Source organism: Pseudoselenomonas ruminis (genome assembly GCF_008271295.1).
Classification (GTDB): Bacteria; Bacillota; Negativicutes; order Selenomonadales; family Selenomonadaceae; genus Selenomonas_A; species Selenomonas_A ruminis.
In genome coordinates, this window is record NZ_VTOY01000006.1 from 1 (window position 1) to 115,343 (window position 115,343).

Below are 115,343 nucleotides of genomic sequence, written 5' to 3' on the forward strand. Positions count from 1 at the left end.
GCAAACTGTAATTTGACAATAAAAATCCGCTGCCTTAAGGCTTAAGGCAGCGGACGTTACTCTTCTATATTTATTCTGCAAACAACTCCGTGGAAAGATAGCGATCACCCGTGTCTGGCAGCAGCACGACAATATTCTTGCCCTCATATTCCGGGCGTTTTGCCAGCTGTACAGCAGCAGCCAGTGCCGCACCGGAGGAAATGCCTACCAGAATGCCTTCACTATGTGAGAACTGACGGCCATACTGGAACGAATCCTCATTGGCAATCGCAATGACTTCATCATAGGCTTTCGTATCCAGCGTATCCGGTACGAAACCAGCACCAATGCCCTGAATCTTATGCGGGCCAGCCTGTCCTTTCGACAAAACCGGACTCGAAGCCGGCTCAACGGCCACAACATGAACATCCTGCTTCTGTTTCTTCAGATAATGGGCAACACCAGTCAGCGTACCGCCCGTGCCAACACCAGCCACAAACGCATCGACCTGACCATCGGCATCATTCCAGATTTCCGGGCCGGTAGTTGCCTCATGCGCCGCCGGATTTGCCTGATTCGAGAACTGAGCGGGGATAAACGAATGCGGCGTATTCTTGGCCAGTTCCTCAGCCTTATCGATAGCGCCCTTCATGCCCTTAGAACCATCCGTCAGCACAATCTGCGCACCATAAGCCTTCAAAAGATTGCGGCGTTCCACGCTCATCGTCTCCGGCATCGTCAGGATTGCTTTATAGCCACGAGCAGCAGCTACACTTGCCAGGCCAATTCCCGTATTGCCCGAAGTCGGCTCGATGATAACCGAATCCTTCGTAAGCTTGCCATCTTTTTCCGCCTGCTCAATCATCGCCTTGGCAATGCGGTCTTTGACCGAACCTGCCGGATTGAAATACTCAAGCTTTACCAAAATATTCGCTTTCAAATCATTGGCTTTGGTAAAGTTATTGGCTTTAAGCAGCGGCGTGCCGCCAATCAACTCTGTTACACTATTGTAAATATTTCCCATCAGAAAACGCCTCCACTTCGTAAATTCAATGTACACGGTAAAACATATATGATTAATATGTTTACATATTAACATACTTTCTCTGTTTTGTCAACGCTTACGCCTTGACTTTTTCCGCCATTTTCACTATTATATACTATACAAGCATAACATATCATCTATATATGTATAACATTGAGCATTTTCGGAAACGAGGTATATACTATGAAAATTTCTGCCAAAGGACGCTATGGGCTCGCAGCCATGACTTATTTAGCCCGCAACTACGCATCAGGCTCCCCCATCACCATCATCAGTATTTCGGAAAAACTCGGCATATCCAAAATTTATTTAGAGCAGGTTTTTTCACTGCTTAAGCGCGCCAACCTGGTCAACTCCATCAAGGGCTCTCAGGGCGGCTATCAGCTGGCTCGTGAACCACGCGCCATCAGTGCCTACGACATTCTGTCGTCGATTGAGCTGTCCTTGATGGAAAAAGCAGCCTCGGCCTCAGATAAGATGCCGGAACTCAACCGTGCTCTTACCTCGAAAGTCTTTACCCCGCTGGATGACAATATCAAAGATACGCTTTCCAATGTCCGCTTGGACGATATCCTGACGGCACTTGATGCGCAAAAAGATGCCGACAGTCTGATGTATTTCATCTAAAATAACCTTATAATTTACGACTGTGCTTGAGCAAAATGTCTTTTGTATACACGAAAAACGCCGTAATCTGTCAGAAAACGGCGTTTTTTCGTTTGTGGACATTATAGAATGGGAATAATTCCATAAAATGCAGGACTTTTCGGGTAATAAGCACCATACGCCGCTTCACAAACAAAAAAATCCATAGTATAATGCTAATTATGTTGTTGAAGGATAGCCCCTATCCATCCCATCGCTAACAACCAGAGCTGCTGTCATGCAGGCTCCCCCTGCAAGGTCTTACCCGGACCTGACAGTTACACGGATGTATTGTTGGAGGTGTTTCCCCATGTTCATTGATAACGTTCGCGTTATCATCGCTAAAGGCCCGTTTTCTGCGGAGGATGCGCAGTTCTATATAAAACAGATTAAGAAAACAACGAGGTTCCCCCTTAAGAAAATCGTTTTTACCTGTTCTGACTCGTATCTTGATATCCGATATTCGTTTCATTCAATCCCCTTTGAACGCATTCGTCGGATTCCATTAGCGACCTCATCAGAGGAACGTGCAGTAAACAACTAATCCCCTTTGAATTCCGGCATCGGCCGGTTTTCTGACATGAATAAGCCCCTGAAACGATTGGTTTCAGGGGCTTATTCATATATTGTCACGAATTCAACTGAAATTTATACGAATCCAGTTCCCAAACCGTGCCCACCACGTTTTTTATCGGACTGTCACCACGGACCTCCAGCTCCGGCTGGATATTTTTTTCGGGGAATACGAGCAGGCTGGCAGCCTCCTCGCCATGCTGGAAGAAGGCTTCCACAGCCGCTTTATCGACAAACAGCTGCAGCGACAGCTTTTGGTCGGCAAACAGCTTGAAAATCCGCTTGCCACGGCCGCCTTTCTTCATGCCCTCGCGGTCAATCGTCATAGTCTGCTGTTCCCGGTCATAACTGAATACCAGCTTTTCCAGACCATAGTGCAGGACACAGGTGGCGATTTTGGCCTCGCCGAGTTCCATTTCCAGCAGGATTTCCGAACCAGCAAAGAGCGGCTGGCGGAAGGACGATACCAGCGAATTATTCAGCTCGACAGCCGATTCCTTTACCCGAAGATCCCGCATCTCCCGTGCCGGGCGTGAGTAAATGTGTCCCTGGCGCAGGCGCAATTCCCTTGGCATAGTCAGGCTGTACATCCAGCCCTTCTCCTTGGATGGATATTCCCCATCTTTATCCGGCATTCCCATCCAGCCAATCATCAGATGACGGCCTTCGTGCTCAAACACCTGCGGGGCATAAAAATCAAAGCCACGGTCAAGTTCCTGGAATTTCGTATGCTGTACCATATCCAGGCTGTCCAGCGACAAATGACCGGCGATATAGCCCGCCTGATAGATGTTCTGACGGTCATAGGCCCGCGCGGAAAGTCCCTGCGGACAGAAAATCAGCACATCATAGCTGCCGAACTGCAAGAGATTCGGGCATTCCCACATATAGCCAAAATCGCCCAAACGCGTGTGAATCTCCCCGAGATTGTGCCAGGAGCCATCGACCTCTTCGTAGATAAGGGCCGTGCCTTTCTCATCGGCTTCCCGCTGCGCACCAATGATAAGGTAACGGCGGCCATGACGCGTGAACAGGAACGGGTCGCGGAAATGTCCCGTGATGTTTTCCGGATGGTCGGGAATGATGATTTCTTCCTTGCGTACGCTACCATCGGATGCAAGCGTACCGAAGCGCTGCGCCGGAATCCGGACGCCATCTTCTTTGCGGTTGCAGGTATAGAGCACCCGCAGCTTTCCATCTTCCGAAACACCGCAGCCTGAATAACAGCCGTCCTTGTCATGGACATCATCAGGCCACAGCGAAAGCTCTGGCAGCGTGTAATGAATGAAATCGCGGGTCTTTACATGGGCCCAGCATTTATTCTTGTGTTCACACCCCAGCGGATTCCACTGATAGAAAATATGATAGGCGCCCTGATGATAGGTTAAGCCATTAGGATCATTGATAAGGCCAAACGGCATCTCCAGATGGAAGCGGTTATGCCAGCGGTGCTCCAGAGGGAATCCCTGTGCCAGTCTGGCATCGATAGTCTGTTTATCGAAATTTTCCATAACGAATCTTCCCTTTCCGACACGGAAAGCCTTCCCCATGCGGGGAAGGCCTTTGCAATTACTTCTTTATTCTTCCGGGGTAAACAGCGTAAAAGTCAGGCCGAAGGCAATGCCAAAGCCAATGGCATTTACGATGATGTATTCGAGCAGATGGTCAAGGTACAGGAGCGTACCCGGCAGAACCGTGATGCCCATGCCCGTACCAGCAAGGTGCAGGAAGCTTGCGACACCGCCAGCGAATGCACCGCCAACCAGCGCATAGAGGAACGGCTTCATGAAGCGCAGGTTGATACCAAAAATAGCCGGCTCCGTGATACCGAGGAAGGCCGGTACCGCCGAGGAAATGTAGAGCGCGCGTTTTTTCTTGTCCTTCGTCTTGAGGGCAACGGCAACAGCGGCACCGCCCTGAGCAACGATAGCACCCGTGATGATGGCATTGAACGGGTCAACACCAGTCGTAGCGAGCAGCTGGACTTCGAGCGCGTTGAATACATGATGAACACCGAATACGACGATAACCTGCTGCAGGCCGCCAACGATGAAACCGCCAATGCCCATTGGCATCTGCAGGAAGGCCGAGACAGCACCAAAGATGGTCGTTTCCAGCGAATGCATGATTGGTCCAATTACGATGATACCAAGAATCATGGAAATGAACAGCGTGATAAACGGCGTAACGATGAGATCGATAATATCCGGCACGAAGGACTTGAGGGCCTTCTGGAGTTTAGCCGCGAAAATACCGAGAACGAGCGCCGGCAAAACCGAGCCCTGATAGCCGACAATGCCAATCGTCATGCCAAAGAGATCCATCGGAATCGGCTTGACGTCACCACCGGCAACGGCCCAGGCATTTGGCAGCTGCGGTCCGACGAGCATCAGGCCGAGGACAAGGCCGATGACCGGCGTACCGCCGAAGCGTTTCATCGTCGACCAGCAGACGAGCGCCGGCAGGAAGATGAAGGCCGTATCCGTTAAAATCTGAGACAGCAGCAGCACATTCGGGCTGAACTGCACGCCGAGGCTCTGGGCAGCGCCGCGCAGGCCCATGAAAAGACCGGTTGCGACGAGGACCGGGATAATCGGTACGAAGACATCGCCGAGCGTACGGGAAATCTTCTGAATCGGCGTCATCTGCGCATAAGCTTCTTCCTTATTGCTGACACCGCTGAAGTTCGTGCCCTTTACGAATTCGTCAAAGACTTTGTCAACAAAGCCCGTGCCAAGGATAATCTGATACTGGGCAGCGGCAAAGAACTGGCCTTTGACCCCGTCAATATTTTCAATTGCCTTCTCGTCAATTTTCGATTTATCGTTGATGATGAGGCGCAGGCGCGTTGCACAATGCTCGGCATTGCGGACGTTATCCATGCCGCCAACGTATTTCTCGATTAGCTTTGCGACGCGGGCTTCTTTCGGGAGGTTTGCGTATTCGCTATCGTCCGTCACTGCGGCAGCCTCCTCACCACTATTTGCCGAGGAGGTAATTTCCTTGTCCCCCAGGGCAATCGTAACACTGCCGAACTCAGCCGCATTCGTCACGAGAACCGGCGTCGTCGTATCGTAACCAGCCTGTTTGATTGCCTCTGCATCAAATTCCAGCAGCAGCTGGCCTTTTTTGACCGTATCACCCTGAGCAACCTTAGCCTCAAAATGCTCGCCGCCCAATTTAACCGTATCAAGACCGACATGAATCAGGATGTCAGCGCCGTCAACGGAATGGATACCGATGGCATGCTTCGTATCGAACAACACCGTAATCTCGCCATCAACCGGCGAATACACTTTGCCATCCGGATTCTTAACCCCGGCGCCAAGGCCCATGGCCCCTCCGGCAAATGCCGGGTCACTAACTTCCTTCAGTTCCACCAGCTGACCATTCAGCGGGCTGTCCAGACGGATGTCTTTCATCGTGATACCTCCCTAATCTTTTCCCCGAATCATAAATAAGTTCTTATGAATGCACTCTTATGAGACCGATTTCATATTTATAGTCTACTTTGTGGAACTGGTTTTGTCAAGAGGAAATCACACAAAACAATCGAAAATCCGTAAATCGAGCATAAATAATCATAAACATTCAAATCCATCAAACGCTATGATTAACATGCAAAACTACCAATAGAAATGCACTTTGTGACCAATTACAGTTTGTGGGGTAGAGAGGGGGGAGTTCGATACAACTCTTCGGCGGCGAGGGACACAGTACCAACGCTCCGCCGGTGGCAACCCGCTACAAGAAATTTTTGCCTTTTAATTAAGAGTTGGAAAACAGTTAAACGCGCTTCGCTTGGACGAAACTGCTTTTCCAACGAGAACGCAGGCAAAAATTTCTTGCTTCACGCGGAACGTCAAGGCTACGCTTATGGTACTAGGGCCCCCGCCGCCTGGGGTGGAATCAACACTACTATGCCTTCCCCTCTGGGGGCAACGAAGTTGCGGATGCCCGGTGGACATCCCGGGGGGTGGGCGCGAAGCGCTCGGATGAGGTCATTCTGTATAACTTACGATTAAATTAATACCTAAAGCTGCTACCTCATCCGCCCCTAACGGGGCACCTTCCCCAGAGGGGAAGGCAAAAGTTCGTGTTTGTTCTAACCTCAGCCGCCGCTAGGGACAGTGCCATAAACGAAGCTTTGATGTTTTCCGTTAAGAACGAAATTTTTATCCTCCCCCTTCGTCGGAAAAATTCTACCGTCCAAGCGAAGCGCGTTTTGGATTTTTCCGATGCTTAATTTAGGATAAAAATTTCGTTTAGGAAAACATCTTGGCGTAGTGTTGGCACTGTCCCTAGCGGCGGCGAAGAGCTGCCTCGAACCCATTCCTCTACCCTACAAACTGTAAATTAACAAAATCCCCTTGACTCGGGTATGAGCCAAGGGGATTGCTTCTTTATAAAATTTACTGAACCAGTAAATCGCGGAATTTCGTGTATTCCTTCTGGAAGAACAGCTGGATGCTGTCGACCGGACCGTTACGGTGTTTCGCAACGATGATTTCCGTGATGTTCTTGTTCTCCGTATCCTTATCGTAGTAATCTTCACGATAGAGGAACATAACGATATCGGCGTCCTGCTCGAGCGAACCAGACTCACGCAAGTCTGAGAGCATCGGTTTCTTGACCTGACGGCTCTCGACCGAACGGGAAAGCTGGGAAAGCGCGATGACCGGCACGTCGAGCTCGCGGGCCAAAGCTTTGAGCGAGCGCGAAATCTCCGAGATTTCCTGCTGGCGGTTGTCGCTGTTCTTGCTGGCACGGCCCTGCATCAACTGAAGGTAGTCGATGATGATCAGGTCAAGTCCATGCTCGGCCTTCAGGCGGCGCGCCTTGGAACGCAGGTCCATAACCGTAATGCCGGCCGTATCGTCGATGAAAATCGGCGCACGGCTCAGGCGATCGGCCGTCTCAACGAGTTTGTTCCACTCGCCCTCATCGAGCTGTCCCGTACGCAGGCGCGTAGCATCGATGCCACCCTCTGAGCACATCATGCGCTGCATGAGCTGCTCTTTGCTCATTTCGAGCGAGAAGAAGGCGACCTTGCAGTCATGAAGGCCGCAATAAGCGGCAATGTTGAGCGTAAACGCCGTCTTACCCATGGACGGACGGGCCGCTACGAGAATGAGGTCGGATTTCTGCAGGCCCGAGGTCAATTTGTCCAGGTCCTTAAAGCCCGAACTGATACCCGTGAGGCCGCCCTTTGATTCATAAAGCACATTGATGCGCTCGAAAGTGCGCATGACAATGCTCTTCATGGACTCAAAGGCACCACCATTCTGACGGTTGGCTACTGCCAGTATGCTCTTTTCGGCCTCGTCCATGATATTTTCGACCGAATCCGTATCCTCATAAGCGGCACTGGCAATTTTCGTTGCCGCATTGATGAGATTGCGAAGCTCGGCCTTTTCCTTGACGATTTTCGCATGATAGCCAACATTGGCGGCCGTTGGTACGGCATTGGCCAGCTGGGTGATAAACGGCAGGCCGCCGATTTTCTCCAGCTGTTCGCTCTTGCGCAGCTGTTCCGTGAGCGTGACGAGGTCAACGGCCTCATCGTTGCCCGACAGTTCCAGCATCGCTTCATAGACGAGGCGATGGGCTTCGCGGTAAAAGTCATCCGGCTGCAGGATTTCCTGCACCTCGATGATTGCTTCTTTCTTTATGAGCATCGCTCCCAGAACAGCCTGCTCGGCTTCGATATTCTGAGGAGGGACGCGTTCTGGTAATGCCATTTCTATATCCTTTCCAGGCGTACTGCCAGCTTATTCGTCTTCGAACAGGATTGCAAACGCCTCGTCTGCCGTTTCTACGGCATGGATTTCCAGCCCAAGATGTTCTTGCGGAATATCCTTGCTGTTTTCCTTTGGGATAATCAGTGTCTTGATGCCGGCCTGCTTGGCGCCATAGGCTTTTTCAAAGACACCGCCCACCGGGCGCACGCGGCCTTGCAGGGAAATCTCGCCCGTCACGGCCACGTTCTGCTTGATTTTGCGGCCCGTGACGGCACTCGTGAGCACCGCCAGAATAGCCGTGCCCGCGCTTGGACCGTCGATGTTTCCGCCGCCAATCACATTGATATGGACGTCGTAGTCATGGATGTCCTTGCCCGTAAGCCGGCGCATAACCGACGCCGCATTGAACACGGAATCCTTGGCCATCGAGCCGGCCGTCTCATTAAAGCGCACGGTTCCCTTGCCCTTTTCATGCGCCTCAAAGGCCACGGCCTCAATCTCGATTACCGAGCCCAAAAAGCCCGATACACCAAGCCCGAAGATATGACCGGTCAACGCCTTATCCGAAGCCTTCTTGGTCACGAACTGATAAAGGCGGCTGACCTGCGCCACTTCGTAGATGTCCGCCTTGCTGATGGATACCGCAGGCCCCTCGCCGCTGGCGATTTTCTCCACGGGCACCTCGTCGGCGGCACCGCATTTTTCCAACGCCAGGCTGTAGGCATCCGCGAGGATGTTGATGGCCTTGCGGCCTTCAATCGTATACTCGCTGATGAGTTTAGCCACACCGTCGTCCATGGTCACATGGAGCTTGGCGGCCGCGTTCGTCACGATTTCCTCGATATGGCGCGGCGTCAACGGCTCGAAATAAATCTCGGCACAGCGGGAACGCAGGGCCGGATTGATATGGCCGGCGTCGCGCGTCGTCGCACCAATCAGCACGAAGTCAGCCGGCGCACCTTCTTCAAACAATTTATGGATATACGGCGGAACCTTCTCATCGGTCGGGTCATAATAGGCCGATTCGAAGTACGCCCGCTTGTCTTCCAATACCTTTAACAGTTTATTTTGCAGCATCTCATCCATTTCGCCGATTTCGTCGATGAACAGGATACCGCCATGCGCATCGGTAACCAGACCCGGTTTCGGCTCCGGGATACCACCATCCGCCAGATTGCGCTGGGCGCCCTGATAGATTGGGTCATGAACCGAGCCCAAAAGCGGGTTGGTCATATCGCGCGGGTCCCAGCGAAGCGTCGTGCCATCGGTTTCAACGAATGGCGCTTCCTCACGGAACGGTGAAGCGGCTTTTTTCTTAGCGGCTTCGAGTACGAGACGCGCAGCCGTAGTCTTGCCGACGCCCGGCGGGCCATAGAGCAGCAAATGCTGCGGATACGGCGAGCTTAACTTGGCCATCAGCGATTTTACAGCCCGTTCCTGACCGACAATCTCCGAAAAATCCTGCGGCCGCAAAAGTTCCATGATGGACTGCGTCAGATGTACGGATTCGAGCTTTTCGAGCTTTTCCCGCTTTTTCCTGTCCTGTGGCGACTCAGCTCCAGGCTTTTCCTCTTTGATTACCTGCTTGCGGATATCGTTGAGGTATTCCTGATGCTCTTTTTCGAGTTTTTCCGAGACTTTCTTCTCGATGTGGTCCTCGACATTGCGGCGGGCCACCAAATCGGCCGTCCGCTCGGACAATTGCTCCATGACTTTCGAGAGTTCTTCTTCTTTTGGTGCTGGCGAAATCAGCGGGTCCTCTTCGAGGATTCGCTGCAGGGCCAGCACCCGGTCACAGCGGTCATCGGAGCGCATAAGCTGCAAAGCCTTCATCTTGCCGGCTTTGATGACGAGCTTTTCCGTTCCCATCACATCGACCAGCACGGCATAGAGCGCATCGATTTCCCGGTCAATGGGCTGTTGTTCCTGACGAACAGGAGCAGGCATAGCCTGCTCCTCGTTTTTCTTGAATTTGCGAAATAGGTTCTTAAAAAAATTCATAGCAATCAGCCAGCGACCACATTAATCTTGATTTTGCTCGTAATGGACGGATGAACCTTTATAACGGCCTCATAAACACCTTCGCCCGTCACTTCACCCTGAATGGCGATTTTGCGCTTGTCGATATCAATATTCGACTTCTTGAGGGCTGCGGCAACATCTTTGCCCGTTACCGAACCGAAGAGCTTGCCGCCTTCACCGATTTTGACCGGAATCGTTACGGAAACCTTCTCCAGCTGAGCAGCCATGAGTTTTGCCTCATCAGTTGCCATTGCGTCTTTGCGGGCTTTGGAGCCGGCCTGCGCCTTTGCTACATTCATATTTTCAGCCGTTGCCAGCACTGCTGCTTTTTTCGGCAGCAGGAAATTGCGGCCATAGCCTTCCGATACCTCGACGATATCGCCTTTTTTACCCAGTTTTTTAACGTCCTGCTGAAGTATTACTTTCATCTTGATCATTCTCCTCTATATATTTCTTGCTGATTTCAATTACCTTGGCCTTGATTTCCTCGATGTCGCCATCTTTGACCTGCGCACCGGCCACGTTCTGATGACCGCCGCCGCCAAAGGCTTCCATGATGACCTGAACATTCATGTCACCCGTAGAACGGGCACTGATTCCCACCGTGTTGCCCGGCAGGCGGAACACGACGATACTCATACGCACATTTTCAATGCGCAGCAGCGAGTCGGCCGCCTGAGCAGCAATGACCTGAATGTTGTTGAGCTCCTCCGGAATACAGGAGACAATGAGGCCGCCCTCATAGAGCTCCGACCGCGCCTTGGTGCGGGCCAGTGCCACCGTCGTATCGTAATCCGAACGGAACAGATGACGGACCATGACCGGGTCAGCGCCACTGCGGCGAAGGTAAGCCGCCGCATCAAAGGTGCGCACGCCAGTCTGGACGGCAAAGTTCTTCGTATCCACCACAATGCCGGAATAAAGTGCCGTTGCATCAAGGCGGGAAAGCATCAAATCATCGCTGAAGTACATCAAAAGCTCGGTCACCAGCTCACTGGTGGAGCTGGCCGCCGGCTCGATATAGACGAGCAGCGGATTTTTGATAAAGTGTTCGCTACGGCGATGATGGTCGATGACGACTACCTGCGGAATGCGTTCCAACAGCGACGAATCGGCCACCAGATGCGGGATATGCGTGTCGACCACAATGAGCACCGGATTGAGCGCCGTCATCGTCGTGAGGTCGTCGGCACGCACGAAGATTCCCTCGTACTCCTCCTTGCCCTGCAGCAAATCGGCAAATTTGTCAATGCCTTCATTCATCTCCGACAGCACGATATGAACCGGCTTTTCCAGCTGACGCGCCATTTTGGCCATACCCATGGCCGCACCAAAGCAGTCGAAGTCCTCATTATGATGTCCCATGATGAAAACTTCATCGGCCCCTTCCATGATTTCACGGATGGCATGCGCAACGACGCGGGCTTTGACGCGGGTGTGCTTCTCGACGGCCTTGGTCCGGCCGCCAAAGAACTGCGTCTTGCCACCGATATCCACGGCAACCTGGTCGCCGCCGCGGCCCAGTGCCAGATCGAGGCCGGCCTGAGCCTGGGCCCCGAGTTCGGCCATCGTCTGATTGTCGGCTACTGCCACGCCCATCGAAAGCGTTACCGGCAGGCGGTTGCTGCTCTGCAGCTGGCGGACCTTATCGAGAACATCAAAGCGTTCGCTGATGGCAAGGTCCAAGCCCTCACGGCTCAGAACCACCAGATAAAGATCATCCGAAACGCGGCGCATAAAGCCGCCGAGATTCTTCATCCACTTGTCGAGTGCCTGGTTGACCGCCAGCAGCAGCGCCGTGCGCTCGGCTTCGGTCTGCCCCTGCATGACCTCATCGTAGTTATCAATCTGGATATAGACCAGGACCGTGCGGCTCTGCTGATACGTAGACCGCAGCGTTTCATGCGTCGTGACATCCTGCACATAAAGCGACATCAGCTGCGGCTGATGCGGTGCCATCTTCACGGGACGATAACGGACCTGATAGTATTTATCCTCATGGGCAAAGACGTACTCGCCTTCCTGGCCCCAAATCGGGGTAATGATGATCCCCGGCCAGATATCCTTGATATCGGTATCCATTTCCGGCTGGCTGCCCACATACTGGGCAACGCGGGAATTGGTCCACTGGATGCGCCCATCCTCGGTCACAATCAGAACAGCCTGCGGCAGTTCTTCCACCGCATAATTGACCATTTCCTTGATATTCTGCACGACGTTGCGGCAATAGCGGTCAAACCGCTTGGAACGGTCTGCACAGCGCTCTCTTGCAAACGAAGCAAGGGAAAGCCACACCACGCCCGCAATCGCGGCAATGTAACGGTTATAATAGGATAGAACGCCAATCAGCACCAGCATAATCAGCAGATGAATGGTCAAATCAATCCAAGCTGAAAGATTTCGCGGCATTACGCCTCACCTCATTTCTCACCTCGCGCCGCAAACCGGCGGCGATAGTCAAAAATCATGTCAAAAAGCCCGGTCAAGGCTACCAGCTGCGTCAAAAAACCGCTGGTAATAATCAAAACGATAATAATAATCCGGGCTGCGGTTGCCAGCTTATAATGCCGCATAACACAATGGGTAAGTGACAAGCCCTGGATGAGTCCGGCAAAAATTGCCACCATATTGGCATTGATGGATAGCTGGTAAAGCGGCTGGATATCCCGCGTTCCGCCCCAGTAAATGCCAACCAGCGCAAAACCGAAGAGATAAAGGAAGAAGGACGGCAGCCGCCACTCGGCAAAAGGCGGAAGTGCCTCAGCAGCTTCGCCGAGCCGGCGAAGGATCCGCGTGCCCAGTAAAAATCCGACCGCGGTGTCGATAAGTCCCATCATCAGGACGATCAGCGGCATCAAAAGCGGCAGCAGCATCATGGCTTCATCGATTTCCTGACGGCTCTTCGCCAGTGCCGCCTCGTTCATGCCCATATCTTCATACATATGGAAAACCGCATCAAAAGACGCTCTTACCGTATCCACTTCCAGGTTCAGCGGATTGACCGCCGTCACGGCAAATATCAGCGCAAGGGCAGCCAGTTTTCCAGCCAGCGAGGCTAAAAAAGCAGTGCCAAATACCTTTGCTCCCGGCCATCTTTTGCGGAAGCCCAGACCTAAAATAAGACCTGTCGGCGCAAAGGCAATCACCATGCGCAAAGACATCAGCGGTTCAATCAGCAGCGCCATGATAACGCCCGATACCAATACTGCCATAATACCCCAGCGAATGCCATGCCGGACTACGAGAACGAGGATTGGCAATGCCCAGATAAGTGCCGCTGCCATCCCCAGCACCGGCAAATAAACAGCAAGTACAGCCAGGACCACAGTCAGCGCTGCCAAAAGGCCGCTTTCTGTCATCGGGGTGATTCTATGTTGCGTCATATTGTCATCCTTTCTCAGGGAATTTTTTACAAAACGCCCTTAGTAAACCAATCTCCATTATAGCAGAAAAGAAACATGATGTCTTGAAAGCAGGTACTAATAAAAAACTCCGGCCGCCACCTGCATGGTGACGGCCAGAGCCAATCATTTCTTTATTTAGCAAATACGCTAAGGTCGAGACTGTTAAAGCCTTCCAGCAGTTCTTCCACCTGAACGGCGATTTCCTTTACGCCGCCCTCCTGGCTGCTCTCAACATTGAGCGGCATATTGGGGTCATGCAGGGACATGCGCAGCAGTGCCCAGCCATTTGGGAATACCAGCCGCACGCCTTCATAGGACGGCTTAGCGATTTTGATGCCTTTCGCCGTGGCCCGTTCCTCAACCGTCTTCAAGACGCCATTGCCATAGGCGCGGAAGTCTTCTTCGCCCTTGATTTTGATGCGGAATTCCTGACTCTCCTGCGGAGCACCAAGGTTCTTGACGAGGTCCGACAGTTTGCGGCCTGCGGCTTTCGCCTTGGCAGCCGCCACGAGCAGTTTAACCGCCAGATACGCACCATCATCCAGATAATAGTTTTCGGACAGGGCACCATGACCAGAGGTCTCGATAGCCAGCGGAGAAACCACACCGGCATTGTTCTGGCGGATGCACTCATCGATGACGTTTTTATACCCGCGCATATAGCGGAGATGTTTGAGGCCCAGGTCCTTTTCCAAAAACTCGGTCAGCTCATCGCTCGTTACCGAATCCGTAATAATCGTGCTGCCCGGATAATCCGGTGCCAAAATTGCCGCCATCATGCCGATGAGCTCGTTGCGGCTGATTTCCTTGCCGTTTTTGAGTACAGCACTCATGCGGTCAACGTCCGTATCAAAAATCAGGCCGAGGTCCGCGCGGTTGTCGAGAACCGCCTGACGGATGGCTGCCATAGCCTGCTTATTCTCCGGATTCGGGATGTGATTCGGGAAATGTCCATCCGGCTCGAGGAAAGCACTGCCCGTAGTATCTGCCCCAAGGCGTCCGAGCACCTGCGTCGCAAAGAAACCGCCCGCACCATTGCCGGCATCAACGACAATATGCATCCCCTTGAGCGGTTCATTGGCCCCGCCCAGGGCTTCACGGATTTTCTTGCGCAGGTGATGGCTGTAACGTTCCATGAGGTTATAGCGCTGAGCCTTGGAACGCTCACCTTCCATAACCGGATAGCGGGAGGCATTCTGCAAAATCGTGATGATGTCCTCATGCTCGACACCGCCGTCTTTGGTGAAGAATTTCATGCCATTGCGGTTATAGGGAAGATGGCTGGCCGTTATCATGATGGAACCATCCATCTGGGTTTCCGGGAATACCGTCGACATGAACATAGCCGGCGTTGACGCCATGCTGCAGTCAACGGTAACGACACCATGAGCCGTCAGCGCCTTCAACACCTCGCGCTTGAGATCATGACCCGTAAGGCGCGAGTCACGGCCAACGGCTATGCGCAAATCCTTCTTGGCTTTGCCCGTGCGCTCGGCCAGGAATTCAACAAAGCCCGACGTTATGACATTGGCCGCATCAGTGGTCAGGTTCACCGGTTCATCGGCAACGCCCTCCATAGCGACACCGCGAACATCGCTGCCATTGGCAAGTTTCATCAGGTTTTTCTCTGGGATAATCATCAAAATGCCCCCTCAGCAATTAATCAAGATAGAATACCTATCATCGTTACTATCTATGATAATATGTATTCCATATGAATTGCAAATTTTCCTGTTATTTTAATTTTTCTCCAGAAACAAAAATTGCAGTTTGTGGGTTAGAGAGGGGGGAGTTCGATACAACTCTTCGGCGGCGAGGGACACAGTACCAACGCTCCGCCGGTGACAACCCGCTACAAGAAATTTTTGCCTTTTAATTAAGAGTTGGAAAACAGTTAAACGCGCTTCGCTTGAACGAAACTGCTTTTCCAACGAGAACGCCGGCAAAAATTTCTTGCTCAACGCGGAACGTCAAGGCTTCACTTATGGTACTGTGTCCCCCGCCGCCTGGGATAGTGCCGACACGAAGCTGCCTTCCCCTCTGGGGGGCAACGAAGTTGCGGATGTCCGGTGGCATCCCCGAGAGGTGGGCGCGAAGCGCTCGGATGAGGTCATTCTGTATAACTATTGACTAAATTAATAACTAAAGTTGCTACCTCATCCGCCCCTAACGGGGCACCTTCCCCAGAGGGGAAGGCAAAAGTTCGTGTCTGTTCCATCCTCAGCCGCCGCTAGGGACAGTGCCATAAACGAAGCTTTGATGTTTTCCGTTAAGAACGAAATTTTTATCCTCCCCCTTCGTCGGAAAAATTCTACCGTCCAAGCGAAGCGCGTTTTGGATTTTTCCGATGCTTAATTTAGGATAAAAATTTCGTTTAGGAAAACATCTTGGCGTAGTGTTGGCACTGTCCCTAGCGGCGGCGAAGAGCTGCTTCGAACCCAGCCACACTCCCCCACAAACTGCAATTTTTCTATGCAAAAGGCCTGCCAACGTTTGCGTCAGCAGGCCCTAAGATTCATTTATTCGCCGAAGAATTCGTTTTCAGCCGCGATGCAGAGCATGTGGTATACCGGCAGGTGAAGTTCCTGAATACGGAACGTTTCATCATCCGGAACGCAGATGCATACATCGGCGAGATTGCGGCTCTTGATTTTGCCGCCCGACTTGCCCGTAAGAGCCACGGTCTTAACACCTTTTACCTTGGCCATCTGCAGGGCATAGATGACATTCGTGCTGTTGCCAGAGGTCGAGATTGCCACGAGGACGTCACCCGCATCACCCATGCCGAGAAGCTGCTGGGCAAACGAGAGGTCCGGGGCCTGGTCATTGGCGAACGCCGTATTGAGTGCCACCTGATTGACCATCGACATTGCCGGAAGCGCTCCCTGCAAATTCTCCATAAAGTAATCAGCCTCATCGGGGCAGACTTCGCGCATCTTGGCCTCCATATCGCTTCCCAGTTTGCGCGGCAGCAAAAAGCCCTTCATGAGCTCGCCGACAATGTGCTCTGCATCGGAAGCACTGCCGCCATTGCCGCAGGCAATGAGTTTGTGGCCAGCGCGATAGCTGTCACAAATCACCTCTACGGCTGCCAGTAAATCCTTCTCACATACGGAAAGTGCCGGATAGCGGCGGATGAGTTCCGTTACTGCCTGTTTTGTCGATTCCTTAATCAATTTTCCTAACTCCTTTTAACGATTGCGGTATTTATCCGCTGTGCTTTTTGCCTCATAGCCAGCTTCCGGCCCACGGATATCATGGATTTCCATGCGCTCTGCCGGCGCCTTCGGCGTTACATCCTTTATGTCCTGACGCATATTGAGATCACGCATGCCGGAACGGTAGACATTCGGCTCGTTTTTGCGGCCGCGGAATTTATTCCAAAGCCATTTCAAAATCATGATGACCGCCAGGAACATGACAACGTTCATCACGAGTCCCAAAATATCCCCGAGCAGGCCGCCGCCCATTCCCAGCATCTGCGAAAGCAGGTGGCCGAGCATCATGCCGCCAGCCAGCAGGCCGATATTGCGCATGATACTGCCCCAGCGGCTGCCGCTCTGCGTGTTGTTTTTGGCAGCCGTATTGCTCTTGCTGTTTGCCGCCGGTGCCGTTTTCTCCAGCTCCTTGGCATTCTTGGACGGTTTATAACTTTCGCCATTGCCCGATACCGACTTGCTGTTGCTCGACGGCGTCGAAGCCTTCGGGGCCGATGCCTTCGGCGCGGACTTAGCACCGCCGCCGACTTTGGCTCCGCCCTTGGCCGCATAGGCAACCGATGCCTGGTCAAAGGTCACGGCCGTAACAACGGGGACGGCCGTTGCCACCATCAAGCCGGCCATAACGGCCGCTGCCATTTTCTTCATCTTCATAGTAAAAGCTCTCCTTTTCCTGCTTTATTCTTCCTTATAAGATTTTACGTCCTCAGGGAACGCATAGATTTCACCCACGGTGTCGAGCTCCCCCGACAGATAGCGGTCAATGTCATCGACATCGATATAAAGTTTGCAGTCGATATCGAGATATCCCTGCTCCTGGCCATTGGATAAATCGCGGATTGCCATCAATTTCTCCCGAAGCTTCAAGAGCTCACTGCGGGTAGCATGAACATCGAGTTTAATCTGTGGAACGCCATACTCCTTGAGTACTTCGTCCATTGTCATACGTTGCGACATTTTAGGTTCATCCTTTCTTTTGACCTTTTGATGTTTATATCTTAATCGTCTCAGCTGAAAATCTGCTGAGATTTTCAGAATTTCTAGCCTTCATGCGGTCTAAAATCTGCTGCAGCTGGCGCTTTTGCCGCAAATGCGTCTCGTAATCGAGGTCATTGGAATCAAGGCGCATTCGCTTTTCGATATTGTCGATACTCTGCTGAAGCCGCGCCATTGCCTCCGCGTTATTCTCTTTCATGCCTATGCCCTTTCCTTATCGATTCTGTCCATAGTATCAGTTTATCGTTTTCTGTTCCTCCATGCAAGAAAAAAGCAGTCCGGAAAGCATTCGGGACTGCTTCACCATATTAGTTGCTCGCAGCATTTCCGGGTACGGCTGCTCCCCCTTTTAGCAATTCGGCCTTAACTTCCTTTGCCTCGCATGAGGCCTTCTTCGGAACTTTCAGATTCGGCAGCTTGTCGAGGGCCACGGTCTTGAGGCTAATCGTCAGCGTACTGGCATTTACGATATCTTTTGCCTGCTGTACCTGCTCGGGCGTACATTTGGACGGGTCGATTGCCGAAAGCACGGCCTTGCGCATGGGTTGGGTAAGGTCTGCCTGCATGCCGGTAACCATATGATTTGCCCGGTCAATCTCTACCGTATAGGTAAAATCCCCCATATTTTCCAAAACGGGCTTTATCATAGCCAGCATCTCGTCCTGCTTCTGCCCGGTCATATTCATCGCTTTGGCAAAATACGGCATAATCTTATCGCCATCCACGGTCACGATATAGCTCTGCCGGTCGCCATTTGCCTGGCCCAGCTCGACGGCCTTCACGGTTTCGAGTGATGCCTGAACCAGTTCTTTGTTGCTTTCCATATATAATTTCTTCTGTTCAGCCGGCATCGCCATGGTGGATTTTACCCAGCCGTTATCCGGCTTTTGGAAATATACCACCAGCTGCTCGTCATTTTCCTGCAGATAGTATTCACTCGCAATCGTGGATACCGGCTGATCCGGCACGGCAATCGTCATTTTTACCTTTCCCTTGCCGGCTATATCGGGCTTGGCCGAAAAATACAGCTCCGATTCGTAATGGCAATTCACCATCGACTTCAAATCGGCTTCCATAGCGAGCTTCCCCTTTTCACAATCCACTAATGCCAGTGTTTCCTGGCGGAACTGCTCCTTGGCCGCATCGGTCGGCGCAGCTTGTACGGCCGCACTCCCTAAAAAAAACGCCATTGCCATTCCGGCAGCCATCAGGATTTTTTTACCTTTAAACATGGCTTCAATAACCTCTCTTTCTTTTTCACAATTTCAGCTTTAATAATTCGCTGTTAATCTTCCATCCCCTCTATCATGGTATAATAAAATTGTTACAAACTCCTGTGAGGTGATTGATTTTGAAGCCAATAGCCAACAACTACTCATTCTTTTCGAAAACATACGAAAAAGATTTAGCCATCGCTGACGAACTGAATCGGCAGAGCAGCCGTCTTACGACCATGCGCACCGTCACCTTTATCCTGCTCGTCTTTTCCTTTGCGGCCGGTTACGATGGGCATACGGTTGGTACGATGGCCGGTATTTTGCTGCTCGTATCGTTCTGCCTGCTGGTCCGCCGCCATAGCCGCCTCAAGAAAAAGCAGCAGTTCACTGCCTGCCACACCCGGGTGGTCAAGGATTTTCTTTCCCGCTTTGATGGCAGCTGGCAGGATTTTGCCGACGATGGCAGCGCGCTGCAAAACAAAGACCAGCCCCAACAGATTGACCTGCATCTCTTCGGGCCAGCTTCCTTCTATCAATACCTTTCGTGCGCCCGCACGCTGCGCGGCAAAAAGCGGCTGGCCGCCGCCCTCACTACAACACCGCCGAGCCGTCAGAAAATCATGGCCCGTCAGGAATCTGTTGCCGAGCTGATTGGCCAAAAGGAATTCGTCCTACAGCTGCTCGCCCAAGCCGCCCAGCTTCCCGACCGTCACGATACCACCGAACTGCTAAACGAAATCGAAGCTCCGCTTTCCCAGGGGAGCCATGCCATTGTCCGCTATCGGACGGCCTGGATTCTGCCCGCCATCACGCTTCTTAGCCTGCTGCTGGCGGCATTTACCGTAGTAAGCTGGACCATCCCCGGGCTGCTGCTCGGCCTGCAATTCTTGCTTGCCACAGCCTTCCATCAGCACAATCAGACAATCCTTGCCCCATTAAATCACCTGACCCATGAACTTCATTTCTATGAAGCCATCTTCCGCGACCTCGAAGCGGCCGATTTTCAGGCGGCTTCACTTAGCGGCCTGAAATTGCGGCTGCAAACGGGACAGGCCAGCGGCAGCCTGCATCGGCTGGCCGCGCTTACCGACGCGGTCGCACTGACGCGCAATTTCTTTTTTGCACTGCTGGCGAACACGCTGCTGCTCTGGGACTGCCATATGGCCGCGCGTTTTACGCGCTGGCATGAGCTGGCTTCTGGGAACCTTCGCGAGTGGATGGATATCTGGTCGGAGTTTGAGGTATTGCTTTCATTGGCCGTCATCGGGCAAACCAGGGAGCAGTGGACATTCCCGGAACTAAAAGACGGCCAGCCTTCCCTCTGCGCGCGGGATCTTTTTTCCCTGCTCTTCGCCGAGGACAAGGCCGTTCCCAACGACGCCAGCTTCACCGCTGGCACCTGTATCCTCACCGGTTCCAATATGAGCGGCAAGACCACCTACATGCGGACGCTGGCCGGCGCGGTTGTCCTCGCCTATGCCGGGGCCCCCGTCTGCGCCCGTGCCTTTTCGCTGACGCCGCTTCACATCTTCACGTCGATTCAGGTCAACGATGATATGTCTCTGGGAATTTCCACCTTTTACGCCGAACTGCTGCGCATTAAGCAAATGGTGACATTCAGCCAGCGGGAACTCCCCATGCTCATCTGCATTGATGAAATATTCAAGGGAACCAATTCGGCCGACCGCATCATCGGCGCCCGTGAAGCCATCAAACAGCTGACGCGCGCGTGGTGCATCACCCTTGTCACCACGCACGATTTTGAGCTCTGCGACCTGAAATCTCCCAATGACTTGCCTGTAACGAATTGTCATTTTGAAGAGTACTACGAAGACAACAAGATAAAATTCGATTACAAGCTGAAACCTGGCCGCTGCCAGACTACCAACGCCCGGTATCTGCTGCGCATGGCCGGCATTCTCAGCAGCGAATGAAGCGCGCAAATACGACTCGCCTAAAACACGAAAAAATACGAACTTTCCGCATAAAATCGGTCAGTTCGTATTTTTTTATAAAAAAACCGAGACAAATGTCCACAGATGTGCTAATATAGTTATTGTCTTAATTTCGTATATCATTGTATACTCTCAAGAGACATCTTCTGTTATTCTATTCCCTTAAGGAGGACATTCTCATGGAATCATTCATCCCTGCACTCAATGCCATCGACTCCTTTATGTGGGGTCCCCCACTTATCACGCTGTTGGTCGGCACTGGCATTTATCTGACCTTCCGCCTGCAGCTGCTGCAGGTATTCCGCCTGCCCAAGGCACTCGGCCTCATCTTCAAAGCCAAAAATCACGGCGAAGGTGATGTCTCGAGCTTCAAGGCACTCTGCGTTGCCCTCGCCGCTACGGTCGGCACCGGCAACATCGTCGGTGTCGCCACGGCGGTCAAAGTCGGCGGCCCCGGTGCAATCTTCTGGATGTGGATGGCAGCCTTCTTCGGCATGGCTACGAAATACGCCGAAGGCCTGCTCGCCGTCAAATACCGCTCCGTCGATGAAAAGGGCGAAATCGCCGGCGGCCCGATGTTCTACATCCGCAACGGCATGGGCGAAAAGTACAAACCGCTTGCCGCTTTCTTCGCCGTTGCCACGATTCTCGTCGCTTATCTCGGCATCGGTACGTTCCCGCAGGTCAATGCGATTGTCGACAGTTTCGAAATCTCCTTCGGTGTGCCGAAACTCGCGACCGACGTCCTGCTGACGGTCCTCATCGCCGCAATCACGATTGGCGGCCTGCAGAGCATCGCTAAAGTTGCTTCCCGCGTCATCCCGTTCATGGCTGTCATGTATATCCTCATCAGCATCGGCCTCATCGCCATGCACCTCGATGCTGTTCCGGCTGCTGTCTCGCTGATTCTTGAGAGCGCCTTCACGGGCACGGCTGCTGCTGGCGGTTTTGCCGGTTCCACGATTATGATGGCCATGCAGAACGGTATCGCCCGCGGCGTATTCTCCAACGAGTCCGGTCTCGGCTCCGCACCGATTGCTGCTGCTGCCGCCAAGACCAAACACCCGGCAGAACAGGGGCTTATCTCCATGACGGGTACGTTTATCGACACCATCATCATCTGCACGATGACGGGTCTTGCCCTGGTCCTCACGGGCGTATGGCAGGGTGATGCTGCCGGTGCCGCTATGACGAGTGCTGCCTTTGCCAGCGCCTACGGCTTTGTCGGCAGCCAGCTGCTGACGATTGCCCTGGCCCTGTTCGCCTTCACGACCATCCTCGGCTGGAACTATTACGGCGAGCGCGCCTGCATTTACCTCATGGGCACGAAGGGCGTTATGCCATATCGTCTGATTTTCATCGTGCTGATTGCCTCCGGTGCCTTCCTCAAACTCGAAGCCATCTGGATTCTCGCCGATATCGTCAACGGTCTCATGGCCATCCCGAACCTCATCGCCCTGATTGCTCTCTCCGGTGTAGTCGTCGCTGAGACGAAGAGCTACCTCGCCGAAGAAGACGCAAAAAAAAATGCTGAAGAGGCCTTAAATTAATTTTCCCTTCCCATAACATATGAGCCCGCTGACAAGCCATTTGCCAGCGGGCTTTTTATCCTGCCTTTTTCTTTACATCTTTACAAACTCATCACTTCGCCATACAATAATAGGCATACACTTATGCTTAGAAAGAGGGCTTTACATGTCTGTCACATCATTACCGCTTGCCAAGAGCCGCCGGGATGTTTTCTTCGAAGGACTCCACGATGGCATCCCCATTGCACTTGGCTATTTCGTCGTTTCCTTCACGCTCGGCATCGCCGCGAGGAACGCTGGCCTTGACCCGCTCCAGGGTTTTCTCGCCAGTTTCTTCAACAACGCATCGGCCGGTGAGTATGCGGCCTTTACCGTCATAGCCAGCGACGCTCCCTATCTTGAGATGGCCCTTATCACGCTTGTAGCCAATGCCCGCTACATGCTTATGAGCTGCGTCGTCAGCCAGAAATTTTCGGCAGACACGCCGCTGCTGCAGCGCGTGTTGGTCGGCTTCGACATCACCGATGAGATTTTCGGCATTACCATTGCCCGCAAAGGGCCGCTGAATCCTTACTATAATTATGGAGCCATGGCCGTTGCCCTGCCTGGCTGGTCCATCGGCACGGCACTTGGCGTCATTGCCGGGAACCTGCTGCCGCTGCAGGCCGTAAGCGCCCTGTCCGTCGCCCTTTTTGGCATGTTTCTCTGGGTCATCATCCCGACCGCCCGCGACAACCGCATTGTAGGTCTCCTCGTCCTCGCCAGCTTCCTCATGAGCTTCGCCTGTGCCCATCTGCCAGCACTAAAAGACCTCACTGCCGGTACCCGTACCATTCTGCTGACCCTGCTGCTGGCCGGAATCGGCGCCGTATTTTTTCCCATCAAAGACCTGCCCGACGACAACAAGGAGGACGCCTGAACCATGCAGCATGATATCTACATCTACTTATTCGTAATGAGTGCCGTCACCCTGGCCATCCGCATTGTTCCGCTGACGCTCATCCGCCGTCAGATAAAGAACCGCTATCTGCGCTCATTTCTCTACTATGTTCCCTACGTCACGCTGGCGGTCATGACCTTCCCCGCCATCATGGATGCTACCCAGACGCCAATATCCGGCCTGCTCGCCCTGATTACGGGTATCGCGCTTTCCTGGTATGGGGCCAGCCTGTTCAAAGTATCGGCTGCCTGCTGCCTGATGGTTTTTTTCGTCGAACTCGTCTGCTGAGCAGCTGTTTTTACCCATCAAAAAGAGCCTTCCTTTCATAAGGAAAGCTCTTTTTTCTTGCCAGTTCTTATCCTCAAGACCAGACAAGCTTACGCAATCTGATAAACCCGGGCGTCGCAATAGTTTTTCCAGTAGCGGACCGCATCGTCATACGACAGGACATAGCGGTCTTCCATCTCACTGCGCTTCAAATTGATGTCATAATAGCATTTGGCAAATACCGATGCTTCAAGATGGGCGGATTCACGGATGATTACTTCTAATGTATCTTCGATAAAAGCTGTCTTAGATTTCCAAACTGCCTTTTCCTTCAAATTATATTTTCCGTTCTTGAATTTAAATAATTTTTCCGTTGTGTTGTTGACTGCCACAACCATTTTGCTACTCCCTCCACGTAACAGCATTAACAATAAACAAACTTTATCAATCTTCTTCTATCGCATAATAGGTCTTAGTAAGATTATACCCCATAAGTCCTAATTGCAAACTGTATTATAGCACAGTCTTTTTCAAAAAAATAGTAAGAAAACACAAAAGTAAGCACTGAATCAACATATTTTTGCTATTTTTGAAGCAATATTTTACATCTTCTCTGGCTTATCGGGGAAAAACTTCGCCAAAACCTGCGGTTCCTGCGGTTTGCCCAAATATGCCCCCAGCAGGAAAAACAGCAGGGAAACAGTAATGCCGATAGTAATCTGATGAAGTCCCATGACCTTTAAGCCCATGCCCTGGGTCAGGCAATAGGCAATCGTGCCGCCGCCCATGGACAGAATCGCCCCGAGTTTATTGGCCCGCCGCCAGAACAGTCCGAGCAGCAGCGTCCAGAAAAAGGCCGTCTCCAGGCCGCCGAAGGCAAACATGTTGATAATCCAGATAAGGCTTGGCGGCGTCAATGCAATGCAGAAAACCACAACGCCGATTACCGCCGTAACCGACATCGACAGCAGGCGCAGCCGGCCGGCCGTGGGCACCACGCCCTTTTGATGCTGATGATGCAGGTAAACATCCTTGATGATGGCCGAGGCGGCCACGATTAAGAGTCCCGAAATCGTCGAAATCGATGCCGCCAGCGGGCCGATGATGGCAAAGCCCACCAAGGCCTGCGGCATGGCCGTGACGATGGTCTTCGGTATGATGTTATCCACGCCGCCGTAACTTTGCAAACTGTCTGTCAGCACGCCATGGGCGAGGATGCCCGTGAAATTGATGCCGATATTCATGAAGCCGACAACCACCGTACCGATGAGCATCGCATGGTGAAGGCTCTTGGTATCCTTGTAGCTGATGCCGCGGACTACCGACTGCGGCAGGGCAATCGTACAGATACCCACGAGAATCCACTGCGTGAGATAAAGCCCAGCCGGCATGTGACCTGCCGACAGCGGCTCGAGCATTTCCGGGTGGTTGGCATGAATCGAGGCCATGATGCTGCCATAGCCGCCGCCAGCCTGCAGCACATAGTAGAGCAGCAGCACGATGCCAATCATCATCATGACGGCACAGCAGGTATCCGTAAGCGCTACGGCGCGGAAGCCGCCAATACTCGTATAGGCTACGACCACCAGGCCGAAGAGCAGCAGCCCCATCTCATAACTGTAACCCGTAACCGCGGCGAAAAGCTTGGCGCCGCCAACGAACTGCGCCGTCATCGTCGCGCAGAAAAACAGCACGATGATAAAGGCCGCCATGCTGGCCAAGGCGTCCGACTGAAACCGCTCACGGATGATATCCACGACCGTAACCGCATCGAACTTTCGCGACAGCATCGCCACGCGCTTGCCGAATATCCCGAGGACGAGAAAAATAGCCGTTACCTGGACGACCGCCATGTATATCCAGCCAAAGCCAATCTGCCAGGCCATGCCCGGACCGCCGACAAACGAGCTGACAGAGCTGTAGGTCGCCACAGTCGTCATAGCCAGCACAAAACCGCTGAGATCATGATTGCCGATAAAATACTGCTGCACAAAATTGCTGGCAAAACCGCGGGCCTGCACGCGCCGCACATAGATGCCAATGCCTACCATAATGCCCATAAAGGCCAATAACGGCAGTAATGCCGCTGGATTTCCATTACTCATGCTGCTTTGCCTCCTTCTCTTCATCGAGTTCCATATCCTGGAACACCAGCGAGGTCAAAAGCTTCACGAGCAGAATGGCAAAGAACCAGACGCCAACACTGGACGTCACCGCCCAAAGCGGCATTCCCAGCACCTCTCCCGGAAGGCCGGACAGGCCAAAGCCTGCCAAAAGCCAAAACAAAATCAGCACAAAAAGCGCGAGGCCAGTCCACCGTGCCTCACGCTTAATCTGCTGATATTTCTCATACTCTGACATAAGAATCCTCCTTCTGTACAGTCGCATCTTCGCATGCGTACCGTCAAACACTATACAAGTGTACCGCAGAAAAGGCCTCTTATGCAAGATTTCGTTTTATTTTATGGAGTTCAAACGGTCAGCCAGCGTCTGTGCCGATTCGTCTTCGGAATTGGTCGTCATTATTGCCTGGCTGCCCATCATGACCGTATTGCCGTTTACCGTTACGGCATTGTTGTTCTGGCCGTCATGATAGGCGCGGGCCAGATTGCCCATGACCAGATACGAACGCTCTTCCGAGCTGATATTCTCCTGGGCTGCCGGCATGACGAATTTCTTGCCGTTCACGAAGACATCGCCGTTCTTGGCCGTGACATGTTTGCCGCTGTACGCCTCGAGTTTCTTGACATAATTGTCGCGGCGGGCAGCATGGTTCGGATGATCCGACGGATTGAACCACATATTCATACCCTTCTGGGTATTATCGCCATACTCCTCGAGCATACGCTGCCAGACAGCCGCACCGGCACCGAGATTGTAGTTGGTATGCGTCATGTATTCCCAGGAAAGGTTATCGGCTTCCCACTCACGGCCCTTATCCGAATGTGCCATGCTGATATTCATGCCCATTTTGCAAATGGTATCGGTGAGCTGGTTGCCGCCCAGGGACTGGGAGGCAATCTGGGCCAGCAACTGTTTATCCGCCGACTTCAAAACACTCTTGGCCGTATGATCTTTCTGTCCATGGCCCATCTCATGGCCAACGACGAAGGCCAGCTCATCGTCACAGGAAACGCGCTCAAACGCCCCGCGGTTAACCGACATGACATGGCCCATGCCGCAGAACGCATTGAAGTTCTTATCCGGATTCAGGAAATAACGGTACGGTTTGTCATCGATGGAGGAATCCACCTGGCGGATGGCAGAGGTCATCACCTGCATCATATTCGTCAGCCGCCGATTCATAGCCGGATCGTTGTCGACACCATACTGCTGCTGGAACGAATTGAGCAAGTAGCTGCGCCCCTCATCCGTCGAATTCAGCACATCAATCTCAGAGCTGAGCTTCGACTTGGCCTCAGCATACTGCTGCCCCATTTTGGCGATTCCCTCCAGGCCGCCCAAATTCCCCAAATTTCCCAAGGAAAATGCCTCGGCCGTAGCCGGCTGCTGGGCAATCATGCTGAACCCCGTAAAGGACGTTGCCAGTACCACTGCCATCATGGTTTTTTTCGATGCTTTTTTCCAATCCATTAGAATTCCTCCATCTTTAATCCCTTTATAATAATCCTAAGCCCATTATAGCGAACTTATCCCATAGGTCAACCAAAAAATAGCAATTTTGATAAAAAAATCCCAGCCGCTGGCAAACGACTGGGACTTTAGGGGTAATGAATGAAATTTAATCGATAGCTTTAAACGCCTGGTCGAGGTCATACAGAATATCATCGATATGCTCGGTACCGATGGAGAGTCGAATCGTGGAGCGGGTGATGCCCGAAGCAGCCAGCTCCTCATCGTTCATCTGGCTGTGGGTCGTCGTTGCCGGATGGATGACGAGCGACTTCACATCGGCTACGTTAGCCAGCAGGCTGAATACCTGCAGGTGGTTGATGAATTTCTCCGCAGCTTTTTCGCCGCCGGCGATTTCAAACGTGAAGATGGAAATACCACCGTTCGGGAAGTATTTTTTGTAGAGCTCATGATCCGGATGATCGGCCTGAGCCGGATGATTTACCTTCGTGACCTTCGGATTCTTGGCCAGGTAATCCACGACTTTCAGGGCATTCTCGACATGGCGCTCAACGCGCAGCGACAGCGTCTCCGTGCCCTGCAGCAGCAGGAACGCGTTGAACGGCGAAAGCGTTGCGCCCTCATCGCGCAGGATAAGCGTGCGGACATAGGTGGCAAAGGCAGCCGCACCGACGTCTTTGGCAAAGCTGATGCCATGATAGCTTTCGTTCGGCTCAACAAACTGCGGGAATTTGCCCGAAGCAATCCAGTCAAACTTGCCGCTGTCGACGATTACGCCGCCGAGCGTCGTGCCATGGCCGCCGATGAATTTCGTTGCCGAATGAACGACGATGTCGGCACCATAATCGAACGGACGAAGCTGATACGGAGTAGCAAACGTGCTGTCAACGACCAGCGGAATGTTGTGCTTATGCGCAATGGCAGCCACAGCCTCGATATCGATGAGGTTGGCATTCGGATTGCCGATGGACTCGATATAGACAGCGCGCGTATTTTCCTTGATTGCTTCTTCAAATACCTCAATTCCTTTGGTCGGGTCAACAAACGTCGTCTCGATACCGTAGTTCGGGAAAGTATGTTCAAAGAGGTTGTACGTACCGCCGTAAATCGTCGTAGCAGCGACGATGTGCTGGCCGGAATGAACCAGTGCCTCAAGCGTATAGGTAACAGCTGCTGCACCAGATGCCAAAGCCACAGCAGCTACGCCGCCTTCCAGAGCAGCGATGCGCTTAGCAAAAACATCCTCGGTCGGATTCGTCAGACGGCCGTAAACATAACCGGCATCTTTCAGGGCAAAGCGGTCAGCGGCATGCTGGAAATCGTGGAAAACGAAAGACGTCGACTGATAAATAGGAACCGCACGGGCATCCGTCGTCGGGTCAGCCTGCTCCTGACCAACATGAAGCTGCAACGTTTCAAAATGATATTTTCTCTCTTCACTCATGATGATAACCTCTTTTCGCAATTAACATTTTCGTAAACATATCTGATTAATATGTTTACATTATATCTGTAACATTGTTAAGTGTCAATACTTTTTTGTAAAAAAATAACAGGATTTAGCCCTTTTTGTGCCAAATCCTGTTTCTCCTCATTTAACATTCGTTTTCCATTTCCAGACCCGGTCATGGATGGCGGCATCGCGGAGCGCGTCATCCATCGCCTCCCGGGCCAGCTGTGATACCTCGCCGGCGGCGGAATATTCGTCATCGAACCGCCGCGACGTCCCCTTGCGGAAAACCTCATCGCTCTGGCGGTCATACCCGACAATCTGTACAGCGGCATAGCTGTGCAGCAGCAGCCCGCGGTCCCAGCGAAAACTCATGCGCGTATACTGCTCATAGCCGGTCAGTATCGGCAGCACGACCAAGTCCGCCTGCAATTTTTCGGCCAGCGGCTTTACGATATCTTTAGCCTTGACTCGTTTTCCCGCTGCCGCGGTGATTTGTTCCCAGGCTTTCAGACACTCGCGCTCGGGAATGTATTCCACGGCCTTCAATGTGCCATTGAGCGGCACATGCAGGCTTCTGTCCACCTGTTTTTCCAGACTATCCCGCACATTCTGGGAAGGAACCATATAGCTTTCGATTTTCAGCGGCAGCTGAGCCACCCGCAAAGGAACCCGCTCAGCCGCACTGACCTGCGCTGCCCAAAGCAGCAGCACGGTCAGAGCCAGTCCAATTATCCGTCGCATAGAATCCCCTCCTTTAGCAACATGTACCGCGCATAAACGCGTTAATGAATGGCCTTTTTCTTAAACCGCCCGCCGACGATGTCATGAACGACATTTATCGTGACAAAGGCGCTCTCATCCTTTTCGAGTACGATTTCCTTGAGTTTATCTACCTCCAAGCGCGTAACGACGCAGTAGAGCACTTCCTTGCTCTCCCCCGTATAACCGCCAGCGCCATGCAACAGTGTTACGCCGCGCCCGAGGCGGTCATTGAGTGCTGACGTAATCTCCTCATGCTCATTGGTGACAATCATGACCGCATAGGATTCATCAAGGCCCTTGATGACCACATCAATCATCTTGGAAATGACGAAATAAGCGACCAGCGAATACATTGCCTTATCCCAGCCATAGAGCAGCCCCGCCGCCGACAGGATAAACAGGTTGATGAACATGACGACTTCGCCGACCGAGAAAACCGATTTCTTATCCATGATAATCGCCACGATTTCCGTGCCGTCAAGACTGCCGCCCGCGCGGATGATAAGACCAACGCCGAGGCCGTCGACAATGCCGCCGAAGATAGCCGCCAGGAACGGGTCATCGGTAACTTTCGGAAACGAGCCAAAGACAAACGACCAAAGCGAGAGCAGGCAGATAGCAATCAAGGTAGCGATAGCAAAATTCTTGCCTATCTGTTTATATCCTAAATATAGGAACGGCAAATTCAATAGTACCAGAAAGATACCCAGTGACATTCCCGTAATCGAACTCATCATGATGGAAATACCGACAACGCCACCATCGATAACCTCATTGGGAATCAGGAACAATTCCAAACCTATGGCGGCAATGATAGCACCAACTAAAATCGTCAGGTATTTCTTTATGTAAAACGATTTTGGCCGATGCTGAACTATTTTTTTCTTTTTTTCCATAGATTCACACTCCCATGTTTTTTCTTCTATTATAACCCAATTTTTCCCATTTGACTGTAAGGAAAATAACTTCCGTAACATTTCCCGGGAAAATAGCCTCCATTTTCTGACATTTGATAACCAACTTGTCGCTTTTTGTGAACTTTTATTTTTGTATAATTCGTGACTTTGGTCAACTATTATCGTTTCGTCCTGTCTTTTACCATATCACCCGATTCTTTATAATTTTTCTTGCATGGTTATTCGTGGTTTTGATTGACTTTGACAGACTTTAGTTGTATGATGTAGTAAATAAGGAGTGATAGCCAACATGCTTACGGAAGAACGCTATGCGACGATTCTCCGCATTCTCGAAGAAAAAAAGGCTGTTACCGTATTGGACCTCACCAAAGCACTCGATGCTTCGGAATCCACTGTCCGCCGTGACCTTACCGCGCTGCACAAAAGCGGCCGCCTCTATAAGGTTTACGGTGGTGCTACTTCTATCGACAACAATTACAGTTCGGCAGAAGAGGATATGAAGACCAAGCGCGACCTTTTCCCGGAAGAAAAGATTGCCATTGCCCGCAAGGCAGCCAGTCTCATTAAGCGCAAGGATTTCGTCTATATCGATGCTGGTTCTACGACGCTCCGGATGATTGACTTCATAACGGAAACCAGTGCCGTATATGTGACCAATGGCCTTCCCCATGCATCACGCTTATCGGCTAAAGGTTTCAAGGTATTCATCCTCGGCGGCGAACTCAAGGCCGTCACGGAAGCCGTTGTCGGAACAGAGGCACTCAACAACCTCCGTTCCTATAACTTCACTAAGGGCTTCTTTGGCACGAACGGTATCAGCACCAAATCCGGATTTTCGACTCCGGATTCCAGCGAGGGCATCATAAAGGGAGCGGCCCTTTCCCGCTGCACCCATGCCTTCGTTCTGGCCGACCGGTCAAAATTCAACAAGATTTCACCGATTACCTTTGCGAACATTTCCAGTGCTTCCATCATCACCGGACGCCTGGAGGATAAGAAATATCGGGACTACACTACTATCATTGAGGGGGATTTATAACTCATGATTTATACGGTTACTTTTAATCCGTCACTGGATTACATCGTCCGCATGGACAAATTCACCGCTGGTGCCATCAACCGCGTAAACTACGAACAGGTTTTAGCTGGTGGCAAGGGCATCAACGTATCCATCGTGCTCAAGAACCTCGGTCACGAGAGCACGGCCCTGGGCTTCCTCGCCGGTTTCACGGGTGAGGAAATCAAGGATCAGCTCAAGGGCTTCGGCGTAAAGAGCGACTTCGTTCAGCTCGAGAAGGGCTTCTCACGCATCAACGTCAAGGCCAAAGCAGACTGCGAGACCGAAATCAACGGTCAGGGACCGGATATCAGCGAAGCAAAACGCGAAGAACTGTTCGCCCAGCTCGACAAACTGCAGGAGGGCGACACGCTGGTACTGGCTGGCTCGATTCCCAAGACGCTGCCGGATGACATTTATCAGAAAATCATGGCCCGCCTTGACGGCAAGGGCATCCGCATCGTCGTCGATGCCGAGAAGAACCTGCTCTTAAACGTCCTGCAGTATCATCCGTTCCTCATCAAACCGAACAACCACGAACTCGGTGACATGTTCGGCGTGAAACTCACGACGGATGAAGAGATTATCACCTACGCCAAGAAACTGCAGGAAAAAGGTGCGCAGAACGTACTGATTTCCATGGCCGGCGACGGCGCTATCCTGCTGACGGCAGAAGGCAAGTCCTACAAGTGCCCGGCCCCGAAAGGCAAACTCATCAACTCCGTCGGCGCTGGCGACTCCATGGTAGCAGGTTTCATCACGGGCTACATGGAATCGGAGGGCGACTTCGAAAAAGCCTTCCACATGGGTGTTGCCACCGGTTCCGCTTCCGCTTTCAGCGAAAATCTCGCTACGCGTCCGGAAGTTGAAGCACTCCTCAAAACCATCGCATAACCATAGTTATCATAAATACTTTATACAAAGGAGAGAATATAATGCGAATTACGGATTTGCTCAAGAGCGACAGCATCCTGCTGGGTGCAGCTCCGGCTGACAAAGCCGCTGCAATCAATCAGCTGGCTGACCTCATGGAGGCCGGCGGCAACCTTTCCGACAAGGAACAGTACACGAAGGATGTATTTACCCGTGAGGCTTCGGGTACTACCGGTCTTGGTGATGGTATCGCCACGCCGCATGCCAAGAGTGCTGGCGTTAAGGCAGCTGGTCTGGCTGCTATGACGGTTCCGGCTGGCATGGACTTCGAATCCATGGACGGCAACCCGAGCCGCCTGTTCTTCATGATTGCCGCTCCGGATTCCGCGAACGATGAGCATCTGGCCATCCTGTCCAAACTCGCTACGATGATTATGGACCCGGATTTCAAAGAGGCACTGATTGCCGCTAAGACGAAGGAAGAATTCCTTAAGCTCGTCGACGACAAAGAAGACGGCAACTTCGTCGCTCCGGCTGCTGCTGAGGAAGAAGAGGCAGCTCCGGTATCCGACCACATCCAGGTCCTCGCTGTTACGGCCTGCCCGACGGGTATCGCCCACACGTTCATGGCTGCTGAGAGCCTCGAACAGCATGCAAAAAAACGCGGCATCAGCATCAAAGTTGAAACCAACGGCTCCGGCGGTGCGAAAAACGTCCTGACCGACGAGGAAATCGCTGCTGCTGACGGCATCATCGTCGCTGCCGACAAAAACGTCGCTATGGCCCGCTTCGCTGGCAAGCGCGTCGTCATCACGAAGGTTGCTGACGGCATCAACAAAGCGGACGAGCTCCTCGACCGCGCACTTTCCGGCAATGCTCCGGTATACCAGGCTAACGGCTCCGATGCAGCCGAAGGCGCTGCTGACGTCGCTGGTGAGAGCCTCGGCCGTCAGATTTACAAGCACCTCATGAACGGTGTCAGCCACATGCTGCCGTTCGTTGTTGGCGGCGGTATCCTTATCGCTCTTGCCTTCCTGCTCGATGATTACTCCATCGACCCGAAAAACTTCGGCTCCAACACGCCGGTTGCGAAATTCTTCAAAGATATCGGTGGCGCAGCCTTCGGCTTCATGCTGCCGGTTCTCGCTGGTTTCATCTCCATGTCGATTGCTGACCGCCCGGGTCTTGCTGTCGGTTTCGTCGGCGGCGCTCTGGCTGGCACGACGGGTTCCGGCTTCCTCGGCGCTCTCGTCGCTGGTTTCGTCGGCGGTTATGCTGTAAACTTCCTCAAGAAAGCCTTCAGCTGCCTGCCGGAATCCCTCGACGGCATCAAGCCGGTTCTGCTCTATCCGTTCTTCGGTATCCTAATTATCGGCGTCATCAGCATGTTCATCATCGCTCCGCCGGTCGGTGCCCTGAACACCTGGATGGTCGATACGCTCAAGAACATGGACCCGAATGCCCGCATCCTGCTCGGTATCGTCATGGGCGGTATGATGGCTGTTGACATGGGCGGCCCAATCAACAAAGCTGCTTACGTTACGGGTACTGGCCTGCTGGCTTCCGGCGAGTTCCACGTCATGGCTGCTGTCATGGCCGGTGGTATGGTTCCGCCGCTCGCTATCGCCCTCTGCACGACGTTCTTCAAGAACCGCTTCACCGAAAGCGAGCGCAAAGCTGGCGTAACGAACTACGTCATGGGCCTCTCCTTCATCACGGAGGGTGCTATCCCGTTCGCAGCTGGTGACCCGCTGCGCGTCATCCCGTCCATGGTTCTCGGTTCCGCTACGGCTGGTGCCCTGACGATGGCCTTTGACTGCACGCTGCGTGCTCCGCACGGCGGTATCTTCGTCGTTCCGACGATTGGCAACCCGGTCATGTACCTCGTGGCAATCATTGTCGGCGCTATCGTTGGCTGTGCTGTACTTTCCGTACTCAAGAAACCAATCAAAGACTAAGTAATATAAAAAATGCTCGTTGGCAAAACGCCAACGAGCATTTTTTATTGCATTAACACTTAGAAACCACCGAATAGATACATGGTACTGGTATTTTTGATATTCTGCACAATCAATCCCTGCAGCGCCGTCTGTATCGTCTTACCGGCCGCCTGGGCTGCCTCCGTATCGATATTGCCATTTAACACACCGCTCATATTGAGATGATTGAGCCAGGCGATATTCTTCGTGATTTCCGTCAGATTCTGCTGGTTGATACTGCGCTGCTGGCGCTGGACATAGTTCCGGAGGTATTTGTTGGCCTTTGTGCGGTCCGACCAGAAGCTGTCCGCCAGGGACAACTTATACTGCGCCAAATCCACCGCATCCAAGGTCTCCTTCCACTCCTGCTGCTCCTTTTTAACCTGCGCCCAGACATCCGCAAAGGATTCCTGGCCCGCGTTTGAAGCAGCACTACCGCGCTCCGCCGCAGTGCTTTTCCTGGCCGCCAGCGCCTGCAAGGACGCCAGCACATCCATACTGTTATTCACGCCCATTACGCACCATCCTTTCTCTTACCTATACTATCGAAAGAATGGAGCAAAAGCTTAATCCTCGTGGGCAGAATTTTCGATTGGTTCACGGGCATAGGGCAGCAGCTTTTTCAGGTCTGCCTGCTCAATCTCGCCTTCCATATTCACCATAATGACTTCTGGTACCTCAAACTCCGCCAGCAGCTGCAAAACGGCACCATTGGGGACAAAGGGGCGTTCAAAATCCGAAATGACCAGCACCCCGTCAAACTCGCGCTTGCCATCTGCTACGGCGCGGTACATAGCCACCTCAGCGGCCGCCACCGACAGACGGGCAACGGCGTTTTCGATGTTTACGCCGGTATAGAGCGTGCCATCGGCAGCCAGTGCACAGGCACCAACCGGATGACCGCCATACGGCACATAGGCGTTGTCCATTGCCTTCATCGCAGCACGAACCATAGAATCTACGATTTCTTCGTTTAACATAAACAATCTCTCCTTTGCTAAAATGAACCCCGTCCTGGAAGCCTTGACCAATAAGACCTGCAGAATCAGGAAATATCCACACTGTGTACGCCATCAATCTGCCGCACGGCATCGACGATGATGACGCTCTTTACTCCCTGCTTGTTGTAAACCTCGAGGTTGATATAGAGCAGCCGCTCCCCGCTCACGTCAGCCTCATCTTCATCGGCTTTGAGCTTGACACCGCGAATCCGCAGCTGCAAATCCTCGAGGCAGGAGCTTATCTTCATGACCTGGCCGGGCTTGTCCACCGTATGAATGCACAAGACAAAATTCTTCTCATGATCCACCCATTCATCGAGCCGCGACAAGCTCCCCAGCGTCACAAACACCAACGCCGTGGCCATCAGCGCCCCCGAATAAAAGCCGGCACCAACGGCGAGACCAACCCCGGCCACCACCCAAAGGCAGGCCGCTGTCGTAAGGCCCGTAACCGTCAGGCCTTCCTTCATGATAGCCCCGGCACCCAAAAAACCAATGCCGCTGACGACCTGAGCTGCCAAACGGGCAGGGTCTGCATTAGTCAGCCCCTCTACCTCCCGATAGAGCGCCTGCGAAAGGACCATGACCAGACAGGAACCGAGACATACCAGCATATTGGTCCGAAGACCTGCTGATTTGCGCCGTGACTGACGCTCGTAGCCAATAACGCCGCCGAGCACGCAAGCCAATACCAAACGGAAAAATAATTCTCCATCAGCCACCAAGCTGCTCATCTCCTTTCTTTTTAATATATCATGAATAATTTCGCCGTCTGCTTGGCAGAATCCTTCTCACAAACAAAAAGCAAACAATCTTTCGTTATCCACAAAACAATCCACACCTGTGGATAACGCCAGCGAACACAGCCTAAAAATTAACATTTCCTTCTATAATAAATAACAGCGATGTGTATATTGTGGCTAATCTCTGGACCAATTCTTGTGGATATTGTGGATAAATCCGTGGATAACCCTATATATTTGGTCATTCTTCCCCCATATTTCCATATTTTGTGTTTTTATCCCCAACATCCTGCGCTTTATTCTGTGGATAACTAAGCGGACAAAACACGGTTTACAAAATCGCTTTGTCTCGCCGTATTTTTTTTCCACTTCATAAACTTTTCCTTCTTTTTTTCATCAACATCCTATAAACTCATTGATATATGTATCATAGGAAAATTATAATTGCACATTACGAAATATCTCTTTATAATAGCTAATGTACGCATATTTCTTACGTTATTAATAGATGAGACTATCAGAAAAGAAGGTATGATTTTTGCAGAATTCTAAATATCCTCCGCGCAGATCACAGAAGAAGCGCCGCATCTGGCCATGGGTTCTTCTGTTTTTTTGTTTCGCTGCGGCAGCAATCGGCGGAGCACTGTTCGCTAACAGCAGCCTGCTCGATAAACCGATTGAACAGGCCGTCGATGACGGCCTGCTGACGGCGAAAGATAAGACGACGGTCATGATTATGGGCGTCGATGAACGCGATGGCGACGTTGGCCGCAGTGACACGCTCATGATTGCCGCCGTCGACCCTAAGCTGAAACAAGCCTCCCTGCTGTCCGTGCCACGCGATACGCGCGTTAAAATCAAGGGACATGGCTTCGACAAGGTCAACGCAGCCTATGCTTACGGCCATGAAAAACTCTCCCAGGAGACCGTGGAGAATTTGCTTGGTGTCAACATCGAACACTACGTCATCATCAACACGAAGTCGTTTTCCAAAATCATTGACGCTCTCGGCGGCATCGATATCGATGTGCCAAAGCGCATGCATTACGAAGACCCCTATGACGATGACGGCGGCCTGCTGATTGATTTCCAGCCGGGTATGCAGCACATGGATGGTGCCAAGGCCATCACCTACGTCCGCTACCGCGACGAGGAGGGCGATTTGGGCCGTATCCGCCGCCAGCAGTACTTCATCAAGGCCTGCATCGACAAGATGGTCTCGCCGGCAGTCATTCCCAAACTCCCGGGCATCATCCGCGAAGTCATGGGCTCCATCAAGACGGACCTTTCCTTCCGCCAGCTGTTGGAACTTGCCGGCACCCTCAAGGAATCCAAGAGCAATGGCCTCAAGACCGATATGGTTCCGGGCCGCCCGCTCTACATCGATGGCGTAAGCTACTGGATTCCGGACCTCAATAAGATCCGCACCACGGTTGCCGAAACCCTCGGCGTCAACATGAGCGCTAAAGTCCGTTCCCGCATGGAAGACGACATCAAGGAATACGAGCGCTCGATTCCGTCCACAGCCAAGGAAGTACCTGCCAGCGACAAATCGATTGGCAATACCAAGAGCAGCAGCTCCACCAAATCGTCCCGCCGCAGCGAACTCCGCAGCAATGAATCCGGTGGCCGCACGGAATCCACCAGCCCACGCCATGAATCAAACAGCAAACCGGAAAGCAGCCCGCCAGCAGCAGATGAACCCGCTGCTCCGAGCCGCAGTGGCACTGGTGCGACCAAGACACAATAACTTCAGATTCTTATCAATACAAAACATAGAAGCCTCCGTAAGTTAGATGGATTAATCTAACTTACGGAGGCTTTTATGAATTTATCCACGCATTTTTTACCAATTACCGTTTATCGGATTGAAATCCAGAAATTGAAACATCAGCTGTATATGGCTGAGATGGAGCGTGACCTCTTAAAAAAATAGAGAAACACACCTTGTATTTAGCCGCAAAAAAAGACCGGCAGACGAATCTACCGGCCAAAGAAATCTTATAATTTTTTATTGTCCTCTTGACGGGGAGCAGTTCAAAGACAAAAACATTCATGCGATAGCCCCTTTAGTCTGTTATTCCCTTTGTAATTTACTTTCCCTGCTTTTCGTACAGCAGCAGGAGCAATTCCTTTTGCGAAGTGGTGCCAGTTTTGCGCAGCAGGCTGGTAATGTGAAACTTGACCGTTCGCTGGCTGATGAAAAGCGCTTCGCTGATTTCGGCAATGCTTTGGCCAGAAAGAATGCAATCCAGCACCTCAGTCTCTCGCTGAGTCAGTCCGTAGCGGGTGCAGTAATTCGGGGCAGGTAACGGGAGTGTCACCTCCGCTGCGGCGGAACCAAGTTTAAAACGCAGGGCACTGCTGTAAAAAATAATGACCAGGCACCCGGCAATGGCTAATACATACAGCAACGTAAAGAACAGTTTGTCCGCATCCAGTATAAAAGCGCCGAAAACAGTGGCCACGCTGACGGTAAACATCTGCACGGAACGACCGGTTACGGCCCAGGGCTTCAGCGATGGCCGATGAGCGGCGAGATCTACAAAGGCTAGAATGATGAACAATGTAAAGAAGCCATTCATGAAATCGCCAAAATAATGGAGTGGGTAATACAAAACCTGTTCTTGTCCGATCCAGATATCCCCAATGTCCTGCGCTTTGGCAAAAAGTGCGGCCAAGGGCAGATACAGCCGGTTGCGGTCGGCAAAATAACCGGCTGCGATGGAACCTGCGCCATAGGACAGACGAGAGAATCCAAACAAATCATTAAAATTGTGATAAGCGTCCATATACAGGTCCCCAATGCCATGGAGCAGGGACAGCAGGACGACAATCAAAAGCGTCATGGGTACGGACCAGCGGAAAACGGATATATCAACACGAAGAGGCGTTTGTTCTGCAGGTTGTTCATCCGCTGGCGTTTCCAGCGGGGCAAGCTGTTCCAAGCATTTGGGCAATAACATTGCCAGAGCGCCCATGCACAGCAGCGAAGCAGTCAGAAAGCCGATCAACGAAGCGTCAAAAGCAGCATGGAAACCAGACTGCAACAGCAGGGAAAAGGCGGTCGAAAAACCGAAGAAGCGACCGGTCACGTCCGGCGCCACTTGCAGGGATATCAGATGGAAAATCAGCGCAAACACGCCCCCTGAAAGCGCCATAAAGAAGGCAAGCAGCAACAGGCGAGATTCAGCTGCCACGAATGGGAACGCCATTACGGAAAGCATGATCGTCGCCAACACCGGAAGCAGATACCGCTGCCAGCATGGAGGCCGGAGCCCGTAGCACAAGGTGCCGGAGAAAACCGCCAACATCATGCAAAGATCCGGTAACATTTCCGTACCGGGAATAATGGAAGAGAAAAAATTTTGTGGCCAGTCGATGCCAGCAAAATGGAGCGCCATGTACACTGTGGTGGCCCAGAAAAAGTACAATGCATTGGCCACGAACAAGGACACGGTGCATCTATCTGCGCCGACCATTTTGGGTAAGAGAATGGAACGCAATATCGGCGATAAAGATGTAGGAGTCACGTTCATCAAATCCTTTTATATTCAAATTATCAATCAACAAATTGGCAATTCAAATGAAAAAATAAAATGAAAATAATTTCTTGTCAAGGATAACAATCGCACATAAATATTATATGCAAAAAATTCTGTATCGGCAATAAGAAAGCAACGATCAGCAGATATAATTGCAATACTGTACGCGGGTACAGGTCGATTCTCCCCTTCTCCCCTGCTTACACGGCAAAACTGTACGAAAGGGCAAAAGGAAATTTTCCTGTCGTCATTGAATAGCGGGGTATATAAAATGGAAAAGGGGGACGTTGTCATGAACCCGGACTGTCGAATCTACTCCGTTCCATATAACGGCGTTGATCCCGAATGGTTCTTGCAGGAGGTGGCGAAACGCAAAAAACACATCGACCACGTCTATTGCGAGCTGCCGTTCAAAGAGATGATCTCTCACGTGAGATTCACCTTTGATGATAGAAAATCGGCGGGAGAAAATCCTGCCAATGTGGACGCGATGCGCGCTCTTTACCTGAAAAACTGCTTCGAGTTCCTGCGCCTTTCCAAGGGCAAGGTGCGCCGTATCTGTCCCGTCAACGCCATGTGTTATCCCTTCGCCACCGACGAAGAAGTCAAGAATTTCGTCGTCACACTGGCGCGGGCGGCAAACGAGCTTCAGATCGAAGGATTTATCCTTTCCGACTATCGGGTGGCGGCGCTCTTGCACGCGCTCTTGCCGGAGGTAGAGATACACACCTCGTGCAACGCCTACCAGTGGAACCTGCGGCAAATGGAAATCTGGCAGGAGAAATGCGGCGTCGCTGTGTTCAACCCGCCGCGGGAAATCCTGCGCACGCCGACGAGGCTGAAAGAGATGCACGACGCGGGCTTCAAGCTGAAATGCCTGGTAAACGAGGCTTGCCTGATGGGATGCCCGAATTCCTTCAATCATAATTTGTCGATTGCCATGGGGCGGCGTCCGGTGCTCCTGAGCTGCTGTCAAAACGGCATCGCGGACCTGTTCCGCGCCAATTGGATCTTGCCTCGCTGGCAGAAGCACTACGACGACGTTGTAGACATTTACAAAATCGCGGGACGAAACGCTGCGGGCGATTACCCGTTCAAGACCATCGACGCGTATCTTGCGGAGGATGACAGCCTGCCGCTGGCGGAGCTGATGATTTCCGGTACGTTAATGTTCGCTTCGTACATGCTGCCTGGGGAAATCCTGCGAAAAATAACCATCGACAAGGTGCCGGACAAGCTGCTGACCTGCGAGTGCAGGGAATGCGAGCGTTGCGGTCTTTGCGAAAAGATCCTGTCGGAGCTGATTCCGAAGGAATATCGGGAATCGTTCCGGTTCAAGGTCAAGGTGACATAGTATCAGGTATCATCAAAAATCTACTATAAACGGCTAGAGCCAAGGGAGGCAGAAAGTATGACAAAGTTTGGCAAGAAGCATCAAAAACAGTTGGCAAAGCTCGTGGCTGCGGCACTGATATGCGCGGGAGGAGGACTGTTTAGCCCGCCGTCTGTAGCGTCGGCATCGGAAGTCACGGTCACGAATGTAACCGCGCAGGGGACTGGGTTTGCGGTAACTTCAACCCCGGCCGAAGGGATGTCAGGGAGTGGCTCCTTTTTTTATCCAACAAGCGCCAATGTCTTGAATATCACGGGCACATTCAATGCCACCACCTCCTTATTATATGGTGGTATACGTTTTTTCGGCGGCTATAGCGCGGACGGAACGGTCAGTGGAAAAACCGTCAATATCAACGGAACGGATATAGCCGTTCACAGCATTGCAGGCGGATTTGTGGCGAATGGTGTCAGCGTGACGGGAAATCATGTCAATTTTCTCGGCGGGACGACTGGGGCGCAGAATATCTACGGCGGTTTCGGGCCGGGTAATGGTTCGAAGGTGTCGGACAATCATGTCACGATTGCCGAAGGCAGCACCGTAAAATATGGCGATGGCAACTATGGTACCGCTATCGTGGGCGGCGCTGGAAACGGGGACATAGACGCCAATACGGTGACCATCAGCGGCACACTCACCAGCGCGGATAAGAGTAATTCCAACTATCTCCATATCCTGGGCGGCGATACATATGGCGACGGAACGAACGCGACAGGCAATAGCGTGACAATCTCGGGCGCCACCCTTAATACGGGGGCGATTGATGGCCTGGTGATTATAGGCGGCGCCGCAAAGAATAGCATTGACGACCTCACAGGGGACATTTTGACCACCAGCGGCAACGCCACAGGCAACAATGTCACCATCAGCGGCAACAGCACGTTTGGGGAGGGCTCTTGGGAGATTTACGGCGGTAAATCTGATTCCGGAACCGCCAATGACAACACGGTGGAAATTTCCGGCGGCACGATTAAAGGTAGAATCTATGGCGGCTCGGGCAGCACCGAGGCCAGCGGCAACACCGTGACGATTTCAGGCGTTGCAAATCTTGCTGCGACGACTATGATTTACGGCGGTATGGCCATGAATGGCGAAGCGAACGATAACACCGTCAATATCTTGACGGCAATCAACGTCGATCACATTTTAGGCGGCGAAGGCGCAACAAGCACAGGCAATACGCTGAATATCGCTGCAACGGGGGTAACAGTGGGAGACGACGGCGTCGTGGGCTTCCAGAACATGAACTTCTTCCTGCCGGAAGGATCGGCGGGCCAAACGATGCTGACCGTCAACGCGAAAGATGCGTATGGGAACGGCACGGCCACCGACCTCAAAGGCGTGACAATCGGCGCAGCGGTGCAGGCGGGGGCGAATTTCAACAAAGGCGACACCGTGAACCTGATCACGAACCCCAGCGGCCTGACCACCGACGGGACGACGACCATGAAGCAGATCACGGACGAGACGGTCACCATCCAGACGACGCCGACGGCAAAGACCCTGACGACGGACCAGTCCTATAAACTGGAGGTCTCCCAAAAGGACGAGAACACGATCGTTGCCACAGTTACGGACAAAGAAGAAAAGCAGAACAGCGATCGTGCCAAATCCCTTGTGGAGACCCGGGCGGCGACTACGACTTTCGTCAACGCGGGCGCCGATATGCTGGCTTCCCAGGGCTTCATGCAGGCGGCCAACGCCGTTGCCCTCGACGCGGCGGAAGCCGCGAAGAACGGAACGGGCGCGCAGAATGTCGGCGGCTTCACCCCCTTTGCGGCTATTGGTGGCTCCAGCATGCGGGCGGAAAGCGGCTCCTATGTCAATACGAAAGGCTTCGGGCTGAACGTCGGCTTCGCACGGGAGCTTCCGAACGCACAAGGCAAGCTGCTCTTCGGCCCTGTCATCGAATACGGTGGTGGCAGCTATGACAGCCACCTCGACGACGGCACCCGGGGAGAAGGCAAGGCGCATTACGTTGGTGTCGGCGTCATGGCGCGGCAGGTGAACAACGATGGCTTCTATTATGAGGGCAGCCTTCGGGGCGGCCGCGTGACCTCGGACTACAAGGGAGACCTTGACAGTATCGGCAGGGTGGACTACGACAGTTCGTCCAACTATTTCGCGGCACACCTTGGCGTAGGCAAAGCCTTCGCTCTCGGGAACGGGAACACCCTCGACGGCTACTGCAAATATTTCTACAGCCATCAGGCGGGAGATGACACAACCGTCCACATCGCGGGCATGGCCGACGAGCGCGGGCACTTCGACACGGTGGACAGCCATCGCATTCGCATTGGCGCAAGGCTCACCCACAAGGTCAACGAGCGTAACAGTTACTACGGCGGACTTGCCTATCAGTACGAGTTCAAAGGCGATGCCCGTGCGACCTTCAGCGGCAACGGCGTACCGAGTCCCAGTATCAAAGGCAGCAGCGGCATGCTGGAACTGGGGTGGCAGGTGAAGCCGGGCGAAGGCCCGCTGCATCTCGACCTCGGCGTGACGGGCTGGGCCGGAAAACAGCGTGGCGGCAACGTGCAGCTCGGCGCGACCTGGACGTTCTGACATGTAAATGGGAGAGCAAACAATAAAAAAAGCTGTTGCATGAGTGAGAAATCACTCTGATATGCTCCCCCTATGAGAGACAGTAAAAAATAAAACTGTCATCATAGGGGGAGTTTTCTATGCCAAATCGACAGAAAATATCAGTAGAAGAAAAAGTAGAATTTCATGCCGATACGCCCAATGAGAAGTGGTTGACTGATGTCACAGAATTCAAGTGGTATGAGGGGCCTGTGGTACAAAACAGAGAACGACCCAAAGTATGTCCCGTGTAGCCCATTGCATTGACAACGGACCTATGGAAGGATTCTGGGGCATCCTAAAGCGAGAGATGTACTACGGCAAACGATTTACCAGCAAACAGAATCTAATAGACTCGATTGAAAACTACATTCAAACTGTAATTTCACAGCCCTTTTTTTAGTCATAAAAAAAAACTATCCCCTTATGAAAAATCAATATTGGAAAAAAAAATCAAGGCTACTATAATTTATTCTGTAAAAATAACAATCAATTTCACTAAATTCCCCTAGAATAGAAAGGACGATTCCTTTATGGATAATATTAACGAACAGGCTTTGGCCTTACATAAAAAACATCAGGGAAAGCTCGAAGTAACGAGCAAAGTTGCCCTGAATCGTGCCGAGGATTTAACCTTGGCTTATTCTCCCGGCGTCGCTGCTCCCTGTCTTGAGATTCGCGATAACCCACAGAAAATCTACGATTATACCACGAAAGGCAATATGGTTGCCGTCGTGACCAACGGCACGGCGGTTTTGGGTCTCGGCAATATCGGCGCTGGTGCCGGTCTCCCCGTCATGGAAGGCAAGGCCGTCCTATTCAAAGGCTTTGCCGGCGTTGATGCCGTCCCCATCTGCCTGGATACCCAGGACCCCATGGAAGTGATCAAAGCCGTCCAGCTCATTGCACCGACCTTTGGCGGCATCAACCTCGAGGACATCAAAGCCCCGCAGTGCTTTGACATCGAAAAAGAACTGCGCAAGACACTGGATATCCCGGTCTTCCACGACGATCAGCACGGCACGGCCATTGTCGTCGTTTCGGCACTCATCAATGCCTTCAAGCTCATCGGCAAAACCTTTGCCGATGCCAAATTCGTCGTCAATGGTGCCGGTGCTGCCGGCCAGGCCATTACACGCCTTATTTACAGCGCTGGCGGCCGCAATATCATCCTCTGTGATTCCCGCGGCGCCATCTACGCCGGCCGGCCGAACGGCATGAATCCCTATAAGGAGGACATTGCCAAAATCACCAACCCTCAGAACGAGGCGGGCCCGCTCGAGTCCGTCATCCGCAAGGCTGACGTATTCATCGGCGTCTCCGTCGCTGGCTGTGTCACACAGGACATGGTGCGCACCATGAACCCCAATGCCATCGTCATGGGCATGGCAAACCCCGAACCGGAAATCCTGCCGAATCTTGCCAAAGAAGCCGGTGCCCGCATCGTCTGCACGGGCCGCAGCGATTATCCGAATCAGGTCAACAACCTCCTGGCCTTCCCAGGCATCTTCCGCGGCGCCCTCGACGTGCGCGCCAGCGAAATCAACGAGACGATGAAAGTCGCTGCCGCCAAGGCCATTGCCGACCTCATCCAGCCGAATCAGCTTGATGAAGATCACGTCATCACGAGCCCGTTCAACCCGGAAGTAGCACCGGCCGTTGCCGCCGCCGTGGCCCATGCCGCCCGCCAAACCGGCGTCGCCCGCAACCGCGACATGACGCCAGCCATGGTTGCCGAGCACACGCGTCAGCTGCTGGCGAAATAACCTCATAAAACGGCGTATGCCGGAAGCCAATGCTTCCAGCATACGCCGTTTTTGTATTCTCTCGCGATTAAATCTTGAACTTGCCCACGGCTTCCTGCATCTTGCCGGCCAACGTGGAAAGCGCCTGCGAAGCAGCTGCAATCTCTTCATTCGAGGCCGATTGTTCCTCCGTCGCCGAGGAAATCGTCTGCGTATTATTCGCCGTCTTGTTGCTGACACTATCAATAGCATCAACAGCCGTGACAATCTGCTCTGCTCCTGCCGAAACCTTGCTGACCGCATCATTGATTTGTGCCATCTGCTGGTTGATGTCATCGACCTTCGTCATGATATCCTCGAACTGCTCGCCGACATCGCGAATGGCTTTCGTGCCCTGCGTCACTTCATTCGTGCCATTCTGCATCGACTCGACAGCCTGAGCCGTATCACTTTGAATCGACGAAATGCGCGCTTTTATCTGTTCAGCTGACTCCTGCGACTCAGCCGCCAGCTTCCTTACCTCTTCGGCAACGACCGCAAAGCCACGGCCCTGCTCGCCAGCCCGGGCTGCCTCAATCGCTGCATTGAGCGACAACAGGTTCGTCTGCTAGGCAATCGAGGAAATAGCCTCGACAATCTGGCCAATCTGCTGCGAATTTTCGCCCAAGGCCTTAACGACAGCGGCCGACTCCATAACACTTTTCTCAATGGAACCCATCTTGCGGATAGCCTCTTCCATCAGCCCCGCGCCGCGTTTGGCTGCCTCAGCCGTATGCGTCGATGCGACCGTAACCTGTACGGCCTTTTCCGACATCAAATCGATATCGTGATAAACCCCATCGACACTCTGTTTTGCCTTTTCAACTTCGTCGAGCTGCTGGGCTACCTGAGCGCTGACATCACCGACATTTTCCGCTACATGCACCGCCGTATCCGCAGACTGCTGCGCATTGGCTGTCAGCTCCTCCGAAGAGGCCGCTACCTGTTCTGCCGTCGTCGCCATCTGCGAAATCAAATCGTGCAGATTCTTCTTCATCGTATTGAACGCACCAGTAAGCGAGCCAATCTCGTCGCTCGTTTCCACCGGCAGTTCCTTGATGCCGAGATTTCCTTTGGCCATCTCGGCCGCATGGGCTTCCAGCGCCACCAGCGGACGCGTAATACGGCCAGCAAACTGGAAACATACGCCCAGTACCAGAATAAGTCCAACCACTGTCAGAATCCCATATACGGTCTTGAGCGTCGTAACCGAAGCGAATACATAGTCATAAGGAACACTCATGGCCAACAGCCAGCCTGTACTCTCAACTTTTGTGTAACCACAAATCATCTTGCCATCGGTATTGCTATCATAAAAGAAATAGCCACTGCCATTTTTGATCATTTCTTCAAAATGCGTACCAATACCAGGCAGCTCCTGGAGTTTCGAACCGATATCGCCTGGTCCGCCATTACCCAGGATTATACCTTTTTCATCCGTTACGATAGCCATACCAGCCTCATCGTGATATTTCAACTTCTTGACCGTATCATCCACCACGGCCAAATCAATATCCGTACAAAGCGAACCGTAGAACTGTCCATCCTTTTTGAAAGGAGCTACGGCCGAAACCACCAGCTTACCGGTGTTTTTATCGATATACGGTTCGGTAAATACCATCTTACCAGCCTTTTTGGCATCGTTATACCAATCACGCGTACGCGGATCGAGTTTCCCCGTGCTCTTGTTCTGGGTGCGGTAGGAAGCAAAATAGCCATCTTCCATACCTATGTTCAAATCCAGGATTTCATTGTCTGAAGCCCCCAAAGCCAGCGAAGCAATGCTCTGCAGCCTTTCCTCATCGCCATTGAACTCCGTCATCAAATCCGCTGCATACTGCGCCGAACTTCCCTTTTGCAACAACCAGCCATTCATCTTATGGGAAGCCTGTCCCACGGTGGCAGAAAGTTCCTGCTCCACAGCCTGTTCGAGATTCTTATCGGCGGTATAAAACCCAATAACCGATATTACGGCCAGCAAGACACCGATAACACAAGCCAATACGTAAAATTTTTGTCTTATCCCCATACTTACCCCCCTCTCTTCCTTATCTTATGTCCACAACGGACAAAAATTTCCCTATGGCCAATACTTCGACACCCTGCAAAAAAGTCCTTGTTACTGTAGAAAAATTCGCAATATTGTTTACAACAAAAAGAGCAGGCTTCTAAAAAGCCTGCTCTTTTATGCGCAACAATCTATTTCTTGTCAATCGTTTTTCTGATCCATCGTAGCCATCGAAGCGACCTTATCATTCTCAGCCGTGCTCATGAGCTTAACGCCCTGCGTGTTGCGGCTGATAACGGAGATATCTTCGACATTGGTGCGGATGACAATACCATCCGTCGTAATCAGCATGAGCTCCTGGTCCGGACGAACGACTTTGATGCCGATGACATAGCCCGTCTTATCCGTAACCTTCATATTGATAAGGCCCTTGCCGCCGCGCGTCTGGCTGCGATATTCCTCCGTCGGCGTGCGTTTGCCGTAGCCGCCCTCGGTTACCGTCAGTACCTCGGCATTGTGCGTGAGGATATCCATGCCGACGACCTCGTCGCCCATGCCAAGGCTGATTCCCTTGACACCGCGAGCCGTGCGGCCCATAGCGCGGACATCGTCCTCGGAGAAGGCAATTGCCTTACCGCTCTTCGTACCGAGCATCAGATAGCTTTCGCCGTCAGTGAACTTAACGCCAATCAGGTCATCATCGTCATCAAGGTTGATGGCAATCAGGCCAACCTTGCGCATGTTGCTGAACTCGGACAGGCTGGTCTTCTTGACGATACCCTTGCGGGTTGCCATGAAGAGATAGCGATCCGGATCGAAGCCCTTGACCTGGATGACAGCCGTAATCTTCTCGCCCTGTTCAAGCTGCAGCAGGTTGATAATCGCCGTGCCCTTGGCCTGACGGCTTGCTTCGGCGATCTCGTAGGCCTTCAGATGGTATACACGGCCGCGGGTCGTGAAGAACAGGATGGTATGGTGGGTCGTCGTGATGAGCATATTCTCGACGAAGTCCTCTTCCTTCGTTCCCATTCCCTTGATGCCCTTGCCACCGCGGTTCTGGCGGCGATAGGTATCGAGCGGCATGCGCTTGATGTAGTTGTTGTGCGTGAGCGTGATGACGACGTCTTCTTCCGCGATGAGGTCTTCGACATCAATCTCCGACGTATCAATCGTGAGTTTCGTGCGGCGCTCATCGCCGTATTTCTCTTTAACCGCCTTGAGCTCATCTTTGATGATGGCCAGGATGCGCATTTCATCAGCCAGAATTGCTTTATACTCCTCGATAGCCTTCAAGACTTCCTGATATTCTTCCTGAATCTTGTCGCGTTCGAGACCGGTCAGGCGCTGCAAACGCAAGTCGAGGATTGCCTGAGCCTGTTTTTCGCTGAGTTTAAAGCCCGACATGAGTGCTTCGCGGGCGATATCGGCCGTGCGGCTCTCGCGGATGGTCGTGATGACTGCATCGAGGTGATCGAGGGCAATCGTCAAACCTTCGAGGATATGCGCGCGAGCCTCAGCCTTAGCCAGCTCGTATCTCGTCCGGCGGGTGATGACATCTTCCTGATGTTTGATGTAATAATGCAGAACCTGCTTGAGGTTGAGTACCTGCGGCTTGCCATCGACGAGCGCCAGCATGATGACGCCGAAGCTGTCCTGCAGCTGCGTGTGCTTGTAGAGCTGGTTCAGGATGACATTCGGATTCGAATCCTTGCGCAGGTCGACGACAACGCGCATACCATTGCGGTCAGACTCATCCCGCAGGTCCGTGATGCCCTCAATCTGCTTATCGCGGACGAGCTGAGCGATCTTCTCGACCAAACGTGCCTTGTTGACCTGATACGGCAACTCCGTGACGATAATGCGCGGCTTGCCATTCGACATCGTCTCAATATGAGCATTGGCGCGCATCTTGATGATGCCGCGGCCCGTCGTATACGCCTGCCGGATTCCCTCGGAACCGAGGATAAGACCGGCCGTCGGGAAATCCGGTCCCTTGATGACCGTCATTAGTTCCTCAACCGTAGCATCCGGATTGTCAATGAGCATCAGCGTGCCATCGATGACCTCGCTCATGTTATGCGGCGGAATATTCGTCGCCATACCGACGGCGATACCCGAAGTACCATTTACGAGCAGCTGCGGGAACTTCGCCGGCAGAACCGACGGCTCCTTCATCGACTCATCGTAGTTCGGTACGAATTCCACCGTATCCTTGTCGATATCCTGCAGCATGAGCTCCGAAATCTTCGACATACGGACCTCGGTGTAACGCATAGCAGCTGCCGGGTCGCCATCGACCGAACCGAAGTTGCCGTGGCCGTCAGCCAGCATGTAGCGCATCGAGAAATCCTGCGCCATGCGCACGATAGCGTCATAAACGGAGGAATCACCATGCGGATGATATTTACCGAGAACTTCGCCGACGATACGCGCCGATTTCTTATACGGCTTATTGGACCCCATACCGGCTTCCTGCATCGCATAAAGGATGCGGCGGTGTACCGGCTTCAGGCCGTCACGGACATCTGGAAGCGCACGGGCAACGATAACGCTCATCGCATAGTCGATGTAGCAGTTCTTCATTTCGTGTTCCAGATTGACCGGGACTATCTTTCCATGACCAAAATCCACAATCTCACCTCAAAACAAATATTACTTCCTTACAAAAACAAAGCCCAGCCGTATGAGCAGCCGGGCCCTTGAATTCTCAATTCATACTGTTATATTTTACCATATAATCGCCGAAAAAGCCAATGAATCAACGGCCAATAATCTGATCGTAAATATATCCTTCCCGGACCCCCGAATCGCTGTAGGTAATCACCTTCGCCTTAAACCTGCGCGCCAGCACGTCGGCAATGACCAGACCGGGGATAATCGTATGCATGCGGTCTGGCACCGCCCGCATCAGCGCAATCGTCATTTCCTGCGTCATCTCATGGTCGCTGACGAAATTGCCGATAATCGTCCGCAGGCGCTTCGTCTCGAGACGGTTGTTGGCGGCCGGCTGGTTGAACAGGATATTGTAGAGCGCCGACGCGCCTTTAAGCGTTCCGCCAATACCGGCAATCCCATCGACCTGGACACCGGCAAACGCTTCAGCGCCATTTAACACCTCTTCGGCCGCCGCCTGCATCTGCATACATTCCGTGAGTGTCGGCAGCAGGCCATGGACATACTGGGTGCGAAAAGCCAGTGAGCCGATTGGCAGACTGGTCTTATACTCAATCTTGCGGCTGCGGTAGGTGACAATCTCCGTGCTGCCGCCGCCAATATCAATCAGCAAGCCATCATCCGACGACAGCGTCCGCGTAGCCCCGATGAAATCAAACGTCGCTTCCTCATCCCCGGTAATCACCCGGATGGTAAGCCCGGTGCGCGCTTCAATCTGGCCGACGGCCTCGCGGCTGTTCTTGGCATTGCGAAGCGCCGCCGTCGTAAACGCCGAAACATTCGTTATCCGGAAGAGTTCCAAAAACGACTTGAACTCCTCTAAAATCTCCACCGCCTTATCGATACCCTGCTGCTGCATCAGGCCATCTTTCAAATAACCTGCGAGCCCTACCGTATGCTTTTTCTTGAGCAGCATCTCAATATGACTGCCTTCAATCAGATAAATTGCCATTCGTACCGTATTCGAGCCAATATCTATGATTCCATGAAGCATTTTGTCCGTCTCCTATCATCTTGGTTCTTATTCTCAGCGGCTTATAAATTTTCTTAATTGTAGTTATTCGTCATACAAAACCATATCCCTTTACAACTTAACACAAAATTTTCCGCGTAAAATTTTGCAATCTCCCCCTATTGAAATCCCTTCGCAAATGTTGTATTATATTCATGGGAGAACACCTACATATTGTATATGTGGGTGTAGGCAGAAGGTATAGAGGCGGCAAAAGCGGGAACGTTCGGTTGTTCCCGCTTTTGTATTGCACAAACCTATGCTAAAATAGAGACGAAATTTATTTGCCAGGAAATTTTAAGTAACAGTAAGGATGCAGATATTATGACGAATAGAATTTATGCACTAGTTGGCCCTCACGCCGCCGGCAAGGCTACCATGGCTTCCAAACTAACGGCTATGGGAATTCATTTCATCCCCACTTATACCACTTACGTTTTCCCCGACCGCGGCCGGTCCCAGCAAAAAAGCGCTCACCTCTACCGCAGTGTGAGCCGCGAACAATTCAATCAGCTGGATTTGGTGGTGCAGTTCACCCACAAGGGTGACTCCTACGGCATTCGCAAGAACGATATTCTCGATTCGCTCAAAGACCACCAAATCAGCATCATGATTCTTGAAGTCAACGGTATCAAGCAGCTCAGCAAGCTCATCAAGAAAAAACTCGCTACCGTCTACCTCATGGTCGACTACCTGACCCTGGTAGACCGCATGCTGCACGACGGCTACACGAATGACGAAATAAAATACCATCTCCAGTATGCCGAAAACAACAAGGAATTCGACAGCTGGAAAATCACCGACCACGTCATCAAGAACACCGGCGACCTCAACCAGACACTAGCCCAGCTTCTGTCCATCATGGGGCTCACCACCGTCATTCCGCAAAAAGACTTCGAAGCCATGATAAAATAATCAATCAAACGGATTTAACGCCAGACATCGTCTGGCGTTTTTTTGCAAGAAAAACGCCCTTTTTCTCTTCAAAAAAACGGAGAAAAAGGGTAAAATATTATACAGAAATAAAAAAAAATAACAGGAAGAGGTTGGATTATGATAGCAAAAAATCGACAGCAAAAAGGCGCCATTTTAGCATTGACCGCTTTGATATTTCCCCTGCTGATTGCCTTCACTGGAATCGCCATTGATTTTGGCAACGTCTACCTTCACAAATCCATCCTGCAAAACTCGGCTGATGCCGCCGCATTAGGCGGAGCAAAAATGAGGAATAAAGGAAAATTCGACAAAGATACCGCTGATAAAAAAGCAAAAGCCTTAATCAATGACAATCAAAAATACGTTTTAAGCGAAGACCCATATCTTGCCGTAAAGAAAAGCAAAAGCAATCCGCAAAAGACTCAGTACTATGTCGTAAAACTCACCGAAAAAGTGCCGATGATATTCCTGCGTTATTTCAATTTTGAATTCATGGAAATATCCGCCCATGCCAATGCCAAAATCTACACCGAAAGCACCTCGCCAACCTTTCCGCTGTTTAACAATCTGGTAACCTTTGAAAACTCGTTTTATGTCGTCAATTCCAACCAAAAGAAATTCAACGGCGACATCATCCACACCAACCGTAACGCCTCGGTATATGTGCAGGGCGATATTGTAAACGGAACAGAAATGTCTCAGCTTCATTCCTCCGAGGGGAAGACCTGGAATCCAAGCGGTGATGACTATTATAACGGCAGCCTGGCTATATCGATCGATGATTCGAAAAATAAAGCCCTGAAGGATTATATCGAGTCACTGAAAAATTCCAGCTCCACGAAAAAGATATCCATGCAGAACGACATCCACTCGCAAACCCTGCATTCTTCTGACCTTTCCAAATCCAAAGTAATCTTTGTCGACGGCAGTGGCGATGGCGATAAAATCGTCAGCCGCATTGAGCTCGATGGGCCAATTGATTCGGACCCCAACGCTACGCATATTCTCATCGTCACCAAGGGAACCGGCAATCTAATCGTCAAAAAAGATATCAATTGCAAACTGCTCTATATCAATCTAAGCTATGACAATTTCGCCATCGAAACCGACAGCAATTCGGATGTCACTTTGCATGCGACAATCTACGCCCCCAATGCCGGCGAATTGAACTGGAACCCTAGCGGAATCAATTTCTACGGTTCCCTGGCTTCTAAAAATGTCAAAATACAGTCTTCGAGCCGCACATTTACCCACGAATCCCCCGACATTTCCGGTGGCGATGGCGGCACTGCTTCTGCCGATGTTTCGCTCGCCGATGACAGTGATGTTGATTGGAGTTAATTCACAGCACGGAATACCATATTTTCCGCTATTCCCAGCCGCTTGATTTCCCCCGCTGGCAGTTCGATAACGGCCCAGGCTTTCCAGCAGCAGGAAAAGCCAATCCAGGGATGAATGTTTTCTGCGGTTTTTACCACCCGGTAATTTTTATCTAGATAGACAACATCTATCCGGAACCGCATAAAACACATGTGGATACTGTTGCAAGGAGCAATTAATAAACCTGTCCCCTGCGCTAATTTCTTTCTGCCCATAAGACCTAAAAAACGCCGAAAAAAAGAATCCGCTACTTCAATCTGAAGTAACGGATTTTTTTTCTTTTCAGCGCCCGTTACTTGTAAGGATAAAATCTTCATACCGAGCACTTCTTTCTTTAAAGAATTTTACAGATTTTTCATCAACGACAACAGCGATGGTACCAGCGCCACGACGAACAAAGCCGGGAAAATAAACATTACCAACGGAAAGATAATCTTTACCGGTGCCTTCATGGCTTCTGCCTTTACATACTGGCGCCGCCGCTCGCGGATATTATCGGCTTGATTTTTCAGCGTCTTGCCCATACTCGTACCGAGCCGTTCCGCCTGGATAAGCGAAGTCATAAACAGCGAAACATCCTGTACCTTGCAGCGGCTGGCCACATTATGCATGGCAGTCCGGCGCACCATTCCCATGCGGATATCTTCCTGCATGCGCTGGCATTCTTCCACAAACGGCCCTTTCATGCGGTCGGTAATCTTGCGCATTGACGCATCAAACGACAGACCTGCCTGAACACTGACACAAAGGAGGTCGAGCACCTCTGGCAATTGATGCTGTATGGCCGCCTGCCGCTTTTGAATCATGATATTCAAAAAGACAACTGGCATGGCACCGCCGAGCAGGCTGCCCAAAATCAGAAACATCACTTTTTGAACCAGTGCATAATGGCCATTCCAGGTCATCATAAATATCAGCCCAAACATGGCACCTGCGCCCAGCAGGCACGAAAAGACGAATTCATTTACCGTCCATTCCTTGGCTTTGCCCGCCATGGAAATCCTGGCTGCAATGACTGCATACCACTCTTTCGGTGCCAGTTTGGTCATCGACTTGGCGATTGACTGTCTTAGTGGCTGGACTACGCGCTTGGCAAACGGAATATCCTTGAGCGTTTTTCGCTTTGCCACCGCCTTTTGGGAAGCCGAAGGCTGCATATTCGCATGGTCCTGAATACTCAGGATGCGCTGATGGATTTGCGACTGCGGCCGGATCTTTTTTTCTATCAGGCCAAATAACCCCAGGAATATTAGAAGTGATACCGACATAGCAAAAAAAGCAACCATCATCAAAATACACTCCTGTCATAATTCTCGTCACTGCCGCCATTTGGCATAAAGAACTCCTCGGGAAGTTCTACGCCATTTAATTCAAATTTGTCGAGGAATCCCGGCTGGAGGCCCGTCGGCACAAAGTGGCCAATTGCCTTGCCATTTTCATCGAACCCCGTCTGCTCATAACGGAAGATATCCTGGGTGGTAATCGTGTTATCCTCCATGTGTTGGACTTCCGTTATATACGTAATCTTGCGGCTGCCATCGCGGATTCGCGACTGCTGGATAATCAGGTCAATGGCCGAGGAAATCTGCTCACGGATAGCGCGCACGGGTAGTTCCAGACCGCTCATAAGCACCATCGTCTCCAAACGCGAAAGCGCATCGCGCGGGCTGTTGGCATGGGCCGTCGTCAGCGAACCATCGTGACCGGTATTCATAGCCTGCAGCATGTCGAGAGCCTCGCCGCTTCGAACCTCACCGACGATAATGCGGTCCGGACGCATGCGCAAGGCATTGCGCACGAGGTCGCGGATGGTAATCTGGCCCTTGCCCTCGATATTGGCCGGGCGCGACTCCAAGGTCACTACATGTTCCTGCTGGAGCCGCAATTCGGCCGCATCCTCGATGGTGACGATGCGCTCCCGCTCGGGGATAAACGAGGAAATGACATTAAGCGTCGTGGTCTTACCCGAGCCGGTACCGCCCGATACCAGGATATTGATGCGCGCGCGGACGCAAGCCCGCAAAAACGTTGCCATTTTCTCATCCATCGTGCCAAACGAAATCAGATTCTCCACCGACAATGGCTTCTTGGAAAATTTACGAATCGTAATGGCCGGCCCCACCAAGGACAGCGGCGGAATGATGATGTTGACACGCGAACCATCCTCGAGACGTGCGTCAACGAGTGGCGATGACTCATCAATACGGCGTCCGAGCGGCGTCAAAATGCGCTCGATAATATTCATCAGATGGGCGTTATCATGGAATTTCACATCGGTATATTCCAGCTTACCCAAGCGCTCCACAAATACCTTTTTCGGCCCATTTACCATGACCTCGGTAATGGAATCATCATCCAGCAGCGACTGGATAGGACCGAGCCCTAACATCTCATCCTGAATATCCTCGATAAGGTGCTTTACCTCGCCGCGGGAAACGGCGAAGGGCTCTTCCTCCATGACTTCCTGGCAGTATTTGCTGATGACCGCTTCAACCTGATGCGCATCCTGATTGACCGAGGAAAGCACCCGCTGTTCTGCTGGCGTCATTTCCTCGACGATGCGCTGGTGAATACGATGTTTGATATTCTGGTAGGAAGCCTCCTCGGCCATATCCTGATTTTCCTCATGGGAGGAAAAAATCATGACCTGTCTGTTTTTCCCATCCATGCGCCCGAGACGCGTAAGTAATGACATCGTATCTCACCTCCCGTTAAGTCTTATCGACATTTTTCTCATTGTACATCTTGTACTGGATATTTATATCAAAAGCTCGCACTTTATTGTTGTCTTTTTCATTTTCTTTGGCAAAGAAATTCCACAAGGTATTTATCGTATTTCCCAATACGGATTTTTCATTCAACGGGGCATTTATCTTGACTAAGACATCGTCATCCTTTGAGGTTATCTTAAAATCCCCCATGGTATAAACGTCAGAAATAAGGCTATCTTTTTTATACTTATTGCAGATTTCCTTATATTTTGCCTCACGCGCCTGTTGCTTTTCGTTTTCCGTCCGCGTTTTATTATTCACCTGGGATGATACCGAAACAATGGCCGCCTCACGGGCACTGTCGCGGGCAATATAGGTAAGCTGCAAATAATCGGCAAAAGCAAAACTGAAATAAGCAACGGCTAAGACCAGGAATAAGAAAAAAGGAAAGATGACAGAAAACTCCACCATGCTTTGACCCTTTTGCATCAATTTCATTTCTGTCATCTCCCCATGCCAAGCTATAACTTATTTAATAGCATTAACTTTAGTTGCAACTTTGTTAAAACCAGCATTTACAGCTGCCTGGAAGCTGCCATTAGAAGCAAATACAACTGCAGCCACACCAACGATGAAAGCGACAATCAGGGCATACTCCACCATACCCTGAGCTTTCTCACTCAGATAACGTGCTTTCAGATACTCAAGAATCTCCTTCATATTAAGTTCCTCCCTTAAAAAATAGAACAATATATTTATGTAAAACCCCGAAGGGCATCACATATCACACTTTGATATCGACAATCTTGCGGATGACCAGAAAGCCGATAATCTCCATTACGACGGCCACAGCAATGGCAATCTGCCCGGCGGTCTCCTCAAACAGCGGCCGCATATAGTCCGGACTCACCGTTGTCAAAAACACGCCTAGTGCTACTGGCAGCAGTGCCAGTACGATGCCCGACATTCGCCCCTGTGCCGTCAAAGCCATGACTTCCCGCCGCATGCGGACGCGTTCCTGGATAGTTCCGCTGATGGTATCGAGAATCTGCGCGAGGTTGCCGCCCACCTGCCGCTGAATCAGTACGGCCGTAACCACGAGCTCAAAATCGGGGCTTTCCACGCGCTTCTGCATATTCTCAAGCGCTGTCTCCAGCGTTCCGCCGACATTTACCTCATTGACGACCTTCTGGACTTCGCGGCCAATTGGCGCATCCATTTCGCGGGCGATGAGTTCAAACGCCTGCATAAAGCTGAAGCCGGCCCGCAGGGCATTGGCCACCATCGTCAGCATGTCACCAAGCTGATTCGTAAAGGCTTTCTGCCGCCGTTTGATGCTGATGTCGAGCACTATAATACCTAGAATCACACCGGCCAGTCCTGCCGCTAAAGCTATCCACGGTTTTAGCGTGACTGCCAGTGTGAGGATGGCACAAAACGCCCCGAAGATTACCAGAATGACTTCAAACTCAGACCCCAGCAAGGGCCAGTCGGCCTGCTGCATCTTGAAATCCAGCTGATTCCCCTTTTGGATGTTTTGCACCTTTTGCGCAGCCTTCCGGACGATATCCCGGAACTGCCCTTTGACTTTTTTGCGTTGACGTTGCCGGAGCTGCTGCTGCCGGAGTTTCACCGCATTGCCTGAGAAATACTCCATGCGATTGACGATATTTTTATGCTCCCGCGCCTTGATGCGCAGCAGCAGCAAAAACATCATCAGACAAAATATGGTGACTGCTAATGCCAGGATAATTCTCATGACTTTTCCCACCTGATTCTATGACCGCGGCCGGTGATTTCGTCAGCCAGCCGGTCAACGCTCCTTGCGAGCGGACTGTCCGGCCGGATATCACTGGCCATTTTGCCATTATCCGCCGCATCGGAAACGATGCCGTATTCGTTCGGGATAATGGCCGTTACGGGATAACCGAGCTTGTTGGCAAGATTTTGCTGGGACTGGCTGTTGCAGGGCTCTACCCGCGTGAAGATGGCCTTTACCCGCTCGTTATAATCCTCCCAATCCTTGAAAATCTCCAAGGCCCGTTTCGTGTGGTCGATTTCATAGGCGTCGTTTATCATGCTGACCAGAAAAGTCGTATTCGACTTCTCGGCGGCCGCAATGCTCGTGGGATTGAACCCCGGCGGCACATCAATCAGCAGGTAGCGGAACAGGCTCCGGCTCATGCTGATGATGTTCTCGAGCCGCCGTATCGACACCTTGTCGCTGAGGTTTGGCGTCTCCGTACCACAGAGCACGCTGACGTTTTGCGTAACGGGCATGTAGTACGAATGCAGGGTTATTGGTGACAGGAATTTCGCATCGCGGGCTGCTTCAACGATGGTCGATTTTGGTGCCAGATTGAAGAACACTGCCATGTCGCCGAATTGCAAATCCGCATCGATAATGCCGACCTGCTCGTGGGTCTTGCGGGCCAGCGCTACGGCCAGATTAGCAATTAAGGTTGTCTTGCCACTCTTGCCCTTTGGACTGAAAAACACCAAGGTTTCACAGCCGCTCTCCGACCCCATTTTGGCAAAGGTATCGACTGCTTCCTGCAGCTCTACCCCTGTAAACGGTTTTATGATATACCCGCGGGCACCGGCTTTGACGATATGGCTGGCACTTTCAGCCTGCCATTTCTCGCCCATGCAGAGAATGGATGCCTTAGGATATACCTTGAGGAAGTCTGCAATGAGAGCTACGGAATTCTGTTTTTCGATATCGAGCAAGATGAGATTCGGATTGAATATCGCCCCCTGTCCCAGCGCATCACTTATCGACTGATAGCGGGCGACGAGTTCGAATCCACGAGTGCCCTGCACCACCTGCGTGAGCTTTTCGAGCATCAAGCGGTCGCGCTCAACGAGCAGCACACGATTAATCACCGGACTTCCTCCTTTCTTGCTAAGATTTTTTTAGCCAAAAATACGGCTGAGCCAGGATTCCCCGACATATTCGTCCATGCCCTCGTCGCTTTCTTCATAGCCCTGATTCGTATAACGGGCTACCAAGTCACGCAGCGCCTCGCCAAGGTCGGTACGCTCCGTTTTCAGCACCAACGGGATGCCCTCTTTGATGGACTGGCTGGCTGCCCGGAAATCATTGGGCAGGATATGATAGAAAGGCTCGCCGAGCAGCTTTTCGACATCGTCGATACCGATACGGGTCTTCGCATTGCTCCGGTTGAGCACCATGCGAATCTTGTGTTTATCGTAGTTCAAGTCATTGAGCGTATCGCTGCCGATTTTCATATTCTTGATAGTCGGGATGAAATCCACGATGCCCAAAAACGTCACGATAGTCGATAAATCCAGCAGCGCCAGATTGAGCACACTGAACATCGAAGTCGTATCCACGATGACATAATCAAACTTTGTTTGCAGCTGGCGGATTGCCCTGATGGCGTAATCCGATTGGATGTTGTAGGCCTCCTCCAGCTTCTTGGGCGCCGCCAAAACGTAGAACACCACCCCGCCGTATTCGTAAGGCGTCAGATATTCTTCCACATGGCAGGCTTCGCCCTGCATGAGCATCGCCTGCTGGACATCTGCCAGCGTCCGCTGAGGAAGCAGCTGCAGATAGTTGCAAACATCGCCAAACTGAAGATCGAAATCCACCAGACAAACCCGCTTGCGCTGGCGTGCCAATTCCGACGCCATATTACAGCTTAGAAGCGTCTTCCCCACGGCTGAGGCCGTACTGAAAAAAGTGAACACCGCACCATGGATTTCCTTTTCAATATCTGGCATGATGATGTCTCCTTTCCTCGTTACTGCGCCCCTTGAATTACCTCCGGCTTCTGGATATTATCCAACGAATAAACCGGTGACGTTGTTTTCGCTGCCTTAGCAGGCTTTACCTTGGCGGCAGCTTCTTCTGCCTGTTTTTCTGCCGCTATCTCTTGGCGCAAATTCGCCAGCCGTTCAGCAAAACTGCCAGCCGGCGGCTCTGCCTGTGGCTGTTCCACCACTTTGGCCGGCTTTTTCTTTTTTGCTGGCTTTTCCTGCTTCTCCTCCTGCTTAGACGGAAGTTCCTCGTTGAGGTCTACCGCTGGCATTTTCTGTTTCTCCCGGCGGCTTTCGACATAGGCGTCCTTCATCTTTTCCGACATCGTAGTCCGCGTCTGCTCATTGACTACGCGCGGCGTAATCATGATCATGATTTCTGATTTCTGACGGGATTTGTTGTGGTATTTAAAGAGCTCTCCAACCACGGGGATATTGCCCAAGAGCGGCACTTTACTGATGCTCTGGCTGTCCTCCGAGTTCAGCAGACCACCGATGGCCATGGTCATGCCAGTCGGAATGTTGACGACTGTCGTTGCCTGGCGCGTTATGAGTCCCGGCATATTAAACCCATTTACCGTAACGGCATTAGACCAGTCAAGCCGGCTGACAATCGCCTGCACATCGGCCGTGATATTGCCGTCGTTATCGACGGCCGGCTTCACGAGATTGAGCTGGATGCCATAGGGCTTGTATTCGACCGATACCGTATCGTTGCTTTTCATCGGCACGGGAATCTGGCCGCCCACGAGGATACCGGCCGTTTTGCCGCTCATCGTAGTAATATTCGGGCGGGAGATGATTCTGGCCTTGCCCTTATTGACCAAAGCATGAATATCGGCATTTATCTGGGAAAAATGCGTAAACAGCCAGTTGCGGTTATACCAGTGGTTTCCCTGATCGCGCGTCTTGCCATAGGTTTCCCCGGCATAAAACGAACCGGTAGAACCATTGGTAACCTTCGTCCATTTAGAATCCTGATTGTACTCGACATTCGACGGCGAACTGTATTCGACACCAAGCTGCTTGGCCGCATCGGAATTGATTTCGATGACCATGGCCTCGATATTTATCTGGTCCGGATTCGTCATCTCGAGCAGGTTCACGACTCTGGCGCTGGTGTCGATGGCTTCATCGCCTTCGATATTTGAAGCAATACCAGACACATTATCCTGCATCTTCTTCGTCACTTTTTTCGTCTGCGCTACTGTGTCATCCCCGACATACAGGCAGGCAATCTTAAAAGCCAGTTCTTTTTCGTATTGGTTTTCGACATGCCCCTTGAGCAGGACACGGTCGCCGACCATCGTTACTTCTACATGCGGCAGGTCAATCGCTTTTTCGATAATAGCTGCGAGCCCCTTATCCTCTTTGGATACCGTAACGCTGTACTCCTGGCGCATGCCGTTCTTCGTCCAGATATTAAGCGTCGTCGTGCCCGGTGCAAAGGCCACGACGTTCAAGGCACTTGCCCCGAGAATCTTCACATCGGCGATTTTCGGATTGGCTACGGCCACGCGGCTGATGCCACTGCCGGTATTTAAATAATACGACTGATTGACCCCAAGCCAGATTGGCTGAACATAGGCATAGGCAGGTGCCGGAACTGCTACGGCTGCTGCTGCCATCCCCAAAGCAAGGGCATTTTTCCATTGCATCATGTTAATTTACCCCCACTTTGCTAGAATTCACACCGCGGATTACTTCAATGCTGCTGCCGTAATCCGCCGTTACTGGTCTTGTCGGCGCCTTGGCAGGGGCCGGTGGGGTGTAATGCGTTGGTTCGGTCCGCGTCACAGCCGGCGGCGTCACCTGCGGCTGCTGTGGTGTTGCCGGTTTCTTATCGCCTGGCATAAAATAATCCTTATCGAGCGTAAATAAATCCGTCGGATTATACGGGCGCAGTACCAGATAGATTGTTCCCTTCTGGGATGCCACCGCCAGCTTCAGCGCTTCATCGAGCGGCAGGGCTACGGTCGCCGTTGCCATAGCATCTTTTGAGCCCTCGATTTTCCCTTCGCTCTTGTCCTTCGACTTATCTTTCTCGTCACTGTTCTTTTCGTCGCCAGGTTTAGCGGCATCTTCGCCAACTTTGTTGATAGCCAGCAGCAAAACATTCTGCATCAACACTTCGCCCTTGATGCCGTCTTCCTTTTTGCCGCTGATGACCATGATGTCGACATAATCACCTGGTTTTGCAAAGCCGGATACACCGGTTATATCCGTAATCGCCACCGATACTGCGCGGCAATTCGGCGGAATTGTTCCGGTGAACCCAGCCATGCGGACATCGGTATAGATTTTTTTATCTGTCACAATATCCCCCTGCTGGATTGCCGTACTCGCAGGGTGATCCATTGCCTCAGCTACATCAGCAAATGCACCAGCTGGCACGATATCAGCTGGCACTTCGACTACCTTGAGCATATCGTCTTTGACGATGGTACGCTCCGGTATATCCTGTTTGGCCACAACTACTTTGACCTTCAATTCTTTGCCCGCACTCTTCGTATTGGAATCCACTCCTGATAGCGAAAAGTAGACGAGCAATCCCATAAAACAGCTGAACATAACCGCCAGTATGACCCATTGCCGGTAGGTGATCTTGTCCAGTAAATCTTTGAAATTTCCCGACGAATTAGGTATTTTCAACATTTACGAAAGTCTCCCCATTATTAAGTTTCAGTAAAAAAGTCCTATTTTGTGTCCTAATTTGATTCTAATAACAACATGAGTATAACATACTTCTTCGTGTTATAGAATGATTTTTATTAACTTTTTTTTACATTTTACGCGTATTTTCTCGATTTTGTACGGTTGTTACAACATAAAATGTCATAAAATAATAAAAAACATAGCAAAAATAAGAAACTTCCTTTTCATTTACTTTTGCCAGCAGATATGTTATGTTCAAAGAGATTAATACTGGATGAAAAGAGGATTAATTCGTATGAATACCTTCGTTTTACTCTTTATGACTATTATCCTAGCCGTTTTTTTAAGCCTTGCGGGCAATCGCTGGATTGATAAACTCTATGCCGCTTCGCCGGATATTCTGAGCTTTCCGCAGGACATCGCCAAGCGGAGTTTTATCCGCCGCCGGGGACTGGCCTTTCTGCTCGGCGTTCTGTTTTCGCTGACGGCTTTGCGCCATCTCGGCATGATTCCCATCCAGCTCTATTTCCTGTTCGCCTTCGAATATCTGCTGCTGCTCTACACCTTTACCGATTTCGAACAGCAGGTCATCTTCGACAATATGCTGCTGCCTTTTGCCCTGTTTGGCGGCATCTATACGACTGTGATGGGAATGCCGGTCTTTGACCATGCGTTGGCAGCCGCCGCGGGCGGCCTCTCTTTCCTGCTGCTTTCGGTTCTTACCCGCGGCGGTATCGGTGGGGGAGATATCAAACTGATCGCCGCGCTCGGTCTCTGGCTTGGCACCGAGGCACTGCTGACCATTGTCATCACGGGCCTGATTCTCGGCGGAATTGCCGCCCTGCTGCTGCTCGTCACCGGCAAAAAGAAACGCAACGAATATTTCGCCTACGGTCCCTACTTCACCATCGTAACGATACTCCTTACCGTTTATTAAACAAAAAGGGACAGTAAAAAACCTTTACGTTTACATAAAAGACAGAAGCCCTCATAAGTTAGATTGATTAATCTGACTTATGAGGGCTTCTGCTAAATGATCAACGTACTTTTTACCAATTACAGTTTGTAGGTTCGTGGAACCTTATTCGAAGCAGCTCTTCGCCGCCGCTAGGGGCAGTGCCAACACTACGCGGGAGATGTTTTTCTAAACGAAATTTTTATCTTTAATTAAGCATCGAAAAAGTTGCAAAACGCGCTTCGCTTGAACGGTAGCAATTTTTCGACGAACGGTGAGGATAAAAATTTCGTTCTTCACGAAAAACATCAAACACTTCGTTTATGGCACTGCCCCTAGCGGCGGCTGAGTCTGTGGCGAGTTTCGCAGGGCTACCCCCTCCGAGGGCGTAGCAATTCGTGCCGGCTCTAACCGAGGCGGCGGGGGCCCCAGTACCATAAGCGTAGCCTTGACGTTCCGCGTGAAGCAAGAAATTTTTGCCTGCGTTCTCGTTGGAAAAGCAGTTTCGTCCAAGCGAAGCGCGTTTAACTGTTTTCCAACTCTTAATTAAAAGGCAAAAATTTCTTGTAGCGGGTTGTCACCGGTGGAGCGTTGGTACTGGGGCCCCCGCCGCCGGCAACTTACCTCGAACATGAACTGGGTACTACGCCCCTGCAAACTGTAATTTCACGTTTTTTTTTAGCGGATATGGGCTTCAGCGGCCTGCTGACGCAGACGGGCGATACGCTCAGCGGTTTCCGGATGCGTGCTGAACAAGTTGGCAATGGCTTTGCCAGACCCTTTCAGCGGGTTGACGATATACATATGAGCCGTAGCTGGCTGTGCCTGTGACATCGGCTGAGCATGCGTTGCATAATACTCGATTTTCTCCAGGGCATCAGCCAAATAATTCGGATTGCCGCAGATTTCGCCGCCATCGTGGTCAGCTTCATACTCACGCGAACGGCTGATAGCCATCTGAATCAGCATGGCGGCAATCGGCGCCAGAATAACCATCGCCAAAGCCGCAATCGGATTGCCGCCGTCCTCATCATCCGAATTGCCAAAGAATGCCAGGAACTGGGCCGAATAGGTGATGACCGTCGCCATCATGGCCGCAATCGTTCCCGTCAGGATATCGCGATTCTTGACATGGGAGAGCTCGTGCGCCAAAACACCCGAAAGCTCATTGTAGTCGAGCACGTTCATGATTCCCGTCGTGACGGCCACAGCTGCGTGATCCGGATTACGCCCCGTAGCAAAGGCATTCGGAACATCGCTGTTGATGATGCAGACCTTCGGCATCGGCAGGTTGGCATTAGCGGCCAGCTTCTCCACGAGCTGGAAAAGCTGCGGCGCATCTTCGCGGGAAATTTCCTGGGCACCAGCCGATTTCAGCGCCATCGTGTCACTGAACCAGTACATGAACATATCCATGCCCAGCGACAGGAGCAGCATCGCCATCAGGCCGGCCTTGCCGCCAATCAGGCCGCCCACAAACATCATCAGGGCTGCCAGCAGAACCATTAGTAAGAGAGTCTTGAGATTATTCATTATTCCTTCACTCCTTATTGTGATGATTGATATACCAGCCGATAAGTAAAACGGCTGCTACAAAAGCGATTTTCAAATACAGGGCATAGGGGAGGAGGCAGGCGCCAACGGCCTTGTCGGCCACCATGAGCTCCGCCGCCGTATAACCTAAGATGGCCGCGCCGGCATAGATGAGCGCCGGAACCTTCAGCATTATCATCAGGAAGACCTGCGCGCCGAACAATACGATGGGGATGGAAATCAGCAGGCCGCAGATAATCAGGCTCCATTTTCCCTCGGGCACGGTATTGGCCACACCGGCCAGCGATAAGATGTTGTCGATACTCATGATAAAGTCAGCAATCAGGATAGTCCGCACTGCCGCCGCAAAGGTTGTCGGCTGGCTCGCTTCCTCGCCCTTTTCCTCACGGTGGTCCGTGACCAGCTTCACGGCAATGTATAAAAGTGCCGCGCCGCCAATTGCCTCAATGTAAGGCGTTGCCAAAATCCCCGTGGCAAACAGCGTGCAGATGATGCGGATAAAGACCGCACCAAAACCGCCAATCAGGATGGCCTTGCGCCGATTGTGATTTGGCAGGTTCTTGCAGGCCAGCGCGATGAGAATCGCATTGTCGCCGGACAGCAGCAAATCCAGGAGCAAAATTCCCGAAAGAGCGGCCAGCCATTCCGGCGAAAACATACCAGCAAATAAATTTTCCATTTTTCCTATCACATCTTCTTTCTGTACCAAAAAAACCTTGACCTATATACAGTCGTATTATGACTTTATATAAGATCAAGGTCTTGCTTACTAACGATTAGCCGGCCGTACCGGGATGTATGACATCCGTACTGACGATATCAGGCCGTTCAGCTACTCCCCTTGTGGGGTATATGATTTGTTTATGGCTATAATATATCATAGCCGATTCGACATTGCAAGCAAAAATGTCAAATAGTCAGCTAAAATTTTGATTAAATGTCCAGATTGCGTACGAGTTTTGCATTTTCCTCGATGAACTGGCGGCGCGGTTCAACCTTGTCGCCCATGAGAATCGTGAAGAGCTCGTCAGCTGCCTCAGCATCTTCCATATCGACGCGCAGCATCGTGCGGGTCTCCGGGTCCATCGTCGTCTCCCAGAGCTGCTCCGGGTTCATCTCGCCCAGACCTTTGTAACGCTGTACCGTAACGCCATCGCGGCCGACTTCGTCGAGCTTCTTGGCCAGTTCTTCATCACTGTAGGTATACCAGTGTTTCTTCGCCTTGCGAATCTGATAGAGCGGCGGCTGGGCAATAAATACATGGCCATGCTCAATCAGCGGTTTCATATAGCGATAGAGGAAGGTGAGGAGCAGGGTGCGGATATGCGCACCATCGACATCGGCATCGGTCATGATGATGATTTTGCCGTAACGGCGTTTGGCCAGGTCGAAATCCTCACTGATACCCGTACCGAATGCCGTAATCATCGTACGGATTTCGGCATTGGCGAAAATCTTGTCGAGACGTGCCTTTTCGACGTTGAGGATTTTACCTCTGAGCGGCAGGATAGCCTGGAAGCGGCGGTCACGGCCCTGTTTTGCCGAGCCGCCTGCCGAATCACCCTCGACGAGATAGATTTCTGCCTGTTCCGGGTCTTTGACCGAGCAGTCAGCCAATTTGCCCGGCAGGCTGGAAACTTCCAGGGCATTCTTGCGGCGGGTGAGCTCACGCGCCTTGCGGGCTGCCTCACGGGCACGGGCTGCCATGATAGCCTTTTCGATGACTTTCTTCGTGATAGCCGGGTTCTCCTCGAAGTATTCCGACAGGCCCTCGGTCACGATGCTGTCAACGATACCGCGGACTTCGCTATTGCCGAGTTTCGTCTTGGTCTGTCCCTCGAACTGCGGCTCGCGGATTTTGAGGCTGATGACACAGGTCAGGCCCTCGCGGACATCATCACCGGAAAGATTGCCGTCTTTGTCCTTGAGGATACCCTGTTTGCGGGCAAAATCGTTGGCTGCACGCGTGAGGGCGAGCTTAAAGCCAGCCAGATGCGTACCGCCTTCCTCGGTGTTGATGTTGTTGACGAACGAATAGATATTTTCCTGATAGCTGTCGTTGTACTGCAGGGCAACTTCTACTACCGTATCATCCTTCACGCCGTTGAAATAAATCGGCTGCGGATTGATTTTCTCTTTTTTGCGGTTCAGATGCTCAACGAACGAACTGATGCCGCCCTCGAAATGGAAGGTCTCACTGCGGACTTCTTCGCCGCGCTCGTCATGCAGCGCAATCGTGATGCCATGGTTGAGGAAGGCCAGCTCGCGCAGGCGATGGCGAAGCGTCTCGTAGCTGTACGTCGTGACGGAGAAAATCTCCGGGTCCGGTACGAAGTGTACCCGCGTACCCGTGGTTTCCGTCTCGCCGGTGACCGTCAGCGGATGCTGGGTAACACCGCGCTTAAAGGAAATCTCATGGATTTTGCCATCGCGTTTTACCTGAACGTCCATCGAAGTCGACAGGGCGTTGACGACGGAGACACCGACGCCATGGAGACCGCCCGATACCTTATAGCCGTCGCCGCCGAATTTACCACCGGCATGGAGGACCGTCAGAACGACTTCGACAGCCGGCATGCCACTTTCGTGCATATCAACCGGAATACCGCGGCCGTTATCGACAACGGTAATGCTGTTGTCTTTGTTGATGGTTACGTCAATTTTGTCGCAGTAACCAGCCAGCGCCTCGTCGATGGAGTTGTCGACGACCTCATAGACCAGATGGTGGAGGCCGCGCTCCGACGTGCTGCCGATATACATACCCGGACGCATGCGGACGGCCTCGAGGCCCTCGAGAATCTGAATCTGCTCCGCACCGTAATCGGCCTCAACAGCCGTTACCTCGGCACTGCTTTCATCCGTATGGATTTCGACACCAGTCGTGTCCAAATCTTTATCTGCAAATTCATCAATAGGCGCCTGAGCCTCGTTTGGGGTCAGGTCAATTACTTTCGTTTCCTTGTCATTAGCCATGAAATTCCTACGCTCCCATCATTCCGTAACCAAACTTGTTTCCGTTGTTTTCTTCGTTGAATCCGCTGTATCTATCGTCGTAAACGTCAGCTCTGAGCGCCGCTTTAACGTAAGCGGCGATATTACTGACAGGTATATTTTATCGTCGGTCAGCACGAGCGATTTTATCGACTCATGCTCGTCCTCGGGGCCAAGTTCCAGCGTATTTATCACGCGGCCAGCCTCCCGTTTAGCCGCGAGCAGTTCCCGGCCCGGACCATTCTGAAAGAGGGCAAAATCCTGGATGGATATGACATCTTTCGTCCGGACCGACACGCCATTGCCTAAATGTAAAAACATCAGTGTTCACCTCTGACTTTCTTACCCAGCTTGATGACTGAGTAACGCTTTGGTGCCTTATAATCCTTTGGCCGGTGCAGGTTGAACCGCAGCCGGTAAATCGTCCGCACGATTTCATCTTCGGTCAATTGTTCCGGCGGCAGGCAGCGGTAGAGCATTACGAGGTTCTTGGCCTTAATGCTTTCGGTATCTGATACATCCACTTCCGAAGCCAGCTGCTGTACCATCGAAGCGCGCTGCTCATTTAAGAGCTTCGGCGTGCACTCGGGCACGTATTCCCGCACTTCCTTGCAGCGCGCCCAGGGGATATCCCGCAGGACTTGACGCACCCTGGCTGCTAAAGCCTCCCGCTGATTGCGCGCGCATACGGGACAACGAAGCTCGTCTTTGGGACACAGCGTACCGCAGTCCACACAGGGGTGCCATTCCTTTGATGCCCGCAGCTTTTCCATCTGCACATGCTTGCGGAAGAGTTCCCTTGCCCTGGCGACAATATCCGAATCCATTCCGTCACTACCTATTTGCTCAGACTCCTGCATTTCCTCGGCCGTCAGCAGGACCTGCTGGCGGTTTTTGCCCCAGTTATACTCCGGCTGGGTATGCGCAATGCGGATATCGTCAATCCCGTCAGTATCGGGATGCTCCCAGCGGCGGCAAAAGGCAATGCCCGCAATCATCTTCTGGCCCGCATAATTGTTGACCATCTGGGTAATTTGCTCCTGCATCATTATCAGGTTGTTGCGAAGCGATGGATTGCCGCAGTAAAGATACAGGATTTCCTTGCGGATTCCCTGCGGTTCCGTATGCCTGGCATTGAACGGACCAACAATATCCTCCCAATGCCAAAGCACCCAGTGCATGAAGAAGCGCTTCTCAAAGGCAGCGCCCTTGCCGTGCACCCAACGGGGAATAACGGATTTTACTTTTTCCAGTCCTGGTGTACGCTTTGCCATTCTATTACCTCGTAATCCGGCCCGCCTTGACATAAAAATACGTACCAATACGCTCCTGCGGGAAATAAGCCGCATCCGTTGCCGTAATCATCGTCTGGATGCGCTCCCTGCGGATATACGTCATCAATTGCTGGCGCCTCGAAGCATCCAGTTCACTCATGACATCGTCGAGCAGCAGGATAGGGTATTCCCCGGTTTCCGACCGCAGGAACTCGAGCTCCGATAGTTTGAGCGAGAGCACTCCCGTGCGCTGCTGTCCCTGCGAGCCGAAATTCCGCAGATTGATGCCATTGACTGTGAGCACAATATCATCATGATGGGGCCCACGGGTCGTTGAACCGCGCAGGATGTCCACCTCACGATGTGAAGCCAGCTCTTTATTATACCATGAAGCGAGGTCGTTTGTCATATCCCCCTCGTCCATGCCGTGAATCTCATAGGCAATCGAGAGGTTCTCCCGGTTGTCCGATATGCGGCGCTGCATGAGATTGGCCAGCATGTTGAGTTTCTTTACAGCCTCCTGACGCTTTTTCGTGATTTTGACAGCACTTTCGATGAGCTGCGGGTCCCAAAGATCCAGCATATCTGACGCGGCCTTGCGTTCACGGATGCGTTTCAAGAGCGTATTGCGCTGGGTCACGATGCGGTTATACTGCTGAAGCTCATGATAATAGGCAGGACTTGCCTGCGAAATCTCAGCGTCTAAAAAGCGCCGGCGTCCAGCCGGCGCTCCTTTTATCAAAAATAAATCTTCGGGAGAAAACAGAACCGTATTGATACTGCCGATTAATTCCTTCGGGCGGATTGGATGCTCATTCAAGAGAATCCGGCGCCGTTTTTCGCGGCTGAACTGGAATTCCAAATGATTTCCCACGCCCAGGCGGTCAAAATCGAGCTGAACGGATGCCGCCGGCTGTTCCCAGCGAATCAAATCCGTATCGCTGTGCGTACGGTGCGAATGGCCTAACGAGGCATAGTAGACCGCCTCGAGAATATTCGTCTTTCCCTGAGCATTCTGCCCCAGAAACACGTTGATATTCGGGTCAAAATCAAGCTGTATCTCGGAATAGTTCCGATAATTTCTTAGTAAAATAGAACGCACATACATTCTTTTTAATCTCCTGTTCGGTAAGACGGCGGATTTACTCCTTTGTCACCCGCCAGGCGCCCATGCCTTCGATTTCCACTACATCACCAGGATGCAGCTTACGGCGGCGGGCACTTTCCGTCTCGCCATTGCGTTTGATGCGGCGCTCTTCGATGAGCATTTTGACTTCACCGCCAGACTGCAGCACACCAGCCCATTTTAGGAACTGGTCCAGCTGGATTTCTTCGGTTTCAATTGCGATATCCTCAATCTGCATGGGGAAAACCTCCTTAGTGCGCCGTGCGTACCGGCGTTACGATGTAGATAAATTCCTCATCATCCGACTCGCGGACAGCAGCCGGCGAGAGGGGCTGATTGAGCTTAATCTGACAGGTCTCGCTGTCAATATTTTTCATGACATCCATGATGTACTGGGCATTGAAGGCAATCGTCAGCTCCGGACCTTCAATCGAAGCAGCCACCGACTCCTCGGCATTACCGATATCCGGATTGTTGGAAGTGATGTGAACCTGATTGTTCGCAAATTCCAGCTTGATGATGTTGTAGTCACCAGCGCGGGAAATCAGCGAAACGCGGTCAACGGCCGAGCTGAATTCGCTGGCGTCGAGCGTGACGACCGTAGCAAATTCCGGCGGAATGACGCGGTGATAATCCGGGAAAGCACCCTCAATCAGACGCGACGTCATGTAGAGGTTCTCAAAGGCGAAGCTGATCTGGTTGTAGGTACAGGTAACCGTGACATCCGTCGGGATTTCCGACGTCATATTGTGGAGAAGTTCCTGCAAAATACGGGATGGAATGATGACTTTGATGTTGCCGATACTCTCATCAAACGTCTCGTATTTAACGGCGAGGCGATGGGTATTAGTAGCAGCCATCGTGACTTTCGTGTCAGCGACTTCCAGATAGCAGCCCGTAAATACCGGACGCGACTCGTCGTTGGAGCAGGCAAATACCGTCTTCTTAACCAAAGAACGCAAAACGTTATCTTTGATTTTGAACTGAAGGTTTCCTTCCATTGGTTTGATGGTTGGGAACTCCGAAGCGTTCATGCTGAGAAGGGTGAAGTTGGCCTGATTCGACTGGATATGCACAATCTTCTCTTCACGATTAAAGGAAAGCGAGACACTATCCCCAGGCAGTTTGCGGATAACTTCCTGGAAATAACGTCCGGAAATGGCGATTTGTCCCGGTTCTTCAATCTCGGCTGGGATACGGCAAACCATGCCGATTTCATAATTGGTTGCCTGGAGCTCTAAGATTCCCGCTTCAGCTTTAAGGTAAATACCCGAAAGGATGGGCGTTTGCGGCTTGGTGGCTACGGCCTTGGATACAATCTGTAAGGCACTGACCAGTTCATTTTTGGCACAGGATATTTTCATTTTTGGTGGTCCTCTCTTTTTTTTAATATTACTCGGAGTATTTTTAAATAAATAGCCGTCGTAGTAGTAGGGCTTGTGGAAATGTTGAAAAGTGGCTAAAACCCAATGTTATCAACGATTTTCCTGTGGGTAAGATGTTTATAACAAGAGGGGAGGTTATCCACACAATCCACGGTGATAACCTCCCCTGTATTTTATCCACATTCTGTCGACAAGAAATCCGCAGGACTTTCCACAGAGTTATCCACGACGATTCTGTTCATAAAAGGCCGTTACATCTTTTGGATTCGCTCGACGAGTTCGTTCAAGATACCGCCGAGTTTGATGTCGGATTCTTTTTCTTTGCTGATTTTATCGCAGGCATGCAGTACCGTAGTGTGGTCACGGCCACCGAAGAAGTTGCCAATCTGCGGCAGCGACGTATCGGTGAGTTCGCGGCAGAGGTACATGGCAATCTGGCGCGGGTAGGCAATGCTGCGGGTGCGCTTCTTGGCGTGCAAATCATCAATTTTTATCTTGAAGTAAGAAGCGACGATTTCCTGGATTACTTCCATCGTAATCTCTTTGGTCTTGTTGTTCGGGAATACGTCCTTGAGTGCTTCGGCGACGAGATCCGTGGTGACTGGCTTCTTGATGAGGGAAGCATAGGCGACGACACGCGTCAAAGCGCCCTCAAGTTCACGGATATTGCTGTCGATGCGGCTGGCAATATAGACCATGACATCGTTTGGTACACTGAAATGGTCCAGCTGTGCCTTATTCTTTAAGATGGCAATACGCGTCTCGAGGTCTGGTGCCTGGATATCGGTGATAAGACCCCATTCAAAGCGGGAACGCAGGCGGTCTTCGAGGCGCTCAACTTCGCGCGGCGGACGGTCGGAGGACAGGATAATCTGTTTTTCCGCGTCATGCAGCGTGTTGAATGTATGGAAGAATTCCTCCTGCGTACTGGTCTTTCCGGACAGGAACTGGATATCATCGACGAGCAAAACATCGATGTTCCGGTATTTCTGGCGGAATTTCTCGGCGTTGCCTTCCTGAATGCTGCGGATAATCTCGTTGGTGAACTGCTCACTGGAGACATAGAGAACGCGCATTTCCGGGTGGTTGTGAAGGACGCGGTTGCCGATGGCATGCATCAGATGGGTTTTGCCGAGTCCAACACCGCCGTACATGAAAAAAGGGTTGTAGACCTTGCCCGGCGATTCGGCGACAGCCATGGCGGCTGCATGAGCAAAGCGGTTGCTGCTGCCCGTTACGAAGGTGTCGAAGGTATATTTCGGGTTGAGTGAGGCACTGTCGCCGGCGGCAACTATGTGCATATCGCTGCCTTCGGCCGTGGTGCTGGTATCCCCATTGTGGCTGAAAAGTGTACCCTGATCTGGAGTATCTATCGGTGGACGGCGTACTGGTTCAGCGGCCGGTTCCGGTTCAGGCGTTTTCTCCGCTTCAATAACTTTCATGACAATCTTGCGCTGGCTGCCGACTACGGCAGTCACTGCGTCCTCAAGTATCGTCAGGTAATGGCTCGTAATCCAGTCCTTGGCCATAGCCGTCTGCGTGCCAAGAACAAGATCGGATTCAGTCAGGGAGATTGGCTGAATCGGGTCGAGCCACTTGAAGGCTGAACCTGCGAGCTGATCTCTCATATTGTTGAGTATCTGCTCCCAGATTGCCTGCAATTCTGCTTGCTCCATTAAAATAACCCTTTCTGCTTATAGAATATGTAGAAAGCTTTTTCCACAGGTGAATATTTTTATCCACATTGTTATCCACAGGTGTGGATAATTGAAGGTTTCCCTAGGAGAAGAGGCGGGAAATATGGATAAGTTCACGGGAGTTTCAATTCGCGTGATTTTCAGGTGCTGTGGAGTTTTCCGCACAATAATCAACAATATCTTATCAGAATAAAACCAAGTTATCAACAGTTTTTAAGGGGATAACCTGGTAAATCGATTATTTTATCCACAATACAGCGGAAAAAATGCACAGGGAAAATCTTGACACCTCTTAGGGCGTAGGCTATAATTTACGGTGAGTCTTAGTGCGGGGGTATCCGCGCTAGCATAAAGAAGATCTGATGCTTTGCTTCTATACGAATAGAAAAATCAGAAATCAGCATAAGGAGGTGTTTAAGGAATGAAACAGACTTATCAGCCGAACAACCATTGGAGAAAGAAGACCCATGGCTTCCGTGAGCGCATGAAAACGAAAGGCGGCCGTCTCGTTCTGAAGAGAAGACGCCAGCGCGGTAGAAAGAAGCTTTCGGCATAAATTTTACAGTAAGGTCACTTAGGTGGCCTTTTCTTTTAGTTATCATTTGGTTTCGGAGTTAATCCGAATCGTTTTTATAGATATTGGTGAAATTACGAATGCTTACATTACCGAGAAAGAAAATGCTTAAGCGTCGCAGTGATTTTCAGCGGGTATATCGTACCGGCCGTTCGTGGGCGAATCGGTATTTCGTGTTGTATGTATTTGAGACAGACTGCCTCGACGGCAAAGTCGGTTTTGCCGCAGGCAAGAAACTCGGCTGTGCTGTTGTCCGCAATCGTGTAAAGAGACTGCTGCGTGAGAGCTATCGCAAGAATCAGGCGATGATTCGTCCGGGACTTGCCCTGCTGCTCGTCGGGCGCAAGGGCATGGTTGACGTGAAATGCGATGCCGTGGAAAAGTCGTTTGTCTCATTGGGGCGCAAGGCGGGAATCTTTACAGATGCCGCTTTGAACAGAAAGAAGGATAAATGATGAAAAAGGCGCTGCTGCTGCTGATTAAGTTCTATCGAAACTTTATTTCGCCGCTGAAGCCGCCTTCCTGCCGTTATATTCCGACTTGTTCGGAATATGCGCTGATTGCCGTGGAAAGATACGGGGCGCGCCGTGGTGGCTGGCTGGCATTGAAGCGTATTTTGCGCTGCCATCCGTTCCATGAGGGCGGTTATGACCCCGTTCCATAAGTTGTTGGTTTAGTTTTTTAGATTAGGACGTGATGGTTTGGGTTTCTTTGGAACGTTATTTGCACCGATTGAGAATCTTCTGCACTTCGTGCTCGAGATGTTATATTCGCTGACGAGCATGGCTGGCTTTGGCAGCTATGGTATGGCGATTATCCTGCTTACGATTATCATCAAGATGCTGATGTATCCGCTGACGGTTAAGCAGGTAAAATCCATGAAGGCGATGCAGGAACTTTCGCCGAAAATGAAGAAGATTCAGGAGAAATATAAGGATAATCCGCAGGTCATGCAGCAGAAAATCGGTGCCCTGTATAAGGATGCCGGGGTTAATCCGCTGGCTGGCTGCCTGCCGCTGCTCATTCAGATGCCGATTCTGATGGGCATGTATTATGCGTTGTTTAATTTTACGTATCCGTCGGCTGAGGCGGCACAGTTCCTGTGGCTGCCGAGTATGTCTGACCCGGACCCGATTTATGTGCTGCCAATCCTGTCGGCACTGACGACGTTCCTCCAGCAGAAAATGACGACGACGGAAATGAATCAGCAGATGAAGGTCATGATGACGGTTATGCCGCTCTTCATCGGCTGGATCAGCTTGAACTTCCCATCTGGTCTGGTACTGTACTGGGTAACGATGAACATCGTACAGATTGTTCAGCAGTGGTGGATGTATCGTGGTGAGGATAAAACGAAGGAGGCTGCCTGATATGGCAGATGTATTAGAAGCATCGGGAAAAACAGTCGAAGAGGCAATTGCTTCGGCGGCTTCAAAACTTGGTGTCACGACGGATTTGCTTGACTATAAGGTCATCCAGCAGCCATCAAACGGTTTTTTTGGCTTGTTTGGGGCAAAGCCGGCCCGCATTGAGGCAGCCGTAAAGGCCCAGCCGGCAGCGGAAAAGAAAGAAAAAGCTGCGAAAGAGGAATCGCTGGAACCGGCGGCTTTGGCAGCAGATGCCGAATCGGTTGAGGAGCAGGCGAAGATTGCCGAAGAATTCCTGCGCGACGTATTCAGCGCGATGAAGCTTGATGTCAAGATTGAGCGCGGCCAGTCCGAGGAAGGGATTCTCTTCCAGCTCATCGGCGAGAATCTCGGCATTCTGATTGGCAAACATGGCCAGACGCTTGATTCGCTTCAGTATCTGGCAAATCTTGCGGCCAACCGTGGTATTTCCGAGAATCGCGCCCGCATCATCATCGATATCGAAAACTATCGCTCACGGCGTGAGGAAACGCTCGTGAGACTGGCTGGCCATCTGGCAGAGAAGGCCTGCCGCATCGGGGAAGAGGTTCACTTGGAGCCGATGAACCGTCATGAGCGCAAAATCATCCATATGGCGCTTCAGGACAACCGCCGTGTGAGCACTTATAGCGCTGGCGATGAGCCGCGCCGTTATGTGGTGATTGCACCGAAACGCCGCCGCCGTTCCCGCAGGAATTACAGCGAACCGCGTTTTGACGAAGAATAAAATAGCTATCAGGCAAGAGAGCTGTGAAAGGGCTGTCTCATTTTGAGGCTGCCCTTTTGTGTATAATGAGAGGTAATAACATGCAACAAGGGGATACGATAAGTGCTATTGCGACGGCCCAGGGAGAGGGCGGTATCGGCATCATAAGGATAAGCGGCATAAACGCCATCGGAACTGCCGATAAAGTCTTCCGGGCTGCCAGTGGCAGGAAACTGGCTGATTATGAGACCCAGCGGGCTGTATTTGGCCATATTGTCGATGTTCAGGGAGATGTGGTGGATGAAGCCATGGTGCTGTTGATGCGCGCACCGCATTCCTATACCAAAGAGGATGTCGTGGAGCTCCAGTGTCATGGCGGCCTGATGCCGCTTCGCAAGACACTGGCCCTTACCTGGCAGGCTGGTGCCAGACCGGCCGAGCGCGGTGAATTTACCAAGCGGGCCTTTTTGAATGGACGCCTTGACTTGTCACAGGCGCAGGCTGTTATGGATGTCATCAGTGCTAAGACCGAGCGCTCGCTTAAAATGGCAACAGGGCATCTTTCGGGGCATTTTTCCGAGGGAATACGGGCCATGCGCCATACGATTCTCGGCCAGATTGCGCATCTGGAAGCTGCCATTGACTTTCCCGAGGATGAAGTCGATGATGTGGTAATGGTTGAGGTAGAGCAAAATGTGGTTGATGTACGCAACAAAATCCAAAAACTCCTAAAGACCGCCCAGACTGGCCGCATTCTTAAGGATGGTTTGATGACGGCTATCGTCGGCAAGCCAAACGTGGGAAAGTCCTCGCTGCTCAACGCCCTGCTGCGTGAGGAACGGGCGATTGTGACGGACATTCCGGGGACGACGCGTGACTCTATCGAAGAATATGCCAATGTCGGCGGGGTGCCGCTTCGCATCATCGATACTGCCGGCATCCGCGCGACAGATGACCTGGTGGAGCAGATTGGTGTCGATAAGGCCCGTTCCTATGTCAATCAGGCGTCGCTGGTATTGGCGCTCTTCGATGCGTCGCGGGAGCTAACGGCCGAGGATGAGGAGATTTTCTCGCTGATTGAAGGACGGGATGCCATCGTGCTGCTCAACAAATCGGATTTGCAGCCGGTGCTCGATGAAAACATGCTGCGGGAAAAAACGGCGGCGAAGGTGCTGGTCATTTCCACGGTAACGGAACACGGTCTTGATAATCTGGCCGAGGCAATCCGCCAGAAGGTATACGATGGCGGTTTAGACGCTGGTGATGAAGGTGCTTTTGTCAACGATGAGCGGCAGGCCGAGATCCTGCGGCAGGCAGATGGCCACTTGGCGGCGGCCCTGCGGACCATCGAGGTGCAGATGGGCCTTGATTTCATCTCCATTGATTTGCGCTCGGCCTGGGAGAAACTCGGCGAGCTTACGGGAGAGACGGTCGGCGAAGATATCATCAATGAGATTTTCTCGAAATTCTGTATTGGCAAATAAAGAAGAAGGTTGATTGATTTTGGATAAAAATGTGTTCGTAGCAGACAGCTATGATGTTATTGTAGTAGGTGCCGGCCATGCCGGCGTTGAGGCAGCCTTGGCCGCTGCCCGCATTGGCTGCCGCACGCTTTTGGCAACGCTGTCGATGGATAATATTGCCATGATGCCCTGCAACCCGTCGGTAGGCGGGCCGGCCAAAGGCCATCTGGTCCGTGAGCTCGATGCGCTGGGCGGCGAAATGGGCGTCAACGCCGATAAGACCTGCATCCAGTTCCGCATGCTCAATACGGGCAAGGGCCCGGCTGTCCATGCCCTGCGTGCGCAGGCCGATAAAAAGCTTTATCAGTTTACTATGAAAAAGACCTGTGAGGATACGGAGAATCTCGATGTCAAACAGATTCTCATCGACAAGCTGCTGCTGGATGGGGATAAGGTAAAAGGCGTTCAGGTTGAGACGGGAGAAATCTACGAGGCAAAGGCTGTTGTCATGGCTACGGGAACGTATCTGAGGGGCCGTATCATCATCGGTGAGCATACCTATACGGGTGGTCCGAATGGCCAGCGGGCCGCGATGAAATTCTCAGATTCCCTGCTGGAGGCAGGCGTGCGCCTGATGCGTTTCAAAACGGGAACGCCGGCCCGTGTCGATGCCCGGACGCTGGACTACGATAAGATGGAAATCCAGCCGGGGGATGAGGAGTGCCGGAACTTTTCCTTTATGAGCGACGAGACGACCCGCGAGCAGATTCCCTGCTGGCTGACTTATACGAACGAAAAGACCCATAAAATCCTGCGGGATAATATGCATCGGGCACCGATGGCTAACGGTATCATCGAGGGAATCGGGCCGCGCTACTGCCCGTCGATTGAAACGAAGATTTTGCGCTTCCCGGACAAAGAGCGCCATCAGCTGTTCCTGGAGCCGGAAGGACTAAATACCAATGAGGTCTATGTACAGGGCATGTCTACCAGTATGCCCATGGATGTTCAGCTGGAATTTTTGCGGACGATCCCAGGACTGGAGCATGCGAAAGTAATGCGGGCAGGTTACGCCATCGAATATGACTGCATCGACCCGACGCAATTAAAGCCGACGCTGGAGTTTAAGGATATTCACGGTTTCTTCTCGGCCGGTCAGGCAAATGGCACGTCCGGTTATGAGGAGGCGGCCGCTCAGGGCATCATTGCCGGCATCAATGCGGCTATGTTTATCAAGGGCGAAGAGCCGCTGGTATTAAAGCGCAGTGATGCCTATATCGGCGTGCTGATTGATGACCTCGTCACTAAGGGAACCAGTGAGCCCTATCGTATTATGACGAGTCGGGCCGAATACCGGCTGCTGCTGCGGCAGGATAATGCCGATCAGCGCCTGACGCCATTGGGGCGTCGGGTAGGGCTCGTAAAAGATGACCGGTGGGAACGCTTTACGAAAAAACAGACGGCAATCCAGCAGGCGATGGAATATCTCAAGAAGAATTCCATTAATCCGACGCAGGAAATAAAGGAGAAACTCCGTGAGGCCGGTATCGAGCCGATTCGCAACGCAACGAGCTTTTATGAACTGCTGCGCCGTCCGGATGTGGATTACGCCAAGCTGCAGGAAAGTTTCAATCTGCCGGATTTGGAACCGGAGGTACGCCAGCAGGTAGAGATTTCCATTACCTATGAAGGCTATATCAAAAAACAGCTGGAGCAGGTCGAGCATATGGAAAAATTGGAAGAAAAACTCCTGCCAGAGGATATCGACTATCAGCAAGTGCCGAGCCTGCGCGATGAAGGCCGGGAAAAGCTGGCCAAAATCCGTCCGCGTTCTGTTGGGCAGGCCAGCCGTATCAGCGGCGTTTCGCCGGCGGATATATCGGTGCTCCTCGTATGGCTCGAACAGCAGCGCCGCATTCAGGATAAGAAAGAGGGTTGAAGATGTTTCGGGAAGAGATGAAAAAAGCCGCCGAGGCTTACGGAATTTCGCTGACGGAAGGGCAGTTGGAGCAGTTCAATCGTTATTATGAACTGCTCGTAGAGTGGAATAAAGTCATGAACCTTACGGCGATTACGGAACCGCATGAGGTAGCTGTCAAGCACATGATTGACTCCCTTACGGCATATGATAAGGAATACTTTACCGAAGGGGTATCGGTAATCGACGTTGGTACGGGGGCTGGTTTCCCGGGAATCCCCTTGAAGATTTTTGACCCTACGATTAAGCTGACTTTGATGGATTCCCTCAACAAGCGGGTAAAATTCCTGCAGACTGTCGTCGAGGAGTTGGGGTTGCAAGCGGTGGAATGCGTCCATGCCCGGGCGGAGGAAGGTGCTCGCAACAAGAAATACCGGGAGCAGTTTGATCTGGCAGTATCGCGCGCAGTGGCGCGGCTGCCAATTCTCTGCGAATATTGCATGCCGTTTGTCAAACGCGGCGGTAAATTCCTGGCATTAAAGGGCATGCAGTATCAGGAGGAAGAAAAGGAGGCCGCCAAGGCCATCAAGGTAATGGGCGGCAGTAAGGTAAATACGCGCCCGGTTCATTTGCCTGGGCTTGATGATGTGCGGGCTGTGGTGGAAATAACCAAGGGCATGCCAACGCCAAAAGCCTACCCACGCAAAGCAGGCACGCCAGTAAAAAATCCATTATAACGCGAAGCGGAATGTTCCACGTGAAACATTCCGCAATAGCCTTTATGATAATGGCAGAAAAACGCTTCCTGAATAGGGAGCTTTTTTTCTCAAATAGCTATTCCCAAAAATCATACAATGATGTAGCGTTTTCCTCACCTTAAAAGAAAAAATGAATCTCATGTAAAAAATGAGCAATTGGAAGATAATTATTGGGAATAGCAGGATTTTTTGGTTAGAAAGAGAAATAAAAAAGGTGTATGCATATAATATGAAGTGTGATATTGTAAGGATAACAGCTCATAGGGATAACGAACGAGGAGGAGTTTATCGTGAAAAGGATTTTCATTGCTGGTGCGCTGTGTGCTGCCTTTTGGGGAATAGGAAGTTTGAATGTAAATTCATATGATGTTGGAATGAGGGTTGCGTCTGCGCAACAACCATCTTTGTCGATAAACCAGCGAGAGCTGAAAAAAAGTCCAGACCATCAAGTATCAGATGTTTATACTAGAGCGCATCATTTAATTTATGGAGATAAGGCACCATTGGGCCCTGATGGACGTGTTAGAATTGCTTTGGTCATAAATGGCGATGAAGATATGGTGGTGGAAAATCGAGTAAAGAACCAGATATATCAGCAGATAAGAGATAAGTTTCCACGAGAAAGTTTCGCCATTATGAAAGGGACTGATATCAATACATATTTGCTAGAAAAAGCTGAGAACGATAGGGCTTTATCAAAAGGAAGAAATTTTTCACAACCTTCATCGAGGTATACGCTAAATGAAAATGGCGTGTCAGAAAAACATGGAGAAAGTGTTTTTAGCAATAAAACAAATGATGTTGATGATATGCCTGTAGGGAATCGGCCACGTGGGTTGGCAGATATGCGTTTAAATGACTACGTAGAGGCAGGTCGGCGTTTAGATTACGATTACGTTTTTGTTTTGACTATGACTTTGAGCAATAGGGTGAAATACCAAAAAGGTTTACTTCCGATCTTCACTACCCATACAAGTGAACAGAATATATGGATGAGAGCTCGTTTTGTGGATGTAAAAAAAGAACATTATGTATATAGAAATGATTTGCCAGCAAAGGGTGAGGCACATAATGGACATTTTAATGGTCGTATCTACGAGCAATCGGTTAACACAGTTATGAAAGAAATTTTGGATGATATTGCGATAACAGAATAAATGAAGAATTGGGAAGACCGTTGTCTGGAAAGGGAGCGGTCTTTTTTATTCATGGGAAAAAATGAAGGGAATATTTACTTACACGGAGAATTGTACAAGAGATGAAACAACTATTTTGAGGTGATATATTATGAAACGTTTGGTTCGTTTTTGTATAGTGGGGCTTTTTTTGTCCCTTTTGGGAAGTTCTTGGGTATATGCAGCTGAAAGTGAAAAAAATGGAAATGAGTCTACTGTATCAAGTAACAGGAATGCAGATGATTGGTTTACGAGACCAGATGAAACAAAATCTATAACTACTCAGTCAGAAGAGTCAAAGACGAAGCAGAAAGACAAAGAGGCGAAGCGCTTTGTGGAGCTGTTGAAGGATAACGGATTTACCTATTATCTGGATACGAAGAATGCCCGCTGGATTCAGATGCCTCATTCGGGCAATGAATATATTGCCGATGTTTGGATAAAGCTGGTTCAGACGGAGGAAAGTGGTGAGTACAGTTACCCGCCGAAATATTTCCTGACACATTACTACGTCCGTCCGAATACCCAGCAGATTCAGTTCTTGAGTGAGCTCGAGGTAACCGGCCGGCCGGATAATGCCATCAAAGAGCGTCCGTACAGCATGCAGAACTGGGAAAACCTCGTGCCGGGGTCGGTGGAGGATGAACTCTATCACGGCATCGTAAAAAATATGAAGAAGAATCGTCTGGGGGGCAAGTCCAGCAATGGTATGAGTGTGCGCGATATGATAGAGGAATATTTGAGGATTTCGCTCTGATAAGCGGCGGTTTATCCTCAGATAAAGTGGATAACTAAAGGGAAAAGGCGTACTTATCCACAAATTTATTGACATATCCACGGTTTTGTGGATATGTCTGTGGATAACTCGGCTGATGAGAGTGCGATTATGAAGAATGTAATTCGTAAAAATCAAATCGATGAAGTCACCGGTTTGTTAAACATGATGTACTTCATGGAAGATTCCTATTATCTGCTGAAAGATGCGGGCAATGGCGATATCGCTTTTCTCTACTTTGATGTAGAGAACTTCAAAGGATATAACCGGAAATATGGCTTCCAGGAGGGCAATAAATTCCTGCGGCGCATTGCCGGTATCCTGCGGGATGCGTTTCCCCATGGGATTTTGGCCAGGCTGAACGATGACCATTTCGTAGCAGCTGTGGAAAATGAACATATCGAGCAGCGGATTGAATATGTCTGGCAGGCTGTTCATGATTTTGATCAGAATCTTGCCTTAGAGGTCAAGGTGGGAATTTATGTGCCAGCGGCCGGTATCCAGGATACGGCGCTGATCCTCGACCGGGCAAAGTTGGCTTGTGAAAGCGTAAAGGGCACTTACGATAAGGGCTGGGGCGTTTTTGATGAGGCCTTGGAAAAGAAGATCCGGATCAAGAATTACATCGTGAGCAATTTTTACCGGGCACTGGAACACCACGATATTGAGGTGTGGTATCAGCCGGAAATCCGCACGATGACGCGGCAGGTCATGGGGTTTGAGGCATTGGCCCGTTGGAATTCCCCGGAGTACGGCATGATATCGCCTGGGGTGTTTATCGAGGTACTGGAGGATGCCCATCTCATCCATAAGTTGGATCTGTATGTAATCCGGGAGGCCTGTGAGGATTTCCGCCGGGTCCGGGAGCATGGCGAGGGTTGGCAGGAAGCCAGGATTTCGCTGAATCTTTCCCGGATGGATTTCCAGCTGACGGATATTTTTGCTGATGTGGAGAGAATCCGCCAGGAATATCAGGTTTCCTGCGACAGGCTGCATATAGAAATCACCGAAGGGGCTTTCAGCGTTGATGATGACCATATCATCAAGCAGATTATGCGTTTCCGGGAAGCCGGTTATGAAGTCTGGATGGATGATTTTGGCAGTGGCTATTCTTCCTTGAATACGCTGAAGGATTATGACGTCGATCTCATAAAATTTGATATGCGTTTTTTGCGGGATTTTGGCAAGAATCATAAAACAGAGGTTATCCTGAAGTCGTTGGTCAGTATGGCTAAGGAGTTGGGAATCCACACTTTGGCTGAGGGGGTAGAAACAGAGGAACAGTACCAGTTCTTGAAGGATATTGGCTGTGAACTGTGTCAGGGCTATTTGTTTGGTAAGCCACAGCCTTTGCGGCTTGCGGCGGCTTCTTATGCTGGCTCTGAAGCAACTTTATCCTTTGAACCGCTTATCAGCTCGGACTATTTCCGCAAAATCGGCAATATCAACCTGCTGAGTATATCGCCACTTCTTTCCTTTGAGGAGCGGCGGAACTACATCAGTGCGATGCCAATGGCGATTTGCGAACAGGGAGAATCCTTGTCCAGCTTCCGCTATATCTATACCAATCAGGCTTACCTGGATTTTGTGAAAAATCAGGGGTTTGAGAGTCTCGAAGCGGAAATCCAATACTACCAGCAGGGAAAAGAACATTTCCAGCGGATGTTTGCCCGGCTGCTGAATCGCTGCCGCAGCCTGCGTAAAGAGTTATCGGTAGATTTTACGATGAACGGCAAAATGTGCAATATAAGCTGCCGTTATATCGCCAGTAATCCAGATAAAAAGGTGGATGCTTTTGTATTTGTCATCGTGATGCTTTCGGCAGAAAATCCCCAGACTGTTGATTTTCATACTGCACTCCGCCATATCATGGGGATTTTTTCGCGGGTGGATTTTTTTTCCATCGATGGACATGCCGAAAATATCTATATTGATGAGAACCAGAATCGCATTACTTGTGAAAATCCCACGGTGGAGGGAAGTTTGAAACTTTATGCGGAACGGTATATCGTGGCCGAGGAACGGGAGCTTTTCATGCGCTTCTACGATTTGCCGTCTCTTATCGAGCGGCAGAAAGAAATAAATCGGGACCACTTTACGGCTTTTTTCCATACCTATAATGATGACGGAACGGTTTCTTTGAAGATATATATCATTATACCTTTCCTATTAGGTGGGGGGGAGTGCTGGCTTTCCTGTGTAAAGGAGATGGATGGCCGCAGCCAGTTGACGCAGATATCTCCTGGTGAGGTAAAGGATTGAATGAGAAAGAGGAGCAATATCCAGCTGGATATTGCTCCTCTTTCTTGTATGTGTATGTAAATGTAAGAATGGGGTAACAAATGGTAAAAATCAGTGATGGAACAGGCGGATGTGGGTCATTGCCATCGCCATGTTGTATTTGTCACAGGTCTCGATGACATTGTCGTCGCGGATGGAACCACCTGCCTGGGCGACATAGGCTACGCCGCTCTTGTGCGCGCGTTCAATGTTGTCGCCAAAGGGGAAGAAGGCATCGGAGCCAAGGGCTACGCCGGTCTGTGTAGAGAGCCAGGCCTGTTTTTCTTCCTTCGTAAATACGGGCGGTTTTTCCGTGAAGACCCGTTTCCAGTTGTCACCGCCCAAAAGGTCCATATATTCGTCGCCAACATAGACGTCGATGGCATTGTCGCGATCCGGGCGGCGGACATCCTCGCGGAACGGCAGCGAGAGCACCTGCGGTGCTTGGCGCAGATACCAGATATCCGCTTTATTTCCAGCAAGACGCGTGCAGTGAACGCGGGACTGCTGGCCGGCACCGATGCCGATGGCCTGTCCATCCTTGGCATAGCAGACCGAATTGGACTGCGTATACTTGAGCGTAATCAGGGAAATCAGCAAGTCGCGTTTGGCCTCGGCCGGGATGTCTTTGTTTTTCGTGGGGATTTCCGTGAGGCAGTCCTCCGTCAGATCGATCTCATTGCGCTGCTGTTCGAAGGTAATGCCGAAGACCTGTTTTTTCTCGAGTTTTTCTGGCTGATAGTCCGGGTCCATCTGGAGAACCAGATAAGTGCCCTTGCGTTTCGTCTTGAGAATCTCCAGCGCGGCTTCTGAGTAGGATGGGGCAATGATGCCATCGGATACCTCGCGCTTGAGGAAGGAAGCGGTCTGTGCATCGCATTCATCGGACAGAGCGACGAAATCGCCATAGGAGGACATGCGGTCAGCACCGCGGGCACGGATGTAGGCCGTCGCGATTGGCGAAAGCTCAATTCCCTCGACAAAATAGGTTTTCTGCAGTGTTTCGGAAAGCGGAACGGCGACAGCGGCACCAGCCGGGCTGACGTGCTTGAAGGAGGCGGCTGCCGGCAGGCCTGTAGCTTCTTTGAGTTCGCGGACCAGCTGCCAGCTGTTCATCGCATCAAGCAGGTTGATATAGCCCGGTTTACCGTTGAGTACAGTAAAGGGAAGGTCTCCATTTTCCATGAAGACACGGGCTGGTTTCTGGTTCGGGTTGCAGCCATACTTGAGTTCCATTTCATTCATTGCAGGATTCTCCTTTTTTTAAAACATATACGAAAAAAGCCGACACAAATCCAGGCATCGCCCAGACGGTCGGCTTTTCTTCCCTGTGCTCCCTGTGGTAATCCACTTCCGTCAGTTGCACAGCATCTACTGTCAATCTATCATAGACAGGTCTTGTTTGTCAAGAGGGGACAGTGGGAACGAATCATAGAATCGGATAATCAAAAATTTGCGGTTTAATGAACAATCCTAGGCAAAAACTCTGTTAGATTTGCAAGATTTATGGTATGATATGGGATAGTAAGGTTTAATAATAGACGTACTATGTTACACATTTCTCATATTCAGGGGGGACTTCAGTTATGTTAAAAAGCATTGCAGTCATGACCAGCGGTGGCGACAGCCCGGGAATGAACGCAGCAGCTCGTGCAGTTGTTCGTACGGCTCTCTATGAAGGCGTAAAAGTCTGGGGTATCCGTGATGGTTATCATGGTCTGCTTGAAGAAGATATGTTTGAGATGCAGTCCAAAGACGTTGGTGATATCATCCAGCGCGGTGGTACGTTCCTGGGAACGGCCCGCTGCAAACGCTGGAAGACGCCGGAAGGCCGTATGCTCGGCTATCAGCACCTGGTTGACCGTGGCATTCAGGGCCTCTGCGTCATCGGTGGTGACGGCTCCCTGCGCGGTGCTTCGCTGCTTTCGCAGGAGACGGGCATTCCTATCGTCGGCCTGCCGGGCACGATTGATAACGATGTCTGGGGTTCTGACTACACGATTGGCTGCGATACGGCTGCTAATACGATTATCGATGCCATCAACAAGCTCCGTGATACGGCTTCGGCACACCGCCGCGTTATCGTCATGGAGGTTATGGGCCGCAGCTCGGGCTGGCTCGCACTGGTATCCGGTATCTCGGGCGGTGCGGAGTACATCCTCGTTCCGGAGTCCCCGTTTGACCTCGATAAGATCTGTGAGGATATGAAAGCTGCTTATCAGGAAGGCAAACGCTATATCCTCGTCGTTGTGGCTGAAGGTGCTGGCAGCGGCCAGGAAATCGGCGACTATATCGCCCAGAAGACGGAACTCGATACGCGCGTATCGGTACTCGGTCATATCCAGCGTGGGGGTTCGCCGTCGGTTATCGACCGCGTTCGTGCCAGCCAGCTCGGCGAGCAGGCTGCGCTTGCGCTTATCTCGGGCCTTTCGGATATCGTATTCGGCTTCAGCAAGGGCCGCGTCGTTTCCATCGACCTGCATGATTCGGTCAATAACAAGAAAAAACTCGATCCGGAGTATTTGCATCTGGCAAAAGTTTTGTTCTAAAAACGTGATAATTAAGGCTGCACGAGGAGTGCAGCCTTTTATTTGTGGTTATTTATCAGAAAATAAAAAATAGTTGAATAAAACTTTGTATGTATAGTATAATGAGAGCACAGGATCTTATGTCCTATGAACAGCGCCGCCGCATCGAGCGCGAGCGTGCTCGCCGGGCTGCTATTGAGCGTGAGCGCCGTCGTCGTGAGATGGAAAGACGTCGCAATCGTCGTCCGCCTCCGCCAAGACATCGTCGTTATGCAGTGGAGATTGGTGCACAGACCACTATTTCTCCAAGTACCATTACGATTGCTGAGTGATTTTTGACAAGTCAAAAAGGGAGATGCCACGTTTTGGCATCTCCCTTTTCGATTGCTATTTTACAAGTCCTTTAGCTAGTTCAACGGCTTTGACCCCGTCGGGGGCATAGGCATCGGCACCGGCGCTGTCAGCGTATTCCTGGGTGACCGCAGCGCCGCCGACCATGACTTTGGCGTTGCAGCCAGCGGCCTTTAGGTCAGCGATGACTTTGTCGATTTGGACCATGGTGGTGGTCATGAGCGCACAGAGGCCGACAATGTCGGCGTTGTTTTCTATGGCAGCTTTGACAATATCCGTGGAATCGACATCTTTGCCGAGATCGATGAGTTTGAAGCCGCTGTTGGCCAGCAGGGCACCCGTGATGTTTTTGCCAAGGTCGTGGACATCACCCTTGACCGTGGCAATGACTACGGTGCCGTTTTCGGCATTGGCACTGGCCGGAATCAGTTCTTTTAGCTTGTTGAAGGCTGCGCGCATCGTCTCAGCCGAGAGCAGCACTTGGGGCAGGAACATGCGGCCCGCACCGAAATCTTCGCCGATTTCCGTCATGGCGGCGGTCAAGGCCTGTTCGGTGATTTCGTTGGCGCTGTGGCCTTCCTGGATGGCCTTTTCGACCAGTGGGGCGACATCGTCCTTTTCCCCTTCGATAACGGCCTGCTTGATGGCCGGCAGGGTAGCAAGGACGGTTTCCTTGGCAACGGCGGCCTTTTTCGGTACGCTGAGGTTGGCTTCATCTTTGCTGAAGGCAAGTCCGTTGGGATCGTGGCCTAAGAGGGCGGCACTGGCTTTTCGTGCCTGCTGCATCGAATCATCATAGGGATTCATGATAGGCGCGTCGAGCCCTGCGGCCAGGCACATCGTGAAGAAGGTGCTGTTGATGAGCGGCCGGTTCGGCAGGCCAAAGGAGATATTGGAAAGCCCCATCGTAGACGGATAACCGAGTTCCTGGCGATAGAGGGCCAGGGTCCGGAGAACCTCATGGCAAGCATTGGCATCGGCCGAAATGGTCATGACGAGTGCATCGAGCAGGAAATCGCCGTCATCGAGTCCGTTATTCTTGGCGGCCTTGATGATGCCTTTGATGGTTTCGAGGCGGGCTTCGGCGGTTTTTGGGACGCCGTCATCAGTAATCGGCAGGCAGAGGATAGCGGCACCGTATTTTTTCGCCAGGGGCAAAAATTCGGCAATGCGGTCTTTCTCGGCACTGACCGAGTTGATGAGGGCACGGCCGGGATAGGCGCGCAGGCCAGCTTCTAGGGCCTGCGTATCGCTGGTGTCAATTGCCAGCGGTGCATCGGTCAGCTGCGATATTTCGGTGATGGCATGTTTCATGGCGGCTGCCTGGTCGATGCCGCCAACGCCCATATTTACATCGAGCAGATGAGCGCCGGCTTTTACCTGATTGAGAGCTTCTTTTTTTACGGAAAGGAAGGAACCCTCGCGGATTTCGGCGGCGAGTTTTTTGCGGCCGGTTGGATTGATGCGCTCACCGATGAGGCGCGTGGGCAATTCCTTGTCGATGCAGACGGCTTTGCTGCGGCTGGCCAGCCAAAGCCGCTTCGGCCGCTTGGGCCGTGCTGGTTCGTGGGCATCCTTTAACGTATTTGCCAGGGCGGCGATATGGGCAGGTGTTGTGCCGCAACAGCCGCCGAGGAAGGTGGCGCCGGCTTCTAAGAGTTTTGTACCCCAGCGGCCGAAATCCTCGGGCCCCATGGGGAATACGGTTTCGCCGTTTTCCAGATAAGGCATGCCGGCATTTGGCTGGACGCTTATCGGCACATCGCAGTTTTCGGCCAGCGTGCGGACAATCGGCACGAGCTGTTCTGGTCCGAGGGAGCAGTTGACACCGATGATATCGGCGCCCATAGCCGACAGGATGATGGCGGCTGACTGCGGGTCCGTACCCGTAACCGTACGGCCGTCTTCGCTGTAAGAAAGCTGGCAGATGACGGGGATTTTTGGAGCGGTGTCTTTGGCCGCCAGCAGGGCCGCGCGCATTTCTTGGATATCGATGCAGGTCTCGATAATCAGATAGTCGGCACCGGCTTCGGCCAACGCTTTGGCCTGTTCGGCAAAGCACTGATAGGCGGCTTCAAATTCCAAATCGCCAAGTGGAACGACAAAACGGCCCGTCGGGCCCATGGAACCGGCGACCTTAGCGCGTCCGGCGGCCGCTTCTTTGGCGATTTTTACGGCGGCGGCATTGAGTTCGGCAACGCGGTCAGCAAGGCCGTAGTGGTCGAGTTTCAAGGAGCTGGCACCGAAGGTATTTGTCTCGATAATGGTGGACCCGGCCTCGATGTAGGCGTGGTGAATATTTTTTACGACTTCCGGGTTTTCGATGTTCATGAGTTCCGGACAGCCGCCTGGTTCTAGTCCGCCGGCTTGCAGCATGGTGCCCATAGCACCGTCAAAAATATGAATCAAAAAGGTCACGCTCCTTATACATTTCGGGAAGGGCAGTCTGTTTTGGGACAGGCTGCACAGCCTTTTTTATGGGAAGTGGCTGTTGTTTGTTTTGATTTATCTTCCTTATATAGTCCGATTACGGCCGTTATGCTCTTTCGCGGGATAAGCATCATCGACGAGGATAGATGGATGCCGATAGCAGCTGCGCCAGTGAGGCGGATGAGCTCGGGTTGTTGTTCAATCGGCCAGTCGCCATAGCCAGGACTGAATCGCCAGCGCATGCCGTAGCCTTTGGCTGCCGCTTTGGGCCGGATGGCTTTTTCCATGGCATCGGCGACTTGTTCCACGGCCGTGGTAGCGGCCGCGTCTAACAGTACTGAGGATGAATATTGCCCAGCTTCAAAGCGCTTGGTTACGGTTTCCTCAATGGTTTCGCCAACGGTTGCCGCTAGGGCGATGACTTTTTCACAGCCAGCAAGATGAGCTCCGATTTTCGCCCCTTGCAGGATGCAGTTTGGCTCGGCGATTATTTCCTGTGTTTCACAATCGTAGTCGTACAACTGCCAGATGCCCTTGGGGGCGGCGAGCAGGCGGGCATCCTGACAGGCAGCCTCGATTTTTCCCTCGTCAAAGTTTTCGGCTTTCATCAGGCCGGCATAACGTCGGGTCTCTTTTGCATCGATGGCTAAAAGCGGTGCATTATAGATAGGCAATCCCTTCACATCCTTTCGCCAGGCAGCAGAAATAATTTTTTTAGAAATGTTTCACGTGAAACATTGGCTTTTCGGTCATTTCATATTATTATATAAAGTAGTGAAATGACGCGAGGCTATTCAATTTAACAATACAATAACAACTGTTTATGTATTTAATATTATCGTAACAATTATACTTATTTTTGCGAGATTTTACAAGAAAAACTGTAACGTTTTTAATACAGAGAAAGTGGTGGATTCGTTGACAAAGATTATTGCGGTGGCAAATCAGAAGGGTGGCGTCGGCAAGACGACCACGTCCGTAAATCTGGCAGCCTGCCTGGCCGAAAAGAAGAAAAAAGTTTTGCTGGTAGATTGCGACCCGCAGGGCAATGCCAGCAGTGGTTTCGGCATTGATAAATCGGCGCTGGAGCAGACCATCTATCATGTTTTGATTGATAATGCGGCAGTCGCAGATGTCATTCAGAAAACGGAATTCAAGGTCGATGTCCTGCCGGCGAATATCGAGCTTGCCGGTGCTGAAGTCGAACTGGTAGCGGCAATTTCGCGCGAGACCCGTCTCAAGAAAGCCTTGGACAGCATCAAGGAAAACTACGATTATATCATTATTGACTGCCCGCCGTCGCTCGGGCTGCTGACGCTGAACTCGCTCGCAGCAGCTGACTCGGTACTGATGCCAATCCAGTGCGAATTTTATGCGTTGGAGGGCGTCTCCCAGCTCATGAATACGATTGAACTGGTGCGCAGCAATCTCAACCCGAATCTCGAGGTTGAGGGCGTTCTCATGACGATGTTCGATTCCCGTACGAAGCTGTCGGAGCAGGTCGTAGATGAAGTTCGCACGAATTTTGGGGATACGGTTTATAAGACGATGATTCCGCGTACGGTCCGCCTGTCGGAAGCTCCCTCCTATGGCGAGCCGATTCTCTACTATGACAGACGTTCCAAGGGAGCAGAGGTTTATATGAAATTGGCGAAAGAGGTGATTGCTCGTGGCAAATAAGGCACATGGCGGTTTGGGCAAAGGTCTTGGGGCGTTGCTCAAGGATACGAAAATAACGCCGGCCAAGGATAAAGTCCAGGAGCTTAATGTAACGGAAATCAAAGCCAATCGTTACCAGCCGCGTCAGGAGTTCGATGAGACGGCACTCGATACGCTGAAGGATTCCGTAAAACGGATTGGCATCATCGAGCCGCTGCTGGTCCGCAAGCTGCCGGGCACGGGGTACGAATTGATTGCTGGCGAGCGCCGTCTGCGGGCTGCCAAGCTGGCTGGCTTAAAGACGGTACCGGCGATGATTCGCGAATATAATGATGCGGAAGTCAGTGAAATCGCTCTGATTGAAAATATCCAGCGCGAAGACTTGAATGCGATTGAAGAAGCCAAGGCCTATCAGCGTCTTATGAAAGACTTTGGCATGACGCAGGATGATATGGCCAAGAAAATCGGCCGCAGCCGTTCGCATATCGCCAACTTCCTGCGTTTGTTGAAGCTCGAGCCGCAGGTACAGGATTACGTTGCCAATGGCGCCCTGTCCATGGGACAGGCAAAACCGCTGCTGGCCATTGAGAATCAGAACTTGCAGCGGGAAGCTGCCGAATACATCCAGGCAGAAGATCTGTCGGCTCGCCAATGCGAGGCGCTGGTCAAAAAATTGCAGGATAATCCGGACTACTTTAAGGAGAAACCGGAGGCGGCGAAGAAAGATAAGAAGGAGCAGGACGTATTCCTGACCGATGCCGTCGATAAGCTTACGCATCTATTTGGCACGCAGGTAAAAATCCATCCGGGCAAGAAAAAGAGCAAGATCGAAATCGAATTTTATTCCCCAGAGGATTTGGATCGCATCATGGGATTGATTCTTGAGCGGGAAGAACAAGTCAAAAAGCAGAAGATCGATGCCTTGCGGCAAGTGTCGCTGACGCAGAAATTTACGGTCTAAGCCAGGCGGTTTTGCCTATGGCAAAACTAGAACAATGGCGTTAGAACGCTTGACGCGTTGAAACGCTAATAAGTATATTTTGCTTATAGCAAAATTTGAACTACGGCGTTATAATATTAAAGGTTTGCGATTAAGGGTTAGCGGTTTTGTTTCACGTGCAACATTTGGTTGCATGAGAAGGGAAGCAGAGAAAGGGAGCATTCAATAAACAATGGATATTCAGCAGTTCATAAAGATAATGACGAACAATATGCCATTTATCGTTGCCGGCATGGCCGTGATTATGGTAATCATGTTGGGAATTATGATTAATCAGGCGATGAATCTCAGTTATATGAGAAAGCGTTATCGCAAGATGATGACTGGCGTTGATGGTGCCAACATGGAGCGCCTGCTTATGGGCCATATCGATGAGGTTCGTCACGTCGTAGAGGAGAATCAGCGGCTCGATAGTGAGAACAAGCGGATGGATGCACTGCTCCAGACTGCGGTCACGCGGGTGGGCGTTGTCCGTTTCCGGGCCTTTGAAGACATGGGCAGCGATCTGAGCTATGCGGTGGCCTTGCTGGACTCCTATAATAATGGTGTGATTCTGTCCAGCATCTTTGGCCGCGAGGATTCCCGCAGTTATGTAAAGCCAATCGAGGCTGGTGCATCGACCTACACGCTGACGCAGGAAGAGGAACAGGCACTGCATGACGCTATGGCCAAGGCGCAGTAATCCGGTATATTCTATAGTAGAAAAAACTTTAAAAAACAAAAACCTTATGCTATAATGGCATAAGGTTTTTTATTTATTGGTGAAGCAATCCAGGGAGTTTTATGTCCGTGGATTATTTTATTGAAAGTGTTTGGAGGCTTTACTTTGGCAGACGAGAAGAAACCAGAGATAAAGGAATCACCGGAGTATACAATCAAATTTATCCCGCCCAATGGCGGCGATGTAAAGAAAATCCATTTATCCGCGCGCAACTTAAAGATTGGCGTTGCCTCGGCAGCTGTTGGTGCGCTGCTCTTTGTGGGAGCATTCAGCTATTCGGTTTACAGTACCTTTGCGGCGCAGAGCGGACAAAGTGAGATCCGGGAACTCCGGGAAGTGAATACGATTCAGCAGGAACAGCTGTTGCAGCTTTCCAAGAAGGCCAACGACCTGCAGGATGAAATGGAGCAGCTGAAACAAATCGAAAATGAACTGCGCCAGATGACGGGGATGGCTCCGGCGAAAGATGGCAATGCACCGGCTGAGCAGAACCCTGATGCCAGTGGCAATGGCGACGGCAAGCACGATGGGCAGGGCGGACCGGTAGTCCAGCCGGATTTGAACAATATCGGTCAGGTACTCACCATGGTGGAGCAGGGGCTTACCCAGCGCCGTGAGTCGCTGATGGACTTGCAGCAGCATATCAAAGACCGTCAGGAGAAGCTTGGTTACAATCCGCTTATGGGCAGCAGCACGATGCCGTCCATCTGGCCGGCCCATGGTGTTGTTACTTCGCCGTTCGGACTTCGCTGGAATGGCTCGGATTTCCATCCGGGCATCGATATTGCCAATGATGCAGGAACGCCAATCCTGGCGGCTGCTGATGGTGTTGTCACGACGGCTGGCTGGAATGATGGCGGTTATGGCAATATGGTTGACATTGATCATGGCAATGGCATCATGACCCGTTATGGTCATGCAATGCAGGTTGTCGTCACGCCGGGACAGTATGTCCGCCGCGGCCAGGTCATCGCCTACATGGGCAGCACGGGATTCTCTACGGGGCCGCATGTTCACTATGAGGTGCGCATTGGCGGTGAGGCGGTAAATCCGGCCTCGTACCTCCATTGATAGGCATAAAGCCGTAAGTATTATGTATACTTTCATGGACGCATGACGGCTGTTTCACGGAGTTGTATGCGTGTATACAGTAAAAAAATACATAACATAACAAAAGTGAATAATAAACATAAGCTCTATGCAAACAACGGCATAGGGCTTTTTTATTGGCGGAATAAGTATAACAAATGATAAAACTGTAAACTGTATACATACATATTTATGCAGAAATGTATAAATATAATAGCAGCTTTTTAGAAAGTGGGCGTAAAATCAAGGAAATAACGGATTTTGTCAGAATATTATGCTTGAATATACATATTGACATCGGTTTACAGTCTTCCTATAATAGGAGATACATTACAGTCGAAATGTATTGTATAGAGACAATGTATTATATACAAAGGACAATCTCAAAGGAGAGACGGATATGTGTAGAATTGGTTCAATCAAGAGCAAAGTACCCATTCAGCCATCCAAGGCGCTGCGTTTGATGCTTCCGCAGCAGGAAGGGCATGATAACTCCGGATTCGCCATGGTCATGCAGGACCTGTACGGCATCTTTTCCAATTATAAGGATAAGCCGCTGTTATCCCTGGCCTGCACGCAGCGCGGTGCGCAGCTGGTAGAGGAATACATGGATGCGCACAACTTCGTACAGCTGGCAGAATGGATTCCTATTCCGGATAAACGTCCGGGGCTTGATATTCAGGCAATGCCATACTACATTTTCCGTAACTACGATTATCCGGAGGATGCCGAGAAGATGACCAAGGAGCAGAAGGAAGACCTGCTGCTCGATACCCGTCTGGCACTCAGAAAACTGCTCGAAGAGGCAGGCGAGGGCTTCGTCTATTCGTTTTGGCCGGATGTATTGACCTTGAAGGAAATCGGCGATCCGCGCGATATTGCTACGTATTTCCACCTTTGGGATGACAATGGCTGCCTGGCTGCGAAGTCGATCGTAGCGCAGTGCCGTCAGAATACCAATTACGACATCGTGCGCTATGCAGCGCATCCGTTCTTCCTGCAGGGCTACACGCTCTGTGCGAATGGTGAGAATACCTTCTATACGAAGAACAAGGAATTCCAGAAATCGCTGCATCGTGGCTATATCGGTTTTGAGTCCGATTCCCAGTGTTTCCTCAATACGCTTCATTATGTACATCACGAGCTCAAATGGCCGCTTACCTATTATAAGCATGTCATTACGCCGCTGCCGTTCGAGGAAATCGAACAGCGGGAGGATAAAGAGGTCCTCACGGCAATTCGTCAGTCGCTGGCGAATCTGGAGATCAACGGCCCGAATACCGTTATCGGTGTGCTGCCGGATAATCGCATGATTACCTGCTGCGACTCCAAGAAACTTCGTCCGGTTGTCATCGGCCGCACGGATGATATGCTGGCAATCTCTTCGGAGGTTTGCGGCATCAATGAAATCATGCCGGACCGTGACCAGACGAAGGACATTTACCCGAATGAACGGGAAATCATAGTAATCAACGATGAGCTGGAGGTACAGAGATGGAAGCAGTAAAAACTCAGGACGTGGCAGTAAATGACCTGCCATGGAAAATCGAATATCATGCTGACCGCTGTACGATGTGCGGCAGCTGCGTGGCCGGCTGTTCGTTCAAGGCCATCAAAGTGGTTACGCAGAGCCAGTCTTTGACGATTTCGGAGGGGAGTCAGCCCGAACCGAAGCATACGCATGTCGCGCGCCCCATCATCAAACAGGTGGCAAGCCTGACGGATTTCTGCCGGGGCTGTGGCATGTGCGAGAAAATCTGCCCGAACAACGCCATTCGTCCGGTTCGTAATCCGGACAGCCGCCGCACGCTGCTGGCAAAAGACAATGGCCCCATCAAACGCGGTGGACGCACGAATCTTAACGCGCAGCGTACGCTGGACAGTATTGTCGTTGGCCGTATCTCTCAGATGACGGACCCGTCGCTCGATGCGGCCCGCCACACCTTCGATATCCGTTCGCCCTTTGGCCGCGTGCTTTCCGCCAAAGAGCTCCCGTTTGAGCTCAAGGATGGCAAGCTCGTTCAGGCAAGCCATACGCCGCCGGTCGATTGGATTTACCCGCTGATTTTCTCGGATATGTCCATCGGTGCTCTGTCGACCCGTGCCTGGGAAGCCGTGGCCCTGGCTGTCGGCTACCTCAACGAGAAATGCGGCCTGCCGGTCCGCATGAGCTCCGGTGAGGGCGGCATGCCGGTAAAACTTTTGGAATCGGAGTATCTCAAATACTTCATTATACAGATTGCGTCCGGTCACTTTGGCTGGAACCGTATCATCAAGGCAATGCCGCACATGGTTACGGACCCGGCAGGTATCCTCATCAAGATTGGCCAGGGTGCAAAACCGGGCGACGGCGGCCTGCTGCCGGAGGCAAAGGTAGCGGAGCATGTCCAGGCTATCCGTGGTGTACCGAAGGCAACGCTGGCTTCGCCACCGAACCATCAGGGCCTTTACTCCATCGAGGAGTCGGTCCAGAAGATGCATCTTTCCATGAATGCCGCGTTTGGCTTCCGTGTTCCGGTCGGCATCAAGTGCGCCGCATCGGCAACTTCTGTTTCCGTATACAACAACCTGCTGCGTGACCCGTACAAGATTTGCGGCGGTTTCTTCCTCGACGGTATCCAGGGCGGCACGGGTGCCGCCAATGAGGTATCCCTCGACCATACGGGCCATCCGGTCGTTTCCAAGATTCGCGACTGCTACAATGCAGCCGTCAAACAGGGCCTTCAGGGCCAGATTCCGCTTTATGGCGGCGGTGGTATCGGCATGACCGGCAATGCGGCTGCTGATGCCTTCAAGATGATGTGCCTCGGTGCTAACGGCGTATTCGTCGGCAAGGTCCTGATTCAGCTCCTGGGCTGCGTTGGCAACGAGCAGGGCCGCTGCAACTCCTGTAATACGGGTAAATGCCCGATGGGTATCTGCTCGCAGGATCCGCGCCTCGTCAAACGCCTCGACATCGACCGTGGTGCTCAGAAAATCGTCGACTATGTACTGGCTTTCGATGCAGAGCTCAAGAAGCTCATGGCGCCGATTGGCAACAGCTCGCTGCCGATTGGCCGCAGTGATGCACTGGTATCGACGGATAAGGCCGTGGCAGAAAAACTCGGCATCCAGTATGTATGCTAACGATGGCGTAACAGGAGGCAATAACTTATGTTTAAGATAGAAACAATGCAGGGACATGAACGCATGTCCACTCAGGACCTGCTGCTCGCCATTGGCGATGCGGTAAAGCAGGGCGAGACCGAGTTCGAGATTGCGGCTTCGGGCCAGCATGATATCGGCGGTCCGTTATGGCATCCGGAAGGCAAGACGCTGCACTTCCATGTCACTAATGCCGGCCAGCGTCTCGGCTCGATGTGCCTGCCGGGCACGGAAATCGTAGCCGATGGTTCGGTATCGGCTGATGTAGGCTGGCTGAACTCCGGCGGTACGATTACGGTTAAAGGCGATGCCGGCGATACGGCTGGTCACTGTTCCTCTGGTGGTAAGATTTTCATCGGCGGCCGTGGCGGTACCCGTACGGGTTCGCTGATGAAACATGACCCGCTCTATGAAGAACCGGAACTCTGGATTCTCAAGAATGTTGGATCTTTCTCGTTCGAGTTCATGGGCGGCGGCCGTGCGATTGTCTGCGGTTATGACAGTGAGCAGTTCGCATCGGTTCTCGGCGAGCGTGCCTGTGTCGGCATGGTAGGCGGCGTGGTCTATGTACGCGGTACTATCGATACCTATCCGGCTGACATCAAATATATGGACCTCGATGAGGACGATATCGCTTTCCTCGATGGCGGCATGGATGAGTTCCTGCAGCATATCGAGCGCGAGGATTTGCGCCAGGAACTTTCGGACTGGAGCCAGTGGAAGAAACTGCGCCCGCTGACGGCTGCCGAGAAGAAGGGCAAGAAAAACCATGACCTCAAGGCATTCCGTTTGAATGACTGGGTAAAAGGCGGCATCTTCAGCGATGTAGCCCATGATGATTTCGCTGTTCACAATACGCTTTCGACGGGCCTTTACCGTCTGCGTGTACCGAGCTGGGATAATGCGAAATTTGCGGCACCGTGCGAATTCAATTGCCCGACGGGCATCCCGACGCAGCGCCGCTATGACCTGATTCGTCAGGGCAAGCTCGATGAAGCGTTCCAGCTGGAACTTCAGTATACACCGTTCCCAGGCTCGGTTTGCGGTTCGGTCTGCCCGAACCCCTGCATGGACCACTGTACGCGCGGTACGATTGATGAGCCGATTCAGATTGGCGACCTTGGCTATCGTTCGGCCTTCCTGAAGGTTGAGCCGCCCAAAACTAAGACGGGCAAAAAGATTGCCGTCATCGGTGGCGGTGTTGCCGGCCTTTCGACGGCATGGCAGCTGGCGCGCAAAGGCCATAGCGTCACGGTTTACGACGATGCCGAGCGCATGGGTGGTAAACTCGAACAGGTTATCCCGCGTGGCCGTCTGGCACATGAGCTCTTGGAAGCAGAGCTCAAACGCATTCAGAGCGTTGGCGTAGAATTTGTCACGAGCTATAAAGTCGATAAAGAGAAATTTGCTGCCCTGCGCAAAGAAAACGACGCAGTAGTCGTGGCAACGGGCGGTACGAAATCCCGCTTCTTCCCCTGGGAGGGGGCTGAGCACCTCACGATGGGACTGGAATACCTCAAGGCGATCAACCGTGGCGAGAAACCGGCTACGGGCAAGCGCGTCGTCGTTATCGGTGCCGGCAACTCCGGTATGGATACCTGCCGTGGTGCTTATGAAATGGGTGCGGAGACGGTCGTAGCTGTCGATGTGCAGAAACCGGCAGCTTTTGCTGATGAAATCGAGTACATCGAAAATCTCGGCGGCAAGCTCGTCTGGCCGTTCTTTACGAATAAAATCACGCCGGAGGGCGTTTATGGCAACGATGGCCGCTTCATCCCGGCCGATCAGGTAATCGTCAGCATCGGTGAGGAACCGGAGCTTGACTTCCTGCCGGAAGACGAGGGAATCGAGTTCTTCCGCAAGAGCTGGCTGGTACCCAAGAAAGACCAGAGCATTGCCAAAGGCGTATTCACCGCTGGTGATACGATTAAACCAGGCCGTCTGACCGATGCTATCGGCAGTGGCCGCAAAGCAGCCTGGTATGTCGATCAGTATGTCATGGGCCAAGAGACTGCGGACTTCCCTGAGAAGCAGCAGATCCCTGCCGAGCGCCTGTCGAAAGCATACTTTGATAAGTGCAATCACTGCCTGCTCGGGGATCCGGTCGATGACCATACGCGTTGTGTCAGCTGCGGTACCTGCCGTGACTGCAAGATGTGTCTGGAATCCTGCCCAGAAAAAGCCATTACCCGTATCCAGAAGGAAGATGGCAGCTGGGAATATGTATCCGACCCGAACCGCTGCATTGGCTGTGGAATCTGCGCGGGGGTCTGCCCCTGTGGCGTCTGGAGTATCAACGACAACCCAGAAAAAATCGACATGTATTCGACGGGAGCAAAAGCATAAAAGAATAATTGTTTCACGTGCAACAAAACGGGACCATGAGAAAAACACATGGTCCCGTTTCTTTTATCGGTGTATCGATTAATGATGCGTAGCGATGTAGAGAATATCGTTCGCCAGGCGGTCGCCGGAAACTCTCTGCCAGTTTGAACCGGACGAGATGTAGGCATGTTTGCCCGTATAACCCGTCCACATATATTTCCAAGTTCCATCCTGCTGGGTGAAGCGATAGTCACGCTCCTCAAATTCTGCGTAATCGTCAGCAAGCACAGCATGGATGCGCAGTACCGTATTGGGGATGCGGCCGCTGGCCATCAGGGAACCGCGGTCAACCGACCAGGTAGCCTGGTATTTGCCATAGCCCAAGTCAATCCAAGGGTCAGCACTAGCAACACTGGGATGCATCAAGTGAAGTCCAGTAAGGGTGATAGCTGCACCAAAGCAGCAGGCAACGAGATTAGATTTCAGTTTTTTTAAAGTCATAAAGACCTCCTTCATTTTTTTTTAGATTATAACATGATTTTAATGTCTTTGGTAAAATATATTATCACACAATAAAACATTGCCATTAACGATATATTTTGTCCATGCGGTCAAGATGTGACAGATATCAATTGTTCCTTCGTAAATAATCATTTATACTTACAAGTAAACGGACGATGGAGGCTGTATTTATGGTAAAAATTGTATTTTCGGATATCGATGGAACCTTTTTGACCCCCGAGAGCAAGGTGAGTCCGGCCACGGCAATGGCGGCGCAGAAACTTCTGGCGGAGGGGATTCCGCTCGTGCTGGTTTCGGCCCGGATGCCGGAGGCTATCTATCCCTTGACCGATGCAATTGGCATCAAGATTCCCATCATCAGCTATAGCGGGGCGTTGGCACTCACGGAGACGGGGGAAGAGCTGGGGAGCATAACGATGGCGGGAGCCGATACGGCCCGGCTGTTGGCGGTACTGGAAAGCGAATATCCAGATGCAGTGGTCAACTATTATGCAGGGCACCATTGGTATGTCAAAGCGGTGGAAAACGAGCGCGTCCAGACGGAAGTCCGCATTACCTCGGCACAACCACAAAAAGCCAGTTTCGAGGAACGCCTGGCCGTTGGGGAAGTCCCGCATAAAATTCTGCTGATGGCGGAGCCAGAACTTTGCGAGCGGGCGGAACGGGAGCTTTCTGCCCGGTTCCCGATGTTTCATGTGGTGCGGTCGGCAGCGTTCCTGCTCGAGATTATGGATGCAGCAGTATCCAAGGCCAGCGGCATCGAAGTGATGCTGAAACATTTTGGATTCACTGCCGAGCAGGCATTGTCCTTGGGGGATAATTATAACGATATTGAGATGTTAGAGCTCACAGGCCGCAGTGTCGCCATGGGAAATTCGCCGGAGAAAATCAAGGCGATTGCAACGGATATTACTTTAGCGAATGATGCGGATGGGTGGGCCAGATTCCTGGAACAGGAAATTTTTGCCAAGGAAATCGCGCGCTGATTTTTAAAATATTTTGCTCTGAATTGATTAAGCTTTTCGAATATTCACCGATATATACTATAGAGAGTGTTTTTGATGAAGAAGCTGGAGGTGGATGTATGGCTATTGATGCTGTGCAGGGAATAACGGCTTGGTCAGGGATGAAACACGACAGGAATAGCAGGGAAAAGACGGAAGCGGCGAAGGATACGTTTGCCAAGATGCTGCGTCAATTGGAAACTGGTGGTGGAATCTCCGATACTGGGGAAAGTAATGGGGAAGATACCACAACCGTAACGCAGGTCATGTCGGATGGTTCGGTGCTGGTTACCGTCTATGCGGGAAATCGGATCGTATCGCAGAGCAAGACCCATGCGGCTAATCCGCAGGAGAATCCGGCGATAGTCAGTACGCGGGTGGAGCATTCGGCGCCGCCGCTTACGGGAAATACCGTAGGGGATGAGCTGGCCGCGAATATGGCAGCTGCCCAGATGCTCGCTATGCTGATGCAAAAATGATTCGAAAAAAGGCAGTGAAAACGCCCGCACGTTTTCACTGCCTTTTTGGTTCTTGACTTAGGGGATTATTCTTCTACCAGGGGATAGAGCTCCTGATCCTCGCGCTGCAGGCGCTCAATCAGCGCGTCAATAACGCGGTGGGTCTCCTGCAGGAAGCCTGCGGGATTGTTTTTGATTTTCGTGGGGGTCATAAAGGCTTCCTTATAGGTGGTAAAGGTATCAGCTAAATGGCCCATCTCCTGGTCAAAGGTTGTAGCGGTCTCGCGGATTTTTGGCGTATCGCTCTTCGCAAGATTTGGATAGAGAAATTTATCCTCGGCCGCCAAATGGATGGAGATAAGTCCGGCGAGACGGGAGAGCGCCCGAGAGATATCGTCGGCCTGACTTATCGCCTGCGTTTCCGTCTTAGCACCAGTTATGGTATCAAGCAGTTTGTAGATTCCTTCATGGTGGTCTTTTAGAATTTCCAGATACATCGTAATCGCTCCTTTTACTTTTCTCTATGGGTATAGTGTAGCGGGAAACGGGCGGCGAAGATGTAACTAGGGTTACAAAAAGTTTCGAAACGAACATATTTATGGCAGGAATTCGCGGATGCGAGTCCGAAGTAAACAGCAACAACTCGATTGTTCACAATTATGTTTTACGTGAAGTAGGGAGTGACAGGTCATGAAAACGCGTAATCAAGGGCGGAATCTTTATCCGAGCAGTAGTGGGAGAACTACGCCTGTCTCTTCGGGGGGGGGGACATTTGCTGGGCAAAAATAGCGGATTATCCACATTTCCATAAGGTGCGTACAAAGCCTTCGGCGAGGGCGTAAGCGATGTTTGGTTCGTTTGCGCCTTGGCAGGAGGCTTTGTGTGTTTTTAGGGACAGTTCATGACAAAGGAGTGAAATACAATGAAGAGGGAGAAGATGACACGCAGGGCGCGCTATGGAATCATGGCGGCGCTGATTGCTGGTGCTTTCAGTATCATGCCGGCCGTCCAGGCTATGCCGACGGGCGGAAATCCTACGGCCGGGGTAGGTATTGAGACCAATGGGGCCATCATGGACATCACGAGTACTGAGGGGAATAACCTGATTACCTGGCAAAGTTTCTCGGTAGCGGCCAATGAGCAGGTGCGATTCGATGCGAATAATTATCTGAACTATGTCAGGGGCATCAATCCCTCGGAAATCCTGGGGAAAATTACGGGCGGTGGGGATATCTACCTCGTGAATCCCAATGGGATTGTCGTCGGGGATGGTGCCCAAATCGATGTCGGCAGCCTCCATCTGTCAACGGCCAAAATCAGCGAGGGAAATCTCAATACCTTTGCGGATGCAAAAGGAGCGTTGGATAGCGCCGTAACGTTTCAGGGTGATGTCCTCAACAAGGGCACGTTAAATGCCAGTGCGATTACCGTACAGGGTGAAAACATCACATTTAAGGATGTGGCCGCTGTGAATAATACGGCTACGGTGAAACTGCAATCGACCAATCCCGCGCATTTAGGGCAGGAAGTGGGCGTAGAAGCGGAGGAGTATAACAATACGCAGTATACCGATTTAGCATTGACCAGTCCTGCTTGGACTTTTAAGGATAGCAGTGGGGAAACCGACTTGGAGCCAATAAATTATGTATTGGTTCGCAATGCGTATGAACTGCAGAATATGAAAAACAATCTTAATGGAAATTACATGCTGGCCAAAGACATAATATTAACGGTTCCGGATAATGGCGGTTCAAATTTTTCGCCTATTGGTGAACAGGAAGAATCTGAGTCATTTAAGGGAAAACTCGATGGCTGTAATTACGTAATTGGTAATTTGACGATTAATGAGCCAGATACGAATTATGTAGGACTTTTTAGATATTGCCGCACTAATAACGCGGTATTTGAAAATGTAGGTTTTGTAAATAGCAATATAACAGGCAATAACTATGTTGGAAGTCTTGCTGGCGAAGTGCGTTCATCGGTTATCATAAAAAATGTGTATAATACAGGTAGTATTAAGGGGAATGAGGTCGTTGGGGGAATTATAGGTGGTTTAGCCGACAGTAAGCTGACAAATTCTTATAATACGGGAGATATAACTGGCGCCAAAACTTTGGGAGGAATAACAGGGCGTTTAGAGTCTGGTGCTAAGATTAGTAATGCCTATAATACAGGAAATGTAACAAGCGTCTCTAATGGAAATTATGTTGCAGGAATTGCGGGACATCCTGCAGGAGGATCTCCCGTAGAATATTGTTACAATACCGGTAATATTTCAGGCGGTGATTATGTTTGCGGTATTTACTCTAGTGGTGGTTCGTATTTATATAATACTGGTAACATAAGCGGCAATAATTATGTAGCGGGGATTGCTAGTATCTGGGGAGCATGTCAAAATAGCTATAATGCAGGAAATATAGTTGGTACAGGGGATAACGTAGGTGGATTGTTAGCTTCTGGGAGTACGGTAAAAAATTCCTATAACATTGGAAATGTACAAGGAAATGGAAGTCATGTTGGAGCTGTTGTGGGAGATTACACAGGAAATATTTCTGATATGACGGAAGTATATTATGCAAGTAATATAGAAGTAAAGAATAATGCTGGAACTGTTAATGATTTAGGAACAGGCGAAACTTTAGAAACATTAATGAATCCAGAGACGTTTAGCGATGCTAGCTGGAATATGAATATAGACGGCAGCACGAATACAGGGTGGCGTATTTATCCTAGATATACCACACCATTGCTGTCAAACTTTATGAAACCGTTGGAGTTATCAAGCAACATATCATATGAGCTTTCTAGCGCTTATACTGGAGCGGATATTCTGGTAGGACAGGGGGCTAATGGAGCCGTTACGGTGCGTAATGTTGGCGAATATACGATTAACGATTTGTCGAGGCTTTATTCGAATCAGCAGGGCTACAACATTCATGTTTCGGAGGGGACGACGGCGGTTTTGAAATACACGGTAACGCCGGTGCCTTTGACGATTGCGGCAACCTCACAAAATAAGACCTATGACGGTCAGGCGGCAATCGAAGCGGTGGATGGCAGCTATAGTGTCAGCGGCCTGTTAGGCGCGGATACGTATGCGAATCCGGTAATCAGCTTTGCGGATAAGAATGTCGGCAATGCGAAGGCTATCTCCATCAGTGGCGGTACGCTGACCGACGGCAATAACGGTGCCAATTATGTGGTAAGCTATGTGGGCAGTACGGGAAATATTACGGCGAAGGATCTTACGTTAGCGGCTGACGCCGTCAATGTCACGAAGGTCTATGATGGCACGACGGCCATCGATGCGCAGGCGAAGTTCACGATTGCTGGCATGGTGGATGGCGATGATGTATATCTGGATAGTTCCAATATCACGGTGTCAGATTATACTAGTGCGGATGTTGGGTCGTATGAGCTTACGTTTAATGCCACGGGAGCGGTAGCTTTGGCGGGAGCCGATGCGGGGAACTACAATCTCACGGGTACGCTGAATGATTTGGCGGGAACTGGCAAGATTACCCCGAGGGAGCTTACGGTAGCCTTTGGCAATACGACGAAGGAATATAATGGCCTCTTTGCCGCAACACCGGGCGTGGCAACGTTTACGGGGCTTGTCGAGGGCGATACGGTGAGCCTTTCTGATACCGTTCAGGCAACCTACGCGAATAAGGGCGCTGGCACCTGGGATGTGAACTATAGTGGGCTTTCGCTTACGGGAACTTCGGCGGGCAACTATACGATTGCCGGCACTGCGGTAGGAACTGGTACGATTACGCCGAAGGCGCTTACGGTATCCTTTGGCGATACGGCTCGTGATTACAATGGAACGACGACAGCAACCGCAGGGGTAGCAACGCTTACGGGCGTGCTGGAGGGCGATGCGGTAAGTCTGGTCGATGGTTTTACGGCGCAGTATGACAGCAAGAATGTCGGTGACCGGACCGTAACCTATAGCGGCCTTTCGCTCACGGGAGACTCGGCGGCAAACTATACGATTGCGGCTTCGGCCCAGGGCGCTGGCAGTATCCAGGCAGTGCCGGTGACGTTCAAGGCCGACGACTATACGAAGCTTTATGACGGCACGACAAGTGCTCCCGGGGCGACCTTCAGCGTCTCTGAGGGCAGTTTGTTTGGCACGGATCGTGCCGGCGACGGAGTCTTTGCCTTTGAAGACAGCACTGTCGGCACGGGGAAACATCTCCTGTTCTCCGGCGTCACGATTGCGGATGGCAATGAGGGGCAGAACTATCTGGTAAGCTATCTGCCGAGCACGAATAGTAGTATTACGCAATTCTCCCCGTTGATGCTTAACGCGATGGCGGTAGCTAATTCTTCGGCAGAAGGTGACGGTGAGCTGAAACGCCGTGCGCTGGCAGAAGGATTGACGCTTAATAATTATCGGCAGTTGTCAGGTCTTGCCAGCAGTGGTATGAATACGCCAGTTGCTATGAGTTTTGAGGATATTCTAACGATGTGGTCTGTTTCTGAATGATTGAGGTGGTTATATTGCGGTACGTGAAATCTGTTATTCTAACCAATCTGTTTTGTCTGGCGGCATTGCCGGCGGCTATGGCGGCCCCGGCAGTGCCAGCACCACCCCAGGTTCCAGTGGCACAGCAGTCGGATGGCGATGCGGTAGCCGCACCGCCTGTGAAGGAGCAGGCGGCGGGAAATTTGCAGTTTGTGCTGCAGGAAGTTCGGTTCGAGCATCCGCAGATGTCGCTCGAGGATAAGGCGCTGACCCAGCTGGTCGAGCCGTTCTTGAAACGGGAGATTACCCCCACCGAGTTAAATGCGATGCTGGATCAGCTGACAGCCTATGCCAGAGTTCATGGCTATCCGGCGTCTATGGCGTATGTTCCGGCACAGACCGCTGTCAAAGGTCATCTTACGGTGCAGTTCGCCCCAGGGGTATTGGGAAAAGTCCGCGTCGATGAGGATAAGGTCCTGAAAGAGGCAGTGACGAGACGGACGCTTGCCGGCTTGAAGCCCGGTACCGTAATCCACAGTGCAGAGCTCGAGCGGGCGGTACGTAATCTCAAGGATATCCCGGGAATCGAGGTCAGTGCGAGCCTGGTACCAGGCGACAATAGCGGCGAAAGCGATTTGGCCATCAGCATCGCGCCTAAGGACAGGGATATGTATATCCTCTACAGTGAGAACTACGGCAGTAAAGCCGCTGGGCGCTATCGCTATGGGGGATTGGCCGATTGGCGCAACATCAGCCATCGGGGGGATCGTCTCAATGTCGGTGGTCTCATCTCCAATGGCAAACAGCATGGCTATAACATCGGCTATGAAATGCCAACCGGCCATAGTGCGACGACGGTAGGGCTTAGTTACAGCCGGACGGACTACGAATTGGGCAGTATCTGGAGTCAGCTCGGCATGGAAGGAAAATCCGATACCGTCAGCCTCTATGGGAAAACACCGCTTTGCAACCAGGCGAAGGAGAATCTGAATCTGGTCTATTCCTTCAATTACCGCCGGCTGGAGGATAAGATGAAGGGGCTGGAACTCGGTAACCGTCATTCGTACAGTACCAGCGTTGGCGTGGATGGACGTTATCGCCAGCCGAATAATCTCCTGCAGTACAACGTTTCCTTGCAAAGTGGTACGTTGACGCCGGATTCGACGTTGGCCAATACCTTGGCAACCGATGGCGGTTACCAGGGGAGCTATATCAAAGGGACTTTGGATGTTACCGACATTCAGAAACTTACCGGACCCTTTGATGTAATGGTGAAGGTATCGGGGCAGAAGGCGGCCTCCAACCTCGACAGCAGTGAGCACATCTATCTGGGTGGTGCGCGCGGCATTCGGGCGTATCCGCAGGGCGAAGCCTCTGGGGATGAAGGCATCATGGGTACCTGTGAGTTCCGCTACCATACGAAACTTCCGGGGCTGACGCTCTCGACCTATTATGATGCCGGCCATGTTCGGGAACAGAAATCTGCCCGTGCCAGCACGACACTGCAGGGCTGGGGTCTTGGAATCACCTATTCGAAGGAGAACGACTGGTTTGCCCGCGTGGACTATGCACGGCGCATTGGCGGCGATGACAATCTCTCCCGCGATGCCAAGAGCAAACAGCGAATCTGGTTCCTGGCCGGAAAAGTATTCTGATTAAATAGGTGACAGATTACCGTTATTGCAAAGAAACAGGATAAACAAAAGAGGCTGTGCTGCCCCCTTTAGGGAAAGGGGACAGCACAGCCTCTTTTTGGTTAAATCGTTTGTAATTTTTTCTCGACGTGATTGAGAATCTCGCAGCCGTCTTCCGTGACGATGACGAGGTCTTCGATGCGGACGCCGAAGCGGCCTGGCAGGTATACACCGGGTTCGATGGAAAAGACCATGCCGGGCACGGTCAGGTTTTCGTTGGTGGCACTGACATCGCCCTGTTCGTGGTCGGTCTGGCCGATGAAGTGACCGAGGCGATGGTTGAATTCTTTTTCATAGCCATTTTCGGCCAGGAAATCGCGGGCGGCGGCATCGATGGTCGAAAGCGGAATGCCGGGGCGGATGATGGCCTCGGCTTTTTCGTTGGCCTGCCGCACGAGGTCGTGAACCTTGGTAAATTCTGGGTCAGCCGGTTGTCCGATTACGAAGGTACGGGTCATGTCGGAGCAGTAGCCCTTATAAACACATCCCATATCGATGAGCACGCATTCGCCGTCTTTTATGGTCGTGTCATCGGGCTCGTGGTGTGGGTCGGCGGCATTGGCGCCAACGGAGACAATGGTGGGAAAACTGGGCCCTGAGGCACCTTCGGCCAGGAAGGTTTTATCGATGAAGTCTGCCAGTTCCTTTTCGGTCATGCCCGCCTTCGCGGCGTTAAAGGCCTGGGTGATGACGCGGTCGTTGATACGGGAGGCTTCGCGCATCAGTTCCTGCTCTTCGTCATCTTTGATGGCGCGGCAGTCGTCGACTGCCTGGGAGGCGAGGATGGGCGTGATGCCGGTGCGTTCCATCAGTGGAATCAAGAAGCGCGCCGTAAACGTCTTGTCGATGCCGAGTTTTCCTTTTTGGATGTGGGCGGCAAGCAGGGCAATCTGGTCATCCATGTCGCTGAAACGGACTTCGTTATAGCCGGTTTCGGCGACCGAGAAGAGATGATTCAAAAAGAAGGTGTGCTCGCCGTCGGTGCGGATGAGAAACGCATAGAGGCGTTCGAACGGTTCTACGTAGACGCCCGTAAGATAGCGGATACTCATCGGATCGGAGACGAGGAGCTGCGTAAGCCCCATGGATTCCATATTTTTGATAACGCAGGCAATGCGATGGTTCATAGTTTGATCGTCCTTTCGAAAATGATACGGTCTCATTATACTACTTTGCGAAGCGGACGTCATACTGGGGCGGTGCCATCAGGCAAAGTACCTATGTTTTTAATTATCAGAATATATAACACGTTCTTATAAATTTGTAATAAATAAAGAGCAATAAAAAAGTTGACAGAATGATATACGTATGATATATTAAGAGCATGAAATGTGCTCGAACACAATTTTAAGGATACCACTTAAAACCTATATGGAGGGATATGGAATGAAAACAGGCACGAATAAAAGTGCAGGAAAGAAAATTTCTAGCAAGTTCATATATTTCTTTGGTTCCTTTGGAGGTATTTTATTCGGTTATGATATTGGTGTTATGACCGGTGCACTTCCGTTCCTGCAGAACGACTGGGGCTTGCAGGGCAATGCCAGTGTCATTGGCTGGATTACTTCCGCCGTTATGTTTGGTGCAATCTTTGGCGGTGCTTTGGCTGGTCAGCTTTCCGACCGTCTGGGCCGTCGCAAGATGATTCTGCTTTCGGCACTTATCTTTATCATCGGTTCGATTCTTTCGGGTATCGCACCGCAGGATGGTTCGCTTTATCTTATCGCTGTTCGCACGCTGTTAGGTCTGGCCGTTGGTGCTGCCTCGGCACTGGTTCCGGCGTATATGTCGGAGATGGCACCGGCCCGCTTGCGTGGCCGCCTGTCCGGTATCAATCAGACGATGATTGTCTCTGGTATGCTGCTCTCGTATGTCGTTGACTATCTGCTCAAAGACATGCCGGAAATGATTGCTTGGCGCTTGATGCTGAGCCTGGCTGCTGTACCGGCTGTCATCCTGTTCTTTGGCGTTCTCCATCTTCCGGAATCGCCGCGTTTCCTGGTTCGTGGCGGCAAACTGGCCGAGGCTCGTCAGGTCCTCGCCTGCATCCGCCCAGAGTCGGAAGTTGAAGCAGAGCTCATGGATATCCAGAACACTGCCCGCGATGAACAGCAGGCAAAACAGTCGACGTCGCTTTCGACGCTCATGTCGAGCAAGTATCGCTATCTGGTAACGGCTGGTGTCGGCGTTGCTGCCTTCCAGCAGTTCCAGGGTGCTAATGCGATTTTCTATTACATTCCGATGATTGTGGAACAGGCTACTGGCCAAGCTGCCAGCTCGCAGCTCATGTGGCCGATTATCCAGGGCATTATCCTGGTACTTGGTTCCTTGGTATTCCTTGGTATTGCTGACCGTTTCAACCGCCGCACGCTGCTGACGGTAGGCGGTACGGTTATGGGGCTTTCCTTTATTCTTCCGGCAGTGCTCAACAGCCTGATTCCGGGCATGGACCCCATGATGATTGTATTCTTCCTTTGCATCTATGTTGCTTTTTACTCCTTTACCTGGGCACCGCTCACGTGGGTTATTGTCGGTGAGATTTTCCCGCTGGCTATCCGCGGCCGTGCTTCCGGTGTTGCTTCTTCGTTCAACTGGATTGGTTCCTTCCTGGTCGGGCTGCTGTTCCCGATTATGACGGCAACGATTTCGCAGGCAGCAGTATTCGCCATCTTCGGTGTTATCTGCCTGTTGGGCGTAGCCTTCATCCGCAACTGCGTGCCGGAGACGCGTGGTCATACGCTGGAGGAAATTGAGGCAGCCGGTATCCGTCAAGGAGAAGAAGACGGCAAACCTGTAATGACGCATTAATTTTTTACCTGGCTACGAGGGGAGAGTTCGCTGATGGAACTTATGAAAAATGCAGCCAGTATTGAGAATGGTGAAACGGCCCTGGGCATTGAACTGGGGTCCACCAGAATCAAAACTGTGCTCGTAAACAGAAATTGTGAAACGCTGGCTTCAGCAAGTTATGAGTGGGAAAATCAGCTCGAGAACGGCATCTGGACTTACGATCTGGACCGTGCCTGGGCTGGCATTCAGACCTGTTTTACCCAGGTGGCTGCTGATGTGCGCAGCCGCTATCATGTGCCGTTTACGAAGATTGGTGCCATTGGTGTCAGTGCCATGATGCATGGCTACCTGCCGTTCGACAAAAACGGCAAGCTGCTCGCCGGGTTCCGTACCTGGCGCAACAACATCACGGGCGAAGCTGCCGATGCGCTGACGAAGGAATTTTCCTTTAATATTCCGCAGCGCTGGAGCATTGCTCATCTGTATCAGGCTATCCTCAATAAGGAAGAGCATGTAAAAGACATCGCTTTCCTGACGACGCTGGCTGGTTATGTTCATTGGAAACTGTCGGGGGAGAAAGTCCTGGGCATCGGCGATGCTTCGGGCATGTTCCCGATTGACAGCGCAACGGGCGATTATGATGAAGGCATGCTCGCTAAATTTGCGGCCCTTGATGATGTCAAGCCGTTCGGTTGGACGCTCAAAGAGATTCTGCCGCAGGTTCTTTCGGCTGGTGAAAAGGCCGGTGTCCTTACGCCGGAGGGAGCAAGGCTTCTGGACCCGTCGGGCAAACTCGAATGGGGAAGCCTCATGGCTCCGCCAGAAGGCGATGCCGGAACCGGCATGGTCGGCACCAACAGCGTCCGCAAACGCACGGGCAATATTTCGGTCGGTACGTCGGCTTTCTCGATGAATGTTCTCGATGCACCGCTGAAGGAAGTTCATCAGGATATCGATATGGTAACGACGCCAGATGGTGCTCCCGTAGCCATGGTTCATACCAATAACTGTTCCTCAGACCTCAACGCCTGGGTTTCCCTGTTTGGGGAGTTCGCCGAGGCTATGGGGCACGGGTTAAAGCCGGATAAACTTTACGGACTGCTCTTTAACCAGACTCGCCTGGCAGATAAGGATGCTGGCGGGCTGCTCAATTACAGCTGCCTCTCCGGTGAGAATATCACGCGGGTGGAGCAGGGACGTCCGCTCTTTATGCGCACGCCGCACAGCCACATGAATCTGGCTAACTTCATGCTGTCGCAGCTCTATGCAGCTTTTGCCCCGCTGAAAATCGGCATGGACATCCTCGTCCGCGAGGAAGGCGTCAAGACCGATGTGATGATTGCCCAGGGCGGCCTGTTCCAGACGCCGGTCATCGGGCAGCAGGTTCTTGCCGATGCGCTCAATATTCCAATCACCGTCATGAAGACGGCTGGTGAAGGCGGCCCGTGGGGCATGGCAGTTCTGGCTGTGTTCGCTAAGTGGGGAATGCCCGAGGAGACTTTGGCAGACTTCCTCGACACGCATGTTTTCCAGAATCCGGAAAGCACGACGCTCACGCCGAATGCGCAGGGCGTTGCTGGCTGCCAGCAGTTCATCAAAGCATATCGTGCCGGTCTTGCCGTTGAGAAGGAAGCTGGTACGGCGGTTCAGGAAACGGCTTGAACGTTATAGGTATCTCAGTAAGAAAGGATTTTGGTCATGTTAGAAGCGTTAAAACAAGAGGTCTATGAAGCGAATATGATGCTGCCGAAACTCGGCATTGTAACCTTTACCTGGGGAAATGTCTCCGGTATTGACCGCAAACAGGGCCTCTTTGTCATCAAACCATCAGGAGTTCCCTACGAGGATTTGAAACCGGAGGACATGGTGGTTGTCGATATGGACGGTCATGTTGTGGAGGGCGATATGAATCCGTCCAGCGATACGATGACGCATCTGGTTCTTTACAAGGAATTTCCGACGATTGGTGCTGTGGTTCACACGCATTCTTCCTGGGCTGTTTCGTTTGCCGAAGCAGGACTCCCGTTAGAAGCGCTCGGAACGACGCATGCGGATACATTCTTTGGGGATGTACCGGTAACCGAGGCACTGACGAAAGCAGAAATCGAGTCGGATTACGAGGAAAATACGGGCCATGTCATTGTCCGTACGTTCAAGGACCAGGGAATCGATCCTGAGGCAGTTCCAGCCGTGCTGGTAAAACAGCATGGTCCGTTTACCTGGGGCCCGAATCCGAAGAAAGCCGTGGAAACGGCCAAAATCCTTGATGTGGTAGCTGAGATGAATTACCATGCGCTGCAGCTCACGCGCGGCGATATCCGGGTGCCGCAGTACCTCCTGGATAAACATTATTATCGCAAACATGGTGCCAATGCCTACTATGGACAGAACAATGCCAAGTCCAATAGCGGTGTAACGCATCGTTAAACTGTCGCAATGACGAGTATCTATCTATAAACTGAAGGGAAGCGTTATCATGTTAGAGACGAAGAATTATGAATTTTGGTTTGTTGCCGGCAGCCAGTTCCTCTATGGTGAGGAAACGTTAAAAGAAGTTGCCCGTGATGTTGAAGATATGACGGAAAAGCTCAATGCCAGCGGCAAGCTTCCGTATAAAGTAGTTTGCAAGGGTGTTATGACGACGGCTGAGGGCATCACGAACTTCATGAAGGAAGTCAATTATCATGATGAAGTCGCTGGTGTAATCACCTGGATGCACACCTTCTCTCCAGCTAAAAACTGGATTCGCGGCACGAAACTGTTGCAGAAACCGCTGCTGCACCTGGCTACGCAGTATCTCAACAACATTCCGTATGATACGATTGATTTTGACTACATGAACCTCAACCAGAGTGCGCATGGTGACCGCGAGTATGGGTATCTGAACTCCCGTCTCGGCATCAACAACAAGATTGTTTATGGCTATTGGGGCGATGCCGAGGTTCAGCAGGAAATTGCGGACTGGCAGGATGTAGCCGTTGCCTATAATGAGAGCTTCAATATCCGCGTCTGCCGTTTCGGCGATACGATGCGCGATGTTGCCGTAACGGAGGGCGATAAGGTCGAGGCTCAGATTCAGCTGGGCTGGACGGTCGATTATTGGCCGGTGGGCGAGCTGGTCGATGTCATCGATGCCATTGATGAAAAAGATGTCGATACTGAGTATGCAAAACTGCAGCAGGACTACACGCTCAATATCCAGCACAACAGTGCGGAGAAGTTCGAGGATTCGGTCCGCTATCAGCTGCGCGAATACCTTGGCATCAAGAAGTTCCTCGATGATAAAGGCTACAATGCATTCTGCACGAACTTCCAGGACCTCAAGGGCCTCAAACAGCTGCCGGGCCTGGCTGCTCAGCTGTTGATGCGTGATGGTTATGGCTTCGCTGCTGAGGGCGATTGGAAACATGCCGCTCTTACGCGCCTGCTGAAGATTCTTTCCCATAATGACCGCACGGTCTTCATGGAAGACTACACGCTCGACCTGCGCAAAGGCCATGAGGCTATTCTCGGTGCGCATATGCTCGAGGTTGACCCGACGATTGCCAGCGATAAACCGCGTGTTGAGGTTCATCCGCTGGATATCGGCGATAAGGAAGACCCGGCCCGTCTCGTATTCACGGGCGCTGATGGCGATGGCATCGATGTGACGATTGCGGACTTCCGCGATGGTTTCCGCATTATCAGCTATCCGGTTGAGTGCCGCAAAGCAGAGGCTGAGACGCCGCATCTGCCGGTAGCAAAACAGCTCTGGACGCCGAAAGTCGGCCTCAAAGAGGGCGCAACGCAGTGGATTAAAGCTGGCGGCGGCCATCATACTGTCCTGAGCTTCACGATTAAAGAATCCCAGATTCACGACCTTGCTATGATGTTTGGCACGGACCTCGTTGAAATCTGTTGATTTACCCTAAAACTTTCCTAAGTTCCCCTAAGGAGGGCCGCTGGTTTATGCCAGCGGCCCTTTTGCTATTTTGAGATAGCGGGATTGCGTTCGAAGTAGATCGTCGCCGCTGCTAGGGACAGTGCCAACATTCCGTTCTTAACGGAAAACATCAAAGCTTCGTTTATGGCACTGTCCCTAGCGGCGGCTGAGGTTGGTACTGTGCCCCTTGCTACCGGCGACAGGCTCGAATAATATGGTACTTTCATATAGAAAAAGCGGGTGGGGCTGCCGATTGGATTGTCGGCAGTTCCACCCGCTTTTCGGGGTTATATGGGAATATATGTTTTTGGGAGCGATTAGAAGTGGAAGTCGAACTGGGTACGGAACAGATGACGTTTGGCGTCTTTGGATACACCGGCGATGCTTCCGGAGTGATTGTATTTCTGGTCCGAATAGAAGGTTTCCCAGACAACATCTTTCCAGGGGATGTATTTGACACCGAGGATGTAGCCCTTGGTATCTTTCGGCAGGGATCCCCATTCATCATCGTGGGAGACATCGCCATAGCGGCCAAAGTCGATATAGCGGGCATAGAGGCCCCAGTCGCCGCGTTTTGCCGAATCGACATCGCGGTAATCGACACGGAATTCCTTACTCGTCTTGAAGTCGTAGGCATTCGTGCGGACATAGGTACCGTAGAGCGTCACATCTTTGGCTACTTTGGCGCGCAAATCAAGTCCTGCCGCCCGGCTCATCATCTGATTGCCGCGGGTGCCGTGCTGGCCTTTGTAATTCTTGTTGCTCATATAGGTAAGGGAGCCGTCAAGGATGCCGAGGCGGCCGGTAATGTTGGCA

100 protein-coding genes, 1 pseudogene and 1 riboswitch (1 of these 102 running past the window's edge) are annotated in these 115,343 nt (G+C 51.6%); of the genes and pseudogenes, 45 read left to right on the forward strand and 56 right to left on the reverse strand.

Features of this window, described 5'->3' with window-relative positions; all coding sequences use genetic code 11:
- Positions 1–70: 70 nt before the first annotated feature.
- Positions 71–1,003 carry a cysteine synthase A gene (gene cysK, locus FZ040_RS08295; RefSeq protein WP_149171560.1) on the reverse strand — a complete coding sequence of 311 codons (933 nt, stop codon included), beginning with the start codon at positions 1,001–1,003 and terminating at the stop codon, positions 71–73.
- Between the two features lie 204 nt (positions 1,004–1,207).
- Between cysK and FZ040_RS08300 the strand changes: the two genes are divergently transcribed.
- Complete coding sequence (locus FZ040_RS08300; RefSeq protein ID WP_149171561.1) at positions 1,208–1,651, forward strand: RrF2 family transcriptional regulator; 444 nt, start codon at positions 1,208–1,210, stop codon at positions 1,649–1,651.
- Between the two features lie 647 nt (positions 1,652–2,298).
- On the opposite strand, the gene FZ040_RS08310 is transcribed toward FZ040_RS08300, so the two are convergent.
- The 13 genes from FZ040_RS08310 to FZ040_RS08370 form a co-directional block, all read right to left on the reverse strand.
- A complete protein-coding gene (locus FZ040_RS08310; protein ID WP_149171563.1) occupies positions 2,299–3,753 on the reverse strand; it encodes a glycoside hydrolase family 32 protein in 1,455 nt (484 codons plus the stop codon).
- A 66-nt stretch (positions 3,754–3,819) separates the two neighbouring features.
- Positions 3,820–5,664, reverse strand: coding sequence for a glucose PTS transporter subunit IIA (locus tag FZ040_RS08315; RefSeq protein ID WP_149171564.1), 1,845 nt, complete (start codon positions 5,662–5,664; stop codon positions 3,820–3,822).
- A 990-nt stretch (positions 5,665–6,654) separates the two neighbouring features.
- Entirely contained in the window at positions 6,655–7,983 is a 1,329-nt protein-coding gene (dnaB, locus tag FZ040_RS08320) for a replicative DNA helicase (RefSeq protein WP_149171565.1), read from the reverse strand.
- 30 nt (positions 7,984–8,013) lie between these two features.
- Positions 8,014–9,984: a Lon family ATP-dependent protease gene (gene lonC / locus FZ040_RS08325; protein WP_149171566.1), complete on the reverse strand. Its 1,971-nt coding sequence runs from the start codon at positions 9,982–9,984 to the stop codon at positions 8,014–8,016.
- A 5-nt stretch (positions 9,985–9,989) separates the two neighbouring features.
- Positions 9,990–10,433, reverse strand: coding sequence for a 50S ribosomal protein L9 (rplI, locus tag FZ040_RS08330; RefSeq protein ID WP_033171253.1), 444 nt, complete (start codon positions 10,431–10,433; stop codon positions 9,990–9,992).
- On the reverse strand, positions 10,405–12,414 hold the full coding sequence (locus FZ040_RS08335; RefSeq protein ID WP_149171567.1) for a DHH family phosphoesterase: 2,010 nt from the start codon (positions 12,412–12,414) through the stop codon (positions 10,405–10,407). The genes rplI and FZ040_RS08335 overlap by 29 nt, the downstream gene beginning before the upstream one ends.
- Before the next feature lie 11 nt (positions 12,415–12,425).
- Positions 12,426–13,388 (reverse strand): YybS family protein, encoded by a 963-nt coding sequence (locus FZ040_RS08340; RefSeq protein ID WP_149171568.1) that lies wholly within the window; start codon positions 13,386–13,388, stop codon positions 12,426–12,428.
- A gap of 152 nt (positions 13,389–13,540) precedes the next feature.
- Positions 13,541–15,049 carry a phosphohexomutase domain-containing protein gene (locus tag FZ040_RS08345; RefSeq protein WP_149171569.1) on the reverse strand — a complete coding sequence of 503 codons (1,509 nt, stop codon included), beginning with the start codon at positions 15,047–15,049 and terminating at the stop codon, positions 13,541–13,543.
- Positions 15,050–15,928: 879 nt separating this feature from the next.
- Positions 15,929–16,585, reverse strand: a complete 657-nt coding sequence (locus FZ040_RS08350; protein ID WP_149171570.1) for a D-sedoheptulose-7-phosphate isomerase — start codon at positions 16,583–16,585, stop codon at positions 15,929–15,931.
- 15 nt (positions 16,586–16,600) lie between these two features.
- Positions 16,601–17,281 (reverse strand): hypothetical protein, encoded by a 681-nt coding sequence (locus tag FZ040_RS08355; protein WP_149171571.1) that lies wholly within the window; start codon positions 17,279–17,281, stop codon positions 16,601–16,603.
- A gap of 24 nt (positions 17,282–17,305) precedes the next feature.
- Positions 17,306–17,584, reverse strand: a complete 279-nt coding sequence (locus FZ040_RS08360) for a hypothetical protein (protein WP_149171572.1) — start codon at positions 17,582–17,584, stop codon at positions 17,306–17,308.
- A gap of 34 nt (positions 17,585–17,618) precedes the next feature.
- The gene (locus tag FZ040_RS08365) at positions 17,619–17,822 is read right to left on the reverse strand and encodes an aminoglycoside phosphotransferase (protein ID WP_149171573.1); all 204 of its coding nucleotides are present in this window, start codon (positions 17,820–17,822) and stop codon (positions 17,619–17,621) included.
- Between the two features lie 109 nt (positions 17,823–17,931).
- Positions 17,932–18,855 carry a hypothetical protein gene (locus tag FZ040_RS08370; protein ID WP_149171574.1) on the reverse strand — a complete coding sequence of 308 codons (924 nt, stop codon included), beginning with the start codon at positions 18,853–18,855 and terminating at the stop codon, positions 17,932–17,934.
- A 119-nt stretch (positions 18,856–18,974) separates the two neighbouring features.
- On the opposite strand from FZ040_RS08370, the gene FZ040_RS08375 reads away from it, so the two are divergent.
- The 3 genes and pseudogenes from FZ040_RS08375 to FZ040_RS14350 form a co-directional block, all read left to right on the forward strand.
- Entirely contained in the window at positions 18,975–20,774 is a 1,800-nt protein-coding gene (locus tag FZ040_RS08375) for a MutS-related protein (protein ID WP_149171575.1), read from the forward strand.
- Between the two features lie 200 nt (positions 20,775–20,974).
- Entirely contained in the window at positions 20,975–22,345 is a 1,371-nt protein-coding gene (locus FZ040_RS08380; RefSeq protein WP_149171576.1) for an alanine/glycine:cation symporter family protein, read from the forward strand.
- A gap of 145 nt (positions 22,346–22,490) precedes the next feature.
- Positions 22,491–22,919 (forward strand): annotated as a pseudogene (locus FZ040_RS14350) (AzlC family ABC transporter permease); the annotation flags it as partial.
- A gap of 207 nt (positions 22,920–23,126) precedes the next feature.
- On the opposite strand, the gene FZ040_RS14355 reads toward FZ040_RS14350, so the two are convergent.
- Positions 23,127–23,255 carry a hypothetical protein gene (locus FZ040_RS14355; protein WP_369407140.1) on the reverse strand — a complete coding sequence of 43 codons (129 nt, stop codon included), beginning with the start codon at positions 23,253–23,255 and terminating at the stop codon, positions 23,127–23,129.
- On the opposite strand from FZ040_RS14355, the gene FZ040_RS08390 reads away from it, so the two are divergent.
- Positions 23,247–23,552 (forward strand): AzlD domain-containing protein, encoded by a 306-nt coding sequence (locus tag FZ040_RS08390; protein ID WP_149171578.1) that lies wholly within the window; start codon positions 23,247–23,249, stop codon positions 23,550–23,552. The two genes, FZ040_RS14355 and FZ040_RS08390, sit on opposite strands and share 9 nt — an antisense overlap.
- Before the next feature lie 89 nt (positions 23,553–23,641).
- Here FZ040_RS08390 and FZ040_RS08395 read toward each other — a convergent pair whose 3' ends face one another.
- The 7 genes from FZ040_RS08395 to FZ040_RS08425 form a co-directional block, all read right to left on the reverse strand.
- Positions 23,642–23,929, reverse strand: coding sequence for a hypothetical protein (locus FZ040_RS08395; RefSeq protein WP_149171579.1), 288 nt, complete (start codon positions 23,927–23,929; stop codon positions 23,642–23,644).
- Between the two features lie 204 nt (positions 23,930–24,133).
- Entirely contained in the window at positions 24,134–25,636 is a 1,503-nt protein-coding gene (panF, locus tag FZ040_RS08400; protein ID WP_149171580.1) for a sodium/pantothenate symporter, read from the reverse strand.
- The gene (locus tag FZ040_RS08405; protein WP_149171581.1) at positions 25,629–25,892 is read right to left on the reverse strand and encodes a YhdT family protein; all 264 of its coding nucleotides are present in this window, start codon (positions 25,890–25,892) and stop codon (positions 25,629–25,631) included. The genes panF and FZ040_RS08405 overlap by 8 nt, the downstream gene beginning before the upstream one ends.
- A 96-nt stretch (positions 25,893–25,988) precedes the next feature.
- The gene (locus tag FZ040_RS08410) at positions 25,989–27,125 is read right to left on the reverse strand and encodes a M48 family metallopeptidase (protein WP_149171582.1); all 1,137 of its coding nucleotides are present in this window, start codon (positions 27,123–27,125) and stop codon (positions 25,989–25,991) included.
- Positions 27,126–27,273: 148 nt separating this feature from the next.
- On the reverse strand, positions 27,274–28,569 hold the full coding sequence (locus tag FZ040_RS08415) for an O-acetylhomoserine aminocarboxypropyltransferase/cysteine synthase family protein (protein ID WP_149171583.1): 1,296 nt from the start codon (positions 28,567–28,569) through the stop codon (positions 27,274–27,276).
- 147 nt (positions 28,570–28,716) lie between these two features.
- Positions 28,717–29,319, reverse strand: a complete 603-nt coding sequence (locus FZ040_RS08420; RefSeq protein WP_149171584.1) for a hypothetical protein — start codon at positions 29,317–29,319, stop codon at positions 28,717–28,719.
- A 41-nt stretch (positions 29,320–29,360) separates the two neighbouring features.
- Positions 29,361–30,236 (reverse strand): YitT family protein, encoded by an 876-nt coding sequence (locus tag FZ040_RS08425; RefSeq protein ID WP_149171585.1) that lies wholly within the window; start codon positions 30,234–30,236, stop codon positions 29,361–29,363.
- A gap of 310 nt (positions 30,237–30,546) precedes the next feature.
- Here FZ040_RS08425 and FZ040_RS08430 point away from each other — a divergent pair, with 310 nt between their 5' ends.
- From FZ040_RS08430 to FZ040_RS08440, 3 genes are read left to right on the forward strand one after another with little or no spacing between them, the layout of a single operon-like run.
- On the forward strand, positions 30,547–31,296 hold the full coding sequence (locus FZ040_RS08430) for a DeoR/GlpR family DNA-binding transcription regulator (RefSeq protein WP_033171136.1): 750 nt from the start codon (positions 30,547–30,549) through the stop codon (positions 31,294–31,296).
- 3 nt (positions 31,297–31,299) lie between these two features.
- A complete protein-coding gene (gene pfkB / locus FZ040_RS08435; RefSeq protein ID WP_033171137.1) occupies positions 31,300–32,208 on the forward strand; it encodes a 1-phosphofructokinase in 909 nt (302 codons plus the stop codon).
- 41 nt (positions 32,209–32,249) lie between these two features.
- Positions 32,250–34,145 carry a PTS fructose transporter subunit IIABC gene (locus FZ040_RS08440; protein WP_149171586.1) on the forward strand — a complete coding sequence of 632 codons (1,896 nt, stop codon included), beginning with the start codon at positions 32,250–32,252 and terminating at the stop codon, positions 34,143–34,145.
- A gap of 59 nt (positions 34,146–34,204) precedes the next feature.
- Here FZ040_RS08440 and FZ040_RS08445 read toward each other — a convergent pair whose 3' ends face one another.
- Genes FZ040_RS08445 through FZ040_RS08455 form a run of 3 tightly spaced genes read right to left on the reverse strand, consistent with a single transcriptional unit; the run spans position 34,205 to position 35,892 of the window.
- The gene (locus FZ040_RS08445) at positions 34,205–34,681 is read right to left on the reverse strand and encodes a hypothetical protein (protein WP_149171587.1); all 477 of its coding nucleotides are present in this window, start codon (positions 34,679–34,681) and stop codon (positions 34,205–34,207) included.
- 51 nt (positions 34,682–34,732) lie between these two features.
- Positions 34,733–35,197 carry a cytidine deaminase gene (locus FZ040_RS08450; RefSeq protein WP_149171588.1) on the reverse strand — a complete coding sequence of 155 codons (465 nt, stop codon included), beginning with the start codon at positions 35,195–35,197 and terminating at the stop codon, positions 34,733–34,735.
- A 14-nt stretch (positions 35,198–35,211) separates the two neighbouring features.
- Positions 35,212–35,892 (reverse strand): MgtC/SapB family protein, encoded by a 681-nt coding sequence (locus tag FZ040_RS08455; protein ID WP_439653915.1) that lies wholly within the window; start codon positions 35,890–35,892, stop codon positions 35,212–35,214.
- 556 nt (positions 35,893–36,448) lie between these two features.
- On the opposite strand from FZ040_RS08455, the gene FZ040_RS08460 reads away from it, so the two are divergent.
- Entirely contained in the window at positions 36,449–37,660 is a 1,212-nt protein-coding gene (locus FZ040_RS08460) for an LCP family protein (protein WP_149171589.1), read from the forward strand.
- A 343-nt stretch (positions 37,661–38,003) separates the two neighbouring features.
- On the opposite strand, the gene FZ040_RS14125 is transcribed toward FZ040_RS08460, so the two are convergent.
- On the reverse strand, positions 38,004–39,152 hold the full coding sequence (locus FZ040_RS14125) for a helix-turn-helix transcriptional regulator (RefSeq protein WP_222930954.1): 1,149 nt from the start codon (positions 39,150–39,152) through the stop codon (positions 38,004–38,006).
- Positions 39,153–39,201: 49 nt separating this feature from the next.
- On the opposite strand from FZ040_RS14125, the gene FZ040_RS08470 reads away from it, so the two are divergent.
- The 5 genes from FZ040_RS08470 to FZ040_RS08490 all read left to right on the forward strand — a co-directional run bounded on the left by FZ040_RS08470 (position 39,202) and on the right by FZ040_RS08490 (position 45,197).
- On the forward strand, positions 39,202–39,513 hold the full coding sequence (locus tag FZ040_RS08470) for a hypothetical protein (protein ID WP_149171590.1): 312 nt from the start codon (positions 39,202–39,204) through the stop codon (positions 39,511–39,513).
- 192 nt (positions 39,514–39,705) lie between these two features.
- Positions 39,706–40,809 carry a U32 family peptidase gene (locus FZ040_RS08475; RefSeq protein ID WP_149171591.1) on the forward strand — a complete coding sequence of 368 codons (1,104 nt, stop codon included), beginning with the start codon at positions 39,706–39,708 and terminating at the stop codon, positions 40,807–40,809.
- Positions 40,810–40,866: 57 nt separating this feature from the next.
- Positions 40,867–43,413 (forward strand): autotransporter outer membrane beta-barrel domain-containing protein, encoded by a 2,547-nt coding sequence (locus FZ040_RS08480; protein WP_149171592.1) that lies wholly within the window; start codon positions 40,867–40,869, stop codon positions 43,411–43,413.
- Between the two features lie 295 nt (positions 43,414–43,708).
- Positions 43,709–43,834 (forward strand): IS3 family transposase, encoded by a 126-nt coding sequence (locus FZ040_RS14360; protein ID WP_439653916.1) that lies wholly within the window; start codon positions 43,709–43,711, stop codon positions 43,832–43,834.
- 130 nt (positions 43,835–43,964) lie between these two features.
- Positions 43,965–45,197, forward strand: a complete 1,233-nt coding sequence (locus FZ040_RS08490; RefSeq protein WP_149171593.1) for an NAD(P)-dependent malic enzyme — start codon at positions 43,965–43,967, stop codon at positions 45,195–45,197.
- A 67-nt stretch (positions 45,198–45,264) separates the two neighbouring features.
- On the opposite strand, the gene FZ040_RS14245 is transcribed toward FZ040_RS08490, so the two are convergent.
- The 4 genes from FZ040_RS14245 to FZ040_RS08505 form a co-directional block, all read right to left on the reverse strand.
- Positions 45,265–45,771 carry a methyl-accepting chemotaxis protein gene (locus FZ040_RS14245; RefSeq protein ID WP_255448813.1) on the reverse strand — a complete coding sequence of 169 codons (507 nt, stop codon included), beginning with the start codon at positions 45,769–45,771 and terminating at the stop codon, positions 45,265–45,267.
- 12 nt (positions 45,772–45,783) lie between these two features.
- Positions 45,784–47,244, reverse strand: a complete 1,461-nt coding sequence (locus tag FZ040_RS08495) for a methyl-accepting chemotaxis protein (RefSeq protein WP_255448814.1) — start codon at positions 47,242–47,244, stop codon at positions 45,784–45,786.
- 180 nt (positions 47,245–47,424) lie between these two features.
- On the reverse strand, positions 47,425–49,854 hold the full coding sequence (gene gyrA, locus FZ040_RS08500; RefSeq protein ID WP_149171594.1) for a DNA gyrase subunit A: 2,430 nt from the start codon (positions 49,852–49,854) through the stop codon (positions 47,425–47,427).
- Positions 49,855–49,981: 127 nt separating this feature from the next.
- Positions 49,982–50,890, reverse strand: a complete 909-nt coding sequence (locus tag FZ040_RS08505) for a Ppx/GppA phosphatase family protein (RefSeq protein ID WP_149171595.1) — start codon at positions 50,888–50,890, stop codon at positions 49,982–49,984.
- 342 nt (positions 50,891–51,232) lie between these two features.
- On the opposite strand from FZ040_RS08505, the gene FZ040_RS08510 reads away from it, so the two are divergent.
- On the forward strand, positions 51,233–51,823 hold the full coding sequence (locus FZ040_RS08510) for an AAA family ATPase (RefSeq protein ID WP_149171596.1): 591 nt from the start codon (positions 51,233–51,235) through the stop codon (positions 51,821–51,823).
- A gap of 138 nt (positions 51,824–51,961) precedes the next feature.
- Entirely contained in the window at positions 51,962–53,185 is a 1,224-nt protein-coding gene (locus FZ040_RS08515) for a TadE/TadG family type IV pilus assembly protein (RefSeq protein WP_149171597.1), read from the forward strand.
- Here FZ040_RS08515 and FZ040_RS08520 read toward each other — a convergent pair.
- The 10 genes from FZ040_RS08520 to cpaB form a co-directional block, all read right to left on the reverse strand.
- Complete coding sequence (locus FZ040_RS08520) at positions 53,182–53,541, reverse strand: DUF192 domain-containing protein (RefSeq protein ID WP_149171598.1); 360 nt, start codon at positions 53,539–53,541, stop codon at positions 53,182–53,184. The genes FZ040_RS08515 and FZ040_RS08520 overlap by 4 nt on opposite strands.
- A gap of 27 nt (positions 53,542–53,568) precedes the next feature.
- Positions 53,569–54,513 (reverse strand): type II secretion system F family protein, encoded by a 945-nt coding sequence (locus FZ040_RS08525; RefSeq protein WP_149171599.1) that lies wholly within the window; start codon positions 54,511–54,513, stop codon positions 53,569–53,571.
- Positions 54,513–55,919 (reverse strand): TadA family conjugal transfer-associated ATPase, encoded by a 1,407-nt coding sequence (locus FZ040_RS08530; protein WP_149171600.1) that lies wholly within the window; start codon positions 55,917–55,919, stop codon positions 54,513–54,515. The genes FZ040_RS08525 and FZ040_RS08530 overlap by 1 nt, the downstream gene beginning before the upstream one ends.
- A gap of 16 nt (positions 55,920–55,935) precedes the next feature.
- Positions 55,936–56,433: a TadE family protein gene (locus FZ040_RS08535; protein ID WP_187620287.1), complete on the reverse strand. Its 498-nt coding sequence runs from the start codon at positions 56,431–56,433 to the stop codon at positions 55,936–55,938.
- Positions 56,434–56,463: 30 nt separating this feature from the next.
- Positions 56,464–56,655: a Flp family type IVb pilin gene (locus FZ040_RS08540; protein ID WP_149171602.1), complete on the reverse strand. Its 192-nt coding sequence runs from the start codon at positions 56,653–56,655 to the stop codon at positions 56,464–56,466.
- Between the two features lie 64 nt (positions 56,656–56,719).
- Entirely contained in the window at positions 56,720–57,694 is a 975-nt protein-coding gene (locus FZ040_RS08545; protein ID WP_149171603.1) for a type II secretion system F family protein, read from the reverse strand.
- The gene (locus tag FZ040_RS08550; protein WP_149171604.1) at positions 57,691–58,821 is read right to left on the reverse strand and encodes a CpaE/TadZ family protein; all 1,131 of its coding nucleotides are present in this window, start codon (positions 58,819–58,821) and stop codon (positions 57,691–57,693) included. Before FZ040_RS08550 ends, FZ040_RS08545 begins: the two co-directional genes overlap by 4 nt.
- A gap of 30 nt (positions 58,822–58,851) precedes the next feature.
- Positions 58,852–59,685, reverse strand: coding sequence for a CpaE/TadZ family protein (locus FZ040_RS08555; RefSeq protein ID WP_149171605.1), 834 nt, complete (start codon positions 59,683–59,685; stop codon positions 58,852–58,854).
- Between the two features lie 20 nt (positions 59,686–59,705).
- A complete protein-coding gene (locus FZ040_RS08560) occupies positions 59,706–61,382 on the reverse strand; it encodes a type II and III secretion system protein family protein (RefSeq protein WP_149171606.1) in 1,677 nt (558 codons plus the stop codon).
- 1 nt (position 61,383) lies between these two features.
- The gene (cpaB, locus tag FZ040_RS08565; RefSeq protein WP_149171607.1) at positions 61,384–62,376 is read right to left on the reverse strand and encodes a Flp pilus assembly protein CpaB; all 993 of its coding nucleotides are present in this window, start codon (positions 62,374–62,376) and stop codon (positions 61,384–61,386) included.
- Positions 62,377–62,671: 295 nt separating this feature from the next.
- Between cpaB and FZ040_RS08570 the strand changes: the two genes are divergently transcribed.
- Positions 62,672–63,313, forward strand: coding sequence for a prepilin peptidase (locus tag FZ040_RS08570; RefSeq protein WP_255448815.1), 642 nt, complete (start codon positions 62,672–62,674; stop codon positions 63,311–63,313).
- A gap of 696 nt (positions 63,314–64,009) precedes the next feature.
- On the opposite strand, the gene htpX is transcribed toward FZ040_RS08570, so the two are convergent.
- The 9 genes from htpX to dnaA all read right to left on the reverse strand — a co-directional run bounded on the left by htpX (position 64,010) and on the right by dnaA (position 73,337).
- Complete coding sequence (htpX, locus tag FZ040_RS08575) at positions 64,010–64,864, reverse strand: zinc metalloprotease HtpX (protein ID WP_149171608.1); 855 nt, start codon at positions 64,862–64,864, stop codon at positions 64,010–64,012.
- A gap of 7 nt (positions 64,865–64,871) precedes the next feature.
- Entirely contained in the window at positions 64,872–65,564 is a 693-nt protein-coding gene (locus FZ040_RS08580) for a YjbE family putative metal transport protein (protein WP_149171609.1), read from the reverse strand.
- A 254-nt stretch (positions 65,565–65,818) separates the two neighbouring features.
- Positions 65,819–67,858 carry a DNA topoisomerase (ATP-hydrolyzing) subunit B gene (gene gyrB / locus FZ040_RS08585; protein ID WP_149171610.1) on the reverse strand — a complete coding sequence of 680 codons (2,040 nt, stop codon included), beginning with the start codon at positions 67,856–67,858 and terminating at the stop codon, positions 65,819–65,821.
- An 18-nt stretch (positions 67,859–67,876) separates the two neighbouring features.
- On the reverse strand, positions 67,877–68,197 hold the full coding sequence (gene remB / locus FZ040_RS08590) for an extracellular matrix regulator RemB (RefSeq protein WP_149171611.1): 321 nt from the start codon (positions 68,195–68,197) through the stop codon (positions 67,877–67,879).
- Positions 68,197–69,150 carry a DciA family protein gene (locus FZ040_RS08595; RefSeq protein WP_187620288.1) on the reverse strand — a complete coding sequence of 318 codons (954 nt, stop codon included), beginning with the start codon at positions 69,148–69,150 and terminating at the stop codon, positions 68,197–68,199. The genes remB and FZ040_RS08595 overlap by 1 nt, the downstream gene beginning before the upstream one ends.
- 4 nt (positions 69,151–69,154) lie before the next feature.
- Complete coding sequence (gene recF / locus FZ040_RS08600) at positions 69,155–70,258, reverse strand: DNA replication/repair protein RecF (RefSeq protein ID WP_149171613.1); 1,104 nt, start codon at positions 70,256–70,258, stop codon at positions 69,155–69,157.
- A 34-nt stretch (positions 70,259–70,292) separates the two neighbouring features.
- Positions 70,293–70,514: an RNA-binding S4 domain-containing protein gene (locus tag FZ040_RS08605; RefSeq protein WP_180364843.1), complete on the reverse strand. Its 222-nt coding sequence runs from the start codon at positions 70,512–70,514 to the stop codon at positions 70,293–70,295.
- Positions 70,515–70,527: 13 nt separating this feature from the next.
- The gene (dnaN, locus tag FZ040_RS08610; protein ID WP_149171614.1) at positions 70,528–71,640 is read right to left on the reverse strand and encodes a DNA polymerase III subunit beta; all 1,113 of its coding nucleotides are present in this window, start codon (positions 71,638–71,640) and stop codon (positions 70,528–70,530) included.
- A 272-nt stretch (positions 71,641–71,912) separates the two neighbouring features.
- The gene (gene dnaA, locus FZ040_RS08615) at positions 71,913–73,337 is read right to left on the reverse strand and encodes a chromosomal replication initiator protein DnaA (protein ID WP_149171615.1); all 1,425 of its coding nucleotides are present in this window, start codon (positions 73,335–73,337) and stop codon (positions 71,913–71,915) included.
- Positions 73,338–73,779: 442 nt separating this feature from the next.
- Between dnaA and rpmH the strand changes: the two genes are divergently transcribed.
- The 11 genes from rpmH (at position 73,780) to FZ040_RS08670 (ending at position 84,395) form a co-directional block, all read left to right on the forward strand.
- Entirely contained in the window at positions 73,780–73,914 is a 135-nt protein-coding gene (rpmH, locus tag FZ040_RS08620) for a 50S ribosomal protein L34 (RefSeq protein WP_033170574.1), read from the forward strand.
- Between the two features lie 98 nt (positions 73,915–74,012).
- Positions 74,013–74,387 carry a ribonuclease P protein component gene (gene rnpA / locus FZ040_RS08625; protein WP_149171616.1) on the forward strand — a complete coding sequence of 125 codons (375 nt, stop codon included), beginning with the start codon at positions 74,013–74,015 and terminating at the stop codon, positions 74,385–74,387.
- Entirely contained in the window at positions 74,387–74,596 is a 210-nt protein-coding gene (yidD, locus tag FZ040_RS08630; RefSeq protein WP_149171666.1) for a membrane protein insertion efficiency factor YidD, read from the forward strand. The genes rnpA and yidD overlap by 1 nt, the downstream gene beginning before the upstream one ends.
- A 97-nt stretch (positions 74,597–74,693) precedes the next feature.
- A complete protein-coding gene (locus FZ040_RS08635; protein WP_149171667.1) occupies positions 74,694–75,302 on the forward strand; it encodes a YidC/Oxa1 family membrane protein insertase in 609 nt (202 codons plus the stop codon).
- 1 nt (position 75,303) lies between these two features.
- A complete protein-coding gene (jag, locus tag FZ040_RS08640) occupies positions 75,304–76,065 on the forward strand; it encodes an RNA-binding cell elongation regulator Jag/EloR (RefSeq protein WP_149171617.1) in 762 nt (253 codons plus the stop codon).
- Positions 76,066–76,145: 80 nt separating this feature from the next.
- Positions 76,146–77,528, forward strand: coding sequence for a tRNA uridine-5-carboxymethylaminomethyl(34) synthesis GTPase MnmE (gene mnmE, locus FZ040_RS08645; RefSeq protein WP_149171618.1), 1,383 nt, complete (start codon positions 76,146–76,148; stop codon positions 77,526–77,528).
- Positions 77,529–77,559: 31 nt separating this feature from the next.
- Positions 77,560–79,446 carry a tRNA uridine-5-carboxymethylaminomethyl(34) synthesis enzyme MnmG gene (gene mnmG / locus FZ040_RS08650; protein WP_149171668.1) on the forward strand — a complete coding sequence of 629 codons (1,887 nt, stop codon included), beginning with the start codon at positions 77,560–77,562 and terminating at the stop codon, positions 79,444–79,446.
- 2 nt (positions 79,447–79,448) lie between these two features.
- Positions 79,449–80,162 carry a 16S rRNA (guanine(527)-N(7))-methyltransferase RsmG gene (gene rsmG, locus FZ040_RS08655; protein ID WP_149171619.1) on the forward strand — a complete coding sequence of 238 codons (714 nt, stop codon included), beginning with the start codon at positions 79,449–79,451 and terminating at the stop codon, positions 80,160–80,162.
- 311 nt (positions 80,163–80,473) lie between these two features.
- The gene (locus FZ040_RS08660) at positions 80,474–81,340 is read left to right on the forward strand and encodes a hypothetical protein (protein ID WP_149171620.1); all 867 of its coding nucleotides are present in this window, start codon (positions 80,474–80,476) and stop codon (positions 81,338–81,340) included.
- Positions 81,341–81,692: 352 nt separating this feature from the next.
- Complete coding sequence (locus tag FZ040_RS08665; protein ID WP_149171621.1) at positions 81,693–82,115, forward strand: polysaccharide deacetylase family protein; 423 nt, start codon at positions 81,693–81,695, stop codon at positions 82,113–82,115.
- 129 nt (positions 82,116–82,244) lie between these two features.
- Positions 82,245–84,395, forward strand: a complete 2,151-nt coding sequence (locus FZ040_RS08670) for a putative bifunctional diguanylate cyclase/phosphodiesterase (protein WP_187620289.1) — start codon at positions 82,245–82,247, stop codon at positions 84,393–84,395.
- Between the two features lie 90 nt (positions 84,396–84,485).
- Here the strand turns inward: FZ040_RS08670 and FZ040_RS08675 are convergent, their stop codons facing one another.
- Positions 84,486–85,658: a phosphoribosylaminoimidazolecarboxamide formyltransferase gene (locus FZ040_RS08675; RefSeq protein WP_149171623.1), complete on the reverse strand. Its 1,173-nt coding sequence runs from the start codon at positions 85,656–85,658 to the stop codon at positions 84,486–84,488.
- Between the two features lie 52 nt (positions 85,659–85,710).
- Positions 85,711–85,787, reverse strand: a riboswitch (ZMP/ZTP riboswitch).
- Positions 85,788–85,999: 212 nt separating this feature from the next.
- Between FZ040_RS08675 and pfkA the strand changes: the two genes are divergently transcribed.
- Positions 86,000–86,962, forward strand: coding sequence for a 6-phosphofructokinase (pfkA, locus tag FZ040_RS08680; protein ID WP_149171624.1), 963 nt, complete (start codon positions 86,000–86,002; stop codon positions 86,960–86,962).
- Between the two features lie 89 nt (positions 86,963–87,051).
- The gene (locus FZ040_RS08685; protein WP_149171625.1) at positions 87,052–87,273 is read left to right on the forward strand and encodes a hypothetical protein; all 222 of its coding nucleotides are present in this window, start codon (positions 87,052–87,054) and stop codon (positions 87,271–87,273) included.
- A gap of 55 nt (positions 87,274–87,328) precedes the next feature.
- Here FZ040_RS08685 and FZ040_RS08690 read toward each other — a convergent pair whose 3' ends face one another.
- Both FZ040_RS08690 and FZ040_RS08695 read right to left on the reverse strand, forming a co-directional pair.
- Positions 87,329–89,701: a homocysteine S-methyltransferase family protein gene (locus FZ040_RS08690; RefSeq protein WP_149171626.1), complete on the reverse strand. Its 2,373-nt coding sequence runs from the start codon at positions 89,699–89,701 to the stop codon at positions 87,329–87,331.
- 14 nt (positions 89,702–89,715) lie between these two features.
- A complete protein-coding gene (locus FZ040_RS08695) occupies positions 89,716–90,405 on the reverse strand; it encodes a vitamin B12 dependent-methionine synthase activation domain-containing protein (RefSeq protein WP_255448817.1) in 690 nt (229 codons plus the stop codon).
- A 226-nt stretch (positions 90,406–90,631) separates the two neighbouring features.
- On the opposite strand from FZ040_RS08695, the gene FZ040_RS08700 reads away from it, so the two are divergent.
- The 7 genes from FZ040_RS08700 to FZ040_RS08730 all read left to right on the forward strand — a co-directional run bounded on the left by FZ040_RS08700 (position 90,632) and on the right by FZ040_RS08730 (position 99,681).
- Positions 90,632–91,402: a ParA family protein gene (locus FZ040_RS08700; protein ID WP_365690035.1), complete on the forward strand. Its 771-nt coding sequence runs from the start codon at positions 90,632–90,634 to the stop codon at positions 91,400–91,402.
- Entirely contained in the window at positions 91,392–92,342 is a 951-nt protein-coding gene (locus FZ040_RS08705; protein WP_149171629.1) for a ParB/RepB/Spo0J family partition protein, read from the forward strand. Before FZ040_RS08700 ends, FZ040_RS08705 begins: the two co-directional genes overlap by 11 nt.
- A gap of 211 nt (positions 92,343–92,553) precedes the next feature.
- Positions 92,554–93,063, forward strand: coding sequence for a DUF4446 family protein (locus FZ040_RS08710; RefSeq protein ID WP_149171630.1), 510 nt, complete (start codon positions 92,554–92,556; stop codon positions 93,061–93,063).
- 144 nt (positions 93,064–93,207) lie between these two features.
- Entirely contained in the window at positions 93,208–94,173 is a 966-nt protein-coding gene (locus FZ040_RS08715) for a M23 family metallopeptidase (protein ID WP_149171631.1), read from the forward strand.
- Between the two features lie 418 nt (positions 94,174–94,591).
- Positions 94,592–95,698 carry a class II glutamine amidotransferase gene (locus FZ040_RS08720; protein WP_033170590.1) on the forward strand — a complete coding sequence of 369 codons (1,107 nt, stop codon included), beginning with the start codon at positions 94,592–94,594 and terminating at the stop codon, positions 95,696–95,698.
- Complete coding sequence (locus FZ040_RS08725; RefSeq protein WP_033170591.1) at positions 95,686–97,317, forward strand: glutamate synthase-related protein; 1,632 nt, start codon at positions 95,686–95,688, stop codon at positions 97,315–97,317. Before FZ040_RS08720 ends, FZ040_RS08725 begins: the two co-directional genes overlap by 13 nt.
- Before the next feature lie 27 nt (positions 97,318–97,344).
- Positions 97,345–99,681, forward strand: a complete 2,337-nt coding sequence (locus FZ040_RS08730) for an FAD-dependent oxidoreductase (RefSeq protein WP_149171632.1) — start codon at positions 97,345–97,347, stop codon at positions 99,679–99,681.
- 78 nt (positions 99,682–99,759) lie between these two features.
- Here FZ040_RS08730 and FZ040_RS08735 read toward each other — a convergent pair whose 3' ends face one another.
- The gene (locus FZ040_RS08735) at positions 99,760–100,161 is read right to left on the reverse strand and encodes a hypothetical protein (protein WP_149171633.1); all 402 of its coding nucleotides are present in this window, start codon (positions 100,159–100,161) and stop codon (positions 99,760–99,762) included.
- Positions 100,162–100,352: 191 nt separating this feature from the next.
- On the opposite strand from FZ040_RS08735, the gene FZ040_RS08740 reads away from it, so the two are divergent.
- Together FZ040_RS08740 and FZ040_RS08745 are read left to right on the forward strand one after the other, a co-directional pair.
- Entirely contained in the window at positions 100,353–101,168 is an 816-nt protein-coding gene (locus FZ040_RS08740; protein ID WP_255448818.1) for a Cof-type HAD-IIB family hydrolase, read from the forward strand.
- Positions 101,169–101,266: 98 nt separating this feature from the next.
- The gene (locus tag FZ040_RS08745; RefSeq protein ID WP_149171635.1) at positions 101,267–101,665 is read left to right on the forward strand and encodes a hypothetical protein; all 399 of its coding nucleotides are present in this window, start codon (positions 101,267–101,269) and stop codon (positions 101,663–101,665) included.
- Positions 101,666–101,730: 65 nt separating this feature from the next.
- On the opposite strand, the gene FZ040_RS08750 is transcribed toward FZ040_RS08745, so the two are convergent.
- On the reverse strand, positions 101,731–102,141 hold the full coding sequence (locus tag FZ040_RS08750; RefSeq protein ID WP_149171636.1) for a hemerythrin domain-containing protein: 411 nt from the start codon (positions 102,139–102,141) through the stop codon (positions 101,731–101,733).
- A 425-nt stretch (positions 102,142–102,566) separates the two neighbouring features.
- Between FZ040_RS08750 and FZ040_RS08755 the strand changes: the two genes are divergently transcribed.
- Both FZ040_RS08755 and FZ040_RS08760 read left to right on the forward strand, forming a co-directional pair.
- Entirely contained in the window at positions 102,567–106,142 is a 3,576-nt protein-coding gene (locus tag FZ040_RS08755) for a YDG domain-containing protein (RefSeq protein WP_149171637.1), read from the forward strand.
- A gap of 23 nt (positions 106,143–106,165) precedes the next feature.
- Positions 106,166–107,776, forward strand: coding sequence for a ShlB/FhaC/HecB family hemolysin secretion/activation protein (locus FZ040_RS08760; RefSeq protein WP_187620290.1), 1,611 nt, complete (start codon positions 106,166–106,168; stop codon positions 107,774–107,776).
- A 101-nt stretch (positions 107,777–107,877) separates the two neighbouring features.
- Here FZ040_RS08760 and FZ040_RS08765 read toward each other — a convergent pair whose 3' ends face one another.
- Complete coding sequence (locus tag FZ040_RS08765; RefSeq protein ID WP_149171639.1) at positions 107,878–108,942, reverse strand: M24 family metallopeptidase; 1,065 nt, start codon at positions 108,940–108,942, stop codon at positions 107,878–107,880.
- 259 nt (positions 108,943–109,201) lie between these two features.
- On the opposite strand from FZ040_RS08765, the gene FZ040_RS08770 reads away from it, so the two are divergent.
- The 4 genes from FZ040_RS08770 to araA are packed head-to-tail and all read left to right on the forward strand — an operon-like array spanning position 109,202 to position 114,506.
- The gene (locus tag FZ040_RS08770) at positions 109,202–110,623 is read left to right on the forward strand and encodes a sugar porter family MFS transporter (RefSeq protein ID WP_149171640.1); all 1,422 of its coding nucleotides are present in this window, start codon (positions 109,202–109,204) and stop codon (positions 110,621–110,623) included.
- A gap of 33 nt (positions 110,624–110,656) precedes the next feature.
- Positions 110,657–112,267, forward strand: coding sequence for a xylulokinase (locus tag FZ040_RS08775; RefSeq protein ID WP_149171641.1), 1,611 nt, complete (start codon positions 110,657–110,659; stop codon positions 112,265–112,267).
- A 36-nt stretch (positions 112,268–112,303) separates the two neighbouring features.
- Positions 112,304–113,032 (forward strand): L-ribulose-5-phosphate 4-epimerase, encoded by a 729-nt coding sequence (locus tag FZ040_RS08780; RefSeq protein WP_149171642.1) that lies wholly within the window; start codon positions 112,304–112,306, stop codon positions 113,030–113,032.
- Positions 113,033–113,081: 49 nt separating this feature from the next.
- On the forward strand, positions 113,082–114,506 hold the full coding sequence (gene araA / locus FZ040_RS08785; protein WP_149171643.1) for an L-arabinose isomerase: 1,425 nt from the start codon (positions 113,082–113,084) through the stop codon (positions 114,504–114,506).
- A gap of 338 nt (positions 114,507–114,844) precedes the next feature.
- Here the strand turns inward: araA and FZ040_RS08790 are convergent, their stop codons facing one another.
- Positions 114,845–115,343 carry the final stretch of an S-layer homology domain-containing protein gene (locus FZ040_RS08790; protein ID WP_187620291.1) on the reverse strand. 815 nt of this gene lie beyond the right edge of the window, so only the last 499 of its 1,314 coding nucleotides appear in the window; the start codon falls outside the window, past its right edge — the gene reads right to left on this strand; it ends in the stop codon at positions 114,845–114,847.

What these genes read in the sequence shown, in the direction of transcription:
- cysK (WP_149171560.1), bottom strand. Translation starts at nt 1,003, where the DNA reads ATGGGAAATATTTACAATAGTGTAACAGAGTTGATTGGCGGCACGCCG.
- FZ040_RS08300 (WP_149171561.1), top strand. Translation starts at nt 1,208, where the DNA reads ATGAAAATTTCTGCCAAAGGACGCTATGGGCTCGCAGCCATGACTTAT.
- FZ040_RS08310 (WP_149171563.1), bottom strand. Translation starts at nt 3,753, where the DNA reads ATGGAAAATTTCGATAAACAGACTATCGATGCCAGACTGGCACAGGGA.
- FZ040_RS08315 (WP_149171564.1), bottom strand. Translation starts at nt 5,664, where the DNA reads ATGAAAGACATCCGTCTGGACAGCCCGCTGAATGGTCAGCTGGTGGAA.
- dnaB (WP_149171565.1), bottom strand. Translation starts at nt 7,983, where the DNA reads ATGGCATTACCAGAACGCGTCCCTCCTCAGAATATCGAAGCCGAGCAG.
- lonC (WP_149171566.1), bottom strand. Translation starts at nt 9,984, where the DNA reads ATGAATTTTTTTAAGAACCTATTTCGCAAATTCAAGAAAAACGAGGAG.
- rplI (WP_033171253.1), bottom strand. Translation starts at nt 10,433, where the DNA reads ATGAAAGTAATACTTCAGCAGGACGTTAAAAAACTGGGTAAAAAAGGC.
- FZ040_RS08335 (WP_149171567.1), bottom strand. Translation starts at nt 12,414, where the DNA reads ATGCCGCGAAATCTTTCAGCTTGGATTGATTTGACCATTCATCTGCTG.
- FZ040_RS08340 (WP_149171568.1), bottom strand. Translation starts at nt 13,388, where the DNA reads ATGACGCAACATAGAATCACCCCGATGACAGAAAGCGGCCTTTTGGCA.
- FZ040_RS08345 (WP_149171569.1), bottom strand. Translation starts at nt 15,049, where the DNA reads ATGATTATCCCAGAGAAAAACCTGATGAAACTTGCCAATGGCAGCGAT.
- FZ040_RS08355 (WP_149171571.1), bottom strand. Translation starts at nt 17,281, where the DNA reads ATGAAGATGAAGAAAATGGCAGCGGCCGTTATGGCCGGCTTGATGGTG.
- FZ040_RS08360 (WP_149171572.1), bottom strand. Translation starts at nt 17,584, where the DNA reads ATGTCGCAACGTATGACAATGGACGAAGTACTCAAGGAGTATGGCGTT.
- FZ040_RS08365 (WP_149171573.1), bottom strand. Translation starts at nt 17,822, where the DNA reads ATGAAAGAGAATAACGCGGAGGCAATGGCGCGGCTTCAGCAGAGTATC.
- FZ040_RS08370 (WP_149171574.1), bottom strand. Translation starts at nt 18,855, where the DNA reads ATGTTTAAAGGTAAAAAAATCCTGATGGCTGCCGGAATGGCAATGGCG.
- FZ040_RS08380 (WP_149171576.1), top strand. Translation starts at nt 20,975, where the DNA reads ATGGAATCATTCATCCCTGCACTCAATGCCATCGACTCCTTTATGTGG.
- FZ040_RS08390 (WP_149171578.1), top strand. Translation starts at nt 23,247, where the DNA reads ATGCAGCATGATATCTACATCTACTTATTCGTAATGAGTGCCGTCACC.
- FZ040_RS14355 (WP_369407140.1), bottom strand. Translation starts at nt 23,255, where the DNA reads ATGCTGCATGGTTCAGGCGTCCTCCTTGTTGTCGTCGGGCAGGTCTTT.
- FZ040_RS08395 (WP_149171579.1), bottom strand. Translation starts at nt 23,929, where the DNA reads ATGGTTGTGGCAGTCAACAACACAACGGAAAAATTATTTAAATTCAAG.
- panF (WP_149171580.1), bottom strand. Translation starts at nt 25,636, where the DNA reads ATGAGTAATGGAAATCCAGCGGCATTACTGCCGTTATTGGCCTTTATG.
- FZ040_RS08405 (WP_149171581.1), bottom strand. Translation starts at nt 25,892, where the DNA reads ATGTCAGAGTATGAGAAATATCAGCAGATTAAGCGTGAGGCACGGTGG.
- FZ040_RS08410 (WP_149171582.1), bottom strand. Translation starts at nt 27,125, where the DNA reads ATGGATTGGAAAAAAGCATCGAAAAAAACCATGATGGCAGTGGTACTG.
- FZ040_RS08415 (WP_149171583.1), bottom strand. Translation starts at nt 28,569, where the DNA reads ATGAGTGAAGAGAGAAAATATCATTTTGAAACGTTGCAGCTTCATGTT.
- FZ040_RS08420 (WP_149171584.1), bottom strand. Translation starts at nt 29,319, where the DNA reads ATGCGACGGATAATTGGACTGGCTCTGACCGTGCTGCTGCTTTGGGCA.
- FZ040_RS08425 (WP_149171585.1), bottom strand. Translation starts at nt 30,236, where the DNA reads ATGGAAAAAAAGAAAAAAATAGTTCAGCATCGGCCAAAATCGTTTTAC.
- FZ040_RS08430 (WP_033171136.1), top strand. Translation starts at nt 30,547, where the DNA reads ATGCTTACGGAAGAACGCTATGCGACGATTCTCCGCATTCTCGAAGAA.
- pfkB (WP_033171137.1), top strand. Translation starts at nt 31,300, where the DNA reads ATGATTTATACGGTTACTTTTAATCCGTCACTGGATTACATCGTCCGC.
- FZ040_RS08440 (WP_149171586.1), top strand. Translation starts at nt 32,250, where the DNA reads ATGCGAATTACGGATTTGCTCAAGAGCGACAGCATCCTGCTGGGTGCA.
- FZ040_RS08445 (WP_149171587.1), bottom strand. Translation starts at nt 34,681, where the DNA reads ATGGGCGTGAATAACAGTATGGATGTGCTGGCGTCCTTGCAGGCGCTG.
- FZ040_RS08480 (WP_149171592.1), top strand. Translation starts at nt 40,867, where the DNA reads ATGACAAAGTTTGGCAAGAAGCATCAAAAACAGTTGGCAAAGCTCGTG.
- FZ040_RS14360 (WP_439653916.1), top strand. Translation starts at nt 43,709, where the DNA reads ATGGAAGGATTCTGGGGCATCCTAAAGCGAGAGATGTACTACGGCAAA.
- FZ040_RS08490 (WP_149171593.1), top strand. Translation starts at nt 43,965, where the DNA reads ATGGATAATATTAACGAACAGGCTTTGGCCTTACATAAAAAACATCAG.
- FZ040_RS08495 (WP_255448814.1), bottom strand. Translation starts at nt 47,244, where the DNA reads ATGGGGATAAGACAAAAATTTTACGTATTGGCTTGTGTTATCGGTGTC.
- FZ040_RS08505 (WP_149171595.1), bottom strand. Translation starts at nt 50,890, where the DNA reads ATGCTTCATGGAATCATAGATATTGGCTCGAATACGGTACGAATGGCA.
- FZ040_RS08510 (WP_149171596.1), top strand. Translation starts at nt 51,233, where the DNA reads ATGACGAATAGAATTTATGCACTAGTTGGCCCTCACGCCGCCGGCAAG.
- FZ040_RS08515 (WP_149171597.1), top strand. Translation starts at nt 51,962, where the DNA reads ATGATAGCAAAAAATCGACAGCAAAAAGGCGCCATTTTAGCATTGACC.
- FZ040_RS08520 (WP_149171598.1), bottom strand. Translation starts at nt 53,541, where the DNA reads ATGAAGATTTTATCCTTACAAGTAACGGGCGCTGAAAAGAAAAAAAAT.
- FZ040_RS08525 (WP_149171599.1), bottom strand. Translation starts at nt 54,513, where the DNA reads ATGATGGTTGCTTTTTTTGCTATGTCGGTATCACTTCTAATATTCCTG.
- FZ040_RS08530 (WP_149171600.1), bottom strand. Translation starts at nt 55,919, where the DNA reads ATGTCATTACTTACGCGTCTCGGGCGCATGGATGGGAAAAACAGACAG.
- FZ040_RS08535 (WP_187620287.1), bottom strand. Translation starts at nt 56,433, where the DNA reads ATGAAATTGATGCAAAAGGGTCAAAGCATGGTGGAGTTTTCTGTCATC.
- FZ040_RS08540 (WP_149171602.1), bottom strand. Translation starts at nt 56,655, where the DNA reads ATGAAGGAGATTCTTGAGTATCTGAAAGCACGTTATCTGAGTGAGAAA.
- FZ040_RS08545 (WP_149171603.1), bottom strand. Translation starts at nt 57,694, where the DNA reads ATGAGAATTATCCTGGCATTAGCAGTCACCATATTTTGTCTGATGATG.
- FZ040_RS08555 (WP_149171605.1), bottom strand. Translation starts at nt 59,685, where the DNA reads ATGCCAGATATTGAAAAGGAAATCCATGGTGCGGTGTTCACTTTTTTC.
- FZ040_RS08560 (WP_149171606.1), bottom strand. Translation starts at nt 61,382, where the DNA reads ATGATGCAATGGAAAAATGCCCTTGCTTTGGGGATGGCAGCAGCAGCC.
- cpaB (WP_149171607.1), bottom strand. Translation starts at nt 62,376, where the DNA reads ATGTTGAAAATACCTAATTCGTCGGGAAATTTCAAAGATTTACTGGAC.
- FZ040_RS08570 (WP_255448815.1), top strand. Translation starts at nt 62,672, where the DNA reads ATGAATACCTTCGTTTTACTCTTTATGACTATTATCCTAGCCGTTTTT.
- htpX (WP_149171608.1), bottom strand. Translation starts at nt 64,864, where the DNA reads ATGAATAATCTCAAGACTCTCTTACTAATGGTTCTGCTGGCAGCCCTG.
- FZ040_RS08580 (WP_149171609.1), bottom strand. Translation starts at nt 65,564, where the DNA reads ATGGAAAATTTATTTGCTGGTATGTTTTCGCCGGAATGGCTGGCCGCT.
- gyrB (WP_149171610.1), bottom strand. Translation starts at nt 67,858, where the DNA reads ATGGCTAATGACAAGGAAACGAAAGTAATTGACCTGACCCCAAACGAG.
- remB (WP_149171611.1), bottom strand. Translation starts at nt 68,197, where the DNA reads ATGTTTTTACATTTAGGCAATGGCGTGTCGGTCCGGACGAAAGATGTC.
- FZ040_RS08595 (WP_187620288.1), bottom strand. Translation starts at nt 69,150, where the DNA reads ATGGCAAAGCGTACACCAGGACTGGAAAAAGTAAAATCCGTTATTCCC.
- recF (WP_149171613.1), bottom strand. Translation starts at nt 70,258, where the DNA reads ATGTATGTGCGTTCTATTTTACTAAGAAATTATCGGAACTATTCCGAG.
- FZ040_RS08605 (WP_180364843.1), bottom strand. Translation starts at nt 70,514, where the DNA reads ATGCAGATTGAGGATATCGCAATTGAAACCGAAGAAATCCAGCTGGAC.
- dnaN (WP_149171614.1), bottom strand. Translation starts at nt 71,640, where the DNA reads ATGAAAATATCCTGTGCCAAAAATGAACTGGTCAGTGCCTTACAGATT.
- dnaA (WP_149171615.1), bottom strand. Translation starts at nt 73,337, where the DNA reads ATGGAGCAAGCAGAATTGCAGGCAATCTGGGAGCAGATACTCAACAAT.
- rpmH (WP_033170574.1), top strand. Translation starts at nt 73,780, where the DNA reads ATGAAACAGACTTATCAGCCGAACAACCATTGGAGAAAGAAGACCCAT.
- rnpA (WP_149171616.1), top strand. Translation starts at nt 74,013, where the DNA reads ATGCTTACATTACCGAGAAAGAAAATGCTTAAGCGTCGCAGTGATTTT.
- yidD (WP_149171666.1), top strand. Translation starts at nt 74,387, where the DNA reads ATGAAAAAGGCGCTGCTGCTGCTGATTAAGTTCTATCGAAACTTTATT.
- FZ040_RS08635 (WP_149171667.1), top strand. Translation starts at nt 74,694, where the DNA reads ATGTTATATTCGCTGACGAGCATGGCTGGCTTTGGCAGCTATGGTATG.
- jag (WP_149171617.1), top strand. Translation starts at nt 75,304, where the DNA reads ATGGCAGATGTATTAGAAGCATCGGGAAAAACAGTCGAAGAGGCAATT.
- mnmE (WP_149171618.1), top strand. Translation starts at nt 76,146, where the DNA reads ATGCAACAAGGGGATACGATAAGTGCTATTGCGACGGCCCAGGGAGAG.
- rsmG (WP_149171619.1), top strand. Translation starts at nt 79,449, where the DNA reads ATGTTTCGGGAAGAGATGAAAAAAGCCGCCGAGGCTTACGGAATTTCG.
- FZ040_RS08670 (WP_187620289.1), top strand. Translation starts at nt 82,245, where the DNA reads ATGAAGAATGTAATTCGTAAAAATCAAATCGATGAAGTCACCGGTTTG.
- FZ040_RS08675 (WP_149171623.1), bottom strand. Translation starts at nt 85,658, where the DNA reads ATGAATGAAATGGAACTCAAGTATGGCTGCAACCCGAACCAGAAACCA.
- pfkA (WP_149171624.1), top strand. Translation starts at nt 86,000, where the DNA reads ATGTTAAAAAGCATTGCAGTCATGACCAGCGGTGGCGACAGCCCGGGA.
- FZ040_RS08685 (WP_149171625.1), top strand. Translation starts at nt 87,052, where the DNA reads ATGTATAGTATAATGAGAGCACAGGATCTTATGTCCTATGAACAGCGC.
- FZ040_RS08710 (WP_149171630.1), top strand. Translation starts at nt 92,554, where the DNA reads ATGGATATTCAGCAGTTCATAAAGATAATGACGAACAATATGCCATTT.
- FZ040_RS08720 (WP_033170590.1), top strand. Translation starts at nt 94,592, where the DNA reads ATGTGTAGAATTGGTTCAATCAAGAGCAAAGTACCCATTCAGCCATCC.
- FZ040_RS08725 (WP_033170591.1), top strand. Translation starts at nt 95,686, where the DNA reads ATGGAAGCAGTAAAAACTCAGGACGTGGCAGTAAATGACCTGCCATGG.
- FZ040_RS08730 (WP_149171632.1), top strand. Translation starts at nt 97,345, where the DNA reads ATGTTTAAGATAGAAACAATGCAGGGACATGAACGCATGTCCACTCAG.
- FZ040_RS08735 (WP_149171633.1), bottom strand. Translation starts at nt 100,161, where the DNA reads ATGACTTTAAAAAAACTGAAATCTAATCTCGTTGCCTGCTGCTTTGGT.
- FZ040_RS08740 (WP_255448818.1), top strand. Translation starts at nt 100,353, where the DNA reads ATGGTAAAAATTGTATTTTCGGATATCGATGGAACCTTTTTGACCCCC.
- FZ040_RS08745 (WP_149171635.1), top strand. Translation starts at nt 101,267, where the DNA reads ATGGCTATTGATGCTGTGCAGGGAATAACGGCTTGGTCAGGGATGAAA.
- FZ040_RS08750 (WP_149171636.1), bottom strand. Translation starts at nt 102,141, where the DNA reads ATGTATCTGGAAATTCTAAAAGACCACCATGAAGGAATCTACAAACTG.
- FZ040_RS08755 (WP_149171637.1), top strand. Translation starts at nt 102,567, where the DNA reads ATGAAGAGGGAGAAGATGACACGCAGGGCGCGCTATGGAATCATGGCG.
- FZ040_RS08765 (WP_149171639.1), bottom strand. Translation starts at nt 108,942, where the DNA reads ATGAACCATCGCATTGCCTGCGTTATCAAAAATATGGAATCCATGGGG.
- FZ040_RS08770 (WP_149171640.1), top strand. Translation starts at nt 109,202, where the DNA reads ATGAAAACAGGCACGAATAAAAGTGCAGGAAAGAAAATTTCTAGCAAG.
- FZ040_RS08775 (WP_149171641.1), top strand. Translation starts at nt 110,657, where the DNA reads ATGGAACTTATGAAAAATGCAGCCAGTATTGAGAATGGTGAAACGGCC.
- FZ040_RS08780 (WP_149171642.1), top strand. Translation starts at nt 112,304, where the DNA reads ATGTTAGAAGCGTTAAAACAAGAGGTCTATGAAGCGAATATGATGCTG.
- araA (WP_149171643.1), top strand. Translation starts at nt 113,082, where the DNA reads ATGTTAGAGACGAAGAATTATGAATTTTGGTTTGTTGCCGGCAGCCAG.